Origin of the sequence: Streptomyces sp. NPDC001717 (assembly GCF_042892775.1) — a bacterium.
In the GTDB taxonomy this organism is placed as follows: domain Bacteria; phylum Actinomycetota; class Actinomycetes; order Streptomycetales; family Streptomycetaceae; genus Streptomyces.
In genome coordinates, this window is the sequence record NZ_JBIAUK010000012.1 from 1 (window position 1) to 115,343 (window position 115,343).

Consider the following 115,343-nt stretch of genomic DNA (forward strand, 5'->3'; position numbering starts at 1 on the left):
TTTTAGGGTTGTGTTCTGTTTCGTCCCATTGGTGTGGTGTGGTCGTTTGTTCTAGCGCGGGGGCGGGGGGGGGGGGGGTGTGGGGGGGGGGGGGCGGGGGGGGCGGGCCCCCCCCCCCGCCACTCAGCCGATCAGCTCTCGTCGCTGTCGACCCAGCTCATGAGCTTGCGCAGCTTCTTGCCGGTGGTCTCCAGCAGGTGCTCCGAGTCGGCCTTCTTGTACTCGTTGTACTTGGGCAGACCGGCCTTGTACTCGGCCATCCACTCCTCGGCGAACTTGCCGGACTGGATCTCCTCCAGGACCTTCTTCATCTCGGCCTTGGTGGCGTCGGTGATGACGCGCGGGCCGGTGATGTAGTCGCCCCACTCGGCGGTCTCGGAGACCGACCAGCGCATCTTCTCCAGGCCGCCCTCGTACATCAGGTCGACGATGAGCTTCAGCTCGTGCAGGCACTCGAAGTACGCGATCTCGGGCTGGTAGCCGGCCTCGGTCAGCGTCTCGAAACCGGCCTTCACCAGCGCGGAGGCACCACCACAGAGGACGGCCTGCTCACCGAACAGGTCGGTCTCGGTCTCCTCGGTGAAGGTGGTCTTGATGACACCGGCGCGGGTGCCGCCGATGCCGGCCGCGTACGACAGCGCCAGCGCGAAGGCGGAACCGGTGAAGTCCTGCTCGACGGCGGCGATGCACGGGACACCGCGGCCTTCCTCGTACTGGCGACGGACCAGGTGACCCGGGCCCTTGGGGGCGACGAGCGCGACGTCCACGTTGGCCGGGGGCTTGATGAAGCCGTAGCGGACGTTGAAGCCGTGACCGAAGAAGAGCGCGTCGCCCTCCTCGAGGTGGTCCTTGATGGACTCCTCGTAGATCTCGGCCTGCAGCGGGTCCGGGGTCAGGATCATGATGACGTTCGCCCACGCGGCGGCCTCGGCCACGGGGACGACCTTCAGGCCCTGCTCCTCGGCCTTCGCCTTGGACTTCGAGCCCTCCTTCAGGCCGACGACGACGTCGACGCCGGAGTCACGGAGCGACAGCGCGTGGGCGTGGCCCTGGCTGCCGTAACCGATGACCGCGACCTTGCGGCCCTGGATGATGGACAGGTCGGCGTCGTTCTCGTAGAACAGCTCGGCCACTGGGATATCTCCTTGGTGCGCTGGTGTTGCACCCACCGTACGGCGGGGAACGGAATCTGAGTTTTCGGTCTCGCTATGCGAACGTGCCGTGTCGACGCGTCAGGCGGTGCGGTCGAGCGCCCGCAGGCTGCGGTCCGTGATGGACCGGCCGCCACGCCCTATGGCGATCGTGCCGGACTGGACGAGCTCCTTGATGCCGAAGGGCTCCAGCATCTTGAGCATCGCGCCGAGCTTGTCGGCACCGCCGGTGGCCTCGATGGTGACGGCCTCCGGGGAGACGTCGACCGTCTTGGCGCGGAAGAGCTGGACGATCTCGACGATCTGCGAGCGGGTCTCGTTGTCGGCGCGGACCTTCACCAGAACGAGTTCGCGCTCGATGGCGTTGTGCGGCTCCAGCTCGACGATCTTGAGCACGTTGACCAGCTTGTTGAGCTGCTTGGTCACCTGTTCGAGCGGGAGGTCCTCGACATTCACGACGATGGTGATGCGGGAGATGTCGGGGTGCTCGGTGACACCGACCGCGAGGGAATCGATGTTGAACCCGCGGCGGGAGAACAGCGCGGCGATCCGGGCGAGGATGCCGGGCGTGTTCTCGACCAGGACGGAGAGCGTGTGCTTGGACATGTGGGGCGTTCTCTCTCTCGGCTCTCTCGGCTCAGTCGTCTTCGTTGTCGCCGAAGTCGGGACGGACGCCCCGGGCGGCCATGACCTCGTCGTTGGAGGTGCCGGCGGCGACCATCGGCCACACCATGGCGTCCTCGTGGACGATGAAGTCGACCACGACCGGGCGGTCGTTGATCGCGTTGGCCTCGGCGATGACCTTGTCCAGGTCGGCCGGGTCCTCACAGCGCAGCGCCACACAGCCCATGGCCTCGGACAGCTTGACGAAGTCCGGGACGCGCGTGCCCATGCGGGGGGCGTTGGACTCGCCGAGCTGGGAGCCGACGGTGTCGTGGCCCGTCTCGCCGGCGTGCAGGACGGTGTTGGAGTACCGCTGGTTGTAGAACAGGGTCTGCCACTGGCGGACCATGCCGAGCGCGCCGTTGTTGATGATCGCGATCTTGATCGGGATGTTGTTCAGCGCGCAGGTGGCCAGTTCCTGATTGGTCATCTGGAAGCAGCCGTCGCCGTCGATCGCCCAGACCGTACGGTCCGGCATGCCGACCTTGGCGCCCATCGCGGCCGGGACCGCGTAGCCCATCGTTCCGGCGCCGCCGGAGTTCAGCCAGGTACGGGGCTCCTCGTAGTTCACGAAGTGCGAGGCCCACATCTGGTGCTGGCCGACGCCGGCCGCGTAGATGGTGCCCTTCGGCGCCAACTGGCCGATCCGCTCGATGACCTGCTGCGGCGACAGCGAACCGTCTTCCGGCAGGTCGTAGCCCAGCGGGTAGGTGTCGCGCCAGCGGTTGAGGTCGTTCCACCAGGCGGCGTAGTCGCCGGTGTTGCCCTCGGTGATCTCGGCCTGGACGGCCTGGATCAGGTCGGCGATGACCTCGCGGGCGTCGCCGACGATCGGGACGTCCACGGCGCGGTTCTTGCCGATCTCCGCCGGGTCGATGTCCGCGTGGATCACCTTGGCGAACGGCGCGAAGCTGTCCAGCTTGCCCGTGACGCGGTCGTCGAAGCGGGTGCCGAGGGCGACCAGCAGGTCCGACTTCTGCAGGGCGGTGACGGCGGTGACCGCGCCGTGCATGCCCGGCATGCCGAGGTTCTGCGGGTGGGTGTCCGGGATCGATCCCAGGGCCATCAGGGTGGTGACGACCGGCAGGCCCGTGAGCTCGGCGAGGACCTTCAGCTCGGCGGTGGCGCCGGCCTTCATCACGCCGCCGCCGACGTAGAGGACCGGTTGCTTGGCGACGGCGATCATCTTGGCCGCCTCGCGGATCTGCTTGGCGTGCGGCTTGGTGACCGGCCGGTAGCCGGGCAGGTCCTGGCTGGGCGGCCAGGAGAAGGTGGTCTGCGCCTGGAGGGCGTCCTTCGCGATGTCGACCAGGACCGGGCCGGGGCGGCCGGTGGAGGCGATGTGGAACGCCTCCGCGATGGTCTTCGCGATGTCGTCGGCCTTGGTGACCAGGAAGTTGTGCTTGGTGATCGGCATCGTGATGCCGACGATGTCCGCCTCCTGGAAGGCGTCCGTACCGATCGCCTTGGAGGAGACCTGACCCGTGATCGCGACCAGCGGGACGGAGTCCATGTGCGCGTCGGCGATCGGCGTCACCAGGTTCGTCGCACCCGGACCCGAGGTGGCCATGCACACGCCCACCTTGCCCGTGGCCTGCGCGTAACCCGTCGCGGCGTGGCCGGCGCCCTGCTCGTGGCGGACCAGGATGTGACGGACCTTCTTGCTGTCCATCATCGGGTCGTACGCGGGGAGGATGCAGCCGCCCGGGATGCCGAAAACGGTGTCGCACCCCACCTCTTCGAGAGAGCGGATGAGGGACTGCGCACCCGTGACGTGCTCAACTGCGGCGGACTGCTGTCCTCCGGAACGGGGCCGCGGCTGCGGATGGTGGGCCCCGGTGGCCTGCTCGGTCATCGGCATTCTCTTCTCGAAGCTGAGGGTTTTACGGGATTCGGCTCTGTGCCAGTGCAACAAAAAAACCCCTCGTGCCGTTGGGCAAGCGAGGGGAGCGCGTCGGGTGCGTTCAGCGGGGACATGCTGGTCCCGGCTTCAGCCGACGCGCTTTCCAAGTACGAGAATTCGGGTGCGCATGGCACCGACCTTCCCTCCGGCGGGAGGTCGATGTCAAGTAGGTGGGACGGCCGTCTCATTATGTGAGCCTCTGTGGATGACCATGGAGCCCGCGGTGGAACCACCGGCCAGTGCGGCCTGAACCGCTCCGCCCGGTACTGGGAACGTACCTCGCACCAGCGCGCGGCGCAGCCGGTACTCGTCCAGTGGTCCGGAGAAGGCCATTCCCTGGCCGTGCGTGCAGCCCATCGCGCGCAGGGTCATCACCTGCTCGGGCAGGTCCACGCCGTCGGCCACCGACCGCATGCCGAGATCGTTGGCGATCCGCAGGAGGCCTGCGGTGATCTTGTACAACCGGGAGGACTCGACGACGCCCTCCACCAGGCCCCGGTCCAGCTTGAGCATGTCCACGGGCAGCCGGCGCAGCGCGCTGATGGCCGCGTAGCCGCTTCCGAAGCCGTCCAGGGCGATTCCCACACCGAGCCGGTGCAAGGCCGTCAGGCGGCGCTCCAGGTCATCGAACGGCACCCTGGGGTCGGAGACGGCCAGCTCCAGGACGAGGGCCCCGGAGGGCAGCCCGTGCCGGGTGAGCAGAGCCTCCACGGAGCCCAGCGGCACGGCGCGGTCCAGCAGCCGCTGGGCGGTCATCCGGACGGCCACGGGCACGTCGTGCCCGGCGCGGTGCCGGTCCGCGGCCTCCTCCACGGCCTGCTCCAGCAGCCAGCGTCCCAGCTCGGCGGTGCGCGAGCCGTCCGGGCCGGCGGTGGCGCCCGAGGCACCCTCGCTGTACTCGGCGACCCGGAGGAACTCCGCCGGGGTGAAGAGGATCCCCTGCGCCGAGCGCCAGCGCGCCTGCGCGGCCACCGCGGCGATCTCACCGGTGGCCAGCGAGACCACGGGCTGGTGGAGCAGCGCGAACTCCCCCTCGTGGAGCGCGGTCCGCAGCCTCCCGGCCAGCTCGGCCTTGCGTACGACCTCGGTCTGCATCTGGGGGGCGTACAGCTCCACGCGGTCCTTGCCGCCGGCCTTGGCCCGGTACATCGCGAGATCCGCGTTGCGCATCAGGTCCGAAGGGGTGATCCCGGGGTCGGCGAAGGCCACGCCGATGCTCGCGGCGACCCGGACCTCGCTGCCCGCGATCCGGTACGGCTGGGAGAGGGTGGTGCGCAGCCGGTCCGCGATCTCGTGGACCTGGTACTCGCGGGCGCTGCGGTCGCGGCTCCCGTCCCCGAGGATCAGCGCGGCGAACTCGTCGCCGCCGAGGCGGGCGGCGGTGTCCCCGGCGCGCACGGAGTCCTGGAGCCTGCGCGCGGCCTCGACGAGCAGCTCGTCGCCGGCCTGGTGGCCGATGGTGTCGTTGACCGCCTTGAAACCGTCGAGGTCGATGAAGAGCACGGCGGTGCTGTGGTCCCCCGCCCGGCGGCCGGTCAGCGCCTGGCGTACGCGGCGGGTGAAGAGGGCCCGGTTGGGCAGGTCGGTCAGCGGATCGTGCTCGGCGCTGTGCTGGAGCTGAGCCTGGAGCCGGACGCGCTCGGTGACGTCCCGGCTGTTGAGGATGAGCCCGCCCTGGTGACGGTTGACGGTGGACTCGACGTTGAGCCATTCGCCGGTGCCCGACTTGAAGCGGCATTCGATGCGGGTGGTGGGCTCTTCGGTGGGCGGCGCGGCGAGGAACCGGCGTACCTCGTGGACCACCCGGCCGAGGTCGTCGGGGTGGATCAGCGTGGCGAGCTCGGTGCCGACCAGCTCCTCGGCGTCGCGGCCGTAGACCCCGGCGGCGGCGGGGCTGACGTAGCGCAGGGTGCCGGTGGGCGCGGCGATCATGATGACGTCGCTGGAGCCCTGGACCAGGGAGCGGAAGTGGTTCTCCTTCTGGGCCAGTTCCTGGGTCAGCGCGATGTTGTCGAGCAGCATGATGCCCTGTCGGATGACGAGGGCGAGCACGACCGTGCAGCCGGTGACGACGACCACCTTGTCGACGCTGCGGCTCTCCAGCACGTTGTAGAGGATGCCGAGGGTGCAGACGGCGGCGGCGAGGTACGGGGTGAGGGCCGGCAGCGACCGGGCGATCGGGCGGCTGACGGGGCGCGGACCGCGCGGATCCACGGGCTCGTGGACGGCGCCGATCCGGCGGGCCCCCCAGGGCGCGTAGGCGAGCAGCAGGGATCCGGCGAACCAGCCGGCGTCGAGGAGTTGCCCGGAGCGGTAGGTCTCCTTCAGCAGCGGCGAGGTGAAGATCGCGTCGCAGAGCACCGTCAGGGCGAGCGCCGCGATGGCGGTGTTGATGGCGGAGCGGTTGGTCGCGGAGCGCCGGAAGTGCAGCACGAGCACCATGGAGACGAGCGCGATGTCCAACAGGGGGTAGGCGAGTTCGAGCGCGGCTCCCGCGACGCTGCCGGCGCTGTGGGAGCGGGCCGCCTTCGCGAGGGCCAGGCTCCAGGAGAGGGTCAGCAGCGAGCCGGCGATCAGCCAGGAGTCGAGGGCGAGGCAAACCCAGCCCGCCCGGGTGACGGGCCGCTTGGCGAGGACGAGGAGGCCCACGATGGCGGGCGGCGCGAAGCAGAGGAAGAAGAACTGGGCCGGTGACGGGCTCGGCATCTCCTCGTGGATGACGACCTCGTACCAGCCCCAGACCGCGTTGCCGCAGGCCGACATCAGGGACGAGAGAGCAAAGAGCACCCAGGCGAGCCGGTCTCGGTTCGCATGGGTGCGCGCGTACTGGTAGCAGGATCCGGCGGCTACGAAGGCCGCGGCGGCGAGGCCGAAATCGCCCATGGTGTCGGCGAGTTCACTACCGCCCCAGCCGAGGCCCGCACCCACCGCATAGCCGCACCACACCACGGCCAGGAGCACCTGGACGGCCACCACCCGGCCGCTTCCGTCCCGCGGGGCGGGCGGCCGGTTCAGGAGCGCCGCCCCCGGGGCACTCACCGCTCCCCCTCGCCCGCTGGTTCCGGTGCCGCCCAGTCTCGGCAGCGTCGCCTCCGGCGGCTCTGCCGCGTCGGATCCTTCGTCCATTGGCCGTACATCGCCCGTCGCCCCCCAAAGTGTCCGATCACTCCCCAGCGCCAGACGTTCGTGGCGCAGCCCCTTCTTCCGGACGATACACCACTTTCGTCACTCAGCGACATAGGTTCTCTACTCTCCGTCACCAATACGGGAGTTGCGGCGCCCCCTGCGCCTCGGTCGGGGCGCGTCGCGGGCACCCGGGTCACTCGGTGATCAGCACCGTGTGCTCCACGGGCTCCCCGGCGGCGAACCGGCCCAGCTGGCGCGCCAGCAGGCGCTTGGCCCGGGGTTCGAACGCGGAGCTGCTGCCGCCGACATGAGGGGTGATCAGGACGTTCGGAGCATGCCAGAGCGGGTGGCCGGCCGGCAGCGGTTCCGGGTCGGTGACGTCGAGCGCCGCGCGCAGTCGGCCCGACTCGAGCTCGCCCAGCAGGGCCTTCGTGTCGACGACCGGGCCGCGGGAGACGTTGACCAACAGGGCACCGTCCTTCATTCGGCTCAGGAACTCGGCGCCGGCCAGGCCCCGGGTGGCGTCGGTCAGCGGTGTCACGAGGATGACCACGTCCGCGCCGGGGAGGAGTTCGGGCAGATCGGCGATCGCGTGGACGGGGCCGCGCGCCGTGGTCCGCGCGGAGCGTGCGACGCGGGTGACCGGCCCGCATTCGAAGGGCACCAGGCGGTCCTCGATGGCCGAGCCGATCGATCCGTAGCCGACGATCAGGACGGACTTGTCCGCGAGGGCGTCGTAGAAGCCGTCGCGCCATTCCTCGCGGTCCTGGCCGCGGACCATGCCGGGGATGCCGCGCAGCGAGGCGAGCGTCAGGGCGAGGGCGAGCTCGGCGGTGCTGGCCGTGTGGACCCCGACGGCGTTGCACAGGCGGACACCGGGGCGCAGGTCGCCGAGGCCGCCCAGCACGTGGTCGATGCCCGCGGTCAGGGTCTGTACGACCTCCAGGGCCGGCATGGCCGCGAGCGGGCGCACGGTGACCTCGGCGGACTTCATGTACGGGGTCACGTAGAACACGCAGTCGGCCGGGTCGGCCGGGAAGGTCTCCTCGCCGTCCCAGAGGCGGTAGGTGAAGGAGGCGGGCAGGCCGGCGATCTCGTCGGCGGGGAAGGGGAGCCAGACGTCCCCGGTCTTTGAGGTCATGATCACGAGGCTATGCCAAGCCATCGCGATCAAGCCGTTAGTTTGTTTGCCGGAGCGGGAGGGGGACCCAGGGGTGGAGCGCAGGTCGATCGGGGCGGGGGCTCTGTCGGTGGGGGCCGTGGGCCTCGGCTGCATGCCGATGAGCTGGGGGTACGCGCCTTCGCGGCGGCGGGGGCAGGAATCGCTGGCCGCCGTGCACACCGCGCTCGACCTGGGGTCGAACCTGCTGGACACCGCCGACGTGTACGGGCCGTTCACCAACGAGCTGCTGCTCGGACGGGTGCTGCGGGAGCGGCGCGCCGAGGCCTTCGTCTCGGCGAAGGTGGGGCTGCGCGCGGGCGATCAGCACGTGGTGGCCGACGGGCGGCCCGGCTATCTGCGGCGGGCGTGCGACGCCTCGCTGCGGCGGCTGCGGACCGACGTCATCGACCTCTACCAGTTGCACCGGGTGGATCCGGAGGTTCCCGTGGAGGAGACCTGGGGGGCGATGGCGGAGCTGGTGGGTGCGGGGAAGGTGCGGGCGCTGGGGTTCTGCGCGCTGGGCGCTGGGGCCGGGCCGGGGGCGGGGCGGCGCGGTGACCGGGCGTACGGGACGACGCTGGCGCACCTGGAGCGGGCGCAGCAGGTGTTCCCGGTGAGCGCGGTGCAGGCGGAGCTGTCGGTGTGGTCGCCGCAGGCGGCGTGGCAGCTCCTGCCGTGGTGCGCGGCGCGCGGGGTGGGGTTCCTGGCGGCGATGCCGCTGGGCAGCGGGTTCCTCACGGGGACGCTGACGCCGGGCGAGGGTTTCGAGTCGCAGGACGTGCGGGCCAGGCATCCCCGGTTCACGGCGCACGCGATGGCGTCGAACCAGGGGCTGGTGGCGGGGCTGCGGCGGGTGGCGCTGCGGCACGGGGCCGGGATCACCGCGGCGCAGGTGGCGCTGGCGTGGGTGCTGGCGCAGGGGCCGCAGGTGGTGCCGGTGCCGGGGGCGGACCGGGCGCACTGGGCCGAGGAGAACGCCCGGGCAGCGGAGCTCCGGCTCTCGGCGGCGGACCTGGCCGAGATCGCGGCGCTGCCGGCTGCGGTGGGAGCCTGGGACTGACGGGTCTCCGCGGACGGCTCGACAACCACTCGATCGAGTGTACGAAGGGTGGAACCCGGGGTACGGCCGGAGCTGTTGAGACAGGTGTAGGGCAGGAGTGGCTCACGGGAGGGGAGCAGGGCGATGCGATACGGACCGGGGATGTACGGGGGCGGGGGCACGCGGCGCCGGAGCGTGGTGGCGGCGGTCGCGGTGGCCGGGTGCGGCGCCCTGCTGGCGGCCGGGTGCTCACCTCCGGGAGGGGCGGGGGCGGGGCCGAGCGGCTCCCCACCGGGCGCGACGGCCGCGGGCCCGGGGTCATCGGGGCCGTCGGGGAGCCCGTCGGGCTCGCCCGAGGTCACCGGTCCCCCGGCGAAGGGGTCGGTGACGGTGACCGGCGAGATCGCCAAGGGTCTGGAGAGCCCGTGGGGCGTGGCCCCGCTGCCCGGCGGGGATCTGCTGGTGGCCTCGCGGGACAAGGGGACGATCAGCAGGGTCTCGGTGGGCTCGGGTGCGGTGACGGAGATCGGCGAGGTGCCGGGGGTGGCGCCGGGCGGGGAGGGCGGGCTGCTGGGCCTCGCGTTGTCGCCGTCCTTCTCCTCGGACCGGCTGGTGTACGCGTACTTCACGACCGAGTCCGACAACCGCATCGCCCGGATGCGCTATGACGAGCACAGAGCGCCCGGTCAGCAGCTGGGCGCCCCGGACACGGTGCTTCGGGGCATCCCCAAGGGCTCGATCCACAACGGCGGCCGGATCGCCTTCGGCCCGGACAAGATGCTCTACGCGGGGACGGGTGAGACCGGTGACGGCGCGCTCGCGCAGGACAAGAAGTCGCTGGGCGGCAAGATCCTGCGGATGACGCCGGACGGGAAGCCGGTGCACGGCAATCCCGAGGCCGATTCGGTCGTCTACTCCTACGGTCACCGCAATGTGCAGGGCCTCGCCTGGGACAAGGACAAGCGGCTGTGGGCCGCCGAGTTCGGGCAGCACACCTGGGACGAGCTGAACCTCATCGAGCCCGGCGCGAACTACGGCTGGCCGGAGGCGGAGGGGAAGGCGGGCAGACCGGGCATGCGGGATCCGGTGGCGGTCTGGCGGACCGACGAGGCTTCCCCGAGCGGGATCGCGTGGGCGCAGGGCTCGATATGGATGGCCGCGCTGAAGGGCGAGCGGCTGTGGCGGATCCCCTTGGCCGGAGCGGAACCGGTCGCGGCGCCCGAAGCGTTCCTGGAGGGGAAGTACGGCCGGCTGCGCACGGTGATGGCGCTCGGCGGGGACAGATTGCTGCTGGTCACGAGCGAGACCGATGGGCGCGGCTCGCCGGAAGCCGGCGACGACAGGATCCTGACACTGACGGTGCAATAGCCGGCCCGGGCCCGGGCCCGGAGCGGTGGGGAAGGCACGGTGGGCACGGTGTTCAACATGATCGAGGAGCTGTTCGGCCCGAGTCGCAGGCATACGGACGAGGAGAAGAAGCGGCTGGAGCTGTCCCGGGTCGACATCAATGACGGCGACCCGGGGCGGGGTCCGATAGACCTGGAATCCGGCAAGGTGCTCATACGCCTCGAAGAGGAGCCTCCGTCCGGGGGCTGACCGGTACGGGCGGGGCGAAGAGCCTCAGCCGGTGGGCGAGCGCGGCGGCCTCGCCCCGGCCCGCGACGCCCAACTTCGCCAGGATGTTCGATACGTGCACGCTCGCCGTCTTCGGTGAGATGAAGAGCTCCTCGGCGATCTTGCGGTTGGTGCTGCCGGCCGCCACCAGGCGCAGTACGTCACGTTCGCGGCTGGTCAGGCCGAGGGCCTCGACCGGGTCGGTCCGCGGTGCGGGGACCGCCGGGCGGGTGTCGGCCGCGGTGAGGGGGATCCGGGCGCGCTGCGCGAGCAGGGCCAGGTCCTCGCGCAGGCGGCGGGTGCCGAGCCGGTCGGCGGTGGCGTAGGCCTCGCGGAGCAGGGTGGTCACGGGCTCCCGATCGCCACCGGCGGACAGTACGGCCTCGGCGAGCCGGTGGCGGGCGCTCGCCAGCAGGTACGGGCGGTCCAGCGGGCGGACGGCCTCCTCGACGGCGGTCCAGTCGGCGACGGTGTCCCGGCCCTCGGCCCGCAGCAGTTCGGCGCGTACGTACTCGGCGTGGGCGCACCACACCGGGGTCGGGGTCGACAGGTGGCGGGCGGCCTCGCGCAGGACGTCGAGGGCGGCTTCCCGGCCGGCTTCGGCAGCGGGGAGTCCCCGGGCGTCGGCCTCCGCGGTGGCGGAGGCCAGCAGCACCGGCCAGGCGTAGCGGTGCTGCCCGAGCGCGAATCCGTAGGCGACGGCGGCGGCCGTCTCGGCGCGGAGGTCGGCGATGCGGCCCTCCTCCGCGGCGATGCCGACGGCGAGGTGGTACAGCGGTATCCGGTGCTGGGGCTGGATGTCGTGGTTGCCGAAGTGGGTGTGGGCGGCGGCCAGCTGCTGCGCTGCTTCCGTCAGCTCGCCCCGCCCCAGCGCCAGATAGGCGAGCCGGGCGGCGGCGGTGCCGCGCGGGCCGGCGCTCTGACCGACGAGGAGGGCGCGCTGGGCGGCCTCGGCGGCTTCGTCCCACCGGCCCAGGCTGTACAGGCTCTCCGCCATGTTGCCGCGGATCCAGGCCTCGGTGTCCAGCAGCCGGGCCTTCCTGACCAGTTCCGCTCCGTGTCGGGCCAGTTCCACGGATTCGCCGGACCGGCCCAGTCCTTCCAACTGAGAGGTGAGGTTGATATGCGCACGTCCTGCGAGCACGACGAGGCCGAGTTCCATGGCCCGTTCACTGACCGCGCGGAGCTCGGCCAGGCCCCGTTCGCGGGTGCCGGAGTCGGTGAGCAGACTGCCGACCGTGATCCGCGCGTTGAGTTCGATGTCCTCGGCGCCGACCATCCGCGCGTACTCGACGGCGCGTTCGGCGGCGACGATGTTGCCGGGGCCGGGGTCGTGGAGCATGCCCCAGCCCGCGGCCCGGACGAGGACCTCGGCGTGCACCTGGGACGGGGGCAGCCCCTGCACCAGTTCCTGGGCCTTGGCGATCTCGTCCCAGCCGTCGCCCCGCCCGAGGCTCGCGACCAGCCGGGAGCGCTCGGTCCAGAACCAGGCGGCCCGCAGCGGGTCGTGGCCGTCCTCCAGCATGCGCGCGGCCGTCTTGCAGAACTTCAGGGCGCGCTCCCGTTCCCCGCCGTAGCGGGCCGCCACGGTCGCCTCGGCCAGCAGGTCCAGGCGCTGGAGCGGGGTGGCCGGGTCGCAGCCGCAGGGCGGGTACACATCGGTGTAGTCCGCCGGGCGCAGCGCCTCGCGGATCTGCTCCGGGACGCTGTCCCACAGGTCCATCGCGCGCTCCAGCAGGCGCAGCTGCTCGGAGTAGGCGTGCCGGCGGCGGGCGGCGACGGAGGCGGCCAGTACGGCCGGCAGCGCCTGGGAGGGGTCGTTGGCGTGGTACCAGTAGCTGGCCAGCCGGATGACCCGTTCCTCGGCGCGGATGAGCGAGTCGTCGGCCTCCATGGCCTCGGCGTAGCGGCGGTTGACGCGGGCGCGTTCGCCGGGCAGCAGGTCGTCGCTGACGGCTTCCCGGACCAGCGAGTGGCGGAAGCGGTAGCCGTCGCCGTCGGGGGTGGCGAGCAGGATGTTGGCTCCGACGGCGGCCCGCAGTGCGTCGATCAGCGCGTCCTCGCCGAGCCCGGCGACGGCGCGCAGGAGCGGGTACTCGACGGTGGATCCGCCCTCGGCGACGATGCGGACCACGCGCTGGGCCTCGTCGGGGAGGACCTCGACGCGGACGAGGAGCAGGTCGCGCAGGGATTCGGTGAGCCCGGCGCGGCATCCGCTCTCGTGGGAGGCGACGAGTTCCTCGACGAAGAAGGCGTTGCCGTCGGACCGTTCGAAGACGGAGTCGACGAACTCCTCCTCGGGCTGCGAGGCGAGGATGCCCGCGAGTTGCCGGCGTACCTCCGCGCGGTTGAAGCGGGGCAGCTCGATGCGGTGGACGGTGCGGAGCCGGTCCAGTTCGGCGAGGAGCGGGCGCAGCGGGTGACGGCGGTGGACGTCGTCCGCGCGGTAGGTGGCGACCACGACGAGCCGGCCGCCGGCGAGGGTGCGGAAGAGGTAGGAGAGCAGGTGCCGGGTGGAGGTGTCCGCCCAGTGCAGGTCTTCGAGGACCAGGACGACGGTGCGGTCGGCGGCGAGCCGCTCCAGCATCCGTGCCGTCAGCTCGAAGAGCCGGGCGGTGCTCTCCTCGTCGTGCGGGCCGCGCGGGGTGTCGCCGAGTTCGGGCAGGATCCGGGCGAGTTCGTCCTCCTGGCCGGCGGCCGCGGCGGCCAGCTCCTCGGGAAGTGCCCGGTGCAGGCTGCGCAGGGCCGTCGAAAACGGGGCGAAGGGAAGTCCCTCCGCCCCGATCTCCACACAGCCTCCGACGGCGACGACGGCGCCGCGGCGGGCGGCCTCGCAGAGGAACTCCTCCGTGAGGCGGGTCTTGCCGACCCCCGCCTCTCCCCCGATGAGCATCGCCTGCGGCTCCTGGCCGTCGGCTCGCGTCAATGCGTCGGTGAGTACGGCCAGTTCGTCGGCGCGGCCGACGAACACCGGGCTGACAGATCTGGTCTCCACGTCGCCGAGCATCGCACATCCGTGCTGCTCGGCGGCACTCGATATCGGTGCGCTCCTCATCACGCGTCAGTCCACCGGTGTCGCGGCGCGGTTCACGCGGCGCGGGTGAAGCGGCTCCGCTGTGCGCTCACCGCCCCTTCGGCTTCCCGGCTTCGAGAGAAGGCGCGCCGCGCCTTCCTGGCCTCCCGGATCAGGCGGTACTCGTCGGCCTCGCGGATCAGTTCGGCGCGGCGGGCGGTGGCGATCTCGTACTCGAACATCTCGTACTCCCTGGTTGCGTTCCCGGTCACCTCGTTCGGTGTGATCCAAGCTTCGCGTCCCAGGGGGTACCGGCACATCGGTCGCATGCCGCATCCGGGAGGGGCGGGGGGCCTTAGTCCCGGGCCCGAGGCTCCTCGGTCGTACCGAGGATGCCTAAGGCCGTGCTTAGCCGCCGGCGGGGTGGTGCCTAGCCCGCCGCCGGAGCCGGGATGGCGAGGAGGAGGTCGAAGTACATGAGGACGAAGAGCAGGACGCCGACGGCGCCGAGCGCGACGCCCGCCCACGAGACGGACCGGACCCAGGCGGGGAGGGTGCGCTGGGGAGTGCCGAGGGCCGGCAGGGCCAGCACGAGGATCCCGATGATCAGGGCGAGAGCGGAGAAGATGCCGTTGACCAGGGCGGTGGTGTGCCACGGGTCGACGAACTGGGCGGCGATCTGCGCGTTGACGTCGGCGGCCTGGCTGAGCTTCAGCTGGCTGGTGACGCGGGCGCGTTCGGCGACTATGCCGCCGATCCAGCTCCCGCTGAGGGCCACGGCGCCGAGGCCCGCGGCCACGATCCCGAAGGCCGCGGATCCGACGTGGCCCGACTCCTGCGCCTCGGCCTGTTCGTCGGCGAACTCGTCGTCGGTCAGGTCCTCGTCGGCGAGTTCGGCGGCGGCGGGCTCGGCAATGGGCTCGACGTCGGCGGGCTCGACGGCGGGCTCGGCCTTGGTCAGGTCGGCCGGGGTGGTCTCCGCCTCGGGGGCGTCGGGGGTCTTGGTGGTGTCCATGCGGGGCACCGTAGGTGCCCTGTCTGAGAGTTTTCTGAGAATCCGCTGGTCATGGACGGCCCGGGCCCCGCGGTCCGCGGGGCCCTTGCGGACGCGTGCCTCAGGCGGACCGGGCGGCGGCCCACTCGTGGGCGAGGACCGACCAGACCTCGGTGCTCTGGCGGACGCCCCGGTGCAGGTGGTTCTCGCGCATCACGCCCTCGCGGGTGAGTCCGAGGCGCTCGGCGACGGCGATGCTCTTCTTGTTCCCGGTGGCGACGTGCCACTCCACCCGGTGCATGCCGCGCCCGTTGAAGGCCCAGTCGATGAGCACCCGGCAGGCGGCGGTGACCAGTCCGCGTCCGGCCGCCGAGGGCTCCAGCCAGCAGCCCACCTCGCAGTTGCCGGAGGCGGCGTCGAAGGCCGGGTAGAGCACCCCGCCGACGAGGGTGCCCTCGACCCAGATGCCGAAGAAACGGGTGCCGTCGTTCGCCGCCTTCTCGGCGTTCGAACGGAGCAGCTCGCGCGCCGAGTCCAGGTCGGTGGCCCGGTCGGGGAAGCCCACGTACCGGCCGATGAATTCGCGGCCGCGGTCGATGTGGGCGAGGAATTCCTCGGCGTGCCACACCTCGAGGGGCTTGAGCTGGGCGTCGTCGGCCAGGTCTATCGCGAACATGAGTGGGGTCCTTACGGCTGGTCAGCTGGACACGGGTACGGAGTCAGCCGGCTCCGCGCTGTCTTCGCTCGGCCGCTGTGCGGGAAGTTTCCCACGCGGGTGGTGTTCCGGGGGTTCGATGCTGATCCTGGGCAGCCGCCGGTCGAGCCAGGCGGGCAGCCACCAGTTCGCGCCGCCGAGCATGTGCATCAGGGCCGGGACGAGCAGCGTGCGCAGCACGAAGGCGTCGAGGGCGACGGCCGCGGCGAGCGCGATGCCGAACATGGCGATGATGCGGTCGCCGCTGAGCACGAAGGCCAGGAAGACGGAGATCATGATGACGGCCGCCGAGTTGATGACCCGGCTGGTCTCGGCGAGGCCGACGCGGACGGCCCGCTGGTTGTCGCCGGTCTCCAGCCACTCCTCGTACATCCGGCTGACGAGGAAGACCTGGTAGTCCATCGACAGTCCGAACAGGACGGACACCATGATCACGGGCAGGAAGGGTTCGATGGGCCCCGCGCTGCCCAGCCCCAGCAGCTCGCTGCCCCAGCCCCACTGGAAGACGGCGACCACGACTCCGAAGGAGGAGGCGACGGCGGCGATGTTCATGGCCGCCGCCTTGAGCGGGATCCCGATGGAGCGGAAGGCCAGCAGCAGGAGGACGCAGCCGAGGGCGACGACCACCGTGACGAAGAGCGGCAGCTTGCCGACGATGACCTCGGCGAAGTCGTCGTATCCGGCGGTCACGCCGCCGACGTGGGCCTCCATGGAGTTGCCGCGCTCCGCGCGCGGGACGACGTCCTCGCGGAGCCGGTCGACGAGCTCGCTCGTGGCCCGGGACTGGGGGGCGGAGTCGGGGACGACCGTGATGACGGCGGTGTCTGCGCCGCGGTTGAAGACCGCGGGGCCCGCGGAGGCGACGCCCTTCGTCTTGCCGAGGGCCTCCGCCAGCTGCTCCACGGCGAGCCGGTCGCCGGCCCCGTCGAGGCGGGCGACGACGGCGAGCGGGCCGTTGCTGCCGGGGCCGAAACCGTCCGCCAGCAGGTCGTAGGCCTGCCGGGTCGTGGAGGTCGCCGGGTTGTTGCCCTGGTCGGAGGTACCGAGGTGCAGCGAGAGCGTGGGCAGGGCCAGGACGACCATCACGGCGGTGGCGACGATGCCGAGCACCTTCGGGTGGCGCTCCACGAAGGCGGACCATCGGACGGCGAAGCCCGTGGTCTGTTCGGGCAGCGGGCCCTCGGCGGCGAGCCGTCGGCGTTCGCGGCGCGACAGTGCGCGCATGCCGATCCAGGAGAGGAGGGCGGGCAGCAGGGTGACCGAGGCGGCGACCGTCAGGACGACGGTCACGGAGGCGGCTATCGCGACGCCGTTCAGGAAGTTCAACCGCAGGACCAGCATGCCGAGCAGCGCGATGCAGACGGTGGCTCCGGCGAAGACGACGGCCCGGCCGGTGGTGGCGACGGCGTTCTCGGCCGCCTCCTCGACCGGGACTCCCCGGGCCAGTGCCTTGCGGTGCCTGGTGACGATGAAGAGGGCGTAGTCGATGCCGACGCCGAGGCCGATGAGCGTGCCGAGCATCGGGGCGAAGTCCGCGACGGCCATCGCGTGCCCGAGGAGGGTGATCCCGAAATAGGCGGTGCCCACGCTGACGAGGGCGGTCGCGATGGGCAGCAGGCTCGCGGCGAGCGAGCCGAAGGCGAGGAAGAGGACCAGGGCCGCGACGACCACGCCGATGACCTCGGCGAGGTGGGTGGCGGGGGCCTCGGTCAGGCCGATGGCGCGGCCGCCGAGTTCGACCTGGAGCCCGTCGGCCTCGGTGGTCGGGTTCTTCGCCGCGTCGACCACGGCCTTGGCCTGGGCCTTGGGTACGGAGTCGGCCTGCCGGTCGAAGGTCACCACGGCGTAGGCGGTGCGCCCGTCGGGGCTGATCTGTGCGGCGCTCCCGGGGCCGGGGCCGTAGGGGCCGATCACCGACCCGACGCCGGGGAGGCCCGCGATGGTGTCGAGTGCGCGGGTCATGCGCTGCTCGATGTCCGGGGTGCGGGCGTTCTGATGGTCCGGGGCCCGCCACACGATGGTGTCGGTGTCGCCGCCCTGGCCGTGGAAGCCCTCGCGCAGGAGTGCGTGCGCCTTGCCGGACTCGGTGCCGGGGACCTCGTAGTCGTTGGAGAACGCCGATCCCGCGGTCCCGGCGGCCACCGCGGTCGCGCCGAGGGCGAGCAGCCAGATCAGGACGGCGAGGAGACGGTGGCGGATGCACCACCGCGCTATTGCTGCCAACGGACGTGCTCCCTGGTGGTTCGGATCTTTACCGGGGGACAGCCCGTCGCAAAGAACGCTGGAACTCGTGAAGGCCCGGCCGTGCTTTCGGAGGGTCGCCCCGGAGCGCGCCGAGATGGTCTACAAGGGCACGATCTCAGCGTTTCGTGATCGTTGGCCCGTTTCGTGTGCATCGTCACAGGGTCGCGGAGTCGCCTGCTCCACCGTCGGGTTCGTCCACCCGGTAGCCGGGGATCGAGGGCCAGCGGACGGTGAGGACCACGGCGTCCTCCTCCGCGTACCAGGAGTGGTCGACGCCGCGGCCCCACAGCACGTAGTCCCCCTGCTCGGCGAGGACGACGGTCCGGCCGGGGAACTCCAGCCGGAACCGCCCGCTGATCAGGACCAGCAGCGCGGTCCGCTTCTCCCCGGTCGCCCAGCGTTCCCTCGCCTCGCCCTTCGGGTGGACACCCCACTTGATCTCCACGTCCTCGCTGTGACGGGGGTCGCCGGGGTCCTTGAAGTGGCCGAGGAGCCAGCCCCGGTCGACGGCCGCGTCGGGGCCGGCCTTGCCGGTGTGGATGGTGGAGTCGTGGTTCACGGGCCGAGGCTAATGCAGTTGTGCGGCCCGGTCCGACACTGATGGTCTGGGGCGATGACCATGGATCACGAAGAACTGGCGAAGGTGCGGGCCCGCTTCGACGCGGAGATGCGTGAGGGTGCGCAGCCCGACGCGGCCGAGGCGCGGGTGGAGCGGGTGGGGCCGGTGGTGCGGCAGGTCATCCCGGGGCTGGGCTGGAGCGGTGTGCTCTGGTCCGATCTCGACGAGGACACGGCGGACGCCGCGATCGCGGCGCAGGTGGCGTTCGCCGCGGAGTGCGGGGCGTCGGAGTTCGAGTGGAAGCTGTACGACCACGACCGTCCGGCGGACCTCGGGGAGCGGTTGCGGGCGGCCGGGTTCGTGCCGGAGCCGGCCGAGACGCTGATGATCGGACGGGTCGCGGACCTCGCACGGCTGCCGTTGGATCCGCCGGAGGGGATCACCCTTCGGGTGGTGACGGACGAGGCGGGGGTGGACCTGATGATGGAGGTCCACGCGCGGGCCTTCGGGACCGAGCGGCCGCTGATCCGGCAGCAGATCCTGGGCCTGCTGCGGGACGAGCCGGAGACCATCGCGGCGGTGCTGGCGATGGCCGGCGACACCCCGGTGAGCGCGGCCCGGATGGAGATGCGGCCGGGCACGTCGTTCGCGGGCCTGTGGGGCGGCGGCACGGTCCCCGAGTGGCGGGGGCGGGGCGTCTACCGGCTGCTGGTGGCACACCGCGCGCGCATCGCGGCGGAGCTGGGCATCCCGTACCTCCAGGTGGACGCCTCGGACGACAGCCGCCCGATCCTGGAACGACTGGGCTTCTCCCGCCTTGGCGTAACGGTGCCGTACCTCCTCGCGGGGCTTGCCTGACCGTCCGGCCGCAGCGCCACCGGGGCCCTGCGCCCGGCCGCGGCGCCGCTGCCGGGGCTCCGCCCCGGACCCCGCGCCTCGGACGCCGAACGCCGGCGGGGCCGGATGGTTCCGGTAGCGGGGCGCGGGCCGCCGCGCCTGTGCGGGAGGGTTCCCCGAGAGGAGGGGCGCCGGGCAGGATCGGCCCATGGAACGAATCACCCCGCCGCTGGCCGGCGGCGAGCGCGAGACGCTACGGGCCTACCTCGACTACCACCGGGCAACCCTGGCCTGGAAGTGCGAAGGCCTCACCGACGAAGAGCTGCGGCGCGCCTCGATGCCGCCGTCCTCCCTCTCCCTGCTGGGCCTCGTCCGGCACATGGCCGAGGTCGAGCGGCACTGGTTCCGGCGGGTGCTCGGCGCTGAGGAGCTGCCGCACCTGTGGTCGGACAGCCACGACTTCCAGGCCGCCTACGACGCCTCCGGCTCAACCCGCGCGGAGGCGTTCGCCGCCTGGGAGGCCGAAGTGGCCCATTCCCGCCGGATCGAGGCCGCGGCCCAATCCCTCGACGTGACGGCGTACGTACCGAGCTGGAAGGAGGAGGCCTCGCTGCGGCTGCTCATGCTGCACCTCATCCACGAGTACGCCCGTCACAACGGCCACGCCGACTTCCTCCGGGAGGCGATCGACGGAGCCACCGGCACGTAACCCCTATAGTTAGGTCAGCCTAACCTAATTCGCGATTGGCCTTGGGGGAGAGTGTGAGCAACGACAGCGGTGCGTACGAGGTCTTCCGTGACCCCTGGGGGATCCCCCACCTCCGCGCGGCCGACCACCTCGGGCTCGCCTACGCCCAGGGCCGCGCCACCGTCTTCGACCGGGCCTGGCAGCTGGAGGTCGAGCGCCACCGGGCGCAGGGCGCCAGCGCCGCCTTCCTCGGCGCCGAATCCGTCGCCTGGGACCGCTTCGCCCGTCAGTGCCGTCTCGCCGACACCGCCCGGCGCTGTTACGAGGCGCTGGACGCGGAGACCGCCGCCTGGGTCCGCTCCTACGTGGACGGGGTCAACGACGGCCTCGCCGGCGGCGCGGCCCGCGACGAACGCTTCGCCCGCACCGGTCTGACACCGACCCCTTGGGAGCCGTGGGTTCCGCTGGGCATCTGGATCGCCACGCACATCCTGTTCGCCGGCTTCGCCACCAAGCTGTGGCGCGAGCGCGCCGCCCGCGCCCTCGGCGACGAGGCGGCCACCCTGTTCGCCACCGACGGCCCCGGCACGGCCGGCAGCAACGGCTGGCTGGTGCCGGGCGACCGCACCGTCACCGGTTCGGCGATCATCGCGGGCGACCCGCACCGGTTCATCGAGGACCCGGGCGTCTACCAGCAGACACGCCTCTCCTGCCCCGAGTACGACGTCCTCGGCCTCGCCGTCCCCGGCGTCCCCGGCCTCGCCCACTTCGGGCACGCCGGCACCGTCGCCTGGGCCATCACCAACGCGATGGCCGACTACCAGGACCTGTACGTCGAGGAGCTGCGCGGCCACGGCTCCGCCGTGGAAGCACGGGGCCCGGACGGCGAGTGGGAGCCGGTGCACCGCCACACGGAGACCGTCCACGTGGCCGGCGGCGACGACGTCGAGGTGGAGGTCCTGGAGACGGCCCGGGGCCCGGTGATCGTCCACGGCGTCGGCGTCCGCGCCGGCGCCGGCCCGGCCGGCGGGGCGCTCTCCCTGCGCTATCCGCCCCGCGTCCGCGAGGACCTCGGCTTCGCCGCACTCCCCGCCCTGCTGCGCGCGCGCACCGTCGGCGACGTCGACCGGGCCCTCGACGGCTGGGCCGAGCCCGTCAACGTCGTCCACGCCGCCGACTCCGAGGGCGGCCTGCTGCACCGGGTCGCCGGCGCCGTGCCGCTGCGCGAACCCGCGAACCGGCTGCGCCCCGTCCCCGCCAACGACGCGCGGTATGCCTGGCAGGGCTGGGCCGAGACCCCCGACGAGCCGGTCCAGGGCTTCGCCGTGATGGCGAACGCGCGCGGGATCGCCTCCCCGCTCGGTGTGGAGTTCGCTCCCCCGCACCGCGCCAACCGCATCCGCGAACTGCTCAGCGGCCAGACCCGGTGGTCCCCGAAGGCGATGGCCGACGTACACCGGGACACGTACCTGGGCTCGGCGGCGCCGCTGCTCGACCTGCTGCCCGGCTTCGCGGACCTGACCCCGGCCGCGCGGGAACTGCGTACGCGACTGCTGGCATGGGACCGGCACATGGACGCCGACAGCGCCGACGCCACCCTTTTCGCGGCCTTCCGGACCGCGACCGTCCGCCGTCTCGCCGCCGATCCCGTCTTCGCCGAGCTGTGGGGGGCGCCCGACGGTCCCGAGGTCTTCCACCCCTGGCTGTATCTGGTCCCCCGGATCGGCTACGCCCTGGAGGGGCTGCTGGCCAGTCCCCTGCTGCCCGGACTCGACCGGGCCGCGCACGTGCGCGCCGCACTGGAGGAGACCGCGGCAGCCGGCGCACCCGAGACCGCGTGGTCCGAGGTGCACCGGCTGACCCCCTGGTCGGCGCTGCCCGATCCGCGGGCCGAGTGGCCCGGTCTCGGCGGCGACCACGACTGCGTGAACGCGACCTCCTCGGTCCCCGGTTTCACCGACCTCACCGCCCGCGCCTCGGCGGCCCGTTACGTCTGGGACCTCGCCCGCCGCGAGGACAGCCTCTGGGCGGTCCCGCTGGGCGCGGACGGTGTCACCGGCTCGCCCCACCACCGCGACCAGCTGCCGCTCTGGTCCCGGTGCGAACTCGTCCCCGTCGTCACCGACTGGGCCCGCCTCACCAAGGAATCGACATGAGCACCGCCTCCACCCGCCGGCCCGTGTACAGCCACCCCGTCGAGGGCTTCGGCACGGTCACCATCACCCCCGTCGACCCGGCAGGCGACTCCGCCCTGATCCACGGCTGGGTCACCGAGGAGCGGGCCCGCTTCTGGGGCATGCGCGAGGCCAGTCGCGAACTCGTCCAGGAGATCTACGAGGACGTGGACCGGCGTACGACGCACCACGCGTTCCTGGCCCACCGCGACGGGGAGCCGGTCGCGCTGTTCCAGACGTACGACTGCGCCGAGGACCGGGTCTGCGAGTGCTACGAGGTGCGGCCGGGCGACGTGGGCGTGCACCTGCTGCTCGGCCCGGCCAAGGGTGCCGCCGAACGCGGTTTCACGGCGGGCCTGATGACGGCCTTCCTCGCGTTCCTGTTCTCGGACCCGGCCTGTCGCCGTGTGGTCGCCGAGCCGGACACCCGCAACGAGAAGGCCGTCTCCCTGCTGGAACGGACCGGTTTCGTGCTCGGCCCCGAGATCGAGCTGCCGGAGATCGACCTGCCCGAGGTGTACCTGCCGGCGAAGCGGGCCCGCCTCGCCTTCCTGAACGCACCGGTCTGAGGGCCGGTCGTATCGTCACGTCACCCTAACGGGATTCCGATTCCCATTGACCCTGCAGGTCCGCCCGCTGGAAGCTGATCCCCACTCATACAATTGGCGCTGGGGGGAAATTGACCAGCCAAAACCTGCACATCGGGCCGGACGCCGCAGCCGATCGGTACCGGTTGCTCCGGTCGATCGGGCGGGGCGGGGAGGCCGTGCTCTATCTCGCCGAGATAGAGCTGGCCGGCGGCTCCGAGCCCGTCGTCGTCAAGGTGCTCGATTCCAAGACGACCATCACGCCCGACGTCTTCGACCGGATCAGCCAGAAGTGGAACGAGCAGGCGGAGCTGCTGCGGTTCGTGCACCGACCCGGTGTGGTGGGCGTACGGGAGCACTTCGAGGGCCCGCCGATCCACCGGCCCGGGGAGTCGCAGACGCTGACCGGGCGTGCGCTCGTCCTCGTCATGAACCACGTCGACGGGCTCGACCTGCGGGACTGGCGGGCCGAACGGACCCTGGCGACGCACGCCGAGCGGCGCGAGGTGATGCGCACGCTGGAGCAGCTGGCCGACGTACTGGACTGGCTGCACTCGGGGAAGGCCACCCCGTCAGGGCGGCAGGTCATCCACGGTGACCTCTCCCCCGGCAACGTGATGGTCGACGCCCACGGGCAGGCCACGCTGGTGGACTTCGGGCTCAGCAAGCTGACCGCCGACCACCAGACGGCCGAGGTGTGGTTCACGCCGGGCTACGCGGCGCCGGAGGTCTTCGACGGCAAGCGGACCCCGGGCACCGACCGGTACGCCTTCGGGGCCATCGCGTACTTCCTGCTGAGCGGGGAGTCCCCGCCCTCGACTCCGGAGCTGCTGGCGCGGGCCCTCGTGGCGCTGCCGCAGTTCGCGGTGCTGGACGCGGAGCAGCGGGCGCGGATCGCCTCGATCTACGCCGCCGATCCCGGGCAGCGGCCGGTGAACCTGGCCGGCTGGATGAAGGACATCCGGCACGCGGTGGTGTCCACGACCACGTCCACCTCGCAGCGGGTCGTGCCGGACGCGCCGCCGGCCCCGGCGGCGCCCCCGGTCCCCGTCACGCCTCCGGCCTCCGTGCCGCCGATGCCCGCGGCCCCGCCCCCGCAGCAGCCGGCGGCCACGGCGGCGACTCCGGCGGCCGGCGCGGCCACTCCGGCGGTCCCCGCGGCGACCCCGGCGGTCCCGGCGGCGCCCCCGGCGGTCCCGGCGGCGCCCCCGGCGCAGCCGGTGTACGCCCCGCCGCCCACCGAACAGGCCTACCCGACGCCTCCGGTACAGGCGAGCGTGCCGGAGGGGTACGGCCCCGCGCCCGCGGTCGCCTCCCCCACGGAGCCGCTGCCCACGCCGCCGCCGCGGAGGCGGAAGCGGACCGGTCTGGTGATCGGGGCGGTGATCGCCGTGCTGGTGGTGGCCGCCGGCGCGGTGGTCGGCGTGAAGCTGCTCGGCGACAAGGACGCCGGCGCGAACACCGCGAGCGGCGGGGACAAGCCGACCGCGTCGTCATCGGCCCAGGCCGGTTCCTCGCCGAGCGACGCTCCGAGCCCGTCGGCCAGTGCGTCGCGGTCCGCGAGCGACGGCCCGACGACCCAGCCCACCGCGACGGGCTCCCAGCCCCCGTCGGGTGTGGCGCCGGGGGTGAAGGCGGCCGACCTGACCGTCATGGCCCCGGTGAAGGACCTCGGCGGATTCGAGGTCGGACCCGCCAAGATCAACACCAAGCAGTACGGGGCCGCGCTCATCCAGGAGCGCAGCTGCGACTTCGACGCCTACACGGAGTTCGACCTCAATCGCGAGTGGAAGACGCTGGAGTTCACCGCCGGGATCGACGACGGCTCGCAGAACGAGAAGGGCCGGGTCAGCATCTCGCTCGACGGCCAGCCCGCCGCCTTCTCGGAGCTGGTGGAACTGGGCAAGCCGATCACCCACACGGTGGACGTGAGCGGCGCCCTGCGGCTGCGCGTCAAGGTGGACAAGGGCTGCGACAACGGCACGGTCGTCATCGCCGCCCCCACCCTGCGGCGCTGACCCGTCCGCCGGACGGCGAACGGCCCCGCACCGGGAATCCGGTGCGGGGCCGTCGTGTGACGAACGCGGAGACTACTCCGAGACGCCCAGGCGCTCCAGGATGAGCTCCTTGACGCGCGCCGCGTCGGCCTGGCCGCGGGTGGTCTTCATGACCGCGCCGACCAGGGCGCCGACGGCGGCGACCTTGCCGCCGCGGATCTTGTCCGCGATGGCCGCGTTGCCCGCGATGGCCTCGTCCACGGCCGCGCCCAGCGCGCCCTCGTCCGAGACGACCTTCAGGCCGCGCTTGTCGACGACCTCGTCCGGGGTGCCCTCGCCGGCGAGGACGCCCTCGATGACCTGGCGGGCCAGCTTGTCGTTGAGCGAGCCGTCCGCGACGAGGGCCGCGACCCGGGCCACCTGGGCCGGGGTGATCGGCAGCTCGTCGACCGAGACGCCCTGCTCGTTGGCGTTGCGGGCGAGCTCGCCCATCCACCACTTGCGGGCGGCGGCCGAGTCGGCGCCCTCCTCGATGGTGGCGACGATGGAGTCCACCGCGCCCGCGTTGAGGATCGACTGCATGTCGTGCTCGTTCACGCCCCACTCCTCGCGGAGGCGGTTGCGGCGCACGCGCGGCATCTCGGGCAGACCGGCGCGCAGCTCCTCGACCCACTCACGGGCGGGGGCCACGGGCACCAGGTCGGGCTCCGGGAAGTAGCGGTAGTCCTCGGCGTTGTCCTTGATGCGGCCGGCCGTGGTGGAGCCGTCCTCCTCGTGGAAGTGCCGGGTCTCCTGCACGATCGAGCCGCCGGACTGCAGGACGGCCGCGTGGCGCTGGATCTCGAAGCGCGCCGCGCGCTCGACGGAGCGCAGCGAGTTGACGTTCTTCGTCTCCGAGCGGGTGCCGAATTCCTTGGTGCCGTTCGGGCGCAGCGACAGGTTCACGTCGCAGCGCATCTGGCCCTTGTCCATGCGGGCCTCGGAGACGCCGAGCGCCTTGATGACCTCGCGCAGCTCGGCGACGTACGCCTTGGCGACCTCGGGGGCCCGCTCGCCCGCGCCCTCGATCGGCTTGGTGACGATCTCGATGAGCGGGATGCCGGCGCGGTTGTAGTCCAGCAGGGAGTGGGACGCTCCGTGGATACGGCCGGTGGCGCCGCCGACGTGCAGCGACTTGCCGGTGTCCTCCTCCATGTGGGCGCGCTCGATCTCCACGCGGAAGATCTCGCCGTCCTCCAGCTGGACGTCCAGGTAGCCGTTGTAGGCGATCGGCTCGTCGTACTGGGAGGTCTGGAAGTTCTTCGGCATGTCCGGATAGAAGTAATTCTTCCGGGCGAAGCGGCACCACTCGGCGATCTCGCAGTTCAGCGCGAGACCGATCTTGATGGCGGACTCGATGCCGATCGCGTTGACGACCGGGAGCGCGCCGGGCAGGCCCAGGCAGACCGGGCAGGTCTGCGAGTTGGGCTCGGCGCCCAGCTCGGTCGAGCAGCCGCAGAACATCTTGGTCCGGGTGCCGAGCTCGACATGGACCTCCAGGCCCATGACGGGGTCGTACGTCGCGAGCGCCGCGTCGTACGACAGCAGTTCGGTGAAGGTGGTCACGGTGAAACTTTCCCTCTCAGCCCAGCAGGACGTCGTCGTCGCCCAGGCGCTTCAGCTCGCGGTACAGGATCGCGAGGCCGGTGACGATGGCGGCGGCGGACACGACGGCGTCGACCAGCTTCAGCGTGTCGTGCTCGGCGCGGGCCTTCTTGACCTGCTTCATCACGCTGATCGCGCCGAAGGCGGTGGTGCCCATCGACAGGTAGGTGCCGGTCTTGGACTTCTTGAAGCCCTTGGCCTTGGTCAGTGCACTGGAACTCACAGCGACGGTGCCTCCTCGAGCAGCGGGTGGCCCCAGCGTTCGACGAAGGCGGCCTCGACGGCCGCGCCCACCTTGTAGAGGCGGTCGTCCTTCATCGCCGGGGCAATGATCTGCAGTCCGACCGGGAGACCGTCCTCCGGGGCCAGGCCGCAGGGCAGCGACATGGCGGAGTTGCCGGCCAGGTTGGTCGGGATGGTGCAAATGTCCGCGAGGTACATGGCGAGCGGGTCGTCGGTGCGCTCGCCGATGGGGAAGGCGGTGGTCGGGGTCGTCGGGGAGACGATCACGTCGACCTTCTCGAAGGACTTCTCGAAGTCCTGCGAGATGAGGGTGCGGACCTTCTGGGCGGAGCCGTAGTACGCGTCGTAGTAGCCGGAGCTGAGCGCGTACGTGCCGAGGATGATGCGGCGCTTGACCTCGTCGCCGAAGCCGGCTTCGCGGGTCAGGGCGGTGACGTCCTCGGCGGACTTGGTGCCGTCGTCGCCGACCCGCAGGCCGTAGCGCATGGCGTCGAAGCGGGCGAGGTTCGAGGAGCACTCGGACGGCGCGATCAGGTAGTACGCGGCCATGGCGAGGGAGAAGGACGGGCAGTCCAGCTCGACGATCTCGGCGCCGAGCTCCTTGAGGAGCTCCACCGACTCGTTGAAGCGCTGCACGACACCGGCCTGGAAGCCCTCGCCCGTGAACTGCTTGACCACACCGACGCGCATGCCGGCGACGGAGCCGCTCCGGGCCGCCTCGACGACCGGCGGGACCGGGGCGTCGATGGAGGTGGAGTCCATCGGGTCGTGGCCCGCGATGACCTCGTGGAGGAGGGCCGCGTCCAGGACCGTACGGGCGCAGGGGCCGCCCTGGTCGAGGGAGGACGAGAAGGCCACCATGCCGTAGCGGGAGACGCCGCCGTAGGTGGGCTTGACGCCGACGGTGCCGGTGACGGCGGCGGGCTGGCGGATGGAGCCGCCGGTGTCCGTGCCGATGGCGAGCGGGGCCTGGAAGGCGGCCAGCGCGGCCGCGGAGCCGCCGCCGGAGCCGCCGGGGATCCGGGTGAGGTCCCAGGGGTTGCCGGTCGGGCCGTACGCGCTGTTCTCGGTGGAGGACCCCATGGCGAACTCGTCCATGTTGGTCTTGCCGAGGATGACGACGTCGGCTTCCTTGAGCTTGCGCGTCAAGGTGGCGTCGTAGGGCGGGATCCAGCCTTCGAGGATCTTCGAGCCGACGGTGGTCGGGACCCCGACGGTGGTGAAGATGTCCTTGAGGGCGAGGGGGACGCCGGCCAGCGGGCCGAGCTTCTCGCCGCGCTCGCGCTTGGCGTCGACGGCCGCGGCCTGGGCGAGGGCGCCCTCGCGGTCGACGTGCAGGAAGGCGTTGACCTTCTCGTCGGTCGCGTCGATGCGGGCCAGGTGGGCCTCGGTGACCTCGACCGCCGTGAGCTCGCCGGAGGCGATCTTCTCGGCGGTCTGGGCTGCCGTGAGCTTGATGATGTGGTCGGTCATGGCTGTTAGTCCTCCCCCAGGATCTGCGGCACCTTGAAACGCTGCTGCTCCTGGGCGGGAGCGCCGGAGAGCGCCTGCTCGGGGGTGAGCGAAGGACGGACCTCGTCCGCGCGCATGACGTTCGTCAGCGGCAGCGGGTGGGAGGTCGGCGGTACGTCTCGGTCGGCGACCTCGGATACGCGGGCGACCGCGCCGATGATGTCGTCGAGCTGTCCGGCGAAGTGGTCCAGCTCTTCGGCCTTGAGCTCCAGACGTGCCAGCCGAGCGAGGTGGGCGACCTCCTCGCGCGTGATGCCAGGCATGCAGCGATCCTCTGGGGGTTTTGAGTGTGTAGGTTTCGGGCCCAATCCTATGGGGCCCGGCCCCTGCCCCGCGAAACGGTTACCCCCGGCCCGCCGATCCGGGGCTCCGCCCCCGACCCCGCTCCTCAAACGCCGGAGAGGCCGGCTTTGCCTCCGGCGGCGCCTCAAGCGCCGGCGGGGCCGGAATCGCCCTCCGGGCGATCCTGCCCGGGGCGGGCACGCTCCAGCCCCGCCGGCGGTTGAGGCGCGGGGTCCGGGGCAGCGCCCCAGCGGCGGCGCCGCGCCCGTACGGCCGGGCCGACCCCGACGGGAGTCAGACGGCGTCGGCCTCCGCGGCGGCCAGTTCCGCCGTGATGTCGGCCGGGCGGCGCCAGCCGCGTTCGCCGCGGGCCAGGAGCCAGGCCGTGGCCTCCTGCGGCGGCATGGCGGCCGCCACCAGCCAGCCCTGGACCGCGTCGCAGCCCAGGTCCCGCAGGCGCTCCCACGTCTCGTCGTCCTCCACGCCCTCGGCGACCACCAGGAGGCCGAGGGAATGGGCCAGGTCCACCGTGCAGCGCACGATCTCCGCGTCCTGGGCGTCCACGGCGAGGCGGCCGACGAAAGAGCGGTCGATCTTCAGCTCGCTGACCGGCAGCCTCCGGAGGTGGACCAGGGAGGAGTAGCCGGTGCCGAAGTCGTCCAGGGACATCTTCACGCCGTGCCCGGTCAGGCCCGCCATGGTGTCGGCCGCCCGCTGGGGGTCTTCCAGCAGGACGTGTTCCGTTATTTCCAGCTGGAGCCCGCTCGCGGGCACGCCGTGCCGGGCGAGTCGCGCCGCCACCGCGCCGGCGAAGCCGGGGGTGTGGACGTCGCGCGGCGAGACGTTGACGGCGACGGGGACCTTCAGGCCCTGCGCGCGCCACCGGGCGACCTGGGCGAGGGCCGTCTCCAGGACGTACTCCGTCAGGTGCGGCATCAGGCCGGAGGTCTCGGCGATGGCGATGAACTCGTCGGGGGGTACCCGGCCGCGTTCCGGGTGGACCCAGCGGACCAGGGCTTCGAGCCCGGCCACCTGGCCGTCGAAGCGGACCTTCGGCTGGTAGTGGAGTTCCACTTCGCCCGCGTCCAGGGCGCGGCGCAGGTCGCCGAGGAGGCCGAGGCGGTCGGGGGTGTTGCTGTCCCGCTTGGACTCGTACACCTCCACGCCGGTGCGGTCGCGCTTGGCCTGGTACATCGCCACGTCCGCGCGCCGCAGCAGCCCCTCCGCGTCGAGCGCGTGGTCGGGGAAGACGGCGAGGCCGGCGCTGGCCTCCAGGACGAGGGTGAGGCCGTCCAGGTCGAGGGGGGAGCTGAGCTCGGCCACCAGGTGGCGGGCGATCCGCTGGGCGCTGGTGGTGGAGTCGGTGGTGGGGAGCAGGACCGCGAACTCGTCGCCGCCGAGCCGGGCCGCCTCGGCGTCCTCGGGCAGGGCCTGGCGCAGCCGTTCGGCGATCTGGAGGAGGAGCCGGTCGCCCGCGAGGTGGCCGAGGGTGTCGTTGACGGCGCGGAAGCGGTCCAGGTCGATCAGCACGAGGGCCGCCCGGGTGCCCAAACGTTCAGCCTCGTCCAGGGCGGTCCAGGCCCGCTCCAGCAGCCACTGCCGGTTCGGCAACCCGGTCAGCGGGTCCCGCAGCTGTTCCTCGGCGCGCGCCCGGGCGATCCACAGGGTGGAGTCCAGCGCGATCAGCGGTACGGCGAACAGCGGCAGCAGCACCGGCTGGGTGACCGCGACGGCGCAGATCAGCGGCGCGATGCCGAGCAGCGCGACGGCGACCAGGGCCTGGCGGAGCAGGGCGGTACGGGCGACGGTGGGCAGACCGCCGCCGCGCGGGGCGAGTGCGGCCCACAGCACGACGCGGGTGACGAGCAGGTAGGCGAGGGCGACGAGGATCACCTCGGGGACCGCTTCGAGCCCCCAGCCGGTGGGCTTCCAGGGGGTCTCGACGGACGGCCGCTCACCGAAGGCGGAGAGTACGAGGGCTCCCGCGCCGATGCCGAGGACGTCGACCGAGCCGTGCAGCAGCCCCTGCCGCCACCGGTGTCGGCGCGCGGCCCCGACCAGCGAGACCACGGCGAGGGAGACCAGTCCGGCCGGAACCCATCCGTAGAGGAGGAGGACGCCGAGGGTGAGGGCGGCGCCCGATCCGGTGCCGCCCCACCAGCGGTCTCGGCCGAGGGCGACGAGGTGGCCGACGATGATGCCGGTCAGCAGGGCGAGGGCCCAGCCGACCGAGCCGCCGGGGAACAGTGCATGACGGCCGGTCAGGGCGGAGACGATGCCCGTGCCGAGGAGCACGGCGGAGAGGCCCACGACGAGGAAGGGCAGCACGTTGCCCCGCCCCTGCCCGCCCACACCCGTGTCGAGCGGTCGGGTCTCCGGTGTCCTGGCACCCAGGACACCGAGCCGGCCCGCCCGCATGGACGGGATCTCCCCGCCGAATTCAGGTGACGGGTCGGCGCTTTCGGTGGGTTTCATGCCCGTCCCTCTCACAGCCGGCGATGCCGATGTCGCGCGATGGCCCCGATGTCATGCCATCACGGCCGGGATCGCGTCCCGCTGCCGTGCACGACTGGCGCACCCCTCAACAGTAGGACGCGGGAGGCTCTCAGGGGCAGCCGTCGGCAGTGGTTGCCCGAATGCGTCCCAGTCATCCTCATCAGTACGGTATCCGCCGAACGGGTGAGGTTGGACCGGGACCCCCTGCTCACCCATCCGATGATCCGACAGGTCACCGCCCTGCGACCAGCCTTGTACCAGCCGTTTACCACCGGGACTCGCGCCTGGCGTGCGCCCGCCCGTACGGCCGCACGCCATGCATCCGTTCGCCTTCGCTACTCCGTCTTTACTACTCCGGGGCTCCGCCGTCCACCGGGAGGGCGGCTTCGCGCGCCGCGTCCGGGCCCTGTTCCAGGAGTACCGCGAAGCCGGCGTCGTCGAGGATGGAGAGCTTCAACTGCACGGCCTTGTCGTACTTGGAGCCGGGGTTGTCCCCGACGACGACGAAGGAGGTCTTCTTCGAGACTGATCCGGTCACCTTGGCGCCGAGGTTCTGCAGGGCCTCCTTGGCGCCGTCCCGGGTGTGGCTCTGCAAAGTGCCGGTGACGACGACGGTCAGCCCCTCCAACGGGCGGGGACCGGTCTCCTCGGCGGAACCTTCCTCCTCCATCCGGACGCCGGCCTCGCGCCACTTGCGCAGGATCTCCCGGTGCCAGTCGACGGCGAACCATTCCTTGAGGGAGGCCGCGATGATCGCGCCGACCCCGTCGGTGGCGGTGAGCTCCTCCTCGGTGGCCTGCTCGATGCGCTCGATGGACCGGAACTCGCGGGCGAGCGCCTCGGCCGCGACCGGGCCGACGTGACGGATCGACAGGCCGTTGATGATCCGGGCGAGCGGGCGTTCCTTGGCGGCCGCGATGTTCTCCAGCATCGCCAGGGCGTTCTTCTTCGGCTCGCCCTTCTGGTTGGCGAAGACCGTGACGATCTTCTCCTCGCCGGTCTTCGGATCCCGCTTGGGCAGTCCGCTGTCGGAGTCGAGGACGTACGCCTTGATGGGCAGGAGGTCCTCGATGGTGAGGCCGAAGAGGTCGCCCTCGTCCAGCATGGGCGGCCGGGCCGGCTCCAGCGGCCCGGTGAGGGCGGCGGCCGCCACCATGCCGAAGTTCTCGATGTCCAGGCTCTGGCGGCCTGCCAGGTAGAAGACCCGTTCGCGCAGCTGGGCGGGGCAGGTCTGCGCGTTGGGGCACCGGACGTCGATGTCCCCTTCCTTCATCGGCCGCAGTTCCGTCCCGCACTCGGGGCACTGGGCGGGCATGACGAACTCGCGCTCGCTGCCGTCGCGCAGGTCGACCACCGGCCCGAGGATCTCGGGGATGACGTCGCCCGCCTTGCGCAGCACGACGGTGTCCCCGATGAGCACGCCCTTGGCCTTGACGACCTCCTGGTTGTGCAGGGTCGCGAACTCGACCTCGGAGCCGGCCACCGTCACCGGCTCGACCTGCGCGTACGGGGTGACGCGACCGGTGCGACCGACGCCGACCTTGATGTCGATCAGCTTGGTGTTGACCTCTTCGGGGGCGTACTTCCACGCGATCGCCCAGCGCGGGGCGCGTGCGGTGGAGCCGAGCCGGCCCTGGAGGGCGATCTCGTCGAGCTTGACGACCACGCCGTCGATCTCGTGCTCCACCGAGTGCCGGTTCTCGCCGAAGTGGGCGATGAAATCGCGGACTTCGGCGAGCGAGGAGACCACGCTGTTGTGCTGGGCGGTGGGCAGGCCCCACTCGTGGAGCAGTTCGTACGCCTGGGACTGGCGCTCGATCTCGAAGCCCTCGCGGGCGCCGATGCCGTGGACGACCATGTGCAGCGGGCGGCTCGCGGTGACCTTGGGGTCCTTCTGCCGCAGCGAACCGGCCGCCGCGTTGCGCGGGTTGGCGAAGGGCTTGCCCTCGGCCGCCACGAGACGGGCGTTGAGCTCCTCGAACTTCTCCATCGGGAAGTAGACCTCGCCGCGGATCTCGACGAGGGCCGGGATCCGGTCGCCCTTCAGCCGGTCCGGGATGTCCGCGATGGTGCGGACGTTGGGCGTGATGTCCTCGCCGGTGCGGCCGTCGCCGCGGGTGGCGGCCCGGGTGAGACGGCCGTTCTCGTAGGTGAGGTTGACGGCGAGGCCGTCCACCTTGAGCTCGCACAGGTAGTGGAAGTCCGGGGTGTTCACGTCCCGGGCGACCCGGTCGGCCCAGGCGGACAGTTCCTCGTCGTCGAAGGCGTTGTCGAGGGAGAGCATCCGCTCCCGGTGCTCGACCGAGGCGAAGTCCGTCTCGTACGCCCCGGCCACCTTCTGGGTGGGCGAGTCGGGGGTGCGCAGCTCGGGGTACTGCTCCTCCAGCGCCTCCAGCGAGCGCAGCAGCTTGTCGAACTCGGCGTCGCTGACGACCGGCTGGTCGTTCACGTAGTACCGGAAGCGGTGCTCCTCGACCTGCTCGGCGAGCAGCTGGTGCTGCTCACGCACCGCCGCCGGTACTGCCGTGTCCTGCTGTTCGGCTGCCATGCCGTGTCCTCCCGTGCCCCGTCTCGACCGTCACTCAGGGTTGTCGGCGAGCGACCTCGCCGCCCTGACGCAATGCGCCTGCGCCGCCCGGGCGTAGGCGGGTGAAGCGCCCGCCAGACCGCACGACGGGGTGACCACGACGGACTCCGCCAGAGTCCCCGGGGCCAGTCCCAGCCTGCGCCAAAGCTTCCTGACACCCATGACGCTACCGCCAGGGTCCGACAACGGGCCGTCGGTGCCCGGCACCACTCCGGCGAAGAGTTTCACGCCGCTTTCGACGGCCTCCCCGATGGCGTCGTCCTCGCGCTCGGTGAGCAGCGAGAAATCGAACGACACGCCCGTGGCGCCGGCTCGGCGCAGCAGCCCGAAGGGGACGTCGGGGGCGCAGGAGTGCACGACGACCTCGCCGTCGTGCACGGCGAAGAGGTCCCGCAGCGCGCCTTCGACGACCTGCCGGTCGACGGCCCGGTAGGTCCGGTACCCGCTCGCGGACCGCACCCGCCCGAGCAGTACGGCCGTCAGCGAGGGCTCGTCGACCTGGAGCACGACGTCCGCCCCGGGGATCCGCTTGCGTACGTCGGCCAGGTGCTCGCGCAGGCCTTCGGCCAGCGATCCGGCCAGGTCACGGCAGGCTCCGGCGTCCTGGAGCATGGCCTCGCCGCCGTGCAGCTCCAGGGCGGTGGCGAGCGTCCACGGCCCGACCGCCTGGACCTTGAGCCTGCCGGTGTAGCCCTGGGTGAACTCCTCCAGGGCGTCGAGGTCCTCCCCGAGCCAGGACCGGGCCCGACGGGTGTCGCGTCCGGGGCGGTCGCTGATCCGCCAGCCGCTGGGCTCGACGTGCGCGTACATGTCGACGAGCAGGCCGAGGGAGCGGCCGATCATGTCGGCGCCGGGCCCCCGGGCGGGCAGTTCGGGAAGGTACGGGAACTCCTCGAAGGAACCCGTGGCGGTCTTGGCGGCCTCGCGGGCGTCGCCGCCGGGCAGCGAACCGACGCCGGTGGCGCTCGCGCTCATCGTCCGGGCCTGACGGTCAGGTCGTTGACCTCCGCGTCGCGGGGCAGGTCGACGGCCATGACGATGGTGGTCGCCACCGACTCGGCGTCGATCCAGCGCTCGGGGTCGTACTCCTTGCCCTCCTGGGAGTGCACCTTGGCCTGCATGGGGCTGGCGGTGCGTCCCGGGTAGACGGAGGTGACGCGGATGCCGTTGGGCTTCTCCTCCGCGCGCAGCGAGTCGGCGAGGGCCTTGAGCCCGTGCTTGGAGGCGGCGTACGCGCTCCAGTCGGCGTGGGCGGTGAGACCGGCTCCGGAGTTCACGAAGACGACGGTGGCCTTGGAGGCGCGCAGGGTGGGGAGCAGCAGCCGGGTCACCTCGGCGGGGGCGATCAGGTTGACGTTGAGCTGCTGGTGCCAGGTCTTGGGCCGCAGCTCGCCGACGGGGCCGAGGTCGACGATGCCCGCGATGTGCAGGAGGGAGTCGATGCGCTCCGGGATCGCCTGCTTGGAGAAGGCCCAGGAGAGCCGGTCGGGGTCGGAGAGGTCGCCCACGAGCGCCCGCGCGCCGGGGAAACGCTCGACGAGCTGCTTGCCCCGGGCGGCGTCGCGGGCGAGCAGGACGAGGTCGTCGCCGCGGGCGTGCAGCCGGGCGGCGACGGCGGCGCCGATGCCGGAGCCGGCACCGGTGATCAGGTGAGTAGCCATACCGCCATGCTCGCACCCCGCCGGTGCCCGTCAGCCCCCGGCGGCCTCTCGGTACGCGGCCTCGATCGCGGCCCGAGCGGTGGCGGCCCGTTCGGCCGCGACGGCGGGGGCGAAGGCGCTGCCGAGCACGATGTGCGGGTGCGCGGCCGCGAGCCGGGCCCGTGCGTCGCCGCGCGGCCCGGCCCACCGCTCCAGCGCCTCGTCCCGTACGGCGGCCAGCGCGGCGGCGCGGTCCGGTGCGGGCGGGTCGAAGCGGCCGCCGGAGGCCCGCCGGTGCTCTTGCCAGTGGTCCTCCCAGAACTCCACGGTCCAGCCGGGCCAGCGCGAGGCGGCCGGACGGGACCGGGCCGTGTTCAGCCACCAGCCGACCCGGCGCCGTTCCGCGTCCACGTGGATCCCCGCCTCCGCGCCCAGCCGGTGGCTCCCGTGGTCCGGGGCGTCGCGGAGCCGGTCCAGGAGATCGGGTCCCTCCTCGACGGGGTGGTCCTCGATGTCGGCCAGGACGTGGCAGCGCCCGTCCCCGGTGGTCACCACGGCCACCATCGGGTCGGGGTCGAGGATCTCCTCGTGGCCCGGCTCCAGTGGCGGGCCGGGGTACACGGTGGCGGGTTCCTCCTCCGGGCCGAGGCCGAGGTGGGCGCGCAGTCCGCGCTGGCCGTCGTACAGCCAGCGCACCTCCCACCCGGGCCAGGCGTTCCGCAGCAGCTCCAGGGTGGCGGCCCGGGTGCGCGGGGAGGCGGTCGGCCCCTCCCAGGCGAAGAGCAGCAGGAGCCCGCGGGCCGGGTCGGCGAGGACGCCCGCCTCGACCATGTCGTCGGGGTACCAGCCCTCCTCCCGGACGTGCTCGCGCATGAAGGGCAGCGCCGCCTCCGGCCCGCCGAGGAGGTCGAGTGCCAGGTCCACCGCTCCGAAGGAGGAGCGGTGGCGGGTGTGGCCTTCGGGCCCGGCGATGACGAAGACGGCGCGGTTGCCCACCGTCAGAGACCCGCGGCTTCGCGCAGCGCCGCGGCCGACTTCGTGGCGTCGTAGTCGGCCGGGACGCCCTCGACCAGGATGACCTCGCCCGGGATGTGGCGGGTGCGCTGCGGGAGGATCTCCTGGTAGGCGTCGGAGGCGTACCAGGCGCGGGCGTGCTCGATGTCCGGGAAGCCGATCATGACGATCGTGCCGGGGAAGGGGCCCTCCATGACCTCGACCTCCTTGCCGTGGACGAGGAAGCGGCCCTCGAAGGGGTCCATGGTGGACTGGACCCGCTCGATGTAGTCGAGGATCTCCTCGTTCATCGTCTCGGGGCGTATGTGGGCGATGGCGTACGCGGTCATGACAGTGCCTCCACAAGTTCCTTGTTCGATCGGCTCGTTGATCCGATCTTGTCAAGGAAGGGCCGCGGTGGCGATGACCTCCGAGGTCATGTCCCTGGCCCGGAAGGTGCGCCGGTAGCCGATCGGCGAAACGCCGAAGGCGGTACGCATGTGCTGGCGCAGGGAGTTGCCGGAGCCGAACCCGGACCGGTGCGCGACCAGGTCGACGGAGAGGTCCGTGGTCTCCAGCAAGTGGCGTGCGGCTTCGAGGCGTTGACCGGTGAGCCACTGGACCGGGGTCATGCCGACCTCGTCGCGGAAGCGCCGGGTGAAGGTGCGCAGGCTCATCCGGGCGTGGGCGGCGAGCTCGGCGAGGGTCAGCGGTTCGTCGAGGTGGTCCAGGGCCCAGGCGCGGGTGGCGGTCGTGGTGGCGACGGTGGGCTCCGGGACGGGCCGGTCGATGTACTGGGCCTGGCCGCCGTCGCGCCAGGGGGGTACGACGCACATGCGGGCGGCGCGGTTGGTGACGGCGACGCCGTGGTCGCGGCGGATCAGGTGCAGGCACAGGTCGACTCCGGCGGAGACCCCGGCGGAGGTCAGGACGTCGCCGTCGTCGACGAAGAGGACGTCCTCGTCGATGCGGACCCGGGGGTAGGCGCGGCGGAACTCGGCGGCGAGGTTCCAGTGCGTCGTCGCGGGGCGGCCGTCGAGGAGTCCGGCGGCGGCGAGCACATAGGAACCGGAGCAGATCGAGACCAGGCGGGTGCCGGGGCGGATGCCCGCGATGGCCGCGGCGACCTCGGGGGGCAGCGGGCCCCCGTCGGCCAGCTCGGGCATGGCGTGGGTGGGCGGGACGATCACGGTGTCGGCGGTGACGAGGGCCTCGGGCCCGGCGGCGGGCTGGAGGGTGAACCCGGAGTCGCTGAGCACGGGACGGCCGTCGGCGGTGCAGACGACCACCTCGTACAGGGCCTCGCCGGCCTCGTCGACGGCGCTGCCGAAGACGCGGGAGGGGATGCCCAGCTCGAACGGGGGGAAGCCGGGCAGGGCGAGCACCGCGATCCGGTGCCGGTCCTGCCCGCCGGTCGCGGCCGCCGTACGCATCTCACCCATTTCGCTGATTTCACCCATGGCCAGATCCTGTCACATAGTGGCCATTCGGCCAACACCGCCGGGTGCCGCGCTGCCCGAATCTGGGACGTGTCGCCGGGGAAGGCTCCGGTGCCGACACAGCCGAACGGAACGAGGAGAACAGACATGCGCGCGATCGTCGTGAGCGAGTGGGGCGGCCCCGAGACCCTGGTCGAGCGGGAGATCGAGCGGCCCGAGCCGGGCCTGAACGAGATCCTGGTGCGCGTCCACGCGGCCGGCGTGAACCCGGTCGACTGGAAGACGCGGGGCAGCGGGGGCCTGATCGCCTGGGGCGAGGTCCCGATCGTCGGCTGGGACGTCTCGGGCACGGTGGAGGCGGTGGGCCCCGGCGTGACCCTCTACGCGCCGGGCGACGAGGTGTACGGAATGCCGAGCTTCCCCCGCCAGGCCGGCGGCTACGCCGAGTACGTGGTGGGCCCGGCCCGGCACTTCGCCCGCAAGCCCGCCTCGCTGGACCACGTACGGGCGGCCGCGCTGCCGCTGGCGGCGCTGACCGCCTGGCAGGCGCTGGTGGACACGGCCGGGGTCTCGGCCGGACAGCGGGTCCTGGTCCACGCGGCGGCGGGCGGCGTCGGCCACCTGGCCGTGCAGATCGCCAAGGCCCGGGGCGCGTACGTGATCGGCACCGCGAGCGCGGGCAAGCACGACGTGCTCCGGGACCTCGGCGCCGACGAGGTGATCGACTACCGCTCCACCGACTTCGAGGACGCCGTCACGGACGTGGACGTCGTGATCGACGCCCTCGGCGGGGACCACGGGCAGCGCTCGCTGAAGGTCCTGAAGCCGGGCGGGCACCTGATCACCCTGCCCGGTCCGGACGGCCTGCCGGCCGACCCGGGGGCCGTGCGGGCCTCCTGGGTGCTGGTGGAGCCCGACCTCAAGGGGCTGGAGGAGATCGCGGCGCTGGCCGACAAGGGGCTGCTCCGCCCGCTGGTCGACACGGTGCTGCCGCTGGAAGAGGCGGCCAGGGCCCACGAGATCGGCGAGCTGGGCCGCACCACCGGCAAGATCGTCCTCACCGTGGCCTGACGGCCCGGGGCTCGGGCGAGGTCACATGGGCCTCGCGAACATCTGGACGGCGCGGTCGCCGGAGACTCCGATGCCCGTCTCGGTGAAGTTGCAGTTCAGGATGTTGCCCTTGTGGCCGGCGCTGTTCATCCAGCCGTCGACGTGGGCCTTGGAGTCCGGGTAGCCCGGGCCGGAGACGTTCTCGGCCCATGCGCTCCACTGGTAGCCGACCTTGGCGAGCCGTGCCTCCTCGTTCGAGCCGTCGGAGCCCGTGTGCCCGGTGAGGTTGTTGCGTGCCATGTCCTCGGCGTGCCCCTGCGCGGCCTGGGTGAGCTTGGCGTTCTCGACCAGCGGCTCGCAGTTGGCCTTGGCCCGCTCGGCGTTGACGAGCGCGAGGATCTCGCTCGCCGACGTCTGGGTGGCGACCGCGGGTGCGGCGGCGGACGCCGTGCCCGCGGCGACACCGGAGAACAGCAGTGGGATCGCGCAGGCGGCGACACAGACGCGGCGGAGCGAACGGGTTCTCGTCTTCATGATTCCCCTTGGCGGTAGGACCGGGGATGGACCCCCTCCGCTCCCCGGCGCCCCCCACTTCCACCTCCGAGTCTGGGCGCGCCACCCGCGGCCCGCACTCGGTGCAGGTCAGAGCGCGGCGGCCGCCGCCCGCCGCGTGGTGGCGATGGTGGCGGAGCCGACCACGCGCGTGCCGTCGTACAGCACGATCGCCTGGCCGGGGGCCACGCCCCGGACCGGCTCGGTGAAGGAGACGTGCAGCTCGCCGTCAACGAGCTCGGCGAAGACCTCGGTCTCGCCGCCGTGGGCGCGCAGCTGGGCGGTGTACGTGCCCGGGGCGGCGGCCGTGGAGCCGCACCAGCGGGGGCGGATCGCGGTCAGGGCGGTGACGTCGAGGGCCTCGGCGGGGCCGACGGTGACGGTGTTGTTCACCGGGGAGATGTCGAGGACGTAGCGCGGCTTGCCGTCGGGGGCGGGGTGGCCGATGCGCAGGCCCTTGCGCTGCCCGATGGTGAAACCGAAGGCGCCGTCGTGGGTGCCGACCTTCTCGCCCGTCGCCTCGTCGACGATGTCGCCCTCGGCCTTGCCGAGGCGCTTGGCGAGGAAGCCCTGGGTGTCGCCGTCGGCGATGAAGCAGATGTCGTGGCTGTCGGGCTTCTTCGCCACGGCGAGGCCCCGGCGCTCGGCCTCGGCGCGGATCTCGTCCTTGGTGGTGACCGTGTCGCCGAGCGGGAAGAGGGCGTGGGCCAGCTGCTTCTCGTCGAGGACGCCGAGGACGTACGACTGGTCCTTGGCGATGTCCGAGGCGCGGTGCATCTCCCGCGTGCCGTCCTCGTTCTCCACGATGGTCGCGTAGTGGCCGGTGCAGACGGCGTCGAAGCCGAGGGCGAGGGCCTTGTCGAGCAGCGCCGCGAACTTGATCTTCTCGTTGCAGCGCAGGCAGGGGTTGGGAGTGCGCCCGGCCTCGTACTCGGAGATGAAGTCCTCCACCACGTCCTCGCGGAAGCGGTCGGCGAGGTCCCAGCAGTAGAAGGGGATGCCGATGACGTCGGCCGCGCGGCGGGCGTCGCGGGAGTCCTCGATGGTGCAGCAGCCGCGGGCGCCGGTCCGGAAGGACTGCGGGTTCGCGGAGAGCGCCAGGTGGACGCCGGTCACGTCGTGCCCGGCTTCGACCGCGCGGGCGGCGGCGACGGCGGAGTCCACTCCGCCGGACATGGCGGCCAGGACGCGGAGGGGGCGGGCGGTGCGCGGCAGGTTCTCAGTCATAGCACCGTCCAGGGTACGGGGAACCGCAAGGGGTCACGCCACGTTAACGGCTGTGGGGGGTGCATCACATGGGGAAGCAGGGAAACGGCGAGGTGAAGAAGGCGCCGGGCACGGGCAGGACGCGCAGGGCGGTGCTGTTCGGGGGGCTCGGGATCTTCACGGTGGCGGCGATCGCCGGGCGGGACGAGATCCGCCGGGGCTGGTGGCTGGTTCCGGGGGTGGCCAAGCCGCGCAAGGAGGGCGAGCTCGACCACGCGGGCGCGAGCTGGACGGCGGCCTCGCCGGCGAACTGGCGGATGGCGGACCGGCCGGACGACTACCGGGTGGACCGGATCGTCGTGCACGTCACGCAGGGCGGCTTCGAGTCCTCGGTGGACGCCTTCAAGAACCCGTGGCACAAGGCCTCGGCGCACTACATCGTGCGCGGGGACGGCCATGTGGAGCAGATGGTGCGCGAGCTCGACGTCGCGTTCCACTCGGGCAGCCGCTCGATGAACGAGCGCAGCGTCGGCATCGAGCACGTCGGCTTCGTGGACCGGCCGAAGGACTTCACGGACGCGATGTACGAGGCGTCCGCCGTGCTCGCGGCCGACATCTGCCGCCGCTACGGCATACCGGCGGACCGCAAGCACATCCTGGGCCACTCCGAGGTCCCGGGCGCCGACCACACGGATCCGGGCCCGAACTGGGACTGGGGCAGGTACATCGCGCTCGTGCGGTCACACATACCGTCGTAGGACCCGGGGAGTCAGCTGAGGCCCGCCGTTCGGGCGCGTTCCACGGCCGGGCCGATGGCCGCGGCCAGGGCCGCCACGTCCTCCTTGGTGGAGGTGTGGCCCAGGGAGAAGCGCAGGGTGCCGCGGGCGAGTTTCGGGTCGGTGCCGGTGGCCAGCAGGACGTGGCTGGGCTGGGCCACGCCGGCGGTGCAGGCCGAACCGGTGGAGCACTCGATGCCCTGGGCGTCGAGCAGCAGCAACAGGGAGTCGCCCTCGCAGCCGGGGAAGCTGAAGTGGGCGTTGGCGGGGAGCCGGTCGTCGGGATCGCCCCCGAGGACGGCGTCCGGCACGGCCGCGAGGACGGCGGCGACGAGTTCGTCGCGCAGGGCGCCGATCTCGGCGGCGAAGCGCTCGCGCCGTTCGGCGGCGAGTACGGCCGCGACCGCGAAGGAGGCGATGGCGGGCACGTCGAGGGTCCCGGAACGCACGTGCCGCTCCTGGCCGCCGCCGTGCAGGACGGGCACGGGGGTCTGGTCGCGGCCGAGGAGCAGGGCGCCGATGCCGTAGGGGCCGCCGATCTTGTGGCCGCTGACGGTCAACGCGGCGAGACCGCTGTCGCCGAACCGGACGTCGAGCTGCCCGAAGGCCTGGACGGCGTCGGAATGCAGGGGGATCCCGTACTCCCCCGCGACGTCGGCCAGTTCGCGGACCGGCATGACGGTGCCGATCTCGTTGTTGGCCCACATGACGGTGGCCAGGGCCACGTCCTCGGGGTTGCGCTCGACGGCTTCGCGGAGGACCTCGGGGTGCACGCGGCCGTGGCGGTCCACGGGCAGGTACTCGACCTGCGCGCCCTCGTGCTCGGCGAGCCAGTGGACGGCGTCGAGCACGGCGTGGTGCTCGACGGGGCTGGCGAGGACCCGGGTGCGGGCGGGGTCGGCGTCGCGCCGGGCCCAGTAGAGGCCCTTGACGGCGAGGTTGTCGGCCTCGGTGCCGCCGGCGGTGAAGACCACCTCGCTCGGGCGTGCGCCGATCGCCTCGGCGAAGGCCTCGCGGGCCTCCTCGACGGTACGGCGGGCCCGGCGGCCGGCGGCGTGGAGGGAGGACGCGTTCCCCGTCGCGGAGAACTGCGCGGTCATCGCCGCGGCGGCCTCCGGCAGCATCGGGGTGGTTGCGGCGTGGTCGAGGTAGGCCATGATCCCCCGATTCTACGAGTCGCGTCGGGGGCGCTCGCGCCCGGCGGGACCTTGGCCCTGCCGGGCGGGCGGGTGGGGGGCTCGGCCGGTGCGGGGGCCGCTGCGCGGAGCCGGTCTCCGCCCCGCCCTTTCTCCGTTTCCCGGGACTCCGCCCCGGACCCGGTCCTCAAACGCCGGACGGGCTGCAATGCTTCGGGGCTCCGCCCCGGACCCCGCGCCTCGAACGCCGGCGGGCCTTTACTTCGGCCGGCGGGGGGCTCGGGCCAGTTGGCGGGACTGGGCGACCAGGTGGTTCTCGGAGTCCCAGACCTCGGCGTCCTCCTCCAGCAGGCCTCCGGCCAGGTTCCGGGTGGCGATCGACACCCGGAGGGGGCCGGGGGCGGGGCGGCGGCGGATGTGGGTGGTGAGCTCCACCGTGGGGGCCCAGCCGATCAGGCCCAGGTCGAAGACGGTCGGCGGCAGCGCGTCCACCGCGAGGAGCATGGACAGCGGATCGGCGTCGCGGCCGTCGGCCAGCTCGAACCAGGCCCGCATCTCGCCCTTGCCGGAGGGCGCGCCGACGGCCCAGCCCGCCGTCGCCGGGTCCAGGCGCAGCCGGAGCCGGTCGACGATCGCCGAACTGCCGGGGATCGGGGCCGAGCCCGCCTCGGCGCCGAGGCAGTCCTCGTACGCGGGCATCACGGGCGCGGTGGCGGTCGTACGGACGTCCTCGGGGAGCGAGGCGAGGTCGCCGTAGGAGGCGAGGACGCGGATGCGCTCCACCTCGGCGCCGTTCTCGTCGAACTGGAACAGCGAGGCCTGGCCGGTGGAGAGGGTGCGGCCGACGCGGACGACCTGCGTGCGGATCACGGCGGGGCCGGGCACCGAGGAGGTCAGGTAGTGCGCCGAGACGGTGAACGGGTCCGGGTGCGGGAGGGCCGCCGACAGGGCCCGGCCCACCAGGGCCAGCAGGTAGCCGCCGTTGACGGCGGTGATGATCGTCCAGCCGGCGGAGAGTTCCGCGTCGTACACCCCGGGCTCGTCCGCGCGGGCGGTGACGGTGGTGTCGCGGTCGAACTCGCTGTCGCCGATGGTTGCCTTGGCAGCTGCATGTGACATGAAAACGACGGTACACCGGCTTGCTACTAAGCGGTAGCTTTGTTGGCCGCCCGGTTTGGCTACGGCTCTTCGGCCACGGACGAGCGGCGGTTCCAGGCCAGCGGGGCCCGCCAGTGATAGCGCATCGCGAGCAGCCGCAGGACGAACGTGGTGACGATCGCCAGGCCGGTGGTGACGGCGTTGAGGGCCTCGAAACGGATGCAGAGGGCGACCATCGAGGCACCGACGAGGGCTGGGACGGCGTACATCTCGCGGTCGCGCAGCAGCGAGGGCACCTCGTTGACGAGCACGTCGCGCAGGACGCCGCCGCCGACGGCGGTCGCCACGCCCAGCGCGGCGGACGCGGTGAGGCCGAGGCCGAACCCGTACGCCTTGGTCGTGCCCGTCACGCAGAACAGGCCGAGGCCGGCCGCGTCGAAGACGTTGATGGCCCGGTTGATCCGCTGGACCTCGGGGTGCAGGAAGTAGACGATGCCGGCGGCGACGAGCGGGGTGATGAAGAAGCTGAGCTCACCGAAGGCTGCCGGGGGGACGGCACCGATGACGAGGTCGCGGAAGAGGCCACCGCCGAGGGCGGTGACCAGGGCGAGGACCGCGATGCCGAAGACGTCGAAGTTCTTGCGGACTGCGAGCAGGGCGCCGGCGGTGGCGAAGACGAAGATGCCGGCGAGGTCCAGGGCATGCTGGATCCCCGCCGGGAAGAGATCGTGGGGCACCGGGCCATTGTCGCCCGACGGGGGGCGGGGGGGTGCCGGGGCCCGCCCCGTACCGGTCGGCGCCGCCGGGGAGCTGCCCCGAACCCGCGCGCCTCACGGGCTGCCGGGGCTGGATCGAGCTGCCCGATGCGGTCCGGTGCGGCGCCGCTGCCGGGCTCTGCCCGGACCCGCTCCTCAAACTCCCCCGGCTACCGCTGGGAGGTGCCCCCTGGAGGGGCTGGATTTCCCCCGCCCCGGCCGAGGCCGAAAGCCCCGGGCAGAGGGCGGAGCGACGGGAGCCCCGGCGCCGCGCGGCGGAAGGACCGTGGCGGCCGGAGCACGGCGCGCACCGGAACCGGCGAGGCCGAACGGGCACCGCGCGGCGGGACCGGCGAGGTCGGGGGTTGGCCCGGCCCCGCCGGGGTTCGGCCGCTACACCGACGGCGTGTCCACCGCGTCCGCCGCTCCCGGCAGGGGCTTGTCGCCCGGGGCCTGGTCGGGGGCGTTCTCCGGGTGGTGGCAGGCCACCTGGTGGCCCGTCTTCAGGGCCACCAGCGGCGGCTCCTGCGTCGTGCAGATCTGCGTCGCCTTCCAGCACCGCGTGTGGAAGCGGCATCCGCTCGGTGGCGAGATCGGCGACGGCACGTCGCCCTTGAGCAGGATGCGGCCGCTCTTCGCACCGCGCCGGCGCGGGTCCGGGACCGGCACCGCCGACATCAGGGCCGTCGTGTACGGGTGCATCGGCGCGTCGTACAGCGACTTGTTGTCGGCCAGCTCGACGATCTTGCCGAGGTACATCACCGCGATGCGGTCCGACACGTGCCGGATGACCGACAGGTCGTGCGCGATGATCACGTACGTGAGGCCGAGCTCCTCCTGGAGGTCGTCCAGCAGGTTGACCACCTGGGCCTGGATGGAGACGTCCAGGGCCGAGACGGGCTCGTCGGCCACGACCAGCTTCGGCTTCAGGGCCAGCGCGCGGGCGATGCCGATGCGCTGGCGCTGGCCGCCGGAGAACTCGTGCGGGTAGCGGTTGTAGTGCTCCGGGTTGAGGCCCACCAGGGAGAGGAGGCGCTGGACCTCCGCCTTGAGGCCGCCCTCCGGGGTGACCCCCTGGAGCTTGAACGGCGCGCTGACGATGGTGCCCACCGTGTGGCGCGGGTTCAGGGAGCCGTACGGGTCCTGGAAGATCATCTGCACGTCGCGGCGCATCGGGCGCATGCCCGCCACACCCAGGTGCGTGATGTCCTTGCCCTCGAACTCGACGGTGCCACCGGTCGGTTCGAGCAGCCGCGTGATCAGCCGGCCCATGGTGGACTTGCCGCAGCCGGACTCGCCGACGACACCGAGGGTCTCGCCGCGCCGGACGTCGAAGTCGATGCCGTCGACGGCCTTGACCGCGCCGGCCTGCCTGCGCAGCAGTCCCTTGGTGATCGGGAAGTGCTTCGTCAGCCCGGTGACCTTGAGCAGCACCTCGGGGGTGGCGACGGCGTCGGGAGAGTCGGTGGCCTGCGCCGGGATGGACGCGGTGGCCGTCTTCTTCTTGTCAGGCGTGTCGGTCACAGCTTCGGCGCAATCTCTTCGGTCCAGATCCGGGTCCGCTCCTCCGCCGACATGTGGCAGGCGGACCAGTGGCGGCTGCCGTCCTCCTCGACCAGCTCCGGCCGGACCGTGCGGGTCACGTTGCCCTTGGGTACGTCGGCGTACGGGCAGCGGGGGTTGAAGGCGCAGCCGCTCGGGATGTTGATCAGGCTGGGCGGCGAGCCCTTGACCGGGATGAGGCGCTCGGTCTGCTCGCGGTCGATGCGCGGCATCGAGCCCAGCAGGCCCCAGGTGTACGGGTGGCGGGGCTCGTAGAAGACCTTCTCGGCGGTGCCCCGCTCGACGCACCGGCCGCCGTACATCACGAGGAGTTCGTCGGCCATCTCGGCGACCACGCCCAGGTCGTGCGTGATCATGATGACCGCGGAGCCGAACTCCTTCTGCAGATCCCGGATGAGGTCGAGGATCTGGGCCTGGACGGTGACGTCCAGGGCGGTCGTCGGCTCGTCCGCGATGAGCAGTTCGGGGTTGTTGACCAGCGCCATCGCGATCATCGCGCGCTGGCGCATGCCGCCGGAGAACTCGTGCGGGTAGCTGTCGACCCGCTTGTGCGGCTCGGGGATGCCCACGCGGTCGAGCAGCTCGACCGCACGCGTGCGGGCGACCTTCTTGTCGACCTTGTTGTGGACCCGGTAGGCCTCGGCGATCTGCTTGCCGATGGTGAAGTACGGGTGCATCGCGGACAGCGGGTCCTGGAAGATCATCGCGATCTCCCGGCCGCGCAGCCTGCGCACCTCGTCCTCGTCGGCGGAGAGCAGTTCCTTGCCGTTGAGCCAGATCTCGCCGGAGATCTGCGCCCGCTGGCGGCCGTACTGGCCCACGCGGTGCAGGCCCATGATGCCCAGCGAGGTGACGGACTTGCCGGAGCCGGACTCGCCCACGATGCCGAGGGTCTTGCCCTTCTCCAGCGAGAAGGAGAGTCCGTCGACCGACTTGACCAGGCCGTCCTCGGTCGGGAAGTGCACCTTGAGGTCACGGACCTCGAGGAAGGAGCCGGAGGGCTCCCCCGGGCCGCCGACGGGCTCGTTCAGAGCTCCGGTCTTGGTCAGTTCGGTCATGACAGCCTCACTCGGGGGTCGATCACCGCGTACATGAGGTCAACGATGAGGTTCGCCGCGACGACGAAGAAGGCGGAGATCAGGGTGATGCCGAGGATGACCGGCAGGTCGTGGTCGCTGATGGCACGGACGGCGCTGTAGCCGAGGCCGTGCAGCGAGAACGTGGACTCGGTGAGCACCGCGCCGCCCATCAGGGCGCCGAGGTCCAGGCCGAGGACGGTCAGGATCGGGGTCATCGTCGAACGCATCGCGTGCTTGCCGATGACGACCGGTTCCGTCAGGCCCTTGGCGCGGGCCGTGCGGATGTAGTCCTCGTTGAGGACTTCGAGCATGGTCGCGCGGGTGAGCCGCGCGTACATCGCCGCGTAGAGGAAGGCGAGCGAGACCCACGGCAGGACCATGCCGTTGAACCACTTGCCGGGATCCTCGGCGAAGGTCGCCTCCGGCCTGCCGAACCAGCCGAGCTGGTCGGAGAAGAAGGCGATGAAGAGCATGCCCGTGAAGTAGATGGGGAGGGAGACGCCGGCGAGGGCGACGCCCATCGCCGAACGGTCCAGGACCGTGCCGCGCTTGAGCGCGGAGACGACGCCGGTGGCGACACCGCCGATGACCCAGATGACGACGGCGCCGGCGGCGAGGGAGAGGGTGACCGGCAGCCAGTCCAGCAGCAGCGGCCAGACCTCCTGCTCGGTCTTGAAGGAGTAGCCGAAGCAGGGCGCGGCGCATTGCGTGACGTCGGAGCCGTTGGCGTACGTACGACCCGCCACCAGCCCGACGACGAACTTGCCGAACTGGACGAGGATCGGGTCGTTGAGACCCATCTTCTGCCGGATGCCCTCGATCGCGGCGGGGTCGGACTGCTTACCGACGAAGTACAGAGCCGGATCGGTCCCGATCAGCTTCGGGAAGAGGAAGAAGATTCCGAAGGTCACCAGTGTGATGACCAACAGCATGACGATGACGGCGAAGATCCGTCGGGTGAGATATGCAAGCACTGCGCTCGGCCTGGCTGCGGCCCGGGGGCGCCCCCTTCTGGAGAGCGCCCCCAAGCCGTACCGCGGCCATCACCTGCCCTTCGTGCCTAGCGGGTGTGGCACTGGAACACTGGAAACTGGAACTGAGCCTGGTCTGACGGGTGTTACTTGGTGACGCCGAGGGACGCGTAGTCGTAGCGACCGTTGTAGGCGTCCGAGGTGTAGGCGTTCGTCAGACGGGTGGAGCGCCAGGTGATCGTCTTGTCGTAGACGAAGGGAAGGTAGACCGCGGACTCGGAGACCTTCTGGTTCATCTGCTTGTAGATCTCGCCGGCCTTGACCGGGTCGGTCTCCGCGATGGCGTCGTCGAACAGCTTGTTGATCGCCGGGTCGTTCAGCTCGGAGAAGTTGTTGTTACCGCTCTGCAGGATGAAGCGGCCGTCGACCAGCGGCTGGGAGAAGCCCTGACCGGTCGGGAAGTCGGCACCCCAACCCATGATGATGATGCCGTAGTTCTTCTCCTTGACGACCTTCGGCGAACCGATGATGCCGGAGGTCTGGGCGCCGTCGAACTGGTCGACGTCGGCCTCGATGCCGACCTGCTTCAGGGCGTTCTGCAGCGAGACGGCGGTGGCGACCTCGACCGGCTTGTTGTTGCGGACCGCGATCGTGGTCTTGAAGCCCGACTCCTTGCCACAGGCCTTCAGCGCGGCCTTGGCCTTCTCCGCGTCCGGCTTGCCGTCGTTCTTCAGGACACCGTACGGGTCGTACGACGGGTCGGAGCCCTTGATGCCGGCGGGGAGCATGTTCGGGGCGATGTCGCCACCGGCCTGCGGGCCGCCGCGGGCGGTCTGCAGGGACTTGTGGTCGGCCGCGTAGATGACGGCCTTGCGGCACTCGACGTTGTCGAACGGCGCGACGGTCGTCGGCATGACGGCGTACCGGATGAAGCCGGTCTGGCCGTTGTCCAGGTTGTCCTTGTGGTCCTTCAGCGCGGTGGCGCGGGCCGCCTGGCCGATGCCGGTCGCGTTGATGTCCAGGTCGAACTCGCCGTTCATCAGGCGCTTGTCCATGTCGTCCGCGTTCGCCATGAACGTGACCGAGATGGAGTCCGGGAGCGCCTTGCGGATGGTGTCCGACTCGGGCTTCCACTTGTCGTTGCGCGAGAGCTTCATGCTCTTGTTGGGCTCGTACGAGTCGATCTTGTACGGGCCGTTGGAGAAGGGCTTCAGGCCGTACTTGGCCGCCGTGTCCTTCTCCGCCTTGACCGGGCTCGCCGCCGGCATGGCCAGCATCTGCTCGAAGTCACCGTTGGGCGCCGGGAGCTTGAAGATGATGGTCTTCGCGTCCGGGGTCTCGATCGCCTTGAGGCCGAGCTTGTCCGGGGCGGTGTCCTTGTACGGGCCCTGGTACTCGGTCTTCGGGTCGAGGACCTGCATCAGGTAGACCGGGCCGCCGGAGATGACGTCCTGGGCCCAGGTGCGCTCGATGCCGTACTTGACGTCCTGGGCGGTGACGGGCGAGCCGTCCTCCCAGGTCACGTTGTCCTTGAGGGTGTACTTGTAGGTCTTGCCGCCGTCGCTGATCTCGGCCTTGGCGGTGGCGAGGTCGGGCATGAGCTCGGTGCTCTGCTCACCCGGGGCCGCCTTGTAGCTGACCAGCTGACGCGCGTAGTAGCGGGAGAAGTCCCACATGAAGCCGTAGTAACCGCGCTGCGGGTCCCACGAGTCGGCTTCCTGGGTGCCGACGAACTTGAGCTCGCCACCCTTCTTGTCCGACGCGTTGGCGATCTTGCCTATGCCCGCGTTGAATCCTGCGGCGCCGGCGGGCTTGTCGTCCTTCTTGTCGCTGCCGCCACAGGCGGTGGCGGTGAGCATGGCCGCGAGCACGACGGCCGTGCCAGCGGCAAGCCTGCGCTTCGACGTGCGATGGGTAGTCACGATGCTCGCAACCCTCCGTTGTAGTTCCGGTGTACTGGTTACTTACGGCTCGAAACTCGAAGCCGGGATCTGATGTGCGCCCTGCGGCTGCTAGCGGGAACCCTTGGGGTCGAGGGCGTCACGGACGCCGTCGCCGAAGAGGTTGAAGGCCAGCACGGTGATGAAGATCGCTACGCCGGGGAAGATCATGAAGAGCGGATCGTCCTCGTAGGTCCGCACTGCCGTGGAGAGGGTCTCTCCCCAGGACGGCGTGGGCGGCTTGACGCCGACTCCGAGGAAGCTCAGGGCGGCCTCGGTCAGCACGTTGGTGGGGATCATCAGCGTCGAGTAGACGGTGATGGGCGCCACCAGGTTCGGAAGCAGTTCGCGGAAGAGGATGTACCCGCGGCCGGCGCCGAGGCTCCGGGCCGCTTCGACGTACTCGCGTTCGCGCAGCGACAGGGTCTGCCCGCGGACGATGCGGCCGATGTACGGCCACCCGAAGAAGCCGATGACGAGCACCAGCACCGCGATGCGCAGGCCCGATCCCTCGAAGCCCCACAGCTTGCTGGGGACCACCGAGATCAGCGCGATGATGAAGAGCAGCTGCGGGAAGGCCAGCAGCAGGTCCATGACGCGGCTGATGGCCGCGTCGACCCAACCGCCGAAGTATCCGGCGATGATGCCGAAGACGGTGCCCAGCGAGACCGCCACGAAGGCGGACAGGAAGGCCACCAGCAGCGAGATCCGGGCGCCGTAGACGATCCGGCTGAAGACGTCGCGGCCGTTGACCGGCTCGATGCCCAGCAGGAAGTCGCCGTTCATGCCGCCCCAGTCGCCGGCCGGCAGGCCGAGCAACGGGTCCAGCAGGTCCTCGTGCAGCTCCTCCGGCGGGTGGCCGAAGGCCTTGACGATCAGCGGCGCGAAGATCGCGACGAGGATCAGCAGGAGCACGACGACACCGCCGGCCAGGGCGACCTTGTCGCGCTTGAGGCGCAGCCAGGCGATCCGCCACGGCGAGCGCCCCTCGATCGCCTTCTGCGGAACTTCCGGGGCGGCCACGGCTGCGGGCTCGGCCGCGCTGGTGTCGTGCAGTGGTGCCGTCATCGTGGTGGGGACCCCTCTCGGCCGACTGTGGCCGGCCCATGCCCGCCGCTGTGGCGGCTTGGTTCTATCGGCGTCGCTGATGGTGCGATTGGCGCGAAATGCGCCTGAAGTGCACGTGAAGAGCTGGTGGTTGCGGGACTGACCTGCCTTCGGTGGGGGGAGTCTTCAACGGCGTCTCGATCGGCCGCCAGACCCGTCGGGGATGTGATGCGCAACCGTGATCTGCGGCTACACCTTCCGTTATCCGAACGGCAAGGTCTGTTGAGCGGTGAAACTCCGCCCCTTCGGCGCGGAACGGACATCCCGCCCAACTGCCATTTCAGGCCGGGATCTTGGGCCGATTCGGCCGATATGGCGAAGGCCGCACCGATGGGATCGGTGCGGCCTTCGAGACGGATGTCTCAATATGCGGATATCCGGAGTCGGGGTGCGAACCCGTCAGTAGGCGGGTGCCTGGCCCTCGCGGTCGTAGAAGGGGCGGGTCTGCGCGCGCAGCCACATCGCGACGGGATCGTGCTCGTCCGCAAGCGCCACCGTGCACACGGGTACGCCCTCGGGCACGACGCCGACCGACTGGCGCATCATCTCCCGTACGGACTCCAGCGCGGGCGCGGAGGCGTCGTACAGGTCGAGACCCACCGCCAGGTACGGGGATCCGAGCGCGGGCTGGACCCAGGCGCGGCGCAGCGAGCGGACGGCGGGCGTCCGGTGGGCGTGCTGGGTCAGCAGCCCGTAGAACTGGGGCAACTCGATCGCGGGCTCGGACAGCCTCAGCGGGCCGGCCGGCATCCGGTCGAGGCCGGTCGCGATGCGGCGCAGGTCCGCCCACGGGATGCCGACGCCGCCGCCCTGGGCGTGCGGATTGAGCCACAGCCCCCAGCGGTCGGGGTAGAGCGCGCGGGCGATGTCCCGGCCGGTGACGACCTCGTAGCCCCGGCCCCAGCCGCTGGCGGCCAGTTCCTGCGGGGAGGTCACGCAGGGCGCGTAACCCAGTCCCTCGACCTCCATGCCGCCGTACTGGGCGTCCGGTGAGCCCGGCTGCCCCTGCCACAGCAGCATCCACAGCCGGCCCTCGGCGAGGGCGTGCAGGAGCGACTCGTAGCTTTCATAGCGCCCGGGAGTCACCTGGCGCAGCATGTGCTCGACCTGCCCGGCCGCGGCCGTGCCTGACGCACTCACCCGGTACCCCTCTTCGTCTCTTCTTCCGCCCGACGTCAACGCGAGAACAGCTTAAGCCGCCCTACGGGAGGTAGAAGGGGCGTACGCGCTCACGAATCCAGTCCGTGACCGGGTCCTCGGCGGCGTCCAGCAGGATCAACTGCACCGGCCAGGGCGGCGGTACGCGGGTCAGGGCCCGGCCGAGGGCGTCCATCGGGACGTTTCGGGTCTCGGGCTCCCATCCCACCAGTCGGACACCGATGAACAGTTGCGGCTCGCCCCCCTCGATGCTCGCGAGGCAGCGGTAGGCGGCGGAAACCACGCCGGCGGCCCGGAACTCCTCCGCGGCGGCGGCCAGGAAGTCCACCGGGTCCTCCTGCCAGTCGGGCTCGTAGAGCCGGACGCGGCCACCGGCGGCGGGGCCGTCGAGGGGGGTCCGGCCGCTGCGGCAGAGCTCCGCGACGGCGGGCGGGGGGAGGGGGACGCCGACGGCGCCCTCGGGGTTGAGCGCGATGCCGAGCTGCGGGGGCAGGCCGCGGGCGAACTCGACGGCGGGGGCCACGGTGAAGTCCATGCCGGGGCCGACGCAGGCGAGGAACTGGGCCTCGGAGCTGTAGACGGGGACGTACGCGGCGCCGCCGATGTCCATGGTGGGGAGGGTCAGGCCCTCGGCGCCGCCCTGCTCGGCGCCGGCGCCGGCGGGCAGTGGCACCCAGACCTGGCTCCGTCCGAGCACCTCCAGGATCCGCCCGCCCGCGTCCGGCTGCCCGAGCGCCGCCCCGAGCACCTGCTCCAGCTCATTCCCCGGCCAGCCGCCGCCGCTGTGCATGTACGTGCCTCCGTGATCCCGCGAGTTGTCGCCCCGCAGGGTACCGGCCCCCACCGACACCCCTCCTCCGGGGCCCGCTTCCCACCCGTCCGCGGCTCCACGCCCGGGGCTCCGCCGGGCCCGCTCCCCACCCGTCCGCGGCTCCGCCCCGGCTCCCCGCTCCTCGATCGCCGGGGGGCTGTTCGCCTCCGGCGGCGCCTCAAACGCCGGCGGGGCTGGTGGTGGCTGCCGCCGCTCGCCGGGTGCGGCCTCATGACCCAGGGCCGGCTCCACCTCGCCGGGTGGGAATCCCAGCCCCGCCGGCGTTCGAGGAGCGGGGTCCGGGGCGGAGCCCCGGCGGCGCCGCCCCCGCGACCGGCGGAGCCCGGCGGCTACGGGTGGAACGCGATGCGCGTCACCGCGGCGGCGGAGCGGCGGTCCAGGAGGGTGGCCGAAGCGCACCCCGCCGGCGGCCGCCCGGCCTCCGCTTCGCGCAGGAGGCGCCCCACCGCACCCCGGTGGCGGGCGAAGGCGTACGCCGACACCCCCCGCCCCCGGGCCCGCTGGCCCGACAGCGCCTCCTCGGGGCTGGTGTCCAGCAGGAGCAGGTGCAGTGCGCGCCCGCGCCGCCGCGCCGCCGCCGCGAGCAGCCCCCGCACCCAGCTCTGCGTACCGCAGTCGTGGACCACGACGGAGCGCCCGGAGCGCAGCCGGCGCCACAGCCCCCAGTAGTGCGCGGCCCGCACCAGCGGCCGGTAGACCGCGTACGGCAGCGCCCCCGGCATCCGGCGCTCCCAGCGCTCGCGGGTGTCCTGGGAGTCGACGGCGCCGCCCTCCGCACCGTCCTCGGCCGCCGCCCGCTTGATCAGCGTGCTCTTGCCGCCCCCCGGCAGGCCGGAGACGACCACGATGTCGCCCTCGGCGAAGCGCAGCCGCTGCGGGCCCCGCACGCCCGGGCCGCGCAGGTCCCGTACGGGCCCGGCCTCGTGCCCGCGCGCCCGCGCCGGCGCACCGGCCCGCTGCGTCGGCACCGCGCCCACGGCCCCCGCGGCCGCCGCCGCACCCACGAATCTCCGCACAGTGCTCGCCTCCCCCGAATCGGGTCACCAGGACCCTTCCCCACTGAGTGTAAAGAGACGGTAATCCGGCGGCTTCGGTTCCGGTCCACGTTCCGGTCCGCGTTGCCGTACTCGACCCCGTCCACCCCCTGGACACCCGCACGATCTTTCGGGCCCACCCACCCGATCACCACCATGGCGTGCAATGATGTGCGCCATCTGGACCAACCGCATCACCAACTGCATACCGGCCGCTTGAATCCGCGCGGGAGAGTCCCGGCACGCCGCAAGGCGGTGCGTGGGCGCCGAAGGAGCAAGAACCTCCCTTGAATCTCTCAGGCCCCGTACCGCGTGGATGAGGCAGATCTGAAAAGCGAGCTGCTCGGCAGCTCCACCCAAGGTGCAAGCCGGAGATCCCTGACGCGTCAGGGACTCTCGGCGAACCTCTCAGGTTCCGATGACAGATGGGGAGGACCCCTCCTCGTCATGTCATGCCCTGGGACCCGGGAGCCACACCCATGAGCACTGCCCCCCGCCTGACCGCCCTCGATGCGCTGCACCGTTCCCTCGGTGCGACCATGACCGACTTCGCGGGCTGGGACATGCCCCTGCGGTACGCCAGCGAGCGCGACGAGCACAACGCCGTCCGCACCAAGGCCGGTCTCTTCGACCTCTCCCACATGGGCGAGATCACCCTGACCGGCCCGGAGGCCGTCAAGGCCCTGGACTACGCGCTGGTCGGCAACATCTCCACCGTCGGCGTCGGCCGCGCCCGCTACACGCACATCTGCCGGGAAGACGGCGGCATCGTCGACGACCTGATCGTCTACCGCCTCGGCGAGACCGAGTACATGGTCGTCGCGAACGCCTCCAACGCCCAGGTGGTGCTGGACGCGCTCACCGAGCGCGCCGCCGGCTTCGACACCGAGGTCCGCGACGACCGTGACGCGTACGCGCTGATCGCGGTGCAGGGCCCGGAGTCCCCCGGCATCCTCGCCTCCCTCACCGACGCCGACCTGGACGGGCTGAAGTACTACGCCGGCCTGCCGGGCACCGTGGCCGGCGTGCCCGCGCTGATCGCGCGTACGGGCTACACGGGCGAGGACGGCTTCGAGCTGTTCGTCTCCCCCGAGCACGCCGTGGAGCTGTGGCAGGCGCTGACCAAGGCCGGCGAGGGCGTCGGCCTGGTCCCGGCCGGCCTGTCCTGCCGCGACACCCTGCGCCTGGAGGCGGGCATGCCGCTGTACGGGCACGAGCTGACCACCTCGCTCACCCCGTTCGACGCGGGTCTGGGCCGGGTCGTGAAGTTCGAGAAGGAGGGCGACTTCGTCGGCCGCGCCGCCCTGGAGGCCGCCGCGGAGCGCGCCGCCACGAACCCGCCGCGCAAGCTGGTCGGCCTGGTCGCCGAGGGCCGCCGCGTTCCGCGCGCCGGCTTCCCGGTCGTCGCCGACGGCCAGGTGATCGGCGAGGTCACCTCGGGCGCCCCGTCCCCGACCCTGGGCAAGCCGATCGCGATGGCGTACGTCGACGCGGCGCACGCCGCGCCCGGCACCTCCGGCGTCGGCGTCGACATTCGCGGTACGCATGAGCCGTACGAGGTCGTCGCTCTGCCGTTCTACAAGCGGCAGAAGTAGTCCTTGTAGTCAGGCCTGCCGCCCGGGTGCCCCGTGCGGCGATGTAGCAGTACCCAAGACCACCGTTCGTTTCCACCCCCGCGCATCCAGGAGAATCAGGCCATGAGCACCCCCCAGCAGCTGCGTTACACCAAGGAGCACGAGTGGCTGTCGGACGTCGCCGACGGCGTCGCGACGGTCGGCATCACCGAGTTCGCGGCCAACGCGCTCGGTGACGTCGTCTACGCCCAGCTCCCCGCGGTCGGCGACACCGTCACCGAGGGCGAGACCTGTGGCGAGCTGGAGTCGACGAAGTCGGTCAGCGACCTGTACTCCCCCGTCTCCGGTGAGGTCGTCGAGGCCAACCAGGACGTCGTCGACGACCCGTCCCTGGTGAACTCCGCCCCCTTCGAGGGCGGCTGGCTGTTCAAGGTGCGCATCTCGGAGGAGCCCAAGGACGTGCTCTCCGCCGACGAGTACACCGCACTCACCGCCGGTAACTGACCCCAGGGGATCCTGATGTCCGTACTGAACACCCCTCTTCACGAACTCGACCCCGACGTCGCCGCAGCCGTCGACGCCGAGCTCGTGCGCCAGCAGTCCACCCTCGAAATGATCGCGTCGGAGAACTTCGCTCCGGTCGCCGTCATGGAGGCCCAGGGCTCCGTCCTGACCAACAAGTACGCCGAGGGCTACCCCGGCCGCCGTTACTACGGCGGCTGCGAGCACGTCGACGTCGTCGAGCAGATCGCCATCGACCGGATCAAGGCGCTGTTCGGCGCCGAGGCCGCGAACGTGCAGCCGCACTCCGGTGCGCAGGCGAACGCCGCCGCGATGTTCGCGCTGCTGAAGCCGGGCGACACGATCATGGGCCTGAACCTGGCCCACGGCGGTCACCTGACCCACGGCATGAAGATCAACTTCTCCGGCAAGCTCTACAACGTGGTCCCGTACCACGTCGGCGAGGACGGCCAGGTCGACATGGCCGAGGTCGAGCGCCTCGCCAAGGAGTCCAAGCCGCAGCTGATCGTCGCCGGCTGGTCCGCCTACCCGCGTCAGCTGGACTTCGCCGCCTTCCGCCGCATCGCGGACGAGGTCGGCGCGTACCTGATGGTCGACATGGCGCACTTCGCCGGTCTGGTCGCCGCGGGCCTGCACCCGAACCCGGTGCCGCACGCCCACGTCGTCACCACCACCACGCACAAGACCCTCGGCGGTCCGCGCGGCGGTGTCATCCTGTCGACGCAGGAGCTGGCCAAGAAGATCAACTCCGCGGTCTTCCCGGGTCAGCAGGGCGGTCCGCTGGAGCACGTGATCGCGGCCAAGGCCGTCTCCTTCAAGGTCGCGGCCTCGCCCGAGTTCAAGGAGCGCCAGGAGCGCACCCTGGAGGGCGCGAAGATCCTCGCCGCCCGTCTGGTCCAGGACGACGTCAAGGCCGTGGGCGTGGACGTCCTCACCGGCGGCACCGACGTGCACCTGGTCCTGGTCGACCTGCGCAACTCCGAGCTGGACGGCCAGCAGGCCGAGGACCGCCTCCACGAGGTCGGCATCACGGTCAACCGCAACGCCATCCCGAACGACCCGCGGCCGCCGATGGTCACCTCGGGTCTGCGGATCGGTACGCCGGCCCTGGCCACCCGCGGTTTCGACGCCGAGGCGTTCACCGAGGTCGCCGAGATCATCGCGCAGGCCCTGAAGCCGGAGTACGACGCGGCGGACCTCAAGGCGCGCGTCTCCGCGCTCGCCGCGAAGTTCCCGCTGTACCCGTCGCTCTAGGCAACGGCCTGAAGGGGCCCGGCCTTGGTTTCCACAGGGTCGGGCCCTTCTCATGACCAAAGCCCCAGGCGGATGCGGCCCATTGCCACTGAATCCACCAAAAAATGGCACATAGGGTCCGAATAAGAGCAGTACGACATCCCCTGGCAGGACGGAACGCACCTCATGGACATGAGCGCAGCCGACAAGAAGGGACTCGGCCTCTTCGCGCTGGTCATGATCGGCATAGGCTCGATCTTCGGATCGGGCTGGCTCTTCGGCGCCGGTACGGCCGCCCAGGTGGCCGGCCCCGCGGCGCTCGTGGCCTGGGTCATCGGCGCGGTCTTCATCGGCATGATCGCCATGTCCTACGCGGAGGTGGGCGCCGCCTACCCGATCCCCGGCGGCATGGCCCGCTACGGATCGATCTCGCACGGCCCGGTGCTCGGCTTCATCACGGGCTGGGCGGTGTGGATCGCGGTCGCCTCGCTGATCCCGATCGAGTCGATCGCGGCCACCCAGTACATGTCCTCCTGGAGCTTCGGCTGGGCCAAGGACCTGGTGGACACCGGGTCCCACCGGCTGACCGCCTTCGGCATGGCGGTGGCGCTGGTCCTGACCGTGCTGCTGTGGCTGTCCTGCTACTGGTCGGTCCAGCTGCTTGCGAAGATCAACTCGCTCCTCACCCTGGTCAAGTTCGCGATCCCGGTGCTCGCCGTCGTCGCGCTGATCGCCTCCGGCTTCCACACCTCCAACTTCACCGCCCACGGCGGCTTCGCCCCGAACGGCTGGACCGCCGTCCTGACCGCGGTCACCACCTGCGGCGTGGTCTTCGCCTTCAACGGCTTCCAGGCCGTCGTCAACCTCGGCGGCGCCGCCAAGAACCCCGGCCGCGCCATCCCGATCGCCCTGGTCGGCGCGCTCGCACTGGGCCTGGTCATCTACCTCGCCCTCCAGACGGCCTTCCTGGGCTCCGTCCCGCCGGAGCACCTGGCGCGGGCCGGTGGCTGGTCGGGCGTGAACTTCAACTCGCCGTTCGCCGAGCTCGCCAAGCTGCTGATGATCCACTGGGTGGTGGTGATGCTCCAGTTCGGCGCCTTCATCTCCCCCGCCGGCTCCAACATCGCCAACGTGGCCTCGGCCGCGTACATGGTCCGGAACCTCTCCGAGACCGGCTTCTTCCCCAAGCGGCTCGCCCGGACCCACCCCGTCTACGGGACCGCTCGCCCGGCGATGTGGATGAACCTCGGCTTCTCGGTCCTGCTGCTGGTCACCGTCGGCCACAGCTGGAAGACCCTGGCGCCGATCATCTCGGCCGCCATGGTGATCTCGTACCTGATCGGTCCGGTCGCGGTGGGCGTCTTCCGCCGTACGAAGCCCGCTCTGCCCCGCCCGTTCCGCCTCCCGGCGGCGACGGTCCTGTGCCCGCTGACCTTCGTCTTCGCGGCGTGCGCGCTGTACTGGTCGAAGTGGCCGAACACCGGCATCGTCACCGCCCTGACCCTGACGGCCGCCCCGATCGCGGCACTGGTGCTCTCCCGCAAGGGCGAGCGCGACCTGGCCCGTCAGTTCGCCCCCGCCTGGTGGATCGTCTTCTTCCTCGGCGCCCTGTCCCTGCTCTCCTGGCTCGGCTCGGCCGACTTCGGCGGCCGCGGCGCCATCCCGGGCGGCGTGGACATCGCCCTGGTGGCGGCCATGGCCCTCGGTACGTACTTCTGGGCCGTCCGGGCGGGCGTCCGGGCCCACCACGCGGGCCTGCCCGGCCCCGACCCGATCCTCGACGCCAACGTGGCCGCGCGCGGCGACGTACCGGCTCCGGAGCGTGAACCGGCACCCGCCTGACCCGTCCGCGTAACGCACACCACCTCGTCCGGCAGACGAGCTGTTCACGTCACCGCGATAAGCTCGCCTGCCGGACAAAATCCGCAATACACCTCTCCTGCCCCCTCCCACCCCACGAGCAGACAAGGGAGTCCGCCAGTGGCCATCTCCGTCTTCGACCTCTTCTCCATCGGCATCGGCCCCTCCTCCTCCCACACGGTCGGTCCGATGCGCGCGGCGCGCATGTTCGTGATGCGGCTGAAGAAGGACGGCGTACTCGCGCAGACGGCGTCCGTGCGGGCCGAGCTCTTCGGCTCCCTCGGCGCGACCGGCCACGGCCACGGCACCCCCAAGGCGGTGCTGCTGGGCCTGGAGGGCCACTCCCCGCGCACCGTGAACGTGGAGACGGCGGACGACGAGGTCGAGCGCATCCGCAAGACCGGCCGCCTGCGCCTCCTCGGCACGGAGATAGGCGAGGTCCACGAGATCGACTTCGACGAGCCGAACCAGCTGATCCTGCACCGCCGGCGCTCGCTGCCCTACCACGCGAACGGCATGACCCTCTTCGCGTACGACGCGGCCGGCACGCCGCTGCTGGAGAAGACGTACTACTCGGTCGGCGGTGGCTTCGTCGTGGACGAGGACGCGGTCGGCGAGGACCGGATCAAGCTCGACGACACCGTGCTGAAGCACCCCTTCCGCTCCGGCGACGAGATGCTGCGCCTGGCGAACGAGACCGGCCTGTCGATCTCCTCCCTCATGCTGGAGAACGAGAAGGCCTGGCGCACGGAGGAGGAGATCCGCGAGGGCCTCCTGGAGATCTGGCGCGTCATGCAGGCCTGCGTCGCACGCGGCATGTCCCGTGAGGGCATCCTGCCGGGCGGCCTGCGGGTCAAGCGCCGGGCCGCCTCCACGGCGCGCCAGCTGCGCACCGAGGGCGACCCGATGATGCACCGCAGCGAGTGGACCACGATCTACGCGATGGCGGTCAACGAGGAGAACGCGGCGGGCGGCCGGGTCGTCACCGCGCCCACCAACGGCGCGGCCGGGGTCCTGCCCGCGGTCCTGCACTACTACATGAACTTCGTGCCGGGCGCGGACGAGGACGGCGTGGTCCGCTTCCTCCTCGCGGCCGGTGCGATCGGCATGCTGTTCAAGGAGAACGCCTCCATCTCCGGCGCCGAGGTCGGCTGCCAGGGAGAGGTCGGCTCGGCCTGCTCGATGGCGGCGGGCGCCCTCGCCGAGGTGCTGGGCGGCACCCCGGAGCAGGTGGAGAACGCGGCCGAGATCGGCATGGAGCACAACCTGGGCCTGACCTGCGACCCGGTCGGCGGCCTGGTGCAGATCCCGTGCATCGAGCGCAACGGCATGGCGGCGGTCAAGGCCGTCACCGCGGCCAAGATGGCGATGCGCGGCGACGGCAGCCACAAGGTCTCCCTCGACAAGGTCATCAAGACCATGAAGGAGACCGGCGCGGACATGAAGATCAAGTACAAGGAAACGGCCCGCGGCGGCCTCGCGGTCAACGTCATCGAGTGCTGATCCGGTAGCTCCGGCACACGAGGACGCCGGGAGCGGAACCAGTGGTTCCGCTCCCGGCGTCCTTCGTTGTGTACCAGTCCCCGTCTCCCGTGAATCGAGGGGACGTCATGATCCACACCCATCTCCGCCGGATCGCGGCCCTGGCCTCCGGTGTCCTGCTCACCGTGGGGCTCTCGCTCGCCGCTCCGGCCGCCACGGCCACCACCGCCACCCGGGCGCAGTCCGGCAGCCCGCTCGTGGTCAACGCCCGCTGGGCCGGGCACCCCACCTATGACCGGATCGTCATCGACATCCGGGGGTACGTCCCCACCGCGACCGTCACCCCCGTCCCGCAACTGGTCCACGACGGATCCGGCGCGCCCGTGCCGCTGCCCGGGAGGTACTTCCTGGAGATCCGCCTCCATCCCGCCGCCGCCCACGACGACGCGGGCGGGAACGTCTACCTCGGGCCCCGGCTGCAGAGGATCGACCTGCCCAAGCTCAAGGGCATCGCGCTGACCGGGGACTTCGAGGGGTACGTGACCTTCGGCGCCGCCTTCGACACGCTGCCCTACTACCGCGCCTTCCCGCTGCACTCCCCGGAACGGTTCGTCGTGGACATCGCCCGCTGAACCTAGCGGTGCTCGGGGTTCGGGAAGTCGAAGCGGCAGCCGGCGTCCCACAGGGAGCGCTGGTTGCCGTGGGCCGGGATGCCGCCCGCGCCCTTGAGGAGGGCGGCCAGGTGCATCAGGTTCCACGACATGAAGGTGGTGTTGCGGTTGGTGAAGTCGTTCTCGGGGCCGCCCGAGCCCGGGTCGAGGTAGGACGGCCCGGGTCCGGCCTCGCCGATCCAGCCCGCGTCGGCCTGCGGCGGGATCGCGTAGCCGAGGTGCTGGAGGCTGTAGAGGACGTTCATGGCGCAGTGCTTGACGCCGTCCTCGTTGCCGGTGACGAGCGCGCCGCCGACCCGCCCGTAATAGGCGTACTGGCCGTGCTCGTTCAGGATCGAGGAGCAGGCGTAGAGCCGTTCGATGACCTGCTTCATCACGGAGCTGTTGTCGCCGAGCCAGATGGGGCCGCAGAGCACGAGGATGTCGGCGTCCATGACCTGGCTGTAGAGCACCGGCCACTGGTCGGTCTCCCAGCCGTGTTCGGTCATGTCCGGCCAGACGCCGGTCGCGATGTCGTGGTCGACGGCACGGATGACGGAAGTGCGGGCTCCGGCCGATTCCATGACGGCCCGGCTCTTGTCGATCAGGCCCTCGGTGTTGCTGACCTCGGGCGATCGCTTGAGCGTGCAGTTCACGAAGAGGGCGGAGAGGTTCGAGTAATCCGGTTCGGCAGTCACTCCCCCAGCCTGGCCGGGGTCGGGAGGTGGCGCCATCGGGCCGCACCCGGACGGGATAGGGTCAGTGGGCCTTGGTGTTCGGGAAACCGGTGGGAAACCGGTGCGGCCCTCGCCACTGTGATCGGGAAGTCCGGCTCCACTCCTACGGGAAGCCACTGGGACCGCGCGGGAGACCGTACGGCCCCGGGAAGGCGGGGCCCGGGCATCAGCACCCGTGAGCCAGGAGACCGGCCGGGGCGCGCTGTCCATCCACGAGGTGCTGGAGAGGTCTTCCCTACTCATGCATATAGCCGAGGGGTTCCTTCCCCCATGGCACGCGGTCGCCTGGGGCGTCGCGTCCGCCCCCTTTGTCGTACACGGGGTCCGCGCCCTCACCCGTGAGGTGAAGGCCAATCCGGAGAGCACGCTGCTGCTCGGGGCGTCCGGAGCGTTCACCTTCGTCCTGTCCGCGCTGAAGATTCCGTCGGTGACCGGCAGTTGCTCACACCCGACGGGCACCGGACTCGGGGCGATCCTGTTCCGGCCGCCGGTCATGGCGGTGCTGGGCACGATCACCCTGCTCTTCCAGGCGCTGCTGCTGGCGCACGGCGGGCTGACCACCCTCGGCGCCAACGTCTTCTCGATGGCCATCGCCGGGCCGTGGGCGGGCTACGGGATCTACCGGCTGCTGCGGGGCCTCGACGTGCCGCTGATGGTGACCGTGTTCTTCGGTGCCTTCGTCGCCGACCTGGTCACCTACTGCGTGACCTCGGTGCAGCTGGCGCTGGCCTTCCCGGACCCGGGCACGGGCTTCCTCGGCGCGCTCGGGAAGTTCGGCGGGATCTTCGCGGTGACGCAGATCCCGCTCGCGGTGAGCGAGGGGCTGCTGACCGTGCTGGTGATGCGGCTGCTGATGCGGTCGAGCCGGTCGGACCTGATCCGCCTCGGCGTCGCGAAGACGAAGGAGGCCGTGGCCCGGTGAGCAGGAACGCGAAGATCAACGCCCTGCTGTTGTTCCTGGTGGCGGCGCTCGCCGTGCTCCCGCTCGCGCTGGGTCTCGGCGAGGGCAAGGAGGAGCCGTTCACGGGCGCCGACGCGCAGGCCGAGGCGGCCATCACCGAGCTGAAGCCGGACTACGAGCCCTGGTTCTCGCCGCTGTACGAACCCCCGTCGGCGGAGATCGAATCGGCCCTGTTCGCCCTCCAGGCGGCGCTGGGCGCCGGCGTGCTGGCGTACTACTTCGGCCTCCGCAAGGGCCGCCGACAGGGCGCTGCCGCCGCTGCCGCGGGCCTGGCAGCCGAGGGAGCGGGCGCTCCGGCACCGGGCACCGCCGCGGAGGCCGAGGCCGTCGCGGGCCAGGCCGGCGACACCGCGGGTCCGGCCGGCGGCGCCGTCGGCGCCGCTCCCGCCCGAACCCCGGGCGCCGGGCCGGCCCCGGAGCCCGGCGCGGGGCCCGAGGGCGGCGGCGGGGGGCGCTGACGGTGTTGCCCATCGATGTCGCCGCGCACAGCAGTCGGTGGCGGTGGCGGCATCCTCTGGAGAAGGCGTTGCTCGGCATCGGGCTCACGGTGACCGCCGTGTGCCTGCCGGCCTGGCCCGGCGGGCCGATCGTCGGGGCCGCCACGCTGGCGGTGCTGCTCGGGCCCGCCGGGGTGGCCCGGCGGCAGCTGTGGCGGGCCTTCCGGATCCCGCTCGGCTTCTGCTTCACCGGGGCGCTGCCGCTGCTGGTCTCGGTCGGCGGGCCCGGCGGCTGGGTCGCGCCGGCCCCCGGCGGGCCCCAGCACGCCGCCGAGCTGCTGCTGCGCACCTCGGCGGCCTCGCTCGGCGTGCTGCTCTTCGCCTTCACCACCCCGGTGTCGGACGTGCTGCCCCGGCTGGTGCGGGCGGGCGTGCCGGCCCCGGTGGTCGACGTGGCCCTGGTCATGTACCGGATCACGTTCCTGCTGCTCGACTCCCTGGCCCGGATCCGCCAGGCCCAGGCGGCCCGCCTCGGGAACACCGGGCGGGCAGCGGCCTGGCGCTCGGTGGCCGGCCTGGCCGCGACCTCGTTCGTACGGGCCTTCGACCGCGCCGCGCGGCTCCAGTCGGGCCTGGCCGGGCGGGGCTACGACGGCTCGCTGCGGGTGCTCGTCCCCGAGGCGGCCCTGTCCTGGCGCTTCCTCGCGGCGTCCGCCGCACTGCTCTCGGCCCTGGTGGCCGTGACCCTCGTACTGAAGGAGCTGTACCTGTGAGGCCGTTGGTGGAGCTGGTGGGCGCGGGGTACGCCTACGAGGACGGGCCCGCCGTGCTGTCCGGCGTGGACTTCGGGATCGCCGAGGGCCGGGCGCTGGTGCTGCTGGGCCGCAACGGCTCCGGCAAGACCACGCTGATGCGACTGCTGAGCGGGGGCCTGCGGCCCGGCTCGGGCTCGCTGCACCTCGACGGCGCGGAGGTGACGTACGACCGCAAGGGCCTGACCCGGCTGCGGACGGCGGTGCAGCTGGTCGTACAGGATCCGGACGACCAGCTGTTCGCGGCCTCGGTGGAGCAGGACGTCTCCTTCGGCCCGATGAACCTGGGCCTGCCCGCGGCGGAGGTCCGCGAGCGCGTCGATTCGGCCTTGGCGGCCCTGGACATCACGGCGTTGCGGGACCGGCCGACCCACCTCCTCTCGTACGGGCAGCGCAAGCGCGCGGCGATCGCGGGCGCGGTGGCGATGGCTCCGCGCGTCCTGATCCTGGACGAGCCGACGGCCGGACTCGACCCGGACGGGCAGGAGCGGCTCCTCGACGTCCTGGCGGGCCTGCGGGCGGCCGGGACGACGGTGGTGATGGCCACGCACGACGTGGACCTGGCGGTCCGCTGGGCCGACGACGCGGCGGTGCTGACCCCGTCGGGCATCCGCACGGGCCCGGCCGGGCCCCTCCTGTCGGATCCGTCCCTGCTGTCCGAGGCGGGCCTGCGCCAGGCCTGGTCCCCGGCCGTGACGGCCGTCCTGCGCGCCCACGGCCTCCTGGACGCCCGCACCCCCGGCCCCCGCATTCCGGAGGCGCTGGCCCCCTGGCAGTAGCCGACCGGGGGGTCGACGGACCCCGCGTATCTAGGATGGCGGCATGTCCCTCCCGCACGCCATCCTCACCGCCCTGCTCGAAAAGCCCTCGTCCGGGCTGGAGCTGACCCGGCGGTTCGACAAGTCGATCGGGTACTTCTGGTCGGCGACCCACCAGCAGATCTACCGGGAACTGGGCCGGCTGGAGGAGGCGGGGCTGATCCGGGAGCTGCCCAGCGAGGTGCCGCTGCGGGGGCAGAAGAAGGAGTACGAGGTGCTGCCGGCGGGCGGCGCGGAGCTCGCGCGGTGGGTCGGCGAGAGCCAGGACCCCAAGCCGATGCGGGATCCGCTGCTGCTGCGGATCCGTGCGGCGGGCGTCGTGGGGCCGCACGGGCTCGGACCGGAACTGCGGCGCCATCTGGACCTGCACCAGCGGCAGTTGGCGCAGTACGAGGCCATCGAGGAGAAGGACTTCCCGCCCGGGCGGGACGCCGTGGAGGACCGGCTGCGCCGGCTCGTGCTGCACGGCGGGATCGCCCTGGAGACCTTCTGGCTGCACTGGCTGGAGGAGGCGCTGGCCGAGGTCGAGGACATGACCGGGGACGGCGGGAGCGGGGACGGTGGCGCCGGGGACGGCGGGACCGGGGGGCCCGCGGCATGACCGCGCCCCCGCCCCGACGGGCGGGGAGGGGGCGTGCGGTGGGGTGTTACTTGTTCAGGGAGGCCCAGAACTCGTCGAAGCTCAGCTTCTTGTCGCCGTTCAGGTCCTTGGAGGCGACAACGGCGTCGGCGACCGCCGCGGTGACGAACGCGTCACCCATCGCCTTCATGGCAGCGCTGTACTCGTCGGCCGTGATGAAGCCGTCGCCGTCTACGTCGAACTTGTCGAACGTCGCCCGTGCGCTCTCGATGTCCGCCACTGGGTCCACCCCTTCTTGGTGCTTGTTGACCGGCCCAGGGTAGCGGCCGCCGGGACCGGTGGCCGCCGCGGGTCCCGTTCAAGCGGCAGAAAGAAATTCAATTAACTCCCGGGTAGGCGGAATCTATAATTCCACCCAACAATTGCGGCACCCCCTTGTCACGCTCCGGGATCAACGCATAACGTAACGGCATTGCCGCCACACCAGGAGCGCAGGGCTCCCCGGGACTAGTGGCATAAAGGGCGATCAATCAAATGACGATCACAGACGACGCATCATTCGAAGTTCTGCCCTTCACCCGCACCTGCCGGCACATCTGGGAAGACGGCGACCATGTGCTCATCGGAGTGAGCCCCGGAAACAGCTACTTCAGCTCCGAGCGCATCGCCGGCCTCGCCCAGTGGGCCGCGACCCGCTTCGCACAGGTCGACTTCGTGTACGCAGACCTCCACGTGGACCGGATGTTCGCTGCCTTCGGCTACTCCCGGGAGCACGCGGAGAAGCGTGCGACGAAGGAGATCAAGGCAGTCCGGCGCAGGATCGTCAAAGGCGTGTCGGAGCTTTCGGAGTCGACCGCTCCGCAGGCGGAAATCCGAGTGAGGGCGCTTTCCGAGTTCCAGTCGAACCCCGTTTACCAACTGCTGCACCGGCGGGTCCTGCATTTCCTGGAAACCGACGACGAATTCCGCAAGGGCTGCGAGGAGATGGCCCTTCATTTTGTCGGCTCGAAGTTGCCGGAGGGTGAATCGATCACCGACGAGCAGTTGCGCGTCTGTTTCGATTACATGGCAGCCGAGCTGCCGTTCTTCGTGGACACCCCGAGCATCCTCGACGTGCCGTCCTCCGTGGCCGCGTACCACGTCCGGATGCCGCTGACGGACGTCCTCTTCGCGCGCGGCGGGGGTCTGCGCGCGACCCGCAACCAGGCGTACGCCGTCGTCAGGCCCGAGAACACCACGACCGGAGGGGACCTCGATGAGCGTCGAGCAGCTTGACCCGAACGTCCCGGAAGGGCAGCCGCTCCTCGACTTCCCGCTCTCGCGCCGCGGCGACGTCCTGCCCGAGGAGTGCGCCTGGCTGCGCGAGAAGGCCCCGGTCGCCAGGGTCCGCACCCTCACCGGGGACCCGGCCTGGCTGGTGAGCAGCTACGCACTGGCCCGGCAGGTGTTGGAGGACGAACGCTTCAGCCTGAAGGACACGGCCAACGCCGGGGCACCGCGCCAGTATGCGCTGACGATCCCGCCCGAGGTCGTGAACAACATGGGCAACATCAACAGCGCGGGGCTGCGCAGCGCCGTGATGAAGGCCCTGAACCCGCGCCAGGCCGGGCTCCGGGAGCGGTTGCGTGCCAAGGCCGGCGAGCTGCTCGACCGGATCGTCGACGAGGGGGGCCCGGCCGACCTCCGGGCCGGCTTCGCCGACCCCTTCTCGGCGGCCCTGCACTGCGAGGTGCTGGGGGTGCCCTTCGAGGACTGGCGCCGGCTGATGTCGGGGCTGGACGTCGCGTTCATGACCGCACGCGAACCGTTCGCCGACTCGGCCCTCAACTGGTACAAGGACGTGGCCTACTTCGCCGAGCGGCTGAAGGTGCAGCTCTCCCTGGACCCCGAGGAGCGTACGGGGCTCCTCGGGAAGTTCGCCGAGCTGAGGGAGGCGGACCCGGAGTCGGCGCACCTGACCGACGACATGTTCGCGACGGTCGCCGTCTCGCTCTTCGGGGCGGGCGCGGTGTCCACCTCCGCCTTCCTGACCCTCGCGGTGCTCGCGCTGCTCCAGAGGCCCGAGCTCATCGGGTACCTGCGGGACCACCCGGAGCGCATGGGCCGGGCCGTGGAGGAGCTGCTGCGCTGGAACCTGTCCGTCGGGGACGGCCTGCCGCGCATCGCGCTGGCGGACGTGTGGCTCGGCGAGGTGCTGGTGAGGGAGGGCGAGCTGGTGCTCGTCCTGCTGGAGGGGGCCAACTTCGACCCCGCCGCCTTCGACAACCCCGACGTGCTGGACCTGGAGCGCGAGAGCGCGAACGCCAACCTCGCCTTCGGCGCCGGCCGGCACTTCTGCCCGGCCTCGGCGCTGGGCCGGGCACACGCCGAGATCGCCCTGGAGGTGCTGGTCGAGCGGCTGCCCGGGCTGCGCCTCGCGGTCCCCGCGGAGAACCTGGTGTGGCGTACGGGTTTCATCAAGCGCCTGCCGGAGCGGCTGCCCGTCGCCTGGTAGCACCGGACCGGGGTCCCGGGAGCAGTGCGAGCTCCCGGGGCCCCTCACACCCGTCGGCCAAGAGCCGCCAAGGGCTGCCGACTACCGACAGCCGACTACCGGAAGATGCCGGTGTGGCCGAGCGAGTAGCGGCCGGGCTGCGGGTACACGGCGAGGCCGTGCGGGCCGCTGCCCACCGGGATCCGCGCGAGTTCCTTGCCGCTCGTGGTGTCGATGGCGTAGACCTCGGAGTTGTAGCGGCCGGACAGCCACAGCACCTTGCCGTCGGCGGAGACGCCGCCCATGTCGGGGCTGCCGCCGTCGGGCAGCTCCCACTTCTTGGTGAGCTTGTTCTGCGGGAAGTTGAAGACCGAGATGCTGCCCTCGCCGCGGTTCGAGACGTACATCTCCTTCGAGTCGCGGCTCACGTACAGGCCGTGGCAGCCCTTGCCCGTGGGCAGCAGCTTGGGCGTCTCGAACTTGTCGCCGCTGAGCACCCACATGCCGTCCGCCATCATGTCGGCGACGTAGAAGGTCTTCCCGTCCGGCGAGACCTTCACGTCCTGCGGCATGGCGCCCTCGAACGGCAGCTTCTGCTGCCCGATGACCTCCATCTTCTCGGTGTCGACCTTGAGGAGCTCGCCGGAGAACTCGCAGCTCACGATGAAGTAGCGGCCGTCGAGCGAGAAGTCCGCGTGGTTGACGCCGTAGCAGCTCACCGGGACCGTCTTGACCCGGTCCATGGTGTGCGGGTCGCGGAAGACGAGCTCCTTGTCCATCGAGGCCATGACGACGGCGTACTTGCCGTTGGGCGTGAAGTAGAGGTTGTACGGGTCGTGGACCTCCACCGGCTTGCCCGCCTCGCCGGTGGCCGGGTTGATCGGGGTGAGCGTGTGGCCCCGGTTGTTGTTGACCCACAGGGTCTTCATGTCCCAGGACGGGACCACGTGCTGGGGCTGGACGCCGACCGGGATGGTGTCGATGACCTGGTAGGTCGTCGGGTCGATGACGGACACCGTGTTGGAGTTGGTGTTCGGCACGTAGACGCGGGACGGGAAGTCCTTGACGACCGGGGAGAGCTTGTTCGGCCGGTCCGCCGCGTAGACGTCGGTGGGGTCGAGGACGGGCGGCATGCCGGGCAGTCCGGGCGGAATGGCGGGCACGGCCTTGACGGGCTTGGCCGGGCCCTTGGTGCCCATGGCCTCGGCGGGACCCTTGTCGGCTGATCCGCAGCCGGCCAGGGCGGCGAGGACCAGACCGGCGAGCAGCACGGTGGCCTTCCGGGGAAGGCGGATGGTCGTCATGGGGTCAGCAGCTCCGTGGTGGTCACCGCGCGCAGCTTGCGACGCGCGAGTTCTTCGAGGAGGGGAGGCATCGCGTCGACCGTGTCCGCGTAGCCGAAGTGCAGGCTCACCACCGATCCGCCGTGGATCGTCCCGGTGACGGTGCGGATGACGGCCGCGGCACCGGGCGAGGTGAAGTCGAGGGAGTCCACGTCGTACGAGAGGACGTGCGGGTACCCGGCCCGCTGGGCGAGCGTGCGGACGAGGGGGGTGGCGTACTGGGTCTGCGAGGGCCGGAACCAGGTGCCGATGGAGCCCGTGAGGCGCTTGAGCCGCTGGGCGCAGCCGGTGATCTCGGCGTACGCCTCCGCCTCGGGCAGCTCGTTGATCGCGAGGTGGCGCTGGGTGTGGTTGCCGAGCTCGTGGCCGCCGTCGAGGACGCGGCGGGCCATGTCCGGGTGCGCGTCGAGCCAGCTCCCGATCGCGAGTACGGTCACCCGCGCGCCCGCCCGTTCGGCCTCGGCGAGCACCGCGCGGGCGATGGCGGGGTCCCCGTTGCCGTGGAAGGTGAGGGCGACCCGGGGGCGGTCGCGCGGACCGTGGCCGATCTCGACGGGCTGCCCCGCGAAGCGGCGCGGTGAGGCGGCGGCGGCCGGCACCTGGCGGGGAGAGGGTCCGGCCGGGCCCGGGGGCGGGGCGGAGGGCGCGGCGGCGGGGCGGCCCGATCCGCAGGCGGCGGTGAGGCCGGCCGTCGCCGCGCCGGCCATCCCGAGGGCGGCCGCGCGCAGGGCCGCTCTGCGGCCTGGATGTGAGAGCACCTGCCCATTTAAGGGGTGGATGACCCGGATGGTAATGATTGACCCAATTCAGGGCGTTCGCCAGAAGTCCTTCCGGAGGGCTCCTGTTCGCTATCCGGGCATCGATTCACACGTAACGTTCGATATTTATTCATCGATTGCGAGGTAGGTGTCCCACCTCACCTAGGATTCAACGCGAAAGTCTTCCGATTTGCACACTTATGTCCGAGTAAGGACTTTTGGCGTTTGAGCCCTCGTCTGCCATAGTCGAGACCACGACTTCCCCATTGACCCGAGCGAAGTCGCCCTGCCGAGGATCACACACCCCATTCGATCCTCGGCACCCTCATGAAGCCCCCGCACCAGCCCCACCACGGCGACCCGGGGGCTTCAGGCGTTCTGGCGGTCGGCCACGCGCATCTCGAACCAGGTGATCTTGCCGCGGGGCAGCAGGTCGGCGCCCCAGCGGTCGGAGAGCTTGTCCACGAGGAAGAGACCCCGGCCGGTGACGTCCAACTCGTGGACCGGCATCAGACAGGGCAGCCCGCGCGAGGGATCCCGCACCTCGACGCGGATCCAGCCGCGTCGGCGCTGCATGCGTAAGCCGAAGGAGCGGGCCCCGGTGTGCCGGACCGCGTTGCCGACGAGTTCCGAGACCAGCAGGACGGCGTGCTCGGCGGTCTGCGGCGAGAGGCCCCAGAGGCGGATCACCACGCACTGGGTGAGCCGGCGGGCCGTGCTCGCCGACTCGGGCATGGACGGCAGCGTCACCTCGGCCTCGGCCGGATTCCCGTACGACTCCATCGCCTTGAGGCCCTGTTCGTCCTCAAGAGCCGCCGTGAGCCGCACGACCGACGCGCCACTGCGCTGCCGCGGCTGTTCCACACCCTCCAGGCCCGCCATGCCCCCATCATGGACGGCCGCACCGCCCCTCCGGGCCGTTCCACAGGAAAACACCCCCCGGATTCAACGAATCCAAGGGGGTGTCCTGTCATATGCGGGAGGCATGCGGAGGGCCGCCAAACCGGCCCTGACCTGCCGTTACACACCGCATGTAGATGATCACCGTGAGTGGATCACCGATTCCCCTTAAGGCTGCCTTAAGGCCTGGCTAATCCACCCCCAGGGAGGATCTAGACGAACTTCGCCTTGCCCGGGCCCTCTTCGACGAAGCTGCGCATGCCGCGCTCGCGGTCCTCGGTGGCGAACAGGCCCGCGAACCAGTTGCGTTCGATGGTCAGGCCGGTGTCGATGTCGGCCTCCAGTCCCGCGTCCACGCACTCCTTGGCGGCACGCAGCGCGAGCGCCGGACCCTGGGCCAGCTTCGCGGCCCAGGCGTGCGCCTGCTCGTACACCTCGGCCGCGGGCACGACCCGGTCGACGAGGCCGAGGGCGAGCGCCTCGTCGGCCTTGACCATCCGCCCGGTGAAGATGAGGTCCTTGGCCTTGGACGGGCCGACCAGCCGGGAGAGCCGCTGGGTGCCGCCCGCGCCCGGGATCAGGCCGAGCAGGATCTCGGGCTGGCCGAGCTTGGCGTTGTCGGCGGCGATCCGGTAGTCGGCGCACAGCGCGAGCTCGCAACCGCCGCCCAGCGCGTAGCCGGTGACGGCCGCGACGACGGGCTTGGGGATGCGCGCCACCGCGGTGAAGGCGTCCTGCAGGCCGCGGGACCGGGCGACCATCGCCGCGTGGTCCATCAGCTGCATCTCCTTGATGTCCGCGCCCGCCGCGAACACCTTCTCGCCGCCGTAGAGGATGACCGCGCGGACGTCCGCCCGGTCGGTGGCCTCCACCGCGAGCTCGCGCAGCCGGTCCTGGGTGGCGATGTCCAGGGCGTTCATGGGCGGCCGGTCCAGGCGGATGGTGCCGACGCCTTCGGAGACTTCGAGAGAGATGGTCATACGGGCCAGGTTAGCGCCGGTTAACAGGAAGTGGCCCGGTGCTGTGGGTCACAGCACCGGGCCACCGGACGCAGGGCCCGATCCGACTACGTACGGACGGGGCTTACTTGATCCACTCCGACCAGTCCATGTTCCAGCCGTTGAGGCCGTTGTCGGGGGCGATCTGCTTGTCCTTGGAGTTCTTCACGATGACCACGTCGCCGATCAGGGACTCGTTGAAGAACCAGGCCGCGGGCTGCTTGTCGTCGCCGGCGCCGCGGACGTCCTTCAGGCCGACGCAGCCGTGGCTGACGTTCTCGGAGCCGAAGGTGCCGGACGAGGCCCAGTAGTTGCCGTGGACGAAGGTGCCCGAGTTCGACAGTCGCATCGCGTGCGGGACGTCGGAGATGTCGTACTCGCCGCCGAAGCCGACGGTCGCGCCGTTCATCCGGGTCACCTTGTACTTCTCGCTGATGACCATCTGCCCGTTGTAGGTGGTCGTCGACGGGGCGCCCGCGGTGATCGGGAGGTCCTTGATGACCTGGCCGTCGCGCACGACCTGCATGGTGTGCTCGCCGGCGTCGACGGTGGAGACCTGGGAGCGGCCGATCTTGAAGCTGACCGTGCGGGTCTGCTTGCCGTAGACGCCGGGGCGGCCTTCGACTCCGTCGAGGGCGATCTTCACGGTGACCTTGGTGCCGGCCGCCCAGTACTTCTCGGGGCGGAAGTCGAGGCGGTCGTTGCCGAACCAGTGGCCCTCGACCTGCACGGCGGGCTCCGCGGTGACCGTGATGGCCTTCTCGACGGCCTCGGTGTTGGTGATGCCGCGGGTGAAGTTGATCGAGACCGGCATGCCCACGCCGACCTCCGCCCCGTCCTCGGGCGTGTAGTGGCCGACGAAGGTGTTCTGCGGGGTCAGGGTCGTGAAGGTGGTGTCCTTGGCGGACTCCCGGCCCGCTTCGTCCTTGGCGACCGCGTGCACCTTGTACTCGGTGGCCGAGGCGAGGTTGCGGGCGGGCTCCCAGCTCGCGCCGTCGGCGGCCAGCTTGCCGTCGACCGCGTTGCCCTTGGTGTCGGCGACGGTCACCGTGGTGAGCTTGCCGCCGGTGCTGGTTATCTTCAGGACGCCGCTGGTGGCGACCTCCTTGGCCCCGTCCTCGGGCTGGACGCTGACCACGGCCTTGGAGGCTTCCGTACCGGCCTTGCCTCCGCCGCCCCCGGCGTTGTCCCCGCCCGTGCCCGCGTTGTTGCCCCCGCCCCCGCCGCTGCACGCGGTGGTGAACAGCAGGGCCGCCCCCAGCAGAAGGGCCGGCAGGCCGGTGCGGGCGCGACCGCGAATCGGCTGCAGGTTCACTCGTGTTCTCCCCATGTCCCCCGCGCGCGGACTGTCGCGCGCATGTCGACAGGAAATCACACGGGGGGATCACGAAGAGAAACGGTCATGTCACCGTTCCGTCCCAAGAAGCCCTGACCGCGGGCCGGAACCCGGCCGGGATCGGTCAGCCGTCGGTGCCCGGCTTGGTTCCCCAGACGTAGACGGTGTCGCCCTCGGTGAGCAGGTTCCACAGCTTCACGGCGTCCGGCTCGGCCAGGTTGACGCAGCCGCCGGAGCCGCCGTGGGCGTAGAGGTAGTCGGACCGGGCGTGGATGGCCTGCCCACCGTCGAAGAACTGGGCGTACGGCATGGGGGCGTTGTTGTAGAGCGTGGACTTGTGGTCCTTGCTGCGCCAGTAGATCTCGTGCCGGCCGCGGCGGGTCTCGTCGGTGTCCCGGCCGGTGCGGATGGGCACGACGGGGAAGACGATCCGGTCGTCCTCCTGGACCCAGAGCAGCTGCCGGTCCAGGTCCACGCAGGTCACCCGCTCCTCCTCGACGGGGCAGTCCCCGCGGGCGTTGGGGTTCGGGCGGGCCGCCACGACGAGCATCATGCGGTACGTGTCCACCCCCGCGTAGCCGTCGGCCGGGCGGACCCCGTTCTTCCACTGGAAGGAGCGGATGGCGAGGCAGTCCGCCACCGACTCCGTGCCGTCGACCGGGCGGCGCAGGTGGGCCTCCAGCTCCCGCTGGTAGGGGCCGGTGTTGGACCAGCAGGCGCTGACCGGCTCCGGGCCGGTGGTCTCCGCCGCCGCCGTCGCCGGGGTCGGTCCCGCCAGGGCGAGTACGGCGGCGAGAGCGGCCGCGCGGACCGTCAGGGCTGTCGTCCGGGCTGCGGCCATCGGAGCCTCCTCGGGCCCGCCGGCCGGGCCCCGCTGCCCCCAGCCAACCCCGAAGGGCCGGGCGGGGGCGCCCGGAGCCGGCCCGTCGGAGTGAACGCCGTCACCCCGACGGCTCAGCGGGCCCGCGTGTCGGGGAGCTTGCCGTAGAGGTCGCGCTCGTTCTTGACGGTGACCACGAGCCGGCGGCCCGGAGTCTTCGCGTCCAGGGCCAGTGGGCCGGTCACCGGCTGCTCCGGCATCACGTACCCCTCGGGGAGGTCCCGCTCGGTCAGGTAGTACGAGCCGTCCGAGAGGCCGGTGAAGTCGCTGGTGCCGCCCGCGTCCGAGGCCAGACCGGGGCCGCCGGTCGGTTGGTCGGCATTGAGGCCGTGGTCCTGGAGGCCCTTGGTCCCGTTGGTCTCCTTCCAGACCTCGAACACCGTGCCGCGCAGGGGCCGGCCCGTCTTGGCGTCCTTGCTCAGGATCCGGATCGAGCCGCGGTGCACCGCGCCCTTCCTGCGCTGCGGGACGTTGAGGACGATGCCCTCCGGGCGGTCGTCCTCCTCCAGGTCGAACGGGGTGACCGGGTCGGCGGTCCCCTCGTAGCCCGCGGCGGCGGCGGTCTGCCGCCAGTAGTACGTCTCGCCGACCGGCGGGGTGGCCGTGCACGTGCCCTTGGCGTCGGTCACGCAGCCGCTGCCGCGCAGCGCGTCCGCGCCCGCGCCGGTCGTCTGCAGCCCGGCCCTGCCGTTGGACTCCCGCCAGAGCTCGAACCGCGCGCCGCGCAGCGGCGCCCCGGTGTCGACGTCCGTCTGCCGCAGCACCACCTTGGCCGACTCGGCCGCCGGCGCCGCGGCGATCACCGCCACGGCCGCGAGGCCGAGCGCCCACGCCTTCGCCCTCGTCCTCACCCTCGCCGCTGTACGTGTTGTCCTGCCTGTCATGGCACTCCGTCCGTGGGGCGGCCCGTCCGCCCTGACAGGCTGCGCGGAGCCTCGTACGGGAGTGCGGGAGGACACTCGTCCGGTACGGCATTCCGATCACACGGACCACCCGCACGGCTCACGCGACGGCGGAGCCGGCCACCCAGTCCGCCCAGGACATGTTCCAGCCGCCGAGGCCGTTGTCCGGGGCCACCGTCTTGTCCTGCGAGTTCACGACCTCCACCACGTCCCCGACCAGGGTCCGGTCGAAGAACCAGCCCGCGGGGGTGTCCGAGCCGCCGCCCTTGTCGTCGCGCAGGCCCACGCAGCCGTGGCTCATGTTGCTGGAGCCGAAGGTGTCGGGGCTGAGCCAGTAGTTCCCGTGCAGGAAGGTCCCCGAGGAGGTGAGCCGCATGGCGTGGGGGACGTCGGGGATGTCGTACTCGCCGCCGAAGCCGACGGTCTGGCCGTTCATGCGGGTGACGTCGAACATCTCCATCACCACCATCTTCCCGTTGTAGGTGGTGGTCTTGGGCGCTCCGGCGCTGATCGGCACGGTCGACAGCAGCTGCCCGTCCCGGCGCACCTCCATCGTGTGCGCGACCGCGTCGACCAGCGAGGTCTGGGAGCGGCCCACCGTGAAGGTGATCGTCTTGTCCTGGATGCCGTAGGAGCCGGGGGCGCCCTCGACGTCCCGCAGGTTCACCTTCACCGTGACCCGGGTGCCGGGCTTCCAGTATTCCTTGGGGCGGAAGTCGAGCCGTTCCTTGCCGAACCAGTGGCCCACGACCTGTACCGGAGGTTCGGAGGTGACCGTGATGGCCCGTTCCACGTCCACCTTGCGCTCGATGGCGTGGCTGAAGCCGAAGGAGACGATCATGCCGGTGCCCACGGTGGAGCGGTTCTCGGGCTTGAAGTAGCCGATGAACCTCTCCTCGGGGACGAAGGTGGTGAAGGTGGTGTGCCGGGCCTGGCGGCGGTCGTGCCCGTCGAGGGCGACGGCGTCCACGGTGTACTTGGCGGCGAGCGCGAGCCGGGCGGACCCGGGGTCGGGGCTCCAGCTCAGCCCGTCCTCGGCGATGGAGCCGGGGACCTGCTCCTCCTGCGCGTCCTCCACCTTGGTGACCACGACCCGCTCCAGCCGGCCCTCCGGCACCGCGACCACCAGGCGTCCGTCGGCCGGTACGTCCTTGGCCTTGTCCTCGGGGGTGATGCGGATGGCCTCGTCCGGCGAGCGGGGTTTGCCCGGGAGCGCGATCTCGACCGGGGAGCGGCCGTCCTCGGTGCATCCCGTCAGGCCGCCGAGCAGGCCCGCCCATGCCGCCACGGCGGCCAAGCCCGCCCCTGCCCGCCTCGTCAGAAGTGTCACGATCCCTCCAACGACCGGGCCCCTCCGGGGGAAACGTGAGCGCGGTGGACGTTCCGGGTACGGCAGTCCGGGCAGAACAGTGTGAAGGACCAGACGGGGGCGGCCCGGGCCGGGACGCCCGGGCCGCACCCCCGCCGGTACCCAGGAGCCGTGGAGGCGGGCAGTGTCGAGCGCAGCCGAGCAAGAGGCGGTGGAAGCCGTCATGGACGCCGTACCGGCGGTGCGGAGCGGCGCCGCCGCGCCCGCACCGCGGTCCGACGGCGCCGGGATCCAGCCAAATGTCCTGGTCGCGGGCCAGGTGCCGAGGGCGTCCGGACGCCCCGGCCCACCGGTGTGGCCCGGGTCATCGCATCCCCTGGGGGCCCGGTTCCGACCGGGCGCGGACGCGGCCGACGGGACGGCGGGCACCAACTTCGCGCTGTGGGCGCAGGGCGCGGAGGCGGTGGAGGTGTGCCTCTTCGACGAGGACGGCACGGAGACCCGGTGCCCGCTGGGCGAGCTCACGCACGAGATCTGGCACGGTTTCCTGCCCGGCGTGCGCCCCGGGCAGCGGTACGGGTTCCGGGTGCACGGCCGCTGGGATCCTTGGACGGGCGCCCGGTTCAATCCGGCGAAGCTGCTCCTGGATCCGTACGCGCGGGCCGTGGACGGCGACTTCCTCCTCCCTCCGGAGGTGTACGGGCACGTCCGCGACTGGCCGCAGCAGTACATCGCGGACACCGTGCGCGACGACCGGGACTCGGCGCCGTTCGTCCCCAAGGGGGTCGTCGTCCACGATGACGACGACTGGGCGGACGACGTCCGGCCGAAGACGCCCTGGGCCGATTCGGTGATCTACGAACTGCACGTGCGCGGCTTCACCATGCGCCATCCGGGTGTTCCCGAGGAACTGCGCGGCACCTACGCGGGGCTGGCCCACCCGGCGGCGGTCGAGCACCTGACGAAGCTCGGCGTGACGGCGGTGGAACTGCTGCCGGTGCACCAGTTCGCGCACGAGGACCACCTGCTGCGGCGGGGCCTGCGCAACCACTGGGGCTACAACTCGATCGGCTATTTCGCGCCGCACGCGGGCTACTCGGCGAGCGGGACGGCCGGGCAGCAGGTCGGGGAGTTCAAGCGGATGGTGAAGGCCCTGCACGCGGCGGGGATCGAGGTGATCCTCGACGTGGTCTACAACCACACGGCGGAGGCGGGCGAGCTCGGTCCGACGCTGTCGCTGCGCGGGGTCGACAACCGCGGCTACTACCGGCTCCAGTCCGACCAGCGGCGGTACTCCGACTACACGGGCTGCGGGAACACCCTGCACGCGGGCAGGCCGCACGTGCTGCGGCTGATCACGGACTCCCTGCGCTACTGGGTCACGGAGATGGGGGTGGACGGCTTCCGCTTCGACCTGGCGGCGGCGCTGGCCCGCTCGATGCACGACGTGGACATGCTGTCCCCGTTCCTCGCGGTGATCGCCCAGGACCCGGTGCTGCGGCGGGTGAAGCTGATCGCCGAGCCCTGGGACGTGGGCTCGGGCGGGTACCAGGTGGGGGCGTTCCCACCGCTGTGGACGGAGTGGAACGACCGCTACCGGGACGCGGTACGGGACTTCTGGCGGGGCGCGCTGCCCGACGTACGGGACCTGGGGTACCGGCTGTCGGGGTCGAGCGACCTGTACGCGTGGGGCGGGCGCAGGCCGTACGCCTCGGTCAACTTCGTGACCGCGCACGACGGTTTCACGCTGCGGGACCTGGTGTCGTACGAACGCAAGCACAACCAGGCCAACGGCGAGGACAACCGGGACGGGACCAACGACAACCGGTCGTGGAACTGCGGCGTGGAGGGGGAGCCCGCCGAGGGCCTCGACCCCCGGATCGGCGCGCTGCGCCGCCGTCAGCTGCGGAACCTGCTGACGACGCTCCTGCTGTCCACGGGGGTGCCGATGCTGGTGGCGGGGGACGAGTTCGGGCGTACGCAGGGCGGCAACAACAACGCGTACTGCCAGGACAACGAGACGGGATGGGTGGACTGGTCGCTGCTGGAGGACCCGGCCTGGCGCTCGCTCTTCGCGCTGGCCTCGCGGCTGGTCGCGCTGCGGCAGGCGCATCCGGTGCTGCGGCGGCGGGCGTTCTTCTCGGGGCGGCCGCAGGGCGTGGACGGGCTGCGGGACCTGGCCTGGTTCACGCCGGCGGGGGTGGAGATGACGGAGCGGGACTGGTACGCGCCGGCCGCCGCGCTCGGGATGTACCTGTCGGGGCGGGACATCCCGGGCCGTGACGAGCGGGGCCGTCAGGTGACGGACGACAGCTTCCTGGTCCTGCTGCACACCGGGGACCGACCGGTGCCGTGGGTACTGCCGGGAGCGCCGTGGGCGGACGCGTACGAGGTCGTCCTCGACACCTCCCGGGAGGACCAGGCCGCGGCTCCGGGCACCCGGCACCGGGGCGGGGAGACGGTGACGGTCCCGGCCCGCGCGGTGGTCCTGCTCCGGGTCGGCGGCTTCGGGCCAGGTGAGGCCGCCGGCTGAAGGGGACCCCGCGCCGCCCTGCGATGATGTGTTCGAACGGCATCGTCACCGAGGGAGTCGCCGGATGGGCAGAGTCGGAACCGCGCTGCGCGAGCTGCGCGGGGCGCAGAAGTCGGCGAAGGGGGTGTCGCTCTACTCACGGTTCGTCAACCGGCCGGTGGGGCGGTACCTGGCGGCCGGGTCGTACGCGCTCGGGCTCACCCCGAACCAGGTGACGTTGATCAGCGCCGCCCTCAGTTTCGCCGCCGTGGCCCTGGTCGCCGTGGCCGCGCCGTCGTGGGGGCTGGGGCTCGTCGTGTGGGCGGCTCTCGCCCTCGGGTTCGCCTTCGACTCCGCCGACGGGCAGCTCGCGCGGCTGCGCGGGGGCGGCAGTGCGGCGGGCGAGTGGCTCGACCACGTCGTGGACGCCGCCAAACTCACCGCGCTGCACAGCTGCGTGCTGATCGCCTACTACCGTTTTCCGGACGCGTACGGGACGGGATCGGACGGCTGGCTGCTGGTGCCGCTGGGCTTCCAGCTCGCCGCCGTGGTCACCTTCTTCGGCGGTCTGCTGACCGAGAAGCTGAAGCCCAAGCCGGCTCCCGGCAGCCCCGCCGAGGCGCCGTCGACCCTGCGCGCGGTGGCGTTGCTGCCGGTGGACTACGGCGTGTTCTGCCTGGTCTTCCTGCTGCTCGGCGGCGGGGAGCTGTTCACTTACGCCTACGCGGCGTTCGGTGCGGTCGCCGCCCTGTTCCTCGTGGCGTTCCTCGCGAAGTGGTTCCGGGAGCTCAGCGCAGTTCGGCGGTGAGCTGGCCCGGGGCGGCGGGGGCTTCGGCGAGCGCGTCCAGTGCCCGGCGCAGCTGGGTGCTCGAAGTGTGCACCGTGTAAGGGAAGTAGACGACGTCGACGCCGTGGGCGGCGAAGTCCTGTTCCAGCTTGTCGCCCTTGGGCGTCCCCCGCCAGTCGTCGCCCTTGAAGATGACGTCGAACCGGACCTGCTTCCAGGTCTCCACCTTGTCCGGGACGGTCTCCACGAAGGCGGCGTCCACGTACTTCACGCTGCGGACGATCTCCAGCCGTTCGACGAGCGGGATCATCGGCCGCCGTCCCTTGGCGAGTTCGGCCATCTCGTCGGACACCACGCCGGCCACCAGGTAGTCGCAGCGACTGCGGGCGTGCCGAAGGATGTTGAGGTGCCCTATGTGGAACAGGTCGTAGGCACCTGGTGCGTATCCGACTCGGTAGGGCCTGGCGTGGTCTCGCCGCGCGGGCGCGCCAAAGTCCGACATTTCCCGCTCCGTCATCTCTTACCCCCAGGGCCGCGCCCCCCGGCGCGGCGGATTAGCAGACAATAGCGTGCACGTTCCGTACCACGCGGGTGAACGAATAGGGTGGCCTGCGCATCATCCCGGGGCGGAAGGAACGTTCAGTGTCGAGATCCGGCAACCGGCGCCTGCTGCTGGTTTCCACGAATTACGCTCCCGAGCACGCGGGGATTGGGCCGTACGCCACCCAGATCGCGGAGCACTGGGCGGATCTCGGTCACGAGACCCACGTCCTGGCCGGCATGCCACACTACCCGGCCTGGTCGGTCGAGCCGGAGTACAAGGGGGCGCTCCAGCGCACGGAACGGCGGGCCGGAGTCACCGTGCACCGGCGCGCGCACACGGTGCCGCCCCGTCAGACCGCCGTCAGGCGGGCCCTGTTCGAAGGATCGATTCTGCTGCACGGCGCCGTGGCCCCGCCCCGGATGCCGAAGCCGGACGCCGTCCTCGCCCAGATGCCGAGCCTGGCCGGCGGGGTGCTCGCCGCCCGGCTCGCGGCCCGCTGGAAGGTCCCGTACGTCCCGGTCGTCCAGGACCTGATGGGCGCCGCCGCCGCACAGAGCGGGATCAGCGGCGGCGACAAGGCCGCCGCGATCGCGGGCCGCGCCGAGGCGTACGCCCTCAAGCGGGCCACGCTCGTCGGCGTCATCCACGAGACCTTCGTGGACCGGGTCGTCGGCATGGGCGTGGATCCGGCGAAGATCCGTCTGGTCCCCAACTGGTCGCACGTGGCGCAGCCCTCCAAGCCGCGCGACGAGACCCGCCACCACCTGGGCTGGGCCCCCGGCCAGACCGTCGTCCTGCACTCCGGGAACATGGGGCTCAAGCAAGGGCTGGAGGTCCTCGTGGGCGCCGCCCGCCTCGATCCGGGCGTCCGTTTCGTCCTGATGGGCGACGGCAGCCAGCGCTCGGCGCTCGCCGAGCTCGCGGCCGACGTCCCCAATCTCGACATCATCCCCCCTGCCGCCGACGGCGAGTTCCCCGATATCCTCGCGGCGGCGGACGTGCTCGCGGTCACGCAGCACGCCGCCGTTCTGGACATGAGCGTGCCGTCGAAACTCACCTCCTACTTCCAGGCCGGCCGGCCCGTCGTCGCCTCCGTGGCGGCGGAGGGCGGAACGGCCCAGGAAGTGGAACGCTCGGGCGCGGGGGTGCTCGTGCCGCCGGAGGACCCGGAAGCCCTGCTGAAGGCCGTCCGGATCCTCGCGCAGGACCCGGACGGGGCGGACGCGCTGGGGGCTGCCGGACCGCGCCACGTGGCGGCCCACCTGAGCCGTGAAGCGGGCCTGGCCCGGATCGACGCATTGATGGACGAAGCACTTGGGGGTCCCCGGCCGTGATCGAGACGAACCGCCCTGCGGCGGCCCCGGCGGAGGACGAACCGGACCTCCTCCGGGACCAGTTCCGACAGCTCCTGCGCTACCGCCGGCTCATCGGCGCGGGCGTCGGGATCGGACTGCTGGGCGGTGTCTACCTCGGCGTCTCCACGGCCGACACCTACGTCGCGACCGCCGACGTGGTGCTGCGCGCGCCCACCGACGACCCGTTCAACCCGAGCCTCGCCCCCGACAAGGCGATCAACATCGGCTCGGAGCGCCAGGTCGCGCTCAGCTCCTCCATAGCCAACGAGGCGGCGAAGAAGCTCGGGGTCGGCCCCTCCGGTTTCGCGGCCCTGCGCGGCGGCCTCCAGGTGACCAACCCGCCGCAGACGATGGTGCTCCGCTTCACCTACACCGCGTCCTCCCCCCAGGAGGCCGCCAAGCGGGCCAACGTGATGACGGAGGCGTACCTGACCAAGCGGCAGGAAGCCCTCGACGTCACCCGCGACAAGATGGTCAAGAGCTACCAGGAGCAGCGCGACCCGGTCGCCAAGCAGCTCGACGAGCTCGTCAAGCAGGTCAACGCGATGCCGGCGGGCGCCGCGCGCGACGCCGCCTACGCGTCCAAGACCGACCTCCAGGGCAAGGTCAACACCCTCAACAGCAACATCACCAAGCTCCAGGCCCTCGACATGACCCCGGGCCGGGTCACCAGCGCGGCCACGGCGCCCCCCGGCTCCGACGGCCCCGGCATCGTGATGTCGCTCGCGCTCGGCGCGGCCGTGGGCCTGGCGCTCGGCCTGCTGGCCGCCTGGGTCCGGCTCGTCTTCGACCCGGCGCCGCGCTCCGAGGGCGACGTGGCCCGCTCCCTGCGGGCCCCCGTGCTCGGCTACCTGCCCCGCGACCGGACCGGCGGCGGACCGCTGCTGGCCGCGGGCGAGGCCGACCCCAAGCTCGCCGAGGAATACCGCTCGGTGGCCTTCCGGCTCGCCTACGACGCCCGCTTCGCCGACCGGCGCCGGCTGCTCGTCGTCGCCCCGCGCGGCAGCAGCGAGACGGCCGCCGCGGTGGCCGTGAACCTCGCCGCGTCCTTCGCGGAGACCGGCAAGGACGTCCTGCTCATCGAGGCCGACCTGCGCACCCCGGTGCTGGCCAGCCAGCTGCCCACCGACGCGGGCGGGCGGCCGCGCTGGAGCCAGGGCTCGGGCGGCCCGGGCGCCGGGAAGGCCCCCGCGCAGCACGGGGACACGGAGTGGCCCGACGGGCGCCAGCTCGTCGTGGACGCCGGTGAGTCCGGCGCGTTCGACCTGATCCCGGGCCGTCCGGTGCGCAACGTCGCGCGCTCGCTGACCTCGTCGCGCGCCACCCGGCTGATCTCCGAGGCCGACTCCCCCAACTCCACCGTCGTCGTGCTCGCCCCGCCGGTGCTCTCCTACGCCGACGCGCTCGCACTCGTGGACCGCGTCGACGGCGTCCTCGTCGTCTGCGACCCGCGCGCCGTCCACCGCTCCGATCTGTCCCGGATCCGCGAGCTCATCAGCGGCGCCGGCGGCACCGTGCTGGGCGCGGTGCTGCACGCCCCGCTGCCCGGCGAGAAGCGCGGCCGCGGCAAGGACCGCCGCGGTTCCGGCGCGGCCGAACCGGCCGCGGCCGCCCCGCCGCAGCCCCAGCCGCTGCGGTACGAGGTCGACGAGCCCGAGCAGCACATCCCGGGCGACGGTACGGACACGGTCGCCCTGCGTACGGTCCGCCCGGGCCGGCGGTGAGTCGGCGCGGCCTCGCGGCGATCGCGTCGGTCCTGGACCAGGCGGCCTCCAGCGCCACGAACATCCTGGTGCTGGTGCTGGCCGCCCGGCTGTCCTCGGCCTCCGGCTTCGCCGACTTCTCGATGGTCTACGTCACCTTCAGCGTGCTCCTCGGGCTGAACATGGCCTACGTCGGCCAGAGCCTGGTCCTGGAGAAGGGCGACCGGGTCGGCGACCTCGCCCGGTCGGCCGCCGGCTTCACCGGGGCCGCGTCGGCCGCCGTGGGCGCGGTGCTCGCGCTCGTGGGCCTCGTACTGCCGGGGGCGACGGGGCGGGCCTTCCTCGCGCTGGGTCTCGTACTGCCGCTGGTGCTGCTGCAGGACGGGCTGCGGTACTGCTTCTCCGCGCTGCGCACGCCCGAGCGGGCGCTGGCCGCCGACGCGCTGCGGCTGGTGTGCGTGGTCGCGGCGCTGGCCGTCCAGCCCGAAGGGGCCTCCGCGGGAAGGCTGGTGCTGGTGTGGGGCGTTTCGGCGCTGCCCGCGCTGGCGCTCGGGCTGTTCCTGCTGCGGCCCTTCGTACGCGGGCGGCGCGCGGACCTGCGGCCGTACCTGCGGCGCGGTCACCTCGGGCAGCGGTTCGTGGTGGAGTTCGCGGTGGGCAACGGCTCCAGCCAGCTCGCCGTCCTGGGCCTCGGCGTCTTCGCGACCCCCCTCGCCGTCGGCGCGCTGCGGGGCGCCACCACCCTCTTCGGCCCGCTCAACGTCCTGTTCAACTCCGCGAACGCCTTCGCGCCCCCCTTCCTCGGGCGACTGCGCGGCAAGCGGGCCACCGTCCGGGCCACGGCCCTGCTCGGCCTGGCGCTGGCCGGGATCGGCGCGGGCTGGGGGGCCGTGCTGTACGCGCTGCCCGACCGGGTGGGCTCCTCGCTGCTCGGCGACACCTGGGCGGCCGCGTCCGCGCTGCTGCCGGCGACCGGGGCGCAGTACGCGGTGATGGGCCTGGGCACCTGTGCGCTGCTCACCCTGCGCGTGCTCGCCCCGAAGGCCACGCTGTCGCTCCAGGTGGTCTACTCCCTGCTGGCGGTGGCCCTGCTGCTGGGCGGCTACGCGCTGTGGGGCGTGGCGGGCGCGGCGTGGGGGCTGGCGGCCGGCTCGGCGGCGAAGGCAACGGCCGGCTGGCTGCGGGTAGGCCGTCTTCGGCCGGAGCCCGCCCCCGCTCTGGCCGCCTAGATGTGTTGTCCGGGCAGGTTGGTGCCGCGGCTGGCGGGTGTGTGGCCACCGATCCCGGTGTGGGGTCGGTGGTGGTTGTACCAGTGGAGCCAGTCGGTGAACGCTTCCATGCGTTCGTGGTCTGAGGGGTAGGGGCGTTGGTAGGCCATTCCTCGAGCAGGGTGCGGTGGAAGCGTTCGACCTTGCCGTTGGTCTGCGGGCACCAGGGCCGGGTCCAGCGGGGGCTGATGCCCAGGTCACGGCAGGTGTTGCGCCAGGTGTTCCTGCTGTAGGCCCAGGCGTTGTCGGTCAGGACCCGCTCGACGCGGATGCCCAGGGACGCGAACCAGGCGGTGGCCCGTGCCAGGAAGCCGGCGCAGGTAGGAGCGGTCTCGCCGGTCAGGACGGTGCCCGTCGGGTTGTGCGGGGGCGTGCGGTGGGTGTGCGCGGTGGCGTGTGCGGTGGGTCAGCGCAGTTTCGTGGCCTTGTCCTGTCGGTACGTGGCCACCAGGGCGAGGCACATCGCCGCGATGGCGACCCGGCCCGACGCCTGGAGCAGCGGCCCGCGCAGCAGGATGAAGGAGTACCCCGCCACGAGCGGGACCACCACCGAGATCAGGCTGCCCGATGGGGACCTGCGGGTGGCGCGCTTGGCGTACCGGCGGTCCACGCGGGCGGAGGCGTACCCGATGCCGAGCAGTCCCGCCCCCATGCCCAGCGGGCCGAAGTCGAGCCAGAGTTCCGCCCAGATCGGGGAGGAGAGGTTCGTGTTGACCGTGCCCATCCACTGGCCGACCATCACGCCCGTGTCGCGCGGCTTGCCCGGCCACACCGCGCGCGGCACCGCGAAGAACACCGATCCCGCGAGCTGGCGTCCGTAGAAATGGCCGGGGCCGGAGTTGGAGAAGGTGATGGTGTTGGCGAACATGCCGATCTGGTCGTAGTCCTTGAGCGCCATCGGCTCCAGGAAGGACGTGGTCTCGACCGGCTTGTAGTTCTTCTCGTCGTAGCGGAAGCGGTCCGCGAAGGGGAACACGAGCAGGGCGACGACCACCGCCATCGACAGCGCCACCCGGTACATCGCGGCGCTCACCGGGAAGACGGTGAACAGCAACGCGAACATGACCGTCAGGAACCAGTAGCGCGGGTTCGAGATCGGGTTGTTGACCACCAGGTTGAGGACGGCCAGCGCCCCCCAGGTGACGATGATCGACACCTTGCGGCGGGCGAACTTCGAGGTGATCAGCCAGCGCGTGTACAACAGCAGTGCGAGCAGCGCCGGTACGGTGCCGAAGCCGCGCAGCAGCGCCTGGCCGGCCTGGCCGTCGCCGTCGGAGATGCCCGCCTCCTCGATGCCCGCGATGATCTCCTGGCGGCTGGAGAAGAAGACGGTCGGGCCGCCGAGCTTCACGATGAAGGCGGCGCTGCACAAGAAGGCGATGACGGTCAGCAGTTGGAGGCGTCGCCGGTGCGCCATGACCGGTCGCGACTCCTTCTGGGAGCCGCCCGCGCGGCCGGCCGGTCGGTGCCGGGCCAGCAGGGCGCCCACGTCGAAGGCGAGACAGCCGAGCAGCACCAGCCCGATGGCGACGGTCAGGTCGGAGCGGGGGCCGACGACGGGGGTCGGCACCCTGCCGAGGACGGCCTGCGCGAGCGGTGCCACGCCCATCGCCATGTAGACGAACAGCCAGAAGGAGCCCTGGAGCAGCTTGCGGCGGCTGGTCAGCACCATCGCGGAGAGCCGGGCGCCCGCGTACATGGTGAGCAGGAGCTGGAGCCAGAAGGCCGCGTCGCGCTGTCCGTCGCCGTCCTGCACGGCGACGAAGAGCGGCAGGAAGACGGTGAACCCGAGGGCGAGCGGCACCGAGAGGGCGCGCGAGAGCAGGGTGCGGGGGGTGGTGACCCTGCCCCACTGCGACTCGTCCTCGAACGCGCTCGGCGGTCGGGGGGCGATCGGGGGTCTGCGTATGTCCGTTGCCACTGCCGCCCCCACCCCATGTGCCTGGTCCGGGCGCAGTCTAGTCTGAGCGCGCGGCGTCAGGGGAGGCGCCGGCGGGGTCCCCCCGGACGGAGTTCGGGGGCGGACACGATCGGGGCTTCAGTTGCGTGACCTTCCTTCCTTCACGCTGGCCGGATACGACAAGGGGCGCGGGCTGCTGACGCAGGCGCTCTGGTTCGCGGTGATGAACACGCTGTTCATGAGCTGGTTCTGCCCGGCGCGGCTGCGGGTCTCGCTGCTGCGGGCGTTCGGGGCGAGGATCGGCGAGGGCGTGCTGATCCGGCACCGGGTGCGGGTGCTGTGGCCGTGGAAGCTCACCGTCGGGGACCACACCTGGATCGGCGAGGGCGCCTGGCTGCTGAACCTGGAGCCGGTCACGATCGGCGCGAACGTGTGCCTCTCGCAGGAGGCGATGCTGTGCACCGGCTCGCACGACCACCGGGCCGCCGACTTCCGCTACCGCAATGCACCCATCACCGTCGAGGACGGCGCGTGGGTCGCCGTACGGGCGACCGTGCTGGCCGGGGTGACCGTGGGCCGCTGCGCGGTCGCGGGCGCGGGCTCGGTCGTGCACCGGGACCTGCCGGAGCTGACCCTGCAGACCCAGGACGGGCGGCGCCGCCCGGTGGAGGAGCCGAAGTGAGCACACGTGGTCTGCGAGTACTGCACGCCGTCACCCTGCACTCCCCCTCGCACGCCTTCGGCGGGCCGGTCCGGGTCGCGCTGAACCTGGCCAAGGGGCTGCGGGCGCGCGGCCACGAGGCTCGGCTGCTGGCGCTCGGCGAGGGGTTCGGCGAGCCGTGGCCCGATTCCGTGGAGGGGGTGCCCGCCAAGCTGTTCCCGGCCCGCAGGCTCCTCCCCCTCGGCTTCAGCGGGATGACCTCGCCCGCGCTGCTGGCCTCGGCCGGACGTCTGGTGCGGGAGACCGACGTGGTCCACGTGCACCTCGCGCGGGACCTGGTGACCCTGCCGGTGGCGCTGGCGGCGCTGCGGGCGGGCAGGCCGCTGGTGTTGCAGACCCACGGGATGGTCGACCCGAGCGAGAAGCTGCTGGCGAAGGTGCTGGATGCGGTGGCGGTGCGCCGGGTGCTGCGCGGCGCGGACGCCGTGCTGTACCTGACCCCGTACGAGCGGGAGGGCCTGGACGCGGTCGTCGGGGCGCCGCCGTTGGCGGGGGCCGTGCGGCTGGTGAACGGGACCCCGGCGCAGGAGGAGCGGCCGGCGCCGAGCGGCCCGCCGAGGATCCTGTACTCGGCGCGGTTGCAGGCCCGCAAGCGGCCGGTGGACTTCGTGGACGCGGCGCCGGCGGTGCTGGCCGTGCATCCGGACGCCCATTTCGTGGTCGCGGGCCCGGACGAGGGCGAGCTGGCGGCCGTCCGCGCGCGGATCGCCGCGCTCGGCCTGTCGGATCGGTTCACGGTGCCGGGGGCGCTGTCCGCGCGGGAGGTGCAGGCGGAGCTGCGGCGGGCGCACGTCTACGTACTGCCGTCGGTGGAAGAGCCGTTCCCGATGTCGGTGCTGGAGGCGCTGGCGGTGGGCGTGCCGGTGGTGGTGACGCGGTCGAACGGGCTGGCGCGGGACGTCGGGGCGGCGGAGGCGGGGCGGGTCGTGGACCCGGGGCCCTCGGGGGTCTCCGGGGCGGTCCTGTCCCTGCTGGACCCCGCGGTCAACGCCGAGGCGTCGCGCGCTGCGCGCAAGCTGGCGGCGGAGTCCTTCTCGATGGACTCCGTCCTGGACACGCTGCTGTCGGTCTACGCGGACGCGGCCCGCCGCTGACGGCTGCCGCTGCGCGGAGCCGGTCCCCTACCCGCCCTTCCACCGTTCCCCGGGGCTCCGCCCCGGACCCCGGTCCTCAAACGCCGGACGGGCTGGAGTTTCCCGCACCTGGCAGGCAGCAGCAGCCGAATCCAGCCCCACCGGCGTTTGAGGACCGGGGTCGGGCAGGGCCCGGTGACGGTGTGCGTTACGCCGGGATCCAGGCGTAGCAGCCCGTGGAGTTGAACTCCGCCGTGCCGGACGGGATCGAGGCGGTGATCTTGTCGCCCGGCTTGGGAGTGGTCTCGGGGCCCGCGGCCAGCGTCGCGCCGTCCTTGCCCTTCGCCTCCCACTTACAGGTGGTGGCCTGGGTCAGCGCCCGGTAGTTGCCCGCCGCGGGCGACTGGCGGGTGCCGTCCGGGAAGCCCTTCTCGGCCGCGGCCAGGATCGGCTTCTGCTCCGGGCACAGCAGCGGGATCGCGTCCTTCGCACCCGGGATCTCCCCGGTGATGATCGACCCGGTCGCCGCGTCCTTGTCGTGCTTCGCCGTGCGCTCGACCCGCTGGCAGGCCTCGTGGCCGCCCTGCAGGACGGCCGCCGGGTCCATCTTCTCCGGGACGCGGCCGCTCAGGTACTGCTTCTCCTGCGCGGTGAAGCTGCCCGTCTTCGGGGTGAGCTTCGCGTCGGGTACGACCGGGCCCGTCGGCTTCGCGTCCGGGTCGGTCGACGGGGCGGGGGTGTCCGCCGGGTCGGGGACCGCCGAGGAGGCCGGGGGCTTCGCCTTGGCGTCCGCGCCGGAATCGGCCTTGCCGCCGTCCGAACTGCAGGCGGTCAGCGTCAGGGCCGCGGCCAGCAGGACAGCGACCGCTGCGGGGCGTCGGTACATCGGATGGCTCCCGTACGTGCGTGCTTGCGTACTTGCTGAAAGGGGGTGCGGGGCCCGGCCGCACCGGCCGGGCCCCGCTCCTGCGGCTACTTCGCGCCGAAGGTGAGCACCAGCTGCGGGGCGCCCTCCGCCGCGGTGGACTCCGCGGACCAGAGCCACAGCGGGTCGGTGCCCGTGCTCGTCAGGCCCATGCTGTAGCTGCCGCCCAGCGCGGCCGAGAGCGCGGCGGTGTCGAGCGGGACGTTCTGGACGGCCGAGCCGTCCGGCACGCTCGCGATGCTGCCGAGCGGGGTGGTGCCCAGCGTCGGCTTGGTGTTGAAGGTGGTGCCCGCGCCGCTCCAGGTACCGGTGACCGGGACCACGGACACCTTGTCGGCGGTGCCGGCGCCCGTCTGCGTCGTGGTCTTGAACTGGAGGGACGCCGACTTCAGGACCTGACCGGCCGGGGCGGCCGGAAGGGTGAAGCGCAGGTACGTCTCGTAGGCCGAGGTGCCGCGCACCGCGAGCGAGGTGGACGTGCCGTAGGCGGTGCTCGGGGCGCCCTGGTTGATGTAGGTGTCCTCGGACGCCTTGAGCGTGGAGACGGTGTCGGTCGGGGCGCCGGCCAGGTCGAAGTGGTTCTTGACCTGGGCCTGGGTGAGCGCGGTCGGGTAGACGGCCGTCTCGTCGAGCTGCCCGGCGAAGAAGTTGCTCGTCGGGCGGTTCGGCCAGTTGGCGAGGTTGTCGCCGCCGACGTGCCAGTAGCCCGCGTAGGACGTCGAGGTGGTCACGTTGAGCGTGCCCTTGTTCTGGCCGTCGACGTACAGGGCCATGCCGGCCGGACCCTGGGTGGCGACCACGTGGTGCCACTTGTTGTCGTTGTACGTCTCGAACAGACCGGTGGTGATCGTCTTGGTGCTGCCGCTGTACACGCCGAAGACCAGACGACCCGCGTTGGTCATGTAGATGTGCTTGTCGTACGTGTCGCTGTTCCGGCTCTGGTTGCTGCCGAAGCCGACCAGCTTGCCGCCGCGGGTGGTGTTCGTCTTGAACCAGGTCTCGATGGTGTAGGCGTTGCCGAGCGTCTGGCGGCGGTCGCCGTACACCTGCTGGCTCGTGCCGTTGAAGGCCATCGCGGTGCTGGTGCCGGAGACGGCGCCGGGCGACTGGCGCAGGGTCGGGGTGTTGAGCTGGAGACCGCTCATGTTGCCGCCGACGGAGGAGTCGGCGACGTACGGGCTGACCGAGTCGTCGTAGCGCCAGTACAGCTGGGCACCGTCCGCGCGGACCTGGTTCGGGTAGCCCTGGACCGAGGTCGGGACGGTCACCGAGGCGGTGGCCGACAGGGCGCTGGTGTTGCCCGCGCCGTCGGTGGCGGTCACGCGGTAGGTGTACGTCTGACCGCCCTTGACCGTGGTGTCGGTCCAGGAGGCCTGGGGACGCTCCCACTCCAGGGAGTCCGCGGCGACGGTGGCGATCGGCGTGGTCGAACCGTTGCGGTAGATGCGGTACGTCAGCTTGCTGTCGTCCGCGTCGTAGCTGGTGCGCCAGCGGACCTGGGCCTCGCCGGGCTTGACGCTGCCGGCGCTGGCCACCGGAGTGGTCGGGGCGCCGCGGTCGCCGGTGGAGGCGAAGCGGGTCAGGCCCCACTGGGTCTTGCCGTTGATGAGGGTGAACTCACCGCCGACCCACATGTACTTGACGTCGTTCTTCTCGGCCACGGCCATGACGCGCGGGCCGATGCCCTCGGTGCCGTCCATGCCGTCGTTGGCCGTGGGGTGCCAGCCGAGCTTGCCGGGGCTGCGCACGAAGCCGTCGACGGGCGCGGGGGCGGCACCTTCCCAGTTGGTCTTCTGGGCCAGGAGGAAGTTGCGCTTGCCGTCGGGGAACTCCTGCTCGGTGGTGCAGTTGTGCGCGTGCGAGGAGCTGTACAGGACGCCCTCGTACGGCAGCACGAACTGGGTCGCGCCGAGGCAGCGGTCGCGCCACTTCTCGTTGAAGTCGCTGAGGTTCAGGGCGATGCGGCCGTCGAAGACACCGCCGCCCGAACCCTCGTTGCCCGTGTAGAAGCCGCCGTTGTCGTCGGTGGCGATGTCCTTGACGACCGAGTTCGACGGGATGTTGGTGTAGGTCTTCTTGACCGCGCCCGTACCGGAGTCGACCACGGCGAGGGCGTGGCTGTTCTTGCCGTTGACGGTGAAGAAGTCGCCGCCGAGCAGCACGCTCTTGCCGTCGGGGGTGACCTCGACGGCGCGGCCCGGCTCGTCGACGTTGGCGACGAACGGCTTGAGCGCGCCGGAGCCGGCGTCGACTGCGGCGAACCGCTCGCGGGTCTGGCCCTCGACGGTGTTGAAGTCGCCACCCGCGTACAGGGTGTCGTCGGTGACGGCGAGCGCGCGCACGGTGGCGGGGAAGCTCGGGTGGAACGAGGCCTTGGGGGTGCAGCTCGCGATGTCGATCGCGGCGAGGCTTGACACCGGGGTGCCGTTGACCGCGCCGAAGGAACCGCCCGCGTAGAGGGTCTTCTTGTCCTTCGACACGACCAGCGTGCGCACCGTGGCGGTGCCCTCGCCGATGGTGAAGGCCAGCTTGCACGAGGTCGGGTTGCCGGTCGCGGCGTCGAGCGCGACGAAGTTCACGGCTTCCTGCTCGGCGCCGGCGGTGCCCTCGGGCGGGCGCACGGCGGAGAAGGTGCCACCGGCGAAAACGGTGCCGTTCGCCTGGGCCATCGCCCAGACCACGCCGTTCGTCTGCCAGGTGGGCAGTTCGTCGGCGGTGAACGCGACCGGAGGCGTGATGGCGGACGCCTCGGGCATCAGCACCAGGCCTATGCCCGTGCCGGCGCCGGCCAGTGACAGGACGAGGGCAGCAGTCAGCCCTCTGGATCTACGCATGAGCCCCCCAGGGCGAGTTGCCCGGTTTGATGGCTGGAACTATCCGAACAGCCATATGTATCTGCGCAGACTAGGGCTCACGAAGGGCCCGGTCACCTCGCTCGACCCATTGCTACCAACTTGGAATCAACAGGTTCCACTTGGACGGCGCGCACGACGGACATACGGCAGGTATGACCCGGTCGTACCTGGCGGACTGACCGGGACACGGCAAATCGTAGGCGAAATATATAAGGCGTCAGCGGTCGATGCGGACCGTCGCACCCGCCAGTTGGTCCTCGACCTGGCGGATGTCGGCGTCGACCATGATCCGGGCCAGGTCGGTGACCAGGACCGTCGGCTTCCAGCCGAGCAGCGACTCGGCCTTGGAGGCGTCGCCGATGAGCGCGTCGACCTCGCTGGGGCGCTCGTACTTGGGGTCGTAGCGCACGTGCTCGTTCCAGTCGAGGCCGGCGTGGCCGAAGGAGGCCTCGACGAACTCGCGGACGGTGGCGGCGACTCCGGTGGCGACCACGTAGTCGGTCGGCTCGTCCTGCTGGAGCATCCGCCACATGGCGTCCACGTACTCGGGGGCGTAGCCCCAGTCGCGGACGGCGTCGAGGTTGCCGAGGTAGAGCTTCTCCTGCAGGCCGGCCTTGATCCGGGCGACCGCGCGGGTGATCTTGCGGGTCACGAAGGTCTCGCCGCGGCGCGGGGACTCGTGGTTGAAGAGGATCCCGTTGACGGCGAACATGTCGTACGCCTCGCGGTAGTTGACGGTGGTCCAGTACGCGAACACCTTCGCGGCGCCGTAGGGGCTACGGGGGTGGAACGGGGTCCCCTCGTTCTGCGGGGGCGGAGTCGCGCCGAACATCTCCGAGGAAGAGGCCTGGTAGATGCGGGTGTCGACACCGCTGGCCCGGATGGCCTCCAGGAGGCGCAGGGCGCCGAGGCCGGTCACGTCGCCCGTGTAGAGCGGGGCGTCGAAGGAGACGCGGACGTGCGACTGGGCGCCGAGGTTGTAGACCTCGTCGGGGCGTATCTCGCGGAGCAGGTTCACCAGGGCCACGCCGTCGGAGAGGTCCGCGTGGTGCAGGACGAACGAGCGGTTCGCCGTCTGCGGGTCCTGGTAGATGTGGTCGATGCGCTCCGTGTTGAAGCTGGAGGACCGCCGCACGAGCCCGTGCACCGTGTAGCCCTTGGAGAGCAACAGCTCGGAGAGGTACGACCCGTCCTGTCCGGTGACTCCGGTGATCAGTGCGGTCTTGCCCATGCGGTCCCCCTGGGGTGCGTTGCCGTGCTTTGCGGTCGGTCGTGTCCTGCGGGTTCCCGTGGCCCGGCGATCGCGCCCCCGCGCGACGCCCCCCGGACGCTGTCCGGAACCTGGACTGGATGCGTACCGTACACGCCCGTCCCGGTTCCGGCGGGGCCGGCCCACGCAACCCCCTTGCCGTCGGGGTCGGGTGCACGGCGCGGCGCCCCCGCAGGGCGTCGAACGCCGGTGCCCTGGGGGGCGGCCCCCCTTGGCACTCCCGCACCGTCGGGGTCGGGTGTGCGGCGGGGCGCCCCCGCAGGGCGTCGAACGCCGATGCCCTGGCGGGGCGGCCCCCCTTGGCACTCCCGCACCGTCGGGGTCGGGTGCGCGGTGGGGCGCCCCCGCAGGGCGTCGAACGAAACCCGCTCGTGTTGCCGGTGCCGCACCCCGTTCGACGCCCGAGGAGGTGCCCCGGCGCGCGCCCGGCCCCGACGGCCCACCCTGCGGCCCGCCCCGGCCAAGTGGGGTGCCGCTGCGCGGAGCCGTCCCCTACCCGCCCTTCCACCGTTCCCCGGGCTCCGCCCGGACCCGTCCTGGGGCTCCGCCCCAGACCCCGCGCCTCAAACGCCGGCGAGGCTGGAAAGGGCTCTGCCCCGGACAGGCAAGGCCCGGACCGGCAGGGCCCGGACCAGCAAGGTCCGGACAGGCAGGGCCCGGACCGGCAAGGCCCGGACCGGCAAGGTCCGGACTACCGCTGCCCCCGCGGGAGCGGACTGGCATGATCGGGCCCATGACAAGCACCCCTCTCCTGCCCCCGAACGCCCGTGTCTTCGTCGCGGGGCACCGCGGTCTCGTGGGGTCCGCGGTGGCCCGCCGGTTGACCGCCGACGGCCACGAGGTGCTCACCCGCGGCCGCGCCGAACTCGACCTGCGCGATGCCGCCGCGACCGGGGCGTACCTGAAGGACGTCCGCCCGGACGCCGTCGTACTGGCCGCCGCCAAGGTCGGCGGGATCATGGCCAACAGCACCTATCCGGTGCAGTTCCTGGAGGAGAACCTCCAGATCCAGCTCAGCGTCATCGCCGGCGCGCACGCCGCGGGCGTCGGGCGACTGCTGTTCCTCGGTTCGTCCTGCATCTACCCCAAGTTGGCCCCGCAGCCCATCCACGAGGACGCCCTGCTGACCGGCCCCCTGGAGCCGACCAACGAGGCCTACGCCCTCGCGAAGATCGCCGGCATCGTCCAGGTCCAGTCGTACCGCAAGCAGTACGGCGCCTCGTACATCTCGGCCATGCCCACGAACCTCTACGGCCCGGGCGACAACTTCGACCTCCAGACCTCGCACGTCCTGCCGGCCCTGATCCGCCGGTTCCACGAGGCCGCGGCCGAGGGGCGCGAGGAGGTCGCCCTGTGGGGATCCGGCACCCCGCGCCGGGAGTTCCTCCACGTGGACGACCTCGCCGCGGCCTGCGCGGTGCTGTTGGAGTCGTACGACGGCGACGAGCCCGTCAACATCGGCTGCGGCGAGGACCTGACCATCCGCGAACTCGCCGAGACCGTGGCCGAGGTGACCGGCTTCGGGGGCCGCCTCGCCTGGGACACCTCCAAGCCGGACGGAACCCCCCGCAAGCTGCTGGACGTCGGCCGCCTGACCTCGCTCGGCTGGAAGCCCGGCATCCCGCTGCGCGACGGCATCGCGGCCACCTACCGGTGGTGGCTGCGGGAGCAGGGCGACGGCAGCGGGCGGAACGGCTGATCCATCCCGGGTTCCCTCAGTACGCTCCGCGGCCGTCCACGACGGCGCGGAGCGTACGGCCCATCACGTCGACGTCACTGGTGAAGGACCAGTTGTCGACGTACTGGAGGTCGAGCTGGATCGTCTCGTCCCACGACAGGTCCGACCGTCCGCTGATCTGCCACAGCCCCGTCATCCCGGGGCGCACGGTGAGCCGGCGCAGCTCGACCTCGTCGTACTGCTCCACCTCCTCCGGCAGCGGCGGGCGCGGGCCGACCAGCGACATGTGACCCGTCAACACGTTGATCAGCTGAGGCAGTTCGTCCATCGAGGTGCGGCGCAGCAGCCTGCCCACCCGGGTCACCCGGGGGTCGCGGCGCATCTTGAACATCAGGCCGTCGTTCTCGTTGGACCCGGACAGCTCGGCCTTGCGCGCCTCGGCGTCCACGACCATCGTGCGGAACTTCCACATGGTGAACGGGACCCCGTCGCGGCCGATGCGCTCCTGCCGGTAGAAGGCCGGGCCGGGCGAGCCGAAGCGGATGGCGAGGACGATCGCGAGGAAGACCGGTGCGAGCAGCAGCAGCCCGCCCGCGGCGCCCGCCCGGTCCAGGGCGGACTTGAGCAGGGTCTGCACGCCCCGGCTGACCGGCGGCGCGACGCGCAGCACGGCGAGTCCGCCCGCGGACAGGGTCTCCAGCCTCTTGACGGAGACCTCCACGAGCCCCGGGAAGACGGCGAGTTCGAGTCCGGCGTCGTGCAGGGCCCAGGCGACGCGGCGCAGCCGCTCCCCCGCGATCCGCGCGCCCGGTGCGACCAGCACCAGGTCGACGCCCAGGCTGCGGACCGCTCCGAGGACGGCGGCGGAGTCGCCGCCCTGCGCCTTGGGCATGTCGGCGGCGAGCCGGGCGGCCTCGGGCACGCCGCTGCCGAGCGGGCCGTCGCCGACCGCCACCACGCCGACGACCACGTACGGGTGGTCGGTGCGCGAGGCGAGGTGCGCGATGACGTCCTCGGCGGCGTCGGGCTCGCCCACGACCAGGACACGACTGACGGCCTGGGCCTCGCGGCGGGCGGCCGAAAGGTGCCGGTAGGTCAGTTTGTGGTGGGCGACGGTGATGAGGAGGGCGGGCACCAGGGCGGCCAGTGCGGACAGCCTGGGCGTGTCCTCCTCGGTCACCACACGGGCCACGGCCAGCACGCCGATCAGAATCAGCCAGTCGTGCAGGACGGGCAGCACTCCGCGGGATTCTCCGAGCGCGCGGGCCGTGTAGCGCCGGCGCAGCGCCTGCACGCCGGTCCAGGCGAGCGCGGCGGCGACGGCGCAGTGGAAGGGTCGTACCTGCTGGGCCGCGTGGAAGACGAGGCCCACGGGTACGCCGGCCCCGAGGAAGTCGGCTACGAGGGCGGCGGGCAGGTACCAACGGGCCTTGTCGCCGAGGCTCCTTGCGGGCACCAGGGTGTCCCGGGCAGCCCTGGCCAACCTTTGCGCAGGAATATGGACATGCCTCATGGGCCCCCCTGGCACGTGGTCAATGACGGCGGCGACTGTCCACGGCTTCCCCAGGCAGCGGACGTCCGTCGCACCGAGAAACAGTACGACAAACGCCAGTAAGGCAAATGCCGTTTCGGGCAACGCGGTCTCCCGTTGCCCAAGTGTTAGCAAGCGGTACCTGGTGCTCCGATTACCGGACCCCGCAGCATGCACGCAAAAGTGAACAGTCCGGATACCGGATATGTCTCTTCGAACAACGAACCGTTTTTGGCCAATCATTTGACGCGGTCCTGACATTATGTGCTGCGGGTGGCACTCTTCGACCGTTCATCGCACCAGCCCTGATCTGCCCGGAGGCCCACCCAGCCGTCCGGAACCCCCCTTGCAGAAGGAGTCTGCGTTGAGGTCCACCCCCCAGAGGCGTGCCACTGCGGCCGGCGCGCTCGTTGCCGCGGCGGCCATGCTCGCCGTCGGCATCCAGGCCGGTACCGCATCCGCCGACGCCACCGCGTCGCAGGCCCGCACGGCCGCCCAGCCCAACCCGGGCGCGGCCCCCGCCAAACTCAGCGCTTCGGAGCGTGCGACGCTCCTGGCCGAGGCCAACTCGACCACGGCGCAGGCCGCGAAGGCCCTCGGTCTCGGCAGTGGCGAGAAGCTCGTCGTCCGTGACGTGGTCAAGGACGCGGACGGCACCACGCACACCACCTACGAGCGCACCTACGACGGCCTCCCGGTCCTCGGCGGTGACCTCACGGTCCACGCCAAGGGTGGCGTCACCAAGTCCGTCACCAAGGCGACCAACCACGAGATCAAGGTGGACACCTCCGCCACGGTCGCCCCCTCCGCCGCCGAGGGCCAGGCGATATCCGCCGCCAACGCCTCCGGCGCCAAGGAGGCCAAGGCCTCCAAGAGCGCCCGCAAGGTGGTCTGGGCCGCCGACGGCGCCCCGGTCCTCGCGTTCGAGACCGTCGTCGGCGGCCTCCAGCACGACGGCACCCCGAGCCAGCTCCACGTGATCACCGACGCCAAGACCGGCGCCAAGATCACCGAGTGGCAGGCGATCGAGACCGGCACCGGCAACACCATGTACAGCGGCCAGGTGACCCTCGGCTCCACGCAGTCGGGCAGCACCTACAACCTGACCGACGCCGGTCGCGGCGGCCACAAGACGTACAACCTGAACCACGGCACCTCGGGCACCGGCACCCTGTTCTCCGGTCCGGACGACATCTGGGGCAACAACCTCGCGTCCAACCTGGAGACGGCCGCCGCCGACGCCCACTACGGCGCCGCGGTCACGTGGGACTACTACAAGAACGTCCACGGCCGCAACGGTCTGCGCAACGACGGCGTCGCCCCGTACAGCCGCGTCCACTACGGCAACAACTACGTGAACGCCTTCTGGGACGACTCCTGCTTCTGCATGACCTACGGCGACGGTGACGGCAACGCCAAGCCGCTCACCTCCACGGACGTGGCCGCGCACGAGATGACCCACGGCCTGACCTCGGTCACCGGCAACATGACCTACAGCGGTGAGCCCGGCGGTCTGAACGAGGCCACGTCCGACATCATGGCGGCCGCGGTCGAGTTCTACGCCAACAACCCCACCGACGTCGGTGACTACCTCGTCGGCGAGAAGATCAACATCAACGGTGACGGCACCCCGCTGCGCTACATGGACAAGCCGAGCAAGGACGGCGCGTCCAAGGACTCGTGGTACTCGGGCATCGGTTCCATCGACGTCCACTACTCCTCGGGCCCGGCCAACCACTGGTACTACCTGGCCTCCGAGGGCTCGGGCGCCAAGGTCATCAACGGCGTGAGCTACGACTCGCCGACCGCCGACGGCCTCCCGGTCACCGGCATCGGCCGTGACGCCGCCTCGAAGATCTGGTTCCGCGCGCTGACCACCGGTCTGTTCAAGTCGAACACCAACTACGCGGCGGCCCGTACGGCCACCCTGCAGGCGGCGGCCGACCTGTACGGCGCCGGTTCGGCGACCTACAACAACACGGCCAACGCGTGGGCGGGCATCGGCGTCGGCGCGCGCATCGTGAACGGCGTCTCGGTCACCAACCCCGGTAACCAGAACACCATCACGGGCAGCGCCGTGAGCCTCCAGATCCAGGCCACCAGCACCAACGCCGGCGCGCTGACCTACTCGGCGACCGGTCTCCCGGCCGGCCTGTCGATCAACGCCTCGACCGGCCTGATCTCCGGTACGGCCAACACCGCGGGCACGTCCAACGTGAACGTGACGGTGAAGGACTCCGCGAACCAGACCGGTACGGCGGCGTTCACCTGGACGGTCGGCACCCAGCAGCAGACCGTGTTCGAGAACACCACGGACTACGCGATCAACGACAACTCCACCGTCGAGTCGCCGATCACCGTGAACCGCACCGGCAACGCGCCGAGCACCCTCAAGGTGGACGTCAACATCCTCCACACCTGGATCGGTGACCTGAAGGTCGACCTGGTCGCCCCCGACGGCAGCGTGTACAACCTGCACAACCGCACCGGCAGCAGCGCGGACAACATCATCAAGTCCTACACGGTCAACGCCTCCTCCGAGGTGGCCCAGGGCGTCTGGAAGCTGCGCGTCAACGACAACGCTTCGGCCGACACCGGCAAGATCGACAGCTGGAAGCTCACCTTCTGACCCCCACCGGGGCCGGATGAGCACCTGCTGAACCGCTGAACACGGGGCCGCCCGGGAGGAAACCTCCCCGGGCGGCCCTGTCCCATGGGGTCCGGTCCCATTGGGTCCTGTCCCATTGGGCCGTGGTCGCACGGGACCACCGCCCCTGACACCGGCCCGTGCGCGCCGACGGACGTGGTGCGCCGGATGGCGGCCGGGAGTCCGACGACAGGCGCTAGCGGCGCGGGTTCAGGAGCCCGCTGAAGCGGCGGAGGAGTTCCTCGCCGCCGCCGTTCCAGTCGCCCCGGCCTTCACCACCGCCGCCGTTCCAGTCCCAACGGCCGCCACCGTCACCGCCGCCGCCGTTCCAGTCGCCGCGGCCGTCGCCGTCGCCGCCACCGCCGCCGTTCCAGTGGTGGCCGTCACCACCCTCCCCGGTCGGCTTGAAGAAGACGGAGACGACGTCCACGTTGTGGGCCCGCTCTCCCGGGTCCAGCACCCGCTCCGCGTGGCCGTTGCAGCCGCGGTTGTCGAAGAGCACGGCCAGCGACTCGGTGTCGTTCCAGATCTCGATGGCGGGCTCGTCCCGGGAGGTGTGCGTCAGCACGTAGCAGGTGTCGTTCTCCCTGGGCCGGATCTGGCCCGTGCGCTCCACGCCGGCCTCGTCGAGGAACCGGTAGTGCAGTACGCCCAGGGTCTGCCCGTCGTGGCCGTCGTGGCCGTCGGCGACGGACGGGCCGGCAGTGGGCAGCACGAGCGCGACGGCGCCGGCGAGCACGGCGGCGGTGGTGCGAAGACGCATGGGGGAAGTCCGTTCCTCGGGTCCGCGGACACCGGTTCCGCCCGCATCTGCGGGCAGCGTAGGAGCGCGGGCCCCCGCCGAAACGGTTCATCGCCCCCGGGGCGTACGTGGTTCACCCGTGAGGCCGGGGGCCACCGGCACGGGCCGGTGGGCCGCGGGCCGCGGTGGGCCCTGCGGGCGGCCACATCCCCCACCCCGCCCCTTCCCGAAACCCGGGGCTCCGCCCCCGGACCCCCGCGCCTCAAACGCCGGCGAGGCTGGATGACCGGCCCCTCCCGCGTTTGAGGAGCGGGGTCGGGGGCGGAGCCCCAGGAGCCCGCGCCCCGGCGGGGTCAAGACCGGGTGACCGGGGCCTTCGCCGGGGCGGCCGCCGGAGCGGGGATCCTCGGAGGCGTCGCCGCAGGCGTACGGCGGAGCAGGAGGAACACCACCAGGGCGCCGGCCAGCCCCATCAGCGCCGAGGTGAGGAAGGTCCCGCGCAGCGCGCTCGCGAAGGCCTCGTCCACCAGAGCCGCCAGGGCGTCGCGGGCCCCGCCCGCAGGGGCGGCCGCGAGCAACTGCCCCGCCCCGCCGGAGGCGAGCGGCTCGGCCATCCCCCGGCCGCCCTCGCCGAGCCCCGACCGCAGCCCCGAGTGGAAGACCGCGCCGAGCACCGCGATGCCGAGGGCGGTGCCGAGCTGCCGCGCCGTGTTCAGGGCGCCGCCGGCCATCCCCGCCCGCGCCGGGGCCACGGCCCCCATGGCGGTGGCGGCCAGCGCCGGGGTCGCCGCGCCCACGCCGACCCCCGTCACGAGCAGCCCCGGGACCAGCGCCGCCCAGCCGTCTCCGGCGTCCAGCATCCAGGCCTGGAGCAGCGCGCCCACCCCGACCAGCAACAGCCCGCCACCTATGGTCAGCCTCGGCGAGACCCCGTGCAGCAGCCTCCCGGCCCCCGCGGCCACGACGAACCCGGCCGCGCTCATCGGCAGCAGCGCCAGCCCCGCACCGACCGGGCTCATCCCGCCGGCGGACTGGAGCCACACGGAGACGTACATCAGGTACGAGAACGCGGCGCCGGTCAGCAGCAGTCCGGCGGCCATGACCGCGACGAAGGTGGGGCTGCGGAAGAGCGAGAGGTCCAGCATCGGGTGGGAGCCGCGCAGTTCGACGAGGACGAAGACGGCGAAGGCGGCGGCGCCGAGCCCGAGCAGCCCGAGGGTGGTGGCGGAGGTCCAGCCGTTCTCGCCGCCCCGGATCACGGCGTACGTGACGGCCGCCGCGCCCGCGGTGAAGCCGGCCATCCCGGGCAGGTCCAGGCGCCGGGCGTGCGGGTCACGGGACTCGGCGACCGCGCGGAGGGTGACGTAGAGGGCCAGCGCGCAGACGGGCAGGTTGATGAAGAAGATCCAGCGCCAGCCGAAGTGCTCGGTGAGCAGCCCGCCGATGATCGGACCGGACGCGGCGGCGGCGCCGTTGGCCGCGCCCCACACCCCGAAGGCCACCCCGCGGTCGCGACCCTGGTAGGCGCCGCTGAGCAGGGCCATGGTGGTCGCGAACATGGCGGCTCCGCCGATGCCCTGGACGGCACGGAAGGCGATCAGCTCGGTCGGGCCGGTGGCCAGCCCGCAGGCGAGCGAGGCGGCGGCGAAGAGGGCGATCCCGCCGAGGTAGACCCGGCGGCGGCCGATCCGGTCGGCGAGCGAGCCGGCGCCGAGCAGCAGGGCGGCCAGCGCGAGGGCGTAGACGTCCATGACCCACTGGAGTCCGGCGAAACCTGTGTGCATGTCGGCGGCCATGTCCGGCAGGGCCACGGTCACGATCGTGACGTCGACCAGGAGCATGAAGGCCCCGAGGCAGACGGCCGTCAACGGCAGCCATTTGCGCATGGGAGTTCTCCTCGGAAGGGGAGGGGTGGAGGGTTTCCGGGGCGGTTCCCCGGGGACGCCACCCTGCCGGTGCCCCGCCCGCATCCCCCACTCGGGAACCCCGATCCGCCGGATTTCCGTCATCGCCGCCTCGGGGATGATGGAAACCGTGAACATCACGGAGAAGCAGTCGGCGGAGCCGGCGGAGCTGGACGCGCTCGACCGGTCCTTGGTCCAGGCCCTCTCGATCGACGGCCGGGCCCCCTTCAGCCGCCTCGCCGAGGTGCTGGAGGTGTCCGACCAGACCGTCGTACGGCGCTACCGGCGGCTGCGGACCTCCGGTCTGCTCCGGGTGGTCGGACTGCCGACGGGCAGCCGCGTCGGGCTGTTCGAGTCCTGGCTGCGGGTGCAGTGCGCCCCGGACGCGGCGCTCCCGGTGGCGGAGGCGCTCGCCCGACGCCCGGACATCGCCTGGGTGACCCTGAATTCGGGCGGCACCGAGGTCCACTGCATGACCCGGTCGCGTACCCGCAGGGACCGGGACGCCCTGCTGCTGGACAAGCTGCCGCGCACCCGCCGGGTGACCGGCATCAGCGCCCACACCATCCTGCGGAAGTTCTTCGGCGGCGACGACGCCTGGGTGGGCCTGGACGCACTGAGCCCCGACCGGATCGCCGCCCTGCGGCGGCCGCCGGCCGGACCGCCCCCCGCCGAGCGGTACGTCATGGACGAGACGGAGCTGGCCCTGCTCGCCGTGTTGAGGCGGGACGGCCGCGCCGGGTACGCGGAACTGGCGCGGGCCACCGGTCTGACGGAGTCCACCGCCCGGCGCAGGGTGGAACGGCTGCGGGACCTCGAAGCGATCTTCTTCGACGTGGAGTTCGTCCCCGCGCTCTTCGGCTACGAGGCGGAGGCGACCTTGGTCCTGACGGTCCCGCCGGCCCGGCTGGCGCAGGTGGGGGCCGCGCTGGCGGGTCACCGCGAGGTGGCCTTCGCGGCGGCCGTGACCGGGGCGGCCTCCCTGATGGCGGTGGTGGTGTGCCGGGACACCGACGCCCTGTACACGTACCTGACCGAGCGGATCGGCGCCGTGGACGGCGTGGGTCAGGTGGAGGTGATCCCGACCCTGCGCAGCGTCAAACGGGCCGGGATGCTCGTGGAGGGCGGACGGCTGGTGGACCCGCCGCCCGCCCCCTGAGCCGTCGCTCGGACCGCGGGCCGGGCTCAGCGCAGCAGTACGCCGCCTCCCGTGTCCGTGTCCACCGGCGAGGCGACCAGGCCCAGTTCGGCCGGGGTCGCCAGCAGCGGGTGCGCGGGCACGATCCGCACCGTGTAGCCGAAGGGACCCGTGCGGTCGAGGGCGAGCGGGCCCTCGTACACCCAGCGGCCCTCCATGTCGGGCCCGGCGGCCGGCTTGAGCGGGAAGCTCCGCCCGTCCCGGATCACGTCCTGCGGGTCCACCCGGCCCGCGAAGGCCTGTACCTCCACGTCCTCGGGGTTCAGCGCGTCCAGCGACACCTGCACGCGCAGGGTGAGGGTGGCCCCGAGCTCGGCGGTGCCGTTCACCGGAGCCGCGGCCAGCGCCTCCACGTGCTCGACGGCCACCCGGGGCCAGGCCGCCCGGACCCGCCCCTTCCACCAGGCCAGGTCGCGCGCCGCCTCGGGGGTCAGGGCCCGGTGGGCGCGTGCGGCCGGCGCGTAGAGCCGTTCCACGTACTCGCGCACCATCCGCCCCGCGAGCACCTTCGGTCCCAGTGAGACGAGGGTGCGCCGGACCATCTCGATCCACCGCACGGGGAGCCCGGTGCGGCCGACCCGGTCGTAGAAGCGGGGTGCGACCCGGCCCTCGATCAGCTCGTAGAGGGCGTTCGCCTCCAGGTGGTCGCGCCGGTCCTCGTCCGCGCCGAGCCCGTCGGCGGTCGGGATGGCCCAGCCGAAGTCCGGCTCGAACCACTCGTCCCACCAGCCGTCCAGCACGGACAGGTTGAGGCAGCCGTTCAGCGCGGCCTTCATCCCGCTCGTGCCACAGGCCTCCAGCGGCCGCAGGGGGTTGTTCAGCCAGACGTCGCAGCCCGGGTAGAGCTTCTGCGCCATCGCCATGCCGTAGTCGGGCAGGAAGACGATGCGGTGGCGCACCCGCGGGTCGTCCGCGAACCGCACCAGCTCCTGCACGAGCCGCTTCCCGCCGTCGTCCGCCGGGTGCGCCTTGCCCGCGACGACGATCTGTACCGGCCGGTCCGGGTCCAGCAGCAGCCTGCGCAGCCGCTCGGGGTCGCGCAGCATCAGCGTCAGGCGCTTGTACGAGGGCACGCGCCGGGCGAAGCCGATGGTGAGCACGTCCGGGTCGAGTACGGAATCCACCCAGCCCAGTTCGGCGTCGGCGGCGCCGCGCTGGCGCCAGGAGGCGCGCAGCCGGTCCCGCACCTCCTGCACGAGCTGCTCGCGCAGTACCCGTCGCAGGTCCCACACGTCCTGGTCGGGGATCTCGGCGACGGCGTCCCAGCGCCGGGAGCCGCCCACCGACAGGGCGTCCTCGGTGCGGCCCGCGCCGATCTGGCGGGCGCCGAGCCGGACCACCTCCGCGGCCACCCAGGTCGGGGCGTGCACCCCGTTGGTCACGGAGGTGATGGGCACGTCGGCCGGGTCGAAGCCGGGCCACAGCCCGGCGAACATCTCGCGGCTGACCGCGCCGTGCAGGGTGGACACCCCGTTGGCCCGCTGCGCCAGGCGCAGTCCCATCACCGCCATGTTGAACACCCCGGGATCGCCGCCGGGATAGCTCTCGGCCCCGAGTTCCAGGATCCGGTCGACCGGTACGCCGGCCAGTTCCCCTCCCTCCCCGAAGTGCCGGGCGACCAGGGACCGCTCGAAGCGGTCGATCCCGGCCGGGACGGGGGTGTGCGTGGTGAACACGGTCCCGGCGCGGACCGCCTCGACGGCGGCGTCGAAGCCGAGCCCCTGCTCCCGCTCCAGTTCCCTTATGCGCTCCAGCCCCAGGAACCCCGCGTGCCCCTCGTTGGTGTGGAACACCTCGGGATCGGGATGCCCGGTGATCGCGCAGTACGCGCGGACCGCGCGCACCCCGCCGATGCCGAGCAGCATCTCCTGGAGGAGCCGGTGGTCGCTGCCGCCGCCGTAGAGCCGGTCGGTCACCTCGCGGGCCGCGGCGTCGTTGTCCTCGACGTCGGAGTCCAGGAGCAGCAGCGGCACGCGGCCCACGCGGGCCTGCCAGACGTGCGCGTGCAGGGCACGTCCGCCGGGCAGGGTCAGGGACACCCGGGCGGGTGCCCCGTCCGCCTCCCGCAGCAGGGAGAGCGGCAGTTCGTTCGGGTCGAGCACGGGGTAGTGCTCCAGCTGCCAGCCGTCGCGGGAGAGCGACTGGCGGAAGTACCCGTGCCGGTAGAGGAGTCCCACTCCGATGAGCGGGACGCCGAGGTCGCTGGCGGCCTTCAGGTGGTCCCCGGCGAGGATGCCGAGGCCGCCGGAGTACTGGGGCAGGGCGGCGGTGATCCCGAACTCGGGCGAGAAATAGGCGATGGCCGCGGGCAGACCGCCCTCGGACTGCTGCCCCTGGTACCACCTCCCGCCGCCCACGTAGTCATCGAGATCGGCGGCGACGACGGCGAGCCGCCGCAGGAACCGCCGGTCGGCGGCCAGTTCGGCGAGGCGGGCGGCGGAGACGGATCCGAGCAGCCGGACGGGATCACCGCCGGCTGCCTGCCAGCCCTCGGGGTCGACGGATTGGAAGAGTTCACGGGTCTCGGCATGCCACGACCAGCGCAGGTTGCGCGCGAGGTCGGTGAGCGGCAGCAAGGTCTCCGGGAGGACGGGGCGCACGGTGAATCGACGGATAGCCTTCACGTGTTCCACCTTCGCAGGGGATTGCGGATCGGAGCGGCCGCACCACGCTGTGCACCCGCGCATCACCCCCGGAAGGCTAGCGAGGACGTTCCTTCCCGGCCATGGCGCCTCGTCGGCGGCCGAGCCCCTCCCCCGTGCCGCTGCCCCGTGCTCACCGCTGCGCGCGGCGTTCGCTCGGGCTGATCCCGTACGCCTCGCGGAAGGCGCGGCTGAAGACCGCCGGGTTGCCGAAGCCCCAGCGGGTGGCGATGGCGCCGATGGGGCGGCCGAGGAGTTCGGGGCGGACGAGGTCGGTGTGGCAGCGTTCCAGACGGCGGCGCCGGATGGAGGCGGCGACGGTGTCCTGCCGGTCCTGGAACATCCGGTGCAGCAGCCGTACCGAGATGTGGTGGCGGTCGGCGATGAGCTGAGGCGTCAGGCCGGGGTCGCCGAGGTTGTGGTCGATGAAGGAGTCGATCCGCTCCATCGGGATCCGGCCGCGCGTCTCGGCCGGCGGGGTGTCGCGGGTGTCGCCGCGCTCGGCGAGGACGGCGCCGAGCAGGTCGACGGCGACCCGGCCCAGCCGACTCCGCTCGGCGGGCCCGCATTCGGACGCGTGGGTCTCCAGCGAGGTCATGAATTCGGCCAGGATCGCGCCCATGCCGGTGTCGCCGGAGATCCGTCGCGTGACCTGTGCGGGTGTACGCGGCGCACGGAACGGGGTGCACTCGAAAGTGGACAACACGATTGCGGCCGGCTCGTCCGCCGACGGCACCGCGGTCGAGGACGTTTCCGACCACATCTTCCAGGACTCCCGCCCGCCACATCGATCACTCCCGCCCCTCGGGGTGACAGGTCATCCTCTCCCGCGCGCCGCCCACGGACACTGCGGCGGGACCGACTTGACTGAGCCTCGGCGGATGTCGACCCGGCTCTTGGTATCGACCGTGCCAGTACGTACGAGTAGTTAACCAAGCACCCGGATTGGGCGGGACGAGAGTGGGAAGGGCTCCCCGGGTACGCGCGACGCACAACACGGTGCACGCGCCGTACACGCACGGCGCACCCGCCCACCACCTCTCCCCGCCACCCGAGTGAACGCGGACAGGAGCGGCCATGCCCGCAGCCCAGCCGTCCCTTGAGCGGCTAGAAACAGAGCGAACAGAGCGTGCACTACCAGCCGTGATACCGGCTGGCCTGTTGTCACCGAGCCCTGCGAACTGCCCCCAGGTGATCCCATCATGATCGGTCGCATTCCCGTGCTGGACGTCCGCCCTGCCGTCGACTGCGGCGCCAGACCCGCCAAGGCGGTCGTGGACGAGGCCTTCGAGATTTCCGCCACCGTTTTCCGCGAGGGCCACGACGCCCTCGCCGCGCACGTCGTGCTCCGCGATCCGAGCGGACGGCTGCGGCCGCCCGTTCCGCTGCGGGAGCTCGCCCCCGGCACCGACCGGTGGGGTGCCAGGGTCCGCGCCGAGGTCGAGGGGAGGTGGACGTACACCGTCGAGGCGTGGAGCGACCCGTTGGCCACCTGGCGGGCGCACGCCGCGATCAAGATCCCCGCCGGGATCGACACCGGGCTGACCCTCCTGGAAGGTGCGGAGCTCTACACCCGGGCCGCCGCCAAGATCCCCAAGCGCGACGGACGCGAGGCGGTGCTGGCCGCCGCGGAGCTGATGCGCGACGACGAGGGCGATGTGGCCGCGCGCTACGCGGCCGCCCTCGACCCGGACGTGGCCGCCGCCCTCGCGAAGAAGCCGCTGCGCGAGCTGGTCACCGCCTCCAAGCCGCTGCCGCTGCTGATCGAGCGCAAGCGGGCCCTCTTCGGCTCCTGGTACGAGATGTTCCCGCGCTCCGAGGGAGCGGTGCTCGAACCCGGCGAGGCACCGGTCAGCGGCACCTTCCGGACCGCCGCCGAGCGGCTGCCCGCGATCGCCGCGATGGGCTTCGACGTGCTCTACCTGCCGCCGATCCACCCGATCGGGTCCACCTACCGCAAGGGGCCGAACAACACGCTCTCAGCGGGGTGTTGGGATCCGGGTGTGCCCTGGGCGATCGGTTCCACGGAGGGCGGGCACGACGCCGTCCACCCGGACCTGGGCACCATCGAGGACTTCGACGCCTTCGTCGCGCGCGCCCGCGAGCTGGGCCTGGAGATCGCCCTGGACTTCGCGCTCCAGTGCTCCCCCGACCACCCGTGGGTGGAGAAGCACCCGGAGTGGTTCCGCCACCGCGCCGACGGGACGATCGCGTACGCGGAGAACCCGCCGAAGAAGTACCAGGACATCTACCCGATCCACTTCGACACCGACATGGTCGGGATCGTCGAGGAGACCGTGCGGATCCTGCGGTACTGGATGGAGCACGGCGTCCGGATCTTCCGCGTCGACAATCCGCACACCAAGCCGGTGGTCTTCTGGCAGAAGGTGATCGCGGACATCAACAAGTCCGACCCGGACGTCATCTTCCTCGCGGAGGCCTTCACCCGGCCCGCGATGATGCGGGCGCTCGCCTCCATCGGCTTCCAGCAGTCGTACACGTACTTCACCTGGCGCAACACCAAGGCCGAGCTCACCGAGTACCTGACGGAGCTGGCCGACACCCCCTCCGCCTCGGTCATGCGGCCGAACTTCTTCGTCAACACCCCGGACATCCTCCACGAGTACCTCCAGAAGGGCGGCCGTCCCGCCTTCGAGGTGCGCGCGGTGCTCGCCGCCACGCTCTCCCCCAGCTGGGGGGTCTACGCCGGCTACGAGCTCTGCGAGAACGAGCCGGTGCGGGAGGGCAGCGAGGAGTACCTGAACTCCGAGAAGTACGAGCTGCGACCGCGCGACTGGGCCGCCGCCGACAGCGAGGGCCGCACCATCGCCCCGCTGATCACCTCCCTGAACCGGCTGCGCCGCCGGAACCCGGCCCTCCAGCAGCTGCGCGACATCCACTTCCATTCGACCGACAACGAACAGGTGATCGCCTATTCGAAGCACGCGGGCGCCAATTCCGTACTGGTGGTCGTCAACCTCGATCCGCACCACACCCAGGAGGCGACGGTCTCGTTGGACATGCCGGTACTCGGCCTCGACTGGCACGGGTCCCTCGCGGTGCGCGACGAGCTCACCGGCGAGACCTATCACTGGGGCAGGGCGAACTACGTACGCCTGGAACCGGGCCGCACGCCCGCGCACGTACTGGCCGCCCTGCGACCGTCCCCGCCCACCGGAGGGTCACCCACCACATGATGATCAACGATCCCGTCCCCGACACCTTCGAGGACACCCCCGCCAAGGACCGCGACCCCGACTGGTTCAAGCGGGCCGTCTTCTACGAGGTCCTCGTCCGCTCCTTCCACGACAGCAACGGCGACGGCGTGGGCGACCTCAAGGGGCTCACCGCCAAGCTGGACTACCTCCAGTGGCTCGGTGTCGACTGCCTGTGGCTGCCGCCGTTCTTCGCCTCGCCCCTGCGCGACGGGGGCTACGACGTCGCCGACTACACCTCCGTACTGCCCGAGTTCGGTGACCTCGCCGACTTCGTCGAGTTCGTGGACGCCGCCCACCAGCGCGGCATGCGGGTGATCATCGACTTCGTCATGAACCACACGAGCGACCAGCACGAGTGGTTCCAGCAGTCCCGCAAGGACCCGGACGGCCCCTACGGCGACTACTACATGTGGGCCGACAACGACAAGCAGTACCAGGACGCCCGCATCATCTTCGTCGACACCGAGACGTCGAACTGGACGTACGACCCGGTGCGCAAGCAGTACTACTGGCACCGCTTCTTCTCCCACCAGCCGGACCTCAACTACGAGAACCCGGCCGTGGTGGAGGAGATCGTCTCGGCGCTCCGCTTCTGGCTGGACCTCGGCATCGACGGCTTCCGCCTCGACGCCGTGCCCTACCTGTACGCGGAGGAGGGCACCAACTGCGAGAACCTCCCGCGCACCCACCAGCTCCTCAAGCGGGTCCGCGCCGAGATCGACGCGCACTACCCGGACACGGTGCTGCTCGCCGAGGCCAACCAGTGGCCCGAGGACGTCGTCGACTACTTCGGCGACTTCGCGAAGGGCGGGGACGAATGCCACATGGCCTTCCACTTCCCCGTCATGCCGCGCATCTTCATGGCGGTGCGCAGGGAGTCCCGCTACCCCGTATCCGAAATCCTGGCCAAGACCCCGGAGATCCCGGACCGCTGCCAGTGGGGCATCTTCCTGCGCAACCACGACGAGCTCACCCTCGAAATGGTCACGGACGAAGAGCGCGACTACATGTACGCCGAGTACGCCAAGGACCCGCGGATGCGGGCCAACATCGGCATCCGGCGCCGGCTCGCCCCGCTCCTGGACAACGACCGCAAGCAGATGGAGCTGTTCACGGCCCTGCTGCTGTCCCTGCCCGGCTCGCCCGTCCTCTACTACGGCGACGAGATCGGCATGGGCGACAACATCTGGCTGGGCGACCGCGACGGCGTCCGCACGCCGATGCAGTGGACCCCGGACCGCAACGCCGGTTTCTCCTCGTGCGATCCGGGCAGGCTGAACCTGCCGGTCATCATGGACCCCGTCTACGGCTACCGGGTCACCAACGTCGAGGCGGCGATGTCCTCGCCCGCTTCGCTGCTGCACTGGACCCGCCGGCTGATCGAGGTCCGCAAGGCCAACCCGGCCTTCGGACTCGGCTCGTACACCGAACTGCCCTCGTCCAACCCGGCGGTGCTCGCGTTCCTGCGCGAGTTCGGGGACGACCTGGTGCTGTGCGTGCACAACTTCTCCCGCTTCGCGCAGCCCACCGAGCTGGATCTGCGGTCGTTCAACGGGCGGGTTCCGGTGGAGCTCACGGGTGACGTGCGCTTCCCGCCGATCGGCGAGTGGCCGTACCTGCTGACGTTGGCGGGGCACGGCTTCTACTGGTTCCGGCTACGCAAGGAACAGCGCGGCGAGCAGCGCGCCGAGTAGGGCCCGGTACGGGGCGGGCGGCTCGGATGGGTCAATCGCCCGCCCCTGTACGGATCATCCTGATCCGACACCCCCACATACCGGAGAAGCAACTGCCGCACATCCGGGACACTCTGCGCATTCTGTGACGGCCCGGGGAAAGGACGCGACGCCATGTCGGAGGCTGCATCCGCCCGGAACCGGCTGACTGCCGACCGGGCCGCCGGGATCGGCCCGCTGGAACCGATGCTGAGGGCCTGGCTGCCCGCGCAACGCTGGTTCGCGGGCAAGGGCCGCACCATCACCAGGCTGAGGGCCGTCTCGGCGGCCGAACTGCTGCCGCCGGGATCCACCCCCGGACTGCTGCACCTGCTGCTCGACGTCGACGGGGACTGCTACCAGCTCCTCCTGGGCATCCGCCCGTCGCCGCTCCCGCCCGCCCTCGCGCCCGCCTTGATCGGGCACGCCGAGGACGGGCCGTACCGGGGCAGGGCGGTGTACGAGGCGCTGGGCGACCCCCGGCTCGCGGCGATGCTGCTGGAACGCCTTCGCTCCCCCGGCACGCTCGGGCCGCTCGGCTTCGACCGGGATCCGGACGCTCCGATCCCCGCGGGGCTCGTGCCCCGGCCGCTGTCCGGCGAGCAGACCAATTCCTCGCTGATCTACGGGGATTCGTACATCCTGAAGGTGTTCCGCCGGGTCGGCCCCGGGGTCAACCCCGACCTGGAACTGCCCCGGGCACTGGCCGCCGCCGGCTGCACCCGGGTCCCGGCGCCCGTCGCCTGGTACGAGGCCGAGCTGCCCGGGGGCGAGCCGCTGACCCTGGGCGTGCTCCAGCCGTACCTGCGCGGCTCGGACGACGGCTGGCAGCTGGCGCTGCGCCGGCTCGGCGCGGGGGCCGACTTCACCTCCGAGGCGTACGCGCTCGGCCGGGCAACCGCCGAGGTGCACAGCGCGCTCGCCTCGGCCCTGCCCACCCTCGCCCTGGGCCCGGAGCAGACGGCCCGACTGGCCGCCGGGATGACGGCGCGGTTGGCGGCCACCGCCCGGGAGGTGCCGGCGCTGCGGCCCTACGAGGCCGGGCTGCGGGGCGCCTTCGACGCACTGGCCGCCTCCCGCGGCACCGGGGTCTCCGCCCAGCGCATCCACGGGGACCTGCACCTGGGCCAGACCCTGCGCACCGCCGACGGCGGCTGGGCGCTGATCGACTTCGAGGGCGAGCCGGCCCGGCCGCTGGCGGACCGCCGCCGCCCCGAACCGGCCGTCCGCGACATCGCGGGGATACTGCGTTCCTTCGACTACGCGGCCCGCTCGCACCGGCCCTTCGCCCCGGCCTGGGCGGACGACTGCCGGGCCGCCTTCTGCGAGGGCTACGCCCGCACCACCGGCCGCGACCCGCGCGAGGACCCGGTCCTGCTGCGCGCGTACGAGACCGACAAGGCGGTGTACGAGGCCCGCTACGAGTCCCGGCACCGCCCCGACTGGCTGCACGTCCCGATGGCCGCGATCCGCCGGCTGTCGGAGCCGCAGCGCCCCGCCCACCGCATGCCCCCGCCCACCCCGGGCACCACCCCCCACCCGAAGCCCCCGAGGAGGCCGCTCGCGTGAGCGCCGCACGACAGCCGTCACCGACCGTCCGCGACGAAGCCGCAGCACCCGTACCGGCGGCGGCGCCGGCGAAGAAGGCCCGCGCACCGCGGGCCCGCCGCGCCGCCCCGCCCCGCGGGATCCGGCCGGCGCCCGCGCTCGGCGGGGAGGAACGGGCCCGGCTCCTGGAGGGCCGCCACCACGATCCGCACTCCGTGCTCGGCGCCCGTACCCAGCGGGGCGGGGTGGCCTTCCGCGTGCTGCGCCCGTACGCCAAGACGGTGACCATCGTCGCCAAGGGGCTGCGCACCGAACTCCTCGACGAGGGCGACGGGCTGTTCTCCGGGCTGCTGCCGCTCACCGGGGTGCCGGACTACCGGCTGCTGGTCACCTACGACAGCGACGAGATCGAGGTGCACGACCCCTACCGGTTCCTGCCCGCCCTCGGAGAGCTGGACCTGCACCTGATCGGCGAGGGCCGGCACGAGGAGCTGTGGAAGGCGCTCGGCTCCGAGCCGATGGAGCACCAGGGCGTCGCCGGGACCCGGTTCACGGTGTGGGCGCCGAACGCCCAGGGCGTGAGGGTCACCGGGAACTTCTCGTACTGGGACTCCGTCGCCTACCCGATGCGTTCGCTGGGTTCCTCGGGGGTGTGGGAGCTGTTCCTGCCGGGCGTGGGCGCCGGTGCGCTGTACAAGTACGACATCGCGCGCCCCGACGGGAGCCACACCCTGCGCGCCGACCCGATGGCCCGGTCGGCGGAGGTGCCCCCGGCGAACGCCTCGGTGGTGACCTCCTCCCGGTACGTGTGGCAGGACGCGGAGTGGATGGCGACGCGCGGCGACCGGCCCGCCCACCAGGCGCCGTTCTCCGTCTACGAGCTGCACCTGCCGTCCTGGCGGCCGGGGCTGAGCTACCGGCAGCTGGCGGAGCAGCTCCCCGTGTACGTGAAGGAGCTGGGCTTCACTCACGTGGAGTTCATGCCGGTCGCCGAGCACCCCTTCGGCGGTTCGTGGGGCTACCAGGTCACCGGCTTCTACGCGCCGACCTCGCGGATGGGGACGCCGGACGACTTCCGCTCCCTGGTGGACGCGCTGCACCGGGCGGGGATCGGGGTGATCGTCGACTGGGTGCCGGCGCACTTCCCGCGCGACGAGTGGGCGCTCGCGGAGTTCGACGGGCGGCCGCTGTACGAGCACCAGGACCCGCGCCGGGCGGCGCACCCGGACTGGGGGACGCTGGAGTTCGACTACGGCCGCAAGGAGGTCCGCAACTTCCTCGTCGCCAACGCCGTGTACTGGTGCGAGGAGTTCCACGTCGACGGGCTGCGCGTGGACGCGGTGGCCTCGATGCTCTACCTCGACTACTCGCGCGGCGAGGGCGAGTGGGCGCCGAACGAGCACGGCGGGCGGGAGAACCTGGACGCGGTGGCGCTGCTCCAGGAGATGAACGCGACCGTGTACCGGCGCTGCCCGGGCGTGGTGACGATCGCGGAGGAGTCCACGGCGTGGGACGGGGTCACCCGGCCGACGGACTCGGGCGGGCTGGGCTTCGGCCTGAAGTGGAACATGGGCTGGATGCACGACACGCTGCGCTACATGTCGAAGGAGTCGGTGCACCGCAAGTACCACCACCACGACATGACCTTCGGGATGATCTACGCCTTCAGCGAGAACTACGTGCTGCCGATCTCGCACGACGAGGTGGTGCACGGCAAGGGGTCGCTGGTGTCGAAGATGCCCGGGGAGGACTGGTGGCAGAAGCGGGCCGCGCACCGGGCGTACCTGGGCTTCATGTGGGCCCACCCGGGCAAGCAGCTGCTCTTCATGGGGCAGGAGTTCGCGCAGGGGTCGGAGTGGTCGGAGGTGTACGGGCCGGACTGGTGGGTGCTGGACGACTCGTACGCGGCGGCCGGTGACCACCGGGGCGTACGGAGCCTGGTGCGCGACCTGAACCGCACGTACACGGCGTCGCCCGCCCTGTGGGAGCGGGACACCGTGCCGGAGGGCTTCGGCTGGGTGGAGGCCGACGCGGCGGAGGACAACGTGTTCGCCTTCCTGCGGTACGCGCAGGACGGCTCGCAGCTGCTGGCGGTGTCGAACTTCTCCCCGGTGGTCCGGCACGGGTACCGGATCGGCGTCCCGGAGGAGGTGCCGCAGTGGCGGGAGGTGCTCAACACCGACCACGAGCTCTACGGCGGCAGCGGCGTCCACCACGCGCGGCCGCTGCGGCCCGAGCCGGTGCCGGCGCAGGGTCGGCCGGCGAGCCTGCGCCTGACGCTCCCGCCGCTGGCGACGATCTGGCTCAGGCCGTAAGGGCCTTCGCCATCTCCCCCTCCAGCTCCTGGAGCAGCTTGCGCTTGGCGCGCAGGCCGACCATCTGCTGGACGGGCTCGCCGTCACGGAAGACGAGCAGGGTCGGCATGGACAGCACCCCGTACCGCGCGACGGTCGCGGGGTTGCCGTCCACGTCGAGCTGCACGACCTTGAGCCGGTCGGCCTCCTCGGCGGCGACGGCGGACAGGACGGGCGCGAGCTGGCGGCACGGCGGGCACCAGTCCGCGGTGAACTCCACGAGGACGGGTCGTCCCCGCTCGGCGAGGACCTCGGCCTCGAAGTCCTCGTCGGTCACCTCGGGTACACCGTGGGCTCGGATCATGTCGTTTCCCCTCTCGGTCGCGGGCTCTTCAGCCCGTCATCTCGCAGCGCGGAACGGCGGACTCCCCGGCGGCCTCCTCGGCCTCGGCCAGCTGCCGCGCGACCTGCTCGCGTACGTCGGCCAGCTGCCCGATCAGCGCGTCCATCTCGGCGAGCTTGCGCCGGTAGACGGCGAGCGAGGCCGGGCAGGAGTCCCCGGCGGGGTGCCCGGCCCGCAGGCAGTCCACGAACGGGCGGGTCTCCTCCAGCTCGAAGCCGAAGTCCTGGAGCATGCGGATCTGGCGCAGCAGGCGCAGGTCGTCCTCGTCGTAGGTGCGGTACCCGTTGCCGGTCCGCCGCGCGGTCAGCAGTCCGCGCGATTCGTAGTACCTCAGGGCCCGCGTGCTGGTTCCGGCCCGCTCCGCCAGTTCGCCGATTCGCATGCCCCGACGCTATTCCTTGACGTCGGCGTCATGGCAAGAAAGTGCCGCGGGGGAAAAGCAACGGCGATTCACCTGTGAGGAGGATGTGATGACTCTTGCGCCCGGCCGCTCCACCTGGAACCGTATGCGGAAGTGGATCTTCAAGTGTCCCGATTACCGGACAGTCGCCTCACAGACCGCCACCAGCCCGTAACTCCGTAGGACATTCCTACGAGTTATGGGCTTGTTTGTTTGGTCTGTAGGCGCCGCGCCTTGGCCACTTCTACGGTTGCCGTGTGCAATCCAGCCCACCATTCAATGCCCCCGCCGCGCGCCGCCTGCGCGCGGCCCTGGGCATGGCACCCGGCCACGTCGCCTACGGCCTTCACGCCCAGTACGGACTCGTCGTCGCGCCCGAGACGGTGATG

96 protein-coding genes and 2 riboswitches (1 of these 98 running past the window's edge) are annotated in these 115,343 nt (G+C 71.8%); of the genes, 38 read left to right on the forward strand and 58 right to left on the reverse strand.

Features of this window, described 5'->3' with window-relative positions:
• Nucleotides 1–131 precede the first annotated feature (131 nt).
• The 5 genes from ilvC to ACFYZL_RS20345 form a co-directional block, all read right to left on the reverse strand.
• The gene (gene ilvC / locus ACFYZL_RS20325; RefSeq protein ID WP_384589487.1) at nt 132–1,133 is read right to left on the reverse strand and encodes a ketol-acid reductoisomerase; all 1,002 of its coding nucleotides are present in this window, start codon (nt 1,131–1,133) and stop codon (nt 132–134) included.
• A gap of 99 nt (nt 1,134–1,232) precedes the next feature.
• Entirely contained in the window at nt 1,233–1,757 is a 525-nt protein-coding gene (gene ilvN / locus ACFYZL_RS20330; protein ID WP_384751385.1) for an acetolactate synthase small subunit, read from the reverse strand.
• Between the two features lie 31 nt (nt 1,758–1,788).
• A complete protein-coding gene (locus ACFYZL_RS20335; RefSeq protein WP_388680607.1) occupies nt 1,789–3,675 on the reverse strand; it encodes an acetolactate synthase large subunit in 1,887 nt (628 codons plus the stop codon).
• Between the two features lie 204 nt (nt 3,676–3,879).
• Nucleotides 3,880–6,756, reverse strand: coding sequence for a putative bifunctional diguanylate cyclase/phosphodiesterase (locus tag ACFYZL_RS20340; protein ID WP_388680867.1), 2,877 nt, complete (start codon nt 6,754–6,756; stop codon nt 3,880–3,882).
• A gap of 280 nt (nt 6,757–7,036) precedes the next feature.
• Entirely contained in the window at nt 7,037–7,984 is a 948-nt protein-coding gene (locus ACFYZL_RS20345) for a 2-hydroxyacid dehydrogenase (RefSeq protein WP_388680610.1), read from the reverse strand.
• 73 nt (nt 7,985–8,057) lie between these two features.
• On the opposite strand from ACFYZL_RS20345, the gene ACFYZL_RS20350 reads away from it, so the two are divergent.
• The 3 genes from ACFYZL_RS20350 (at nt 8,058) to ACFYZL_RS20360 (ending at nt 10,640) form a co-directional block, all read left to right on the forward strand.
• Complete coding sequence (locus ACFYZL_RS20350; protein ID WP_384751369.1) at nt 8,058–9,065, forward strand: aldo/keto reductase; 1,008 nt, start codon at nt 8,058–8,060, stop codon at nt 9,063–9,065.
• Between the two features lie 123 nt (nt 9,066–9,188).
• Complete coding sequence (locus ACFYZL_RS20355; RefSeq protein WP_384751366.1) at nt 9,189–10,412, forward strand: PQQ-dependent sugar dehydrogenase; 1,224 nt, start codon at nt 9,189–9,191, stop codon at nt 10,410–10,412.
• Between the two features lie 39 nt (nt 10,413–10,451).
• The gene (locus ACFYZL_RS20360; RefSeq protein ID WP_384751364.1) at nt 10,452–10,640 is read left to right on the forward strand and encodes a DUF6191 domain-containing protein; all 189 of its coding nucleotides are present in this window, start codon (nt 10,452–10,454) and stop codon (nt 10,638–10,640) included.
• Here the strand turns inward: ACFYZL_RS20360 and ACFYZL_RS20365 are convergent.
• The 6 genes from ACFYZL_RS20365 to ACFYZL_RS20390 all read right to left on the reverse strand — a co-directional run bounded on the left by ACFYZL_RS20365 (nt 10,603) and on the right by ACFYZL_RS20390 (nt 18,183).
• Nucleotides 10,603–13,665 carry an AAA family ATPase gene (locus ACFYZL_RS20365; protein ID WP_388680614.1) on the reverse strand — a complete coding sequence of 1,021 codons (3,063 nt, stop codon included), beginning with the start codon at nt 13,663–13,665 and terminating at the stop codon, nt 10,603–10,605. The two genes, ACFYZL_RS20360 and ACFYZL_RS20365, sit on opposite strands and share 38 nt — an antisense overlap.
• A gap of 80 nt (nt 13,666–13,745) precedes the next feature.
• Nucleotides 13,746–13,943 carry a hypothetical protein gene (locus ACFYZL_RS20370; protein WP_384751359.1) on the reverse strand — a complete coding sequence of 66 codons (198 nt, stop codon included), beginning with the start codon at nt 13,941–13,943 and terminating at the stop codon, nt 13,746–13,748.
• A gap of 158 nt (nt 13,944–14,101) precedes the next feature.
• Nucleotides 14,102–14,686 carry a hypothetical protein gene (locus ACFYZL_RS20375; RefSeq protein ID WP_388680617.1) on the reverse strand — a complete coding sequence of 195 codons (585 nt, stop codon included), beginning with the start codon at nt 14,684–14,686 and terminating at the stop codon, nt 14,102–14,104.
• 100 nt (nt 14,687–14,786) lie between these two features.
• Entirely contained in the window at nt 14,787–15,341 is a 555-nt protein-coding gene (locus ACFYZL_RS20380) for a GNAT family N-acetyltransferase (RefSeq protein ID WP_384751354.1), read from the reverse strand.
• A gap of 21 nt (nt 15,342–15,362) precedes the next feature.
• Nucleotides 15,363–17,603 (reverse strand): MMPL family transporter, encoded by a 2,241-nt coding sequence (locus ACFYZL_RS20385; protein ID WP_388680620.1) that lies wholly within the window; start codon nt 17,601–17,603, stop codon nt 15,363–15,365.
• A 175-nt stretch (nt 17,604–17,778) separates the two neighbouring features.
• On the reverse strand, nt 17,779–18,183 hold the full coding sequence (locus ACFYZL_RS20390) for a signal peptidase I (protein WP_384751349.1): 405 nt from the start codon (nt 18,181–18,183) through the stop codon (nt 17,779–17,781).
• A 60-nt stretch (nt 18,184–18,243) separates the two neighbouring features.
• Between ACFYZL_RS20390 and ACFYZL_RS20395 the strand changes: the two genes are divergently transcribed.
• The 5 genes from ACFYZL_RS20395 (at nt 18,244) to ACFYZL_RS20415 (ending at nt 24,487) form a co-directional block, all read left to right on the forward strand.
• A complete protein-coding gene (locus ACFYZL_RS20395) occupies nt 18,244–19,041 on the forward strand; it encodes a GNAT family N-acetyltransferase (protein WP_388680870.1) in 798 nt (265 codons plus the stop codon).
• A gap of 187 nt (nt 19,042–19,228) precedes the next feature.
• On the forward strand, nt 19,229–19,729 hold the full coding sequence (locus ACFYZL_RS20400) for a DinB family protein (RefSeq protein ID WP_388680623.1): 501 nt from the start codon (nt 19,229–19,231) through the stop codon (nt 19,727–19,729).
• A gap of 53 nt (nt 19,730–19,782) precedes the next feature.
• Nucleotides 19,783–21,864, forward strand: coding sequence for a penicillin acylase family protein (locus ACFYZL_RS20405; protein WP_388680626.1), 2,082 nt, complete (start codon nt 19,783–19,785; stop codon nt 21,862–21,864).
• Nucleotides 21,861–22,451: a GNAT family N-acetyltransferase gene (locus tag ACFYZL_RS20410; RefSeq protein WP_388680629.1), complete on the forward strand. Its 591-nt coding sequence runs from the start codon at nt 21,861–21,863 to the stop codon at nt 22,449–22,451. The genes ACFYZL_RS20405 and ACFYZL_RS20410 overlap by 4 nt, the downstream gene beginning before the upstream one ends.
• A 110-nt stretch (nt 22,452–22,561) precedes the next feature.
• Nucleotides 22,562–24,487: a protein kinase gene (locus ACFYZL_RS20415; protein ID WP_388680632.1), complete on the forward strand. Its 1,926-nt coding sequence runs from the start codon at nt 22,562–22,564 to the stop codon at nt 24,485–24,487.
• 72 nt (nt 24,488–24,559) lie between these two features.
• Here the strand turns inward: ACFYZL_RS20415 and gatB are convergent, their stop codons facing one another.
• The 11 genes from gatB to ACFYZL_RS20470 all read right to left on the reverse strand — a co-directional run bounded on the left by gatB (nt 24,560) and on the right by ACFYZL_RS20470 (nt 37,323).
• On the reverse strand, nt 24,560–26,071 hold the full coding sequence (gene gatB / locus ACFYZL_RS20420) for an Asp-tRNA(Asn)/Glu-tRNA(Gln) amidotransferase subunit GatB (RefSeq protein ID WP_388680635.1): 1,512 nt from the start codon (nt 26,069–26,071) through the stop codon (nt 24,560–24,562).
• A gap of 16 nt (nt 26,072–26,087) precedes the next feature.
• Entirely contained in the window at nt 26,088–26,333 is a 246-nt protein-coding gene (locus tag ACFYZL_RS20425) for a hypothetical protein (protein WP_384753637.1), read from the reverse strand.
• Nucleotides 26,330–27,826, reverse strand: coding sequence for an Asp-tRNA(Asn)/Glu-tRNA(Gln) amidotransferase subunit GatA (gene gatA, locus ACFYZL_RS20430; RefSeq protein ID WP_384753634.1), 1,497 nt, complete (start codon nt 27,824–27,826; stop codon nt 26,330–26,332). The genes ACFYZL_RS20425 and gatA overlap by 4 nt, the downstream gene beginning before the upstream one ends.
• A 5-nt stretch (nt 27,827–27,831) precedes the next feature.
• Nucleotides 27,832–28,128, reverse strand: a complete 297-nt coding sequence (gene gatC / locus ACFYZL_RS20435; protein WP_376662368.1) for an Asp-tRNA(Asn)/Glu-tRNA(Gln) amidotransferase subunit GatC — start codon at nt 28,126–28,128, stop codon at nt 27,832–27,834.
• 313 nt (nt 28,129–28,441) lie between these two features.
• Entirely contained in the window at nt 28,442–30,622 is a 2,181-nt protein-coding gene (locus tag ACFYZL_RS20440; protein WP_384753631.1) for a putative bifunctional diguanylate cyclase/phosphodiesterase, read from the reverse strand.
• Between the two features lie 370 nt (nt 30,623–30,992).
• Entirely contained in the window at nt 30,993–33,191 is a 2,199-nt protein-coding gene (gene ligA / locus ACFYZL_RS20445) for an NAD-dependent DNA ligase LigA (protein WP_384753628.1), read from the reverse strand.
• A 30-nt stretch (nt 33,192–33,221) separates the two neighbouring features.
• A complete protein-coding gene (locus tag ACFYZL_RS20450) occupies nt 33,222–34,205 on the reverse strand; it encodes a methionine synthase (RefSeq protein ID WP_388680641.1) in 984 nt (327 codons plus the stop codon).
• Complete coding sequence (locus ACFYZL_RS20455) at nt 34,202–34,891, reverse strand: SDR family oxidoreductase (protein WP_384753623.1); 690 nt, start codon at nt 34,889–34,891, stop codon at nt 34,202–34,204. The genes ACFYZL_RS20450 and ACFYZL_RS20455 overlap by 4 nt, the downstream gene beginning before the upstream one ends.
• 30 nt (nt 34,892–34,921) lie before the next feature.
• Nucleotides 34,922–35,866: a hypothetical protein gene (locus tag ACFYZL_RS20460; protein WP_384753620.1), complete on the reverse strand. Its 945-nt coding sequence runs from the start codon at nt 35,864–35,866 to the stop codon at nt 34,922–34,924.
• A gap of 2 nt (nt 35,867–35,868) precedes the next feature.
• On the reverse strand, nt 35,869–36,213 hold the full coding sequence (locus ACFYZL_RS20465) for a DUF1330 domain-containing protein (RefSeq protein WP_384594870.1): 345 nt from the start codon (nt 36,211–36,213) through the stop codon (nt 35,869–35,871).
• Nucleotides 36,214–36,264: 51 nt separating this feature from the next.
• Nucleotides 36,265–37,323 (reverse strand): GlxA family transcriptional regulator, encoded by a 1,059-nt coding sequence (locus tag ACFYZL_RS20470; RefSeq protein WP_388680646.1) that lies wholly within the window; start codon nt 37,321–37,323, stop codon nt 36,265–36,267.
• A gap of 126 nt (nt 37,324–37,449) precedes the next feature.
• Between ACFYZL_RS20470 and ACFYZL_RS20475 the strand changes: the two genes are divergently transcribed.
• Nucleotides 37,450–38,373 (forward strand): NADP-dependent oxidoreductase, encoded by a 924-nt coding sequence (locus ACFYZL_RS20475; protein ID WP_388680649.1) that lies wholly within the window; start codon nt 37,450–37,452, stop codon nt 38,371–38,373.
• Between the two features lie 21 nt (nt 38,374–38,394).
• Here ACFYZL_RS20475 and ACFYZL_RS20480 read toward each other — a convergent pair whose 3' ends face one another.
• Nucleotides 38,395–38,886 (reverse strand): CAP domain-containing protein, encoded by a 492-nt coding sequence (locus ACFYZL_RS20480; protein ID WP_384753614.1) that lies wholly within the window; start codon nt 38,884–38,886, stop codon nt 38,395–38,397.
• Nucleotides 38,887–38,994: 108 nt separating this feature from the next.
• Nucleotides 38,995–40,131: a tRNA 2-thiouridine(34) synthase MnmA gene (gene mnmA / locus ACFYZL_RS20485; protein ID WP_384594881.1), complete on the reverse strand. Its 1,137-nt coding sequence runs from the start codon at nt 40,129–40,131 to the stop codon at nt 38,995–38,997.
• A gap of 68 nt (nt 40,132–40,199) precedes the next feature.
• Here mnmA and ACFYZL_RS20490 point away from each other — a divergent pair, with 68 nt between their 5' ends.
• Nucleotides 40,200–40,868 (forward strand): N-acetylmuramoyl-L-alanine amidase, encoded by a 669-nt coding sequence (locus ACFYZL_RS20490; RefSeq protein ID WP_384753611.1) that lies wholly within the window; start codon nt 40,200–40,202, stop codon nt 40,866–40,868.
• Between the two features lie 11 nt (nt 40,869–40,879).
• Here ACFYZL_RS20490 and ACFYZL_RS20495 read toward each other — a convergent pair whose 3' ends face one another.
• The 11 genes from ACFYZL_RS20495 to ACFYZL_RS20545 all read right to left on the reverse strand — a co-directional run bounded on the left by ACFYZL_RS20495 (nt 40,880) and on the right by ACFYZL_RS20545 (nt 53,541).
• Nucleotides 40,880–42,043, reverse strand: coding sequence for a cysteine desulfurase family protein (locus tag ACFYZL_RS20495; RefSeq protein ID WP_384753609.1), 1,164 nt, complete (start codon nt 42,041–42,043; stop codon nt 40,880–40,882).
• Between the two features lie 237 nt (nt 42,044–42,280).
• The gene (locus ACFYZL_RS20500; RefSeq protein ID WP_384753064.1) at nt 42,281–43,141 is read right to left on the reverse strand and encodes a thioesterase family protein; all 861 of its coding nucleotides are present in this window, start codon (nt 43,139–43,141) and stop codon (nt 42,281–42,283) included.
• Between the two features lie 59 nt (nt 43,142–43,200).
• Nucleotides 43,201–43,857: a trimeric intracellular cation channel family protein gene (locus ACFYZL_RS20505; protein WP_384753062.1), complete on the reverse strand. Its 657-nt coding sequence runs from the start codon at nt 43,855–43,857 to the stop codon at nt 43,201–43,203.
• A 411-nt stretch (nt 43,858–44,268) separates the two neighbouring features.
• Complete coding sequence (locus ACFYZL_RS20510; protein ID WP_384753072.1) at nt 44,269–45,357, reverse strand: ABC transporter ATP-binding protein; 1,089 nt, start codon at nt 45,355–45,357, stop codon at nt 44,269–44,271.
• A 38-nt stretch (nt 45,358–45,395) separates the two neighbouring features.
• On the reverse strand, nt 45,396–46,496 hold the full coding sequence (locus tag ACFYZL_RS20515) for an ABC transporter ATP-binding protein (RefSeq protein WP_388680656.1): 1,101 nt from the start codon (nt 46,494–46,496) through the stop codon (nt 45,396–45,398).
• Nucleotides 46,493–47,491 carry an ABC transporter permease gene (locus ACFYZL_RS20520; RefSeq protein ID WP_384753057.1) on the reverse strand — a complete coding sequence of 333 codons (999 nt, stop codon included), beginning with the start codon at nt 47,489–47,491 and terminating at the stop codon, nt 46,493–46,495. The genes ACFYZL_RS20515 and ACFYZL_RS20520 overlap by 4 nt, the downstream gene beginning before the upstream one ends.
• Nucleotides 47,492–47,634: 143 nt before the next feature.
• A complete protein-coding gene (locus tag ACFYZL_RS20525) occupies nt 47,635–49,410 on the reverse strand; it encodes an ABC transporter substrate-binding protein (protein ID WP_388680660.1) in 1,776 nt (591 codons plus the stop codon).
• 90 nt (nt 49,411–49,500) lie between these two features.
• Entirely contained in the window at nt 49,501–50,496 is a 996-nt protein-coding gene (locus tag ACFYZL_RS20530; RefSeq protein WP_384595513.1) for an ABC transporter permease, read from the reverse strand.
• 438 nt (nt 50,497–50,934) lie between these two features.
• Nucleotides 50,935–51,675 (reverse strand): enhanced serine sensitivity protein SseB C-terminal domain-containing protein, encoded by a 741-nt coding sequence (locus ACFYZL_RS20535; RefSeq protein WP_384595510.1) that lies wholly within the window; start codon nt 51,673–51,675, stop codon nt 50,935–50,937.
• 61 nt (nt 51,676–51,736) lie between these two features.
• Nucleotides 51,737–52,483, reverse strand: a complete 747-nt coding sequence (locus ACFYZL_RS20540) for an enhanced serine sensitivity protein SseB (protein WP_388680874.1) — start codon at nt 52,481–52,483, stop codon at nt 51,737–51,739.
• A 371-nt stretch (nt 52,484–52,854) separates the two neighbouring features.
• Nucleotides 52,855–53,541, reverse strand: coding sequence for an AAA family ATPase (locus ACFYZL_RS20545; RefSeq protein ID WP_384753048.1), 687 nt, complete (start codon nt 53,539–53,541; stop codon nt 52,855–52,857).
• 235 nt (nt 53,542–53,776) lie between these two features.
• Nucleotides 53,777–53,880: riboswitch (glycine riboswitch) on the forward strand.
• A gap of 158 nt (nt 53,881–54,038) precedes the next feature.
• Between ACFYZL_RS20545 and gcvT the strand changes: the two genes are divergently transcribed.
• From gcvT to ACFYZL_RS20575, 6 genes are all read left to right on the forward strand, one after another.
• Nucleotides 54,039–55,154, forward strand: a complete 1,116-nt coding sequence (gene gcvT / locus ACFYZL_RS20550) for a glycine cleavage system aminomethyltransferase GcvT (protein ID WP_384587839.1) — start codon at nt 54,039–54,041, stop codon at nt 55,152–55,154.
• A gap of 102 nt (nt 55,155–55,256) precedes the next feature.
• The gene (gcvH, locus tag ACFYZL_RS20555) at nt 55,257–55,637 is read left to right on the forward strand and encodes a glycine cleavage system protein GcvH (protein WP_384753043.1); all 381 of its coding nucleotides are present in this window, start codon (nt 55,257–55,259) and stop codon (nt 55,635–55,637) included.
• 15 nt (nt 55,638–55,652) lie between these two features.
• On the forward strand, nt 55,653–56,909 hold the full coding sequence (gene glyA / locus ACFYZL_RS20560; protein WP_384753040.1) for a serine hydroxymethyltransferase: 1,257 nt from the start codon (nt 55,653–55,655) through the stop codon (nt 56,907–56,909).
• A 165-nt stretch (nt 56,910–57,074) separates the two neighbouring features.
• Nucleotides 57,075–58,730, forward strand: coding sequence for an APC family permease (locus tag ACFYZL_RS20565; protein ID WP_388680667.1), 1,656 nt, complete (start codon nt 57,075–57,077; stop codon nt 58,728–58,730).
• Between the two features lie 138 nt (nt 58,731–58,868).
• Nucleotides 58,869–60,251: an L-serine ammonia-lyase gene (locus tag ACFYZL_RS20570; RefSeq protein WP_388680670.1), complete on the forward strand. Its 1,383-nt coding sequence runs from the start codon at nt 58,869–58,871 to the stop codon at nt 60,249–60,251.
• Nucleotides 60,252–60,358: 107 nt separating this feature from the next.
• Nucleotides 60,359–60,862, forward strand: coding sequence for a hypothetical protein (locus ACFYZL_RS20575; RefSeq protein ID WP_388680673.1), 504 nt, complete (start codon nt 60,359–60,361; stop codon nt 60,860–60,862).
• 2 nt (nt 60,863–60,864) lie between these two features.
• Here the strand turns inward: ACFYZL_RS20575 and ACFYZL_RS20580 are convergent, their stop codons facing one another.
• Entirely contained in the window at nt 60,865–61,614 is a 750-nt protein-coding gene (locus ACFYZL_RS20580; RefSeq protein ID WP_384753028.1) for a flavodoxin family protein, read from the reverse strand.
• Between the two features lie 19 nt (nt 61,615–61,633).
• Nucleotides 61,634–61,829, forward strand: a riboswitch (cobalamin riboswitch).
• Between the two features lie 29 nt (nt 61,830–61,858).
• Here ACFYZL_RS20580 and ACFYZL_RS20585 point away from each other — a divergent pair.
• Genes ACFYZL_RS20585 through ACFYZL_RS20605 form a run of 5 tightly spaced genes read left to right on the forward strand, consistent with a single transcriptional unit; the run spans nt 61,859 to nt 65,246 of the window.
• Nucleotides 61,859–62,539 carry an energy-coupling factor ABC transporter permease gene (locus tag ACFYZL_RS20585; protein ID WP_384753067.1) on the forward strand — a complete coding sequence of 227 codons (681 nt, stop codon included), beginning with the start codon at nt 61,859–61,861 and terminating at the stop codon, nt 62,537–62,539.
• Nucleotides 62,536–63,036, forward strand: a complete 501-nt coding sequence (locus tag ACFYZL_RS20590) for an energy-coupling factor ABC transporter substrate-binding protein (protein WP_388680676.1) — start codon at nt 62,536–62,538, stop codon at nt 63,034–63,036. The genes ACFYZL_RS20585 and ACFYZL_RS20590 overlap by 4 nt, the downstream gene beginning before the upstream one ends.
• Before the next feature lie 2 nt (nt 63,037–63,038).
• A complete protein-coding gene (gene cbiQ, locus ACFYZL_RS20595) occupies nt 63,039–63,788 on the forward strand; it encodes a cobalt ECF transporter T component CbiQ (protein WP_388680679.1) in 750 nt (249 codons plus the stop codon).
• Nucleotides 63,785–64,606 carry an ATP-binding cassette domain-containing protein gene (locus ACFYZL_RS20600; RefSeq protein ID WP_388680682.1) on the forward strand — a complete coding sequence of 274 codons (822 nt, stop codon included), beginning with the start codon at nt 63,785–63,787 and terminating at the stop codon, nt 64,604–64,606. The genes cbiQ and ACFYZL_RS20600 overlap by 4 nt, the downstream gene beginning before the upstream one ends.
• Before the next feature lie 43 nt (nt 64,607–64,649).
• Nucleotides 64,650–65,246 (forward strand): PadR family transcriptional regulator, encoded by a 597-nt coding sequence (locus ACFYZL_RS20605; RefSeq protein ID WP_384756152.1) that lies wholly within the window; start codon nt 64,650–64,652, stop codon nt 65,244–65,246.
• Nucleotides 65,247–65,292: 46 nt separating this feature from the next.
• Here the strand turns inward: ACFYZL_RS20605 and ACFYZL_RS20610 are convergent, their stop codons facing one another.
• Nucleotides 65,293–65,505, reverse strand: coding sequence for an EF-hand domain-containing protein (locus ACFYZL_RS20610; protein WP_376656785.1), 213 nt, complete (start codon nt 65,503–65,505; stop codon nt 65,293–65,295).
• A gap of 254 nt (nt 65,506–65,759) precedes the next feature.
• Between ACFYZL_RS20610 and ACFYZL_RS20615 the strand changes: the two genes are divergently transcribed.
• Together ACFYZL_RS20615 and ACFYZL_RS20620 are read left to right on the forward strand one after the other, a co-directional pair.
• Entirely contained in the window at nt 65,760–66,500 is a 741-nt protein-coding gene (locus ACFYZL_RS20615; protein ID WP_388680685.1) for a tRNA-dependent cyclodipeptide synthase, read from the forward strand.
• A complete protein-coding gene (locus ACFYZL_RS20620) occupies nt 66,481–67,719 on the forward strand; it encodes a cytochrome P450 (protein WP_384756159.1) in 1,239 nt (412 codons plus the stop codon). The genes ACFYZL_RS20615 and ACFYZL_RS20620 overlap by 20 nt, the downstream gene beginning before the upstream one ends.
• A 95-nt stretch (nt 67,720–67,814) precedes the next feature.
• Here ACFYZL_RS20620 and ACFYZL_RS20625 read toward each other — a convergent pair whose 3' ends face one another.
• From ACFYZL_RS20625 to ACFYZL_RS20660, 8 genes are all read right to left on the reverse strand, one after another.
• Complete coding sequence (locus ACFYZL_RS20625; protein ID WP_384756162.1) at nt 67,815–69,002, reverse strand: YncE family protein; 1,188 nt, start codon at nt 69,000–69,002, stop codon at nt 67,815–67,817.
• On the reverse strand, nt 68,999–69,748 hold the full coding sequence (locus ACFYZL_RS20630) for a polysaccharide deacetylase family protein (RefSeq protein ID WP_384756179.1): 750 nt from the start codon (nt 69,746–69,748) through the stop codon (nt 68,999–69,001). The genes ACFYZL_RS20625 and ACFYZL_RS20630 overlap by 4 nt, the downstream gene beginning before the upstream one ends.
• 420 nt (nt 69,749–70,168) lie before the next feature.
• Entirely contained in the window at nt 70,169–70,681 is a 513-nt protein-coding gene (locus ACFYZL_RS20635) for an ATP-binding protein (protein ID WP_384756165.1), read from the reverse strand.
• 230 nt (nt 70,682–70,911) lie between these two features.
• Complete coding sequence (locus ACFYZL_RS20640) at nt 70,912–71,679, reverse strand: enoyl-CoA hydratase/isomerase family protein (protein ID WP_376656779.1); 768 nt, start codon at nt 71,677–71,679, stop codon at nt 70,912–70,914.
• 103 nt (nt 71,680–71,782) lie between these two features.
• Nucleotides 71,783–73,027 (reverse strand): Ig-like domain-containing protein, encoded by a 1,245-nt coding sequence (locus tag ACFYZL_RS20645; protein ID WP_384756171.1) that lies wholly within the window; start codon nt 73,025–73,027, stop codon nt 71,783–71,785.
• A gap of 130 nt (nt 73,028–73,157) precedes the next feature.
• The gene (locus ACFYZL_RS20650; RefSeq protein WP_384756174.1) at nt 73,158–73,874 is read right to left on the reverse strand and encodes a L,D-transpeptidase family protein; all 717 of its coding nucleotides are present in this window, start codon (nt 73,872–73,874) and stop codon (nt 73,158–73,160) included.
• 113 nt (nt 73,875–73,987) lie between these two features.
• Nucleotides 73,988–74,764 carry a collagen binding domain-containing protein gene (locus ACFYZL_RS20655; RefSeq protein ID WP_384756176.1) on the reverse strand — a complete coding sequence of 259 codons (777 nt, stop codon included), beginning with the start codon at nt 74,762–74,764 and terminating at the stop codon, nt 73,988–73,990.
• 151 nt (nt 74,765–74,915) lie between these two features.
• Nucleotides 74,916–76,136, reverse strand: a complete 1,221-nt coding sequence (locus ACFYZL_RS20660) for an Ig-like domain-containing protein (protein WP_384756182.1) — start codon at nt 76,134–76,136, stop codon at nt 74,916–74,918.
• 172 nt (nt 76,137–76,308) lie between these two features.
• On the opposite strand from ACFYZL_RS20660, the gene glgX reads away from it, so the two are divergent.
• Both glgX and ACFYZL_RS20670 read left to right on the forward strand, forming a co-directional pair.
• Complete coding sequence (glgX, locus tag ACFYZL_RS20665) at nt 76,309–78,657, forward strand: glycogen debranching protein GlgX (RefSeq protein WP_384756822.1); 2,349 nt, start codon at nt 76,309–76,311, stop codon at nt 78,655–78,657.
• Nucleotides 78,658–78,721: 64 nt separating this feature from the next.
• Entirely contained in the window at nt 78,722–79,444 is a 723-nt protein-coding gene (locus tag ACFYZL_RS20670; protein ID WP_384756819.1) for a CDP-alcohol phosphatidyltransferase family protein, read from the forward strand.
• Here ACFYZL_RS20670 and ACFYZL_RS20675 read toward each other — a convergent pair.
• Nucleotides 79,425–79,925, reverse strand: coding sequence for an adenylyltransferase/cytidyltransferase family protein (locus ACFYZL_RS20675; protein ID WP_384756817.1), 501 nt, complete (start codon nt 79,923–79,925; stop codon nt 79,425–79,427). The genes ACFYZL_RS20670 and ACFYZL_RS20675 overlap by 20 nt on opposite strands.
• A 170-nt stretch (nt 79,926–80,095) precedes the next feature.
• Between ACFYZL_RS20675 and ACFYZL_RS20680 the strand changes: the two genes are divergently transcribed.
• Genes ACFYZL_RS20680 through ACFYZL_RS20690 form a run of 3 tightly spaced genes read left to right on the forward strand, consistent with a single transcriptional unit; the run spans nt 80,096 to nt 84,254 of the window.
• Complete coding sequence (locus ACFYZL_RS20680; protein WP_384756827.1) at nt 80,096–81,301, forward strand: glycosyltransferase family 4 protein; 1,206 nt, start codon at nt 80,096–80,098, stop codon at nt 81,299–81,301.
• Entirely contained in the window at nt 81,298–83,046 is a 1,749-nt protein-coding gene (locus tag ACFYZL_RS20685; RefSeq protein WP_384756815.1) for a lipopolysaccharide biosynthesis protein, read from the forward strand. The genes ACFYZL_RS20680 and ACFYZL_RS20685 overlap by 4 nt, the downstream gene beginning before the upstream one ends.
• Entirely contained in the window at nt 83,043–84,254 is a 1,212-nt protein-coding gene (locus ACFYZL_RS20690; protein ID WP_388680694.1) for a hypothetical protein, read from the forward strand. The genes ACFYZL_RS20685 and ACFYZL_RS20690 overlap by 4 nt, the downstream gene beginning before the upstream one ends.
• On the opposite strand, the gene ACFYZL_RS20695 is transcribed toward ACFYZL_RS20690, so the two are convergent.
• Both ACFYZL_RS20695 and ACFYZL_RS20700 read right to left on the reverse strand, forming a co-directional pair.
• Nucleotides 84,251–84,403, reverse strand: a complete 153-nt coding sequence (locus ACFYZL_RS20695) for an integrase core domain-containing protein (RefSeq protein WP_388680697.1) — start codon at nt 84,401–84,403, stop codon at nt 84,251–84,253. The genes ACFYZL_RS20690 and ACFYZL_RS20695 overlap by 4 nt on opposite strands.
• 296 nt (nt 84,404–84,699) lie before the next feature.
• Nucleotides 84,700–86,214 (reverse strand): hypothetical protein, encoded by a 1,515-nt coding sequence (locus ACFYZL_RS20700; protein ID WP_388680700.1) that lies wholly within the window; start codon nt 86,212–86,214, stop codon nt 84,700–84,702.
• Between the two features lie 121 nt (nt 86,215–86,335).
• Between ACFYZL_RS20700 and ACFYZL_RS20705 the strand changes: the two genes are divergently transcribed.
• Nucleotides 86,336–86,875, forward strand: a complete 540-nt coding sequence (locus tag ACFYZL_RS20705) for a WcaF family extracellular polysaccharide biosynthesis acetyltransferase (protein WP_384756807.1) — start codon at nt 86,336–86,338, stop codon at nt 86,873–86,875.
• Between the two features lie 11 nt (nt 86,876–86,886).
• Nucleotides 86,887–88,008 (forward strand): glycosyltransferase, encoded by a 1,122-nt coding sequence (locus ACFYZL_RS20710; protein WP_388680880.1) that lies wholly within the window; start codon nt 86,887–86,889, stop codon nt 88,006–88,008.
• Between the two features lie 187 nt (nt 88,009–88,195).
• Here ACFYZL_RS20710 and ACFYZL_RS20715 read toward each other — a convergent pair whose 3' ends face one another.
• From ACFYZL_RS20715 to gmd, 3 genes are all read right to left on the reverse strand, one after another.
• Nucleotides 88,196–88,873, reverse strand: coding sequence for a hypothetical protein (locus tag ACFYZL_RS20715; RefSeq protein ID WP_384758664.1), 678 nt, complete (start codon nt 88,871–88,873; stop codon nt 88,196–88,198).
• Between the two features lie 86 nt (nt 88,874–88,959).
• Entirely contained in the window at nt 88,960–91,746 is a 2,787-nt protein-coding gene (locus ACFYZL_RS20720; protein WP_384758662.1) for a LamG-like jellyroll fold domain-containing protein, read from the reverse strand.
• Nucleotides 91,747–91,984: 238 nt separating this feature from the next.
• Entirely contained in the window at nt 91,985–92,998 is a 1,014-nt protein-coding gene (gene gmd / locus ACFYZL_RS20725; protein ID WP_384596250.1) for a GDP-mannose 4,6-dehydratase, read from the reverse strand.
• 772 nt (nt 92,999–93,770) lie between these two features.
• Between gmd and ACFYZL_RS20730 the strand changes: the two genes are divergently transcribed.
• Nucleotides 93,771–94,736, forward strand: a complete 966-nt coding sequence (locus tag ACFYZL_RS20730; RefSeq protein ID WP_388680705.1) for a GDP-L-fucose synthase family protein — start codon at nt 93,771–93,773, stop codon at nt 94,734–94,736.
• A gap of 16 nt (nt 94,737–94,752) precedes the next feature.
• On the opposite strand, the gene ACFYZL_RS20735 is transcribed toward ACFYZL_RS20730, so the two are convergent.
• On the reverse strand, nt 94,753–96,228 hold the full coding sequence (locus ACFYZL_RS20735) for a sugar transferase (protein ID WP_384758418.1): 1,476 nt from the start codon (nt 96,226–96,228) through the stop codon (nt 94,753–94,755).
• A 382-nt stretch (nt 96,229–96,610) separates the two neighbouring features.
• On the opposite strand from ACFYZL_RS20735, the gene ACFYZL_RS20740 reads away from it, so the two are divergent.
• Nucleotides 96,611–98,875 (forward strand): M4 family metallopeptidase, encoded by a 2,265-nt coding sequence (locus tag ACFYZL_RS20740; protein WP_384758415.1) that lies wholly within the window; start codon nt 96,611–96,613, stop codon nt 98,873–98,875.
• A 214-nt stretch (nt 98,876–99,089) separates the two neighbouring features.
• Here ACFYZL_RS20740 and ACFYZL_RS20745 read toward each other — a convergent pair whose 3' ends face one another.
• Nucleotides 99,090–99,656: a hypothetical protein gene (locus ACFYZL_RS20745; RefSeq protein ID WP_388680709.1), complete on the reverse strand. Its 567-nt coding sequence runs from the start codon at nt 99,654–99,656 to the stop codon at nt 99,090–99,092.
• A 332-nt stretch (nt 99,657–99,988) separates the two neighbouring features.
• Complete coding sequence (locus ACFYZL_RS20750) at nt 99,989–101,521, reverse strand: MFS transporter (protein WP_388680712.1); 1,533 nt, start codon at nt 101,519–101,521, stop codon at nt 99,989–99,991.
• 148 nt (nt 101,522–101,669) lie between these two features.
• On the opposite strand from ACFYZL_RS20750, the gene ACFYZL_RS20755 reads away from it, so the two are divergent.
• Nucleotides 101,670–102,698 carry an Lrp/AsnC family transcriptional regulator gene (locus ACFYZL_RS20755; RefSeq protein ID WP_384750523.1) on the forward strand — a complete coding sequence of 343 codons (1,029 nt, stop codon included), beginning with the start codon at nt 101,670–101,672 and terminating at the stop codon, nt 102,696–102,698.
• A 26-nt stretch (nt 102,699–102,724) separates the two neighbouring features.
• Here ACFYZL_RS20755 and glgP read toward each other — a convergent pair whose 3' ends face one another.
• Nucleotides 102,725–105,361 (reverse strand): alpha-glucan family phosphorylase, encoded by a 2,637-nt coding sequence (gene glgP / locus ACFYZL_RS20760; RefSeq protein ID WP_384750526.1) that lies wholly within the window; start codon nt 105,359–105,361, stop codon nt 102,725–102,727.
• Between the two features lie 151 nt (nt 105,362–105,512).
• The gene (locus ACFYZL_RS20765) at nt 105,513–106,085 is read right to left on the reverse strand and encodes a helix-turn-helix domain-containing protein (protein WP_388680715.1); all 573 of its coding nucleotides are present in this window, start codon (nt 106,083–106,085) and stop codon (nt 105,513–105,515) included.
• A gap of 496 nt (nt 106,086–106,581) precedes the next feature.
• On the opposite strand from ACFYZL_RS20765, the gene ACFYZL_RS20770 reads away from it, so the two are divergent.
• The 4 genes from ACFYZL_RS20770 to glgB all read left to right on the forward strand — a co-directional run bounded on the left by ACFYZL_RS20770 (nt 106,582) and on the right by glgB (nt 114,172).
• On the forward strand, nt 106,582–108,576 hold the full coding sequence (locus ACFYZL_RS20770) for a maltotransferase domain-containing protein (RefSeq protein ID WP_384750532.1): 1,995 nt from the start codon (nt 106,582–106,584) through the stop codon (nt 108,574–108,576).
• Nucleotides 108,573–110,291, forward strand: a complete 1,719-nt coding sequence (gene treS, locus ACFYZL_RS20775; RefSeq protein ID WP_384750535.1) for a maltose alpha-D-glucosyltransferase — start codon at nt 108,573–108,575, stop codon at nt 110,289–110,291. Before ACFYZL_RS20770 ends, treS begins: the two co-directional genes overlap by 4 nt.
• Before the next feature lie 153 nt (nt 110,292–110,444).
• Entirely contained in the window at nt 110,445–111,878 is a 1,434-nt protein-coding gene (locus ACFYZL_RS20780; RefSeq protein ID WP_384750538.1) for a maltokinase, read from the forward strand.
• Nucleotides 111,875–114,172: a 1,4-alpha-glucan branching enzyme gene (glgB, locus tag ACFYZL_RS20785; protein ID WP_388680719.1), complete on the forward strand. Its 2,298-nt coding sequence runs from the start codon at nt 111,875–111,877 to the stop codon at nt 114,170–114,172. The genes ACFYZL_RS20780 and glgB overlap by 4 nt, the downstream gene beginning before the upstream one ends.
• On the opposite strand, the gene ACFYZL_RS20790 is transcribed toward glgB, so the two are convergent.
• Both ACFYZL_RS20790 and ACFYZL_RS20795 read right to left on the reverse strand, forming a co-directional pair.
• Nucleotides 114,162–114,515, reverse strand: a complete 354-nt coding sequence (locus tag ACFYZL_RS20790; RefSeq protein WP_384750544.1) for a thioredoxin family protein — start codon at nt 114,513–114,515, stop codon at nt 114,162–114,164. The genes glgB and ACFYZL_RS20790 overlap by 11 nt on opposite strands.
• 28 nt (nt 114,516–114,543) lie before the next feature.
• Nucleotides 114,544–114,936 (reverse strand): MerR family transcriptional regulator, encoded by a 393-nt coding sequence (locus ACFYZL_RS20795; RefSeq protein ID WP_384750547.1) that lies wholly within the window; start codon nt 114,934–114,936, stop codon nt 114,544–114,546.
• 275 nt (nt 114,937–115,211) lie between these two features.
• Here ACFYZL_RS20795 and ACFYZL_RS20800 point away from each other — a divergent pair, with 275 nt between their 5' ends.
• Nucleotides 115,212–115,343: the start of a helix-turn-helix domain-containing protein gene (locus ACFYZL_RS20800; RefSeq protein ID WP_384750550.1), read on the forward strand. 549 nt of this gene lie beyond the right edge of the window; the window shows 132 of its 681 coding nt (coding positions 1–132); it begins with the start codon at nt 115,212–115,214; the stop codon falls past the right edge of the window.

Coding starts and splice junctions, on each gene's coding strand:
- ilvN (WP_384751385.1), bottom strand. CDS start 1,757: ATGTCCAAGCACACGCTCTCCGTCCTGGTCGAGAACACGCCCGGCATC.
- ACFYZL_RS20335 (WP_388680607.1), bottom strand. CDS start 3,675: ATGCCGATGACCGAGCAGGCCACCGGGGCCCACCATCCGCAGCCGCGG.
- ACFYZL_RS20345 (WP_388680610.1), bottom strand. CDS start 7,984: ATGACCTCAAAGACCGGGGACGTCTGGCTCCCCTTCCCCGCCGACGAG.
- ACFYZL_RS20355 (WP_384751366.1), top strand. CDS start 9,189: ATGCGATACGGACCGGGGATGTACGGGGGCGGGGGCACGCGGCGCCGG.
- ACFYZL_RS20365 (WP_388680614.1), bottom strand. CDS start 13,665: ATGCTCGGCGACGTGGAGACCAGATCTGTCAGCCCGGTGTTCGTCGGC.
- ACFYZL_RS20375 (WP_388680617.1), bottom strand. CDS start 14,686: ATGGACACCACCAAGACCCCCGACGCCCCCGAGGCGGAGACCACCCCG.
- ACFYZL_RS20380 (WP_384751354.1), bottom strand. CDS start 15,341: ATGTTCGCGATAGACCTGGCCGACGACGCCCAGCTCAAGCCCCTCGAG.
- ACFYZL_RS20395 (WP_388680870.1), top strand. CDS start 18,244: ATGGATCACGAAGAACTGGCGAAGGTGCGGGCCCGCTTCGACGCGGAG.
- ACFYZL_RS20400 (WP_388680623.1), top strand. CDS start 19,229: ATGGAACGAATCACCCCGCCGCTGGCCGGCGGCGAGCGCGAGACGCTA.
- ACFYZL_RS20410 (WP_388680629.1), top strand. CDS start 21,861: ATGAGCACCGCCTCCACCCGCCGGCCCGTGTACAGCCACCCCGTCGAG.
- gatA (WP_384753634.1), bottom strand. CDS start 27,826: ATGACCGACCACATCATCAAGCTCACGGCAGCCCAGACCGCCGAGAAG.
- gatC (WP_376662368.1), bottom strand. CDS start 28,128: ATGCCTGGCATCACGCGCGAGGAGGTCGCCCACCTCGCTCGGCTGGCA.
- ACFYZL_RS20440 (WP_384753631.1), bottom strand. CDS start 30,622: ATGAAACCCACCGAAAGCGCCGACCCGTCACCTGAATTCGGCGGGGAG.
- ligA (WP_384753628.1), bottom strand. CDS start 33,191: ATGGCAGCCGAACAGCAGGACACGGCAGTACCGGCGGCGGTGCGTGAG.
- ACFYZL_RS20450 (WP_388680641.1), bottom strand. CDS start 34,205: ATGAGCGCGAGCGCCACCGGCGTCGGTTCGCTGCCCGGCGGCGACGCC.
- ACFYZL_RS20455 (WP_384753623.1), bottom strand. CDS start 34,891: ATGGCTACTCACCTGATCACCGGTGCCGGCTCCGGCATCGGCGCCGCC.
- ACFYZL_RS20465 (WP_384594870.1), bottom strand. CDS start 36,213: ATGACCGCGTACGCCATCGCCCACATACGCCCCGAGACGATGAACGAG.
- ACFYZL_RS20470 (WP_388680646.1), bottom strand. CDS start 37,323: ATGGGTGAAATCAGCGAAATGGGTGAGATGCGTACGGCGGCCGCGACC.
- ACFYZL_RS20475 (WP_388680649.1), top strand. CDS start 37,450: ATGCGCGCGATCGTCGTGAGCGAGTGGGGCGGCCCCGAGACCCTGGTC.
- ACFYZL_RS20480 (WP_384753614.1), bottom strand. CDS start 38,886: ATGAAGACGAGAACCCGTTCGCTCCGCCGCGTCTGTGTCGCCGCCTGC.
- mnmA (WP_384594881.1), bottom strand. CDS start 40,131: ATGACTGAGAACCTGCCGCGCACCGCCCGCCCCCTCCGCGTCCTGGCC.
- ACFYZL_RS20490 (WP_384753611.1), top strand. CDS start 40,200: ATGGGGAAGCAGGGAAACGGCGAGGTGAAGAAGGCGCCGGGCACGGGC.
- ACFYZL_RS20495 (WP_384753609.1), bottom strand. CDS start 42,043: ATGGCCTACCTCGACCACGCCGCAACCACCCCGATGCTGCCGGAGGCC.
- ACFYZL_RS20500 (WP_384753064.1), bottom strand. CDS start 43,141: ATGTCACATGCAGCTGCCAAGGCAACCATCGGCGACAGCGAGTTCGAC.
- ACFYZL_RS20515 (WP_388680656.1), bottom strand. CDS start 46,496: ATGACCGAACTGACCAAGACCGGAGCTCTGAACGAGCCCGTCGGCGGC.
- ACFYZL_RS20530 (WP_384595513.1), bottom strand. CDS start 50,496: ATGACGGCACCACTGCACGACACCAGCGCGGCCGAGCCCGCAGCCGTG.
- ACFYZL_RS20540 (WP_388680874.1), bottom strand. CDS start 52,483: ATGCACAGCGGCGGCGGCTGGCCGGGGAATGAGCTGGAGCAGGTGCTC.
- gcvT (WP_384587839.1), top strand. CDS start 54,039: ATGAGCACTGCCCCCCGCCTGACCGCCCTCGATGCGCTGCACCGTTCC.
- gcvH (WP_384753043.1), top strand. CDS start 55,257: ATGAGCACCCCCCAGCAGCTGCGTTACACCAAGGAGCACGAGTGGCTG.
- glyA (WP_384753040.1), top strand. CDS start 55,653: ATGTCCGTACTGAACACCCCTCTTCACGAACTCGACCCCGACGTCGCC.
- ACFYZL_RS20565 (WP_388680667.1), top strand. CDS start 57,075: ATGGACATGAGCGCAGCCGACAAGAAGGGACTCGGCCTCTTCGCGCTG.
- ACFYZL_RS20575 (WP_388680673.1), top strand. CDS start 60,359: ATGATCCACACCCATCTCCGCCGGATCGCGGCCCTGGCCTCCGGTGTC.
- ACFYZL_RS20580 (WP_384753028.1), bottom strand. CDS start 61,614: ATGGCGCCACCTCCCGACCCCGGCCAGGCTGGGGGAGTGACTGCCGAA.
- ACFYZL_RS20585 (WP_384753067.1), top strand. CDS start 61,859: ATGCATATAGCCGAGGGGTTCCTTCCCCCATGGCACGCGGTCGCCTGG.
- ACFYZL_RS20605 (WP_384756152.1), top strand. CDS start 64,650: ATGTCCCTCCCGCACGCCATCCTCACCGCCCTGCTCGAAAAGCCCTCG.
- ACFYZL_RS20615 (WP_388680685.1), top strand. CDS start 65,760: ATGACGATCACAGACGACGCATCATTCGAAGTTCTGCCCTTCACCCGC.
- ACFYZL_RS20620 (WP_384756159.1), top strand. CDS start 66,481: ATGAGCGTCGAGCAGCTTGACCCGAACGTCCCGGAAGGGCAGCCGCTC.
- ACFYZL_RS20625 (WP_384756162.1), bottom strand. CDS start 69,002: ATGACGACCATCCGCCTTCCCCGGAAGGCCACCGTGCTGCTCGCCGGT.
- ACFYZL_RS20630 (WP_384756179.1), bottom strand. CDS start 69,748: ATGGCCGGCGCGGCGACGGCCGGCCTCACCGCCGCCTGCGGATCGGGC.
- ACFYZL_RS20635 (WP_384756165.1), bottom strand. CDS start 70,681: ATGGCGGGCCTGGAGGGTGTGGAACAGCCGCGGCAGCGCAGTGGCGCG.
- ACFYZL_RS20640 (WP_376656779.1), bottom strand. CDS start 71,679: ATGACCATCTCTCTCGAAGTCTCCGAAGGCGTCGGCACCATCCGCCTG.
- ACFYZL_RS20645 (WP_384756171.1), bottom strand. CDS start 73,027: ATGGGGAGAACACGAGTGAACCTGCAGCCGATTCGCGGTCGCGCCCGC.
- ACFYZL_RS20650 (WP_384756174.1), bottom strand. CDS start 73,874: ATGGCCGCAGCCCGGACGACAGCCCTGACGGTCCGCGCGGCCGCTCTC.
- ACFYZL_RS20670 (WP_384756819.1), top strand. CDS start 78,722: ATGGGCAGAGTCGGAACCGCGCTGCGCGAGCTGCGCGGGGCGCAGAAG.
- ACFYZL_RS20675 (WP_384756817.1), bottom strand. CDS start 79,925: ATGTCGGACTTTGGCGCGCCCGCGCGGCGAGACCACGCCAGGCCCTAC.
- ACFYZL_RS20695 (WP_388680697.1), bottom strand. CDS start 84,403: ATGGCCTACCAACGCCCCTACCCCTCAGACCACGAACGCATGGAAGCG.
- ACFYZL_RS20715 (WP_384758664.1), bottom strand. CDS start 88,873: ATGTACCGACGCCCCGCAGCGGTCGCTGTCCTGCTGGCCGCGGCCCTG.
- ACFYZL_RS20720 (WP_384758662.1), bottom strand. CDS start 91,746: ATGCGTAGATCCAGAGGGCTGACTGCTGCCCTCGTCCTGTCACTGGCC.
- gmd (WP_384596250.1), bottom strand. CDS start 92,998: ATGGGCAAGACCGCACTGATCACCGGAGTCACCGGACAGGACGGGTCG.
- ACFYZL_RS20730 (WP_388680705.1), top strand. CDS start 93,771: ATGACAAGCACCCCTCTCCTGCCCCCGAACGCCCGTGTCTTCGTCGCG.
- ACFYZL_RS20735 (WP_384758418.1), bottom strand. CDS start 96,228: ATGAGGCATGTCCATATTCCTGCGCAAAGGTTGGCCAGGGCTGCCCGG.
- ACFYZL_RS20745 (WP_388680709.1), bottom strand. CDS start 99,656: ATGCGTCTTCGCACCACCGCCGCCGTGCTCGCCGGCGCCGTCGCGCTC.
- ACFYZL_RS20750 (WP_388680712.1), bottom strand. CDS start 101,521: ATGCGCAAATGGCTGCCGTTGACGGCCGTCTGCCTCGGGGCCTTCATG.
- ACFYZL_RS20770 (WP_384750532.1), top strand. CDS start 106,582: ATGATCGGTCGCATTCCCGTGCTGGACGTCCGCCCTGCCGTCGACTGC.
- treS (WP_384750535.1), top strand. CDS start 108,573: ATGATGATCAACGATCCCGTCCCCGACACCTTCGAGGACACCCCCGCC.
- ACFYZL_RS20780 (WP_384750538.1), top strand. CDS start 110,445: ATGTCGGAGGCTGCATCCGCCCGGAACCGGCTGACTGCCGACCGGGCC.
- ACFYZL_RS20790 (WP_384750544.1), bottom strand. CDS start 114,515: ATGATCCGAGCCCACGGTGTACCCGAGGTGACCGACGAGGACTTCGAG.
- ACFYZL_RS20795 (WP_384750547.1), bottom strand. CDS start 114,936: ATGCGAATCGGCGAACTGGCGGAGCGGGCCGGAACCAGCACGCGGGCC.